Here is an 80,923-nt window from a genome sequence, read left to right on the forward strand (position 1 = left end):
ATCCTCAATGCGCAGATCGTGGGCGGCGTGAATGACAAGTGCGCGCATCACAGCACCGCCGTGGGCAGCGGTTGGCCCGCGAAATGCGCCGTCAGATTGTCGCGCAGCAGCTGGCCCATGGCCTGCCGTGTCTCATACGTGCCCGAGGCGTGGTGCGGCTGCAGCAGCACGTTCTTCAGCGCCAGAAAGCGGGGGTTCAGCGCCGGTTCGCCCTCGAACACATCCAGCGCAGCAGAGCCAAGGCGGCCCGCCTCCAGCGCATCCAGCAAGGCAGTTTCGTCAATGTTCGATGCGCGCGAGATGTTGACCAACATACCTTCGGGGCCAAGCGCCTCGATCACCTCGCGGCGCACGATATGGCGCGTAGCGGCGGATGCGGCCAGCGTTACGAAGAGCACGTCGGACTGCGCGGCCAAGGCCACCGGGTTGGCCACAAACTGCCAGTCGGGATGAGCGTGATCGCGGGGCGAGACCTCGCCATAGCTGATCTGCATGTCGAAGCCCTGCAAGCGCTTGGCGACCTCGAACCCGATCCGGCCGAGGCCTAGAATGCCCGCGCGCTTGCCCCAGATCCGGCGCTGTAGCGGGTACAGACCCTTTTCCGCCCAGGACCCGTCGCGGACCCACCGCTCGGCCCCGATCATGCCGCGTGATTGCACGAGCATCATCGCCACCCCCAGGTCGGCAACATCCGCGGTCAGCACGTCAGGCGTGTTCGTCACCCGGATGCCGCGCGCCCGACACGCCGACCATGCGGGCGTGCGCGCGGCCGTGGACGGCTTCGAGGCGGAGCACGGCGCCATCGACATCCTGGTGAACAACGCCGGCATGCAGTTCCGCGCGCCGCTGGAGGAGTTTCCGGCGGACGCCTTCCAGCAGCTGCTGCAGACCAACGTGGCCTCGGTCTTCAATGTCGGTCAGGCGGTGGCGCGGCACATGATCGGGCGCGGCGCGGGGCGGATCATCAACATCGCCAGCGTGCAGACGGCCCTCGCGCGGCCCTCGATCGCGCCCTACACGGCGACCAAGGGCGCGGTGGGCAACCTGACCAAGGGCATGGCCACCGATTGGGCGCGCCACGGATTGACCTGCAACGCCATCGCGCCGGGCTATTTCGACACGCCGCTGAACGCCGCGCTGGTGGCCGATCCCGAATTCACCACCTGGCTGGAAAGGCGCACCCCCGCCGGCCGGTGGGGCCGGGTCGAGGAGCTGGTCGGCGCCTGCGTGTTCCTGGCCTCGGACGCGTCCAGCTTCGTGAACGGGCACGTGCTGTATGTCGACGGCGGCATCACGGCGTCGCTGTGACCCTGCGCGTCGTGATCATGGGGGTCAGCGGGACCGGCAAGACCAGCGTCGGACAAGCGCTGTCCGCGCGGTTGGGCATCCCCTATCTGGACGGCGACGGCCTGCATCCGGCGGCGAACGTGGCCAGGATGGCGGCGGGCATTCCCCTGACCGACGAGGACCGCTGGCCCTGGCTGGACCGGGTGGCTGCTATGCTGCAAGACCGCGCGCCGGTCATCATCGGCTGTTCCGCCCTGCGCTGCGCCTATCGGGACCGCCTGCGCGCCGGGGCGGGGGGTCCTGTCCGCTTCCTGCATCTGACCGGCCTGCGTGACGTCATCGCCGCCCGCATGGCGGGCCGCGCGGGGCATTACATGCCGTCTGCCCTGCTGGACAGCCAGCTGGCCACGCTGGAGGTCCCTTCCGCGGACGAAGCCATACCCCTCGACATCACTCAACCGCTGGAGACGCTGGTCGAGGCCGCCGCCGCAGCCCTGCAAGGAAAATCCACATGACCCTAACCATCGCTCTAATCGGCGCTGGCGCCATGGGCGGCGCCATTGGCGCACGGCTCGCGTCAACCGGCACTACCGTGCGCGTCTTCGACATGAACCCTGCGGCAATGGAGCCTCTGATCGCACTTGGCGCCATCGCGACCCGCAGTGCCGCCGAGGCCGCGCAGGGGGCTCAGGCCGTCATCCTGTCGCTGAACGCGCCCGGCATCGTACGCGCGGCAGTCTTCGGCCCCGGCGGCGTGGCCGAGGGAGCGGAGCCGGGCACGCTGATCATTGACATGTCCTCAATCGACCCCACGGCGACGCAAGCGCTCGCCCATGACGCGGCGGAGTTGGGGTTGCGATGGGTGGACAGCCCCTTGTCGGGCGGGGCGCCCAAGGCCGCGACCGGCCATCTGACCCTTATGCAGGGCGGCGCCGAGGCGGATGTGGCCGAGGCGCAGCAGGTGCTGGCGCAAATTGCTTCGAACCAGACGCGGATGGGCGATGCCGGGGCGGGCCAGACGACCAAGCTGATCAATCAGGTCCTGTGCGGACTGAACTTCCTGGCTGTGGCCGAGGCGACCGCTTTGGCCGAAGCGGCCGGTGTCGATGCCGCCCGCATTCCCGGCGCGCTGGCGGGCGGTCGCGCTGACAGCGCGATCCTGCAGGAATACATGCCCCGCTTTGCCGCGCGCGATTACCGCCCCACGGGCCGGATCGACAACATGGTCAAGGATTTGAATGGCGCGCAGGATCTGGCACGCCTGTCCCACACTCCCATGCCCTTGACCGCGCTGTGCGCCGAGGTGCATCGCCTGCTGACCGCCCAAGGGTTGGGCGGTCAGGATCAGGCCGCGCTGATGGAGTTCTTTCCCAACCCGCTTGCCAAGGAGGCCAGCCGATGATCACCCGTTTCGCCCTGTTCGAGGGCCGTATCCATGATGGCCAGCAGGACGCCTTTCGTCAGGCGATCCTGTCTCACGTCCTGCCGGAATGGAACGCTTTCCCCGGCGCGCTGGCCGTGCGCGTCAACTTTGCTCAATCCCGCGACGAGGGCGCGCCAGAGATCCCGATGATCCTGGCGATCAGCTATCCCGATCTGGAGACGGTCGAGGCCGCCCTGGCCAGCCCCGTGCGCGCGCGTGCCAAAGCCGCTACCGAGGCGGTCCTGGCGCAGTATTTCGAGGGGCGCATACACCATCACGTCACGGCCGCGCATGATCACGATCTGACCGCTTGAATTGGCGGCTTGAATTGACCGTATCGATCCTGTCCTAGTGGACGGGATCGATACCATCCTCGGAAAGCCCCGCCCGTGTCCCGCCGCGCCCCCACCATGATCGACATCGCCCGGCTGGCCGGGGTGTCGCCGATGACCGTGAGCCGCGCCTTCAAGGCCGACGGCACGGTGAGCGAGGCAGCACAGGCGGCGGTGATGAAGGCGGCCGAGGATCTGGGTTATGTCTTCGACAGCACCGCATCCGCCCTGCGCTCGCAGCGGTCGGACTTCGTGGCGGTGACCATTCCCTCGATCAACAACGCCAACTTTGCCGATACGGTGCGCGGGCTGTCGGATGGTCTGCGCGCGCGAGGGCTGCAAATCCTGCTAGGCTATACCGATTACGACGTGCAGGCCGAGGAAACGCTGATCGCGCAACTGCTGCGGCGTCGCCCTGAGGCGATGGTCGTCACCGGCGGTACCCATACCGACCGCAGCCGCGCGCTGCTGGACAAGGCCGCCATTCCGGTGATCGAGATCTGGGACCTGCCCGACAGGCCCATCGGCCATGTGGTGGGTTTCTCCAATGCCGCCGCCATGGGAACGCTGGTCGACCATCTGGTCGCCCAGGGGCGCAGGCGGATCGCCTTCATCGGGGGCGATGCCGCCCGCGACACACGCGGCACGGACCGGCGGCGAGGCTTCGTGGCTGCGATGCAACGGCACGGGCTGGACACCACGCGCCTGATTGATGCAGGACCGCCGCCGATTTCCATGGCCGAGGGGGCGGCAGCGATGGCCGATCTGCTGGCCCGCCTGCCCGATACGGATGCGGTCGTCTGCGTGTCCGACCTGTCGGCGTTCGGCGCGTTGACGGAATGTCAGCGACAGGGGGTCGATGTGCCGGGCCGGGTGGCCATCGCAGGCTTTGGCGATTACGAGATCGCGGCCATCTGCGTGCCGCCGCTGACCACGATCAATCCGTTTCCCCGCCGCATCGGGTCCGATGCCGCATCCCTGATCCTGCAGGCGCTGGACGGCACACTGTCCCAGCCCGCCACAATACACATCGCCCCCGAATTGCTGACGCGGGCCAGCAGTTCGGGGGCGTAGGGCAACCGGTCCTCCGGCTTATTCGCCGGTGATCGCGTTGACGACCTCGTCACCGTTCTCGGCGATGAAGCTGTCCCAGACCGGGCGCACGGCCTCTTGGAACGCAGCGGAGTTCACGTCCCGGTTGATCTGCATGCCCTTGGATTCCAGATCAGCCAGCATCTCCTCCTCACGCTCCTCCGCCAGGCCGCGCTGCATCTGGACGGCCTCGGCGGCGACCTCGGTGATCATCGCCTGCTGATCCTCGGGCAGGCCATCGAATTTGTTCAGGTTGATGGCGAGAGCGAGGGGCGAATAGGCGTGCTGGGTGAGGGACAGGTAGTCTTGCACCTCCTCAAACTTGAAGGACTGCACGATGCCCACCGGGTGGTCCTGCGCGTCGACCACGCCGGTTTCCAGCGCGGTGTACAGCTCGGCCACCGGGATCTGCTGGGGCGTCGCGCCCAGCAGCTGGAACATGTCCGACAATGCCTTCGAGTTGTTGACCCGCATCTGCAGCCCGGCCACGTCGCCTGGCTCCACGATCGGTCCGTTGTTGTTGGTCATGTTGCGATAGCCGTTCTCGGGATAACCCAGCATCTTCAAGCCGTGCCCCTCGAACTGGGTGCTGATCTGCTGACCCACCTCGCCGTCCAGGATGGCATAGGCGTCCGCGCGGGTTAGGAAGATGAACGGCAGTTCGAACGCGCCTGCATCGGGGACAAGGCCGGTCAGGTTGTTCAGACCGGTCATCACCATGTCAATGATGCCCGAGCGCGTGCCGTCCACCATCGCGGTGTCGTTGCCCAGCTGGCCCTGCGGAAAGATCGTGACGGTGATCTCGCCACCGCTGCGTTCCTCCAGCTGTTCTTTCATGAACAGGGCCAGCGTCTGCTGCAGGTCGGTGTCGGGGGCGGCATGGGCCAAACGCAGGGTGGTCTGTGCCTGGGCGGCCATCGCGGCAATGGACAGGACGGCGGCCAGGCAGGTGGTGCGGAACAGTGTGGTCATAGAATCCTCCCTCAAGGATGTCAGGTCAGCCCGCCATGAAGGCTGCGGGCACGGTGATCAGTTGCGGAAACAGGATGAACAGCCCCAACAGCACGATATACCCCAGGATGAAGGGCCCGACCCCGCGCACGGCCTGGCTCATGGGGACACGCCCCACGCCGCAAACCACATTCAGGACGGTGCCCACCGGAGGCGTGATCAGTCCGATGGAGCAGTTCAGGATGAACATGAGGCCGAAATAGACCTCGTCGATGCCCGCCATGCGCACGACCGGCATCAGCAGCGGCACCAGGATCAGAACCGTCGGCGACAAATCCATCACCATGCCCACCGCCAGCACCAGAAGCATGATGACCAGCATCAGAAGGCGCGGGCTGTCGATCAGCGGCTGCAGGAGAGTGGCCAGCTGCTGGGGCAATTGCGCCACCGTGATCAGCCAGGCGGCGACCATCGCGGCACCAACAAGGAACATGACCATCGCGGTGGACCGGCCTGCCTGCATGAGCACCTCGACAAAGGTCTGGAACGTCAGCTCGCGATAGACAAGCGTCGAGATGACGATGGCATAGACGGCGGCGACCACCGCAGCCTCGGTGGGCGTGAACGCCCCGGACCGGATGCCGCCGATGATGATGACCGGCAGCAACAGGGCCCAGATGCCTTCGCGCAGCGCCGTCCACCGTTCGGCGCCACTGGCCTTGGGTAGGGTCTCGATTTCCTCGCCGCGCATGATGATGGTCCAGATGGTGACCAGCACGGCCGCCATCATGAGACCCGGCGCGATGCCCGCCAGAAACAGCTTGGCGATCGAGATGTTGCCGGCCACCCCTACCAGGATCAGCGGCAGCGACGGCGGAATGATCGGCGCGATGATCCCGCCCGAGGCGAGCAAGCCAAGGCTTCGCCCTTCGGGGTATCCAGCCTTGCGCATCATCGGGTACAGAATAGATACCAACGCTGCCGCATCGGCCACCGCTGATCCCGACAGCCCCGCCAGCACGATGGCGGTCAGGATCGCGACATAGCCCAGACCGCCCCGCCGGTGCCCGACCAGCGCCATGGCCAGCGCCACGATGCGGGTGGACAACCCGCCGCGCGACATCACCTCTCCGGCGACCAGGAAGAACGGTACCGCCAGCAGGGGAAAGCTGTCCACGCCGTTGATCAGCGATTGCGCCAGGATATCGGCGCTGAACAGGTTCATGTGCACCATCAGCGCCATCGACGACAGCAGCAGCGCGAAGGCCACAGGCAGGCCCGCCAGGATGCCGATGAACAGCACGCCCAGAAAGATGAAGAGCGTCATGTCAGTGCACCTCGGGGTTTGTGCCGGCGGGGCCGTGGTCGGGCCCGAAGATCCGCGCGAGAGCGATAGCCGCCATCAGCGCCGCCGAGACGACGCCCGACAGATACAGCAGGCCCGAGGGCAGTCCGGTCAACTGAGAGATGTTGTTCCAGTTGGCCAGCGTCTGCCGCCAGGCGCCCACGAACAGCATCATGACGGCAACGAGCACGATGGCCCAGCAGATCCGCCGCAGGATCGGCACGAAGCGCGGCATCAGCGCCTCTGAGAATTCGGATAGCTGCAGATGCTCGCCCCGTCGCAGCACAACGGCGGTGCCCAGCATGACGACCCATACGAACCACAGCCGCGACAGCTCGATCGTGACGCGCAGCCCGCTGGAAAAGCCATAGCGCATCACGACGTTCAGAAACACCAGCGCGATCATCCCCGCCAGCAGCACGGCCATGATGATGTCTATCGCGCGCCAAAGCGCCTCGATGGCAGCCCGCATCGAATCTCTCCCTCATCGAGCCCAACCAGGCTCTCTCCCAGCATTTATGATAACGTTACCATACAGCCTGTCAATAGTGCGGTTCCGTCAGGAGGGCATCGATGATGGGTCGGTTGAGTGTCACATCACTCCTGATTGTGAGCCCGCGTCCTGAACAGCTCCGGCCTTTGTTTCTGCCCACCCTTATGGGCGTCGATCGGCGTTCGGCTCATCAGCACTGTTCGCTGCAGCTGATCGTTGTAGAGGCGGACGTAGCGCAGGGTGGTCTGTTCAAGATTCTGCTGCTGCGGATGCGGTGACTTTGCAGGGCGTCCTCGATCCGGCCGTTGAAGCGTCCAACCATGCCGTTGGTTTGCACGCGCATGGGCGGGGCCAGGCGATGCTCGATGCCGAGATCGGCGCAGAGGCGGGCGAAATCGTGGTTGCCGGTGGGGCCCCGGCGGCGGAGGCCGAACAGAAGATCGGTGAATAATTTTCCGTAGCACCTTGTCTGTGAGCACCCTGTCCTCGCCGTAATGATGCAACTTGACGTGATGGGTCCGGCACAGCCAGCGGACATTGAGAGGCTGGTCGTAGCGATCGTGGTGGGCGTCGGCGACACTCGCCCCGCAGACCTCGCAAGGCTGCTTTTGTAGATGGCCGGACATGAGCGCACGTTGCACGGCAAGATGAGCACGGTACTTGGACAGATTGGCCCGGCGCCAGTTGGTCTGACGACTGTCGCTTCTCAGAACAGGTGGCTTCTGATCCGGGGGCGTCTTCGCGTCCGGCTTGCGTATTATCTTTCCCTCCGGTGTTTTGCCATCCCGTCGCGGGATCTGCACCCAGGCTGCAGTCGAGGTGCTGCAGCGCAAAGGCAAAATACGATCATATTTCGGTGGTCCACAGCCGGAACCTGCGACTTCCGGTCACTTCGCGGGTTAGGCCTAGGTCGTTCAGGCGCTTCTGCATGCGCTCGGCCGTGGGGCGGCTGATGCCGGCGCGGGTTTCCATCTCCATTGCCGAGACGAAGGGCGGGGCCGCCAGCACCGCGATGACCCGGGCGGCGTTTTCGCCCTTGATGCCGGCGGTGGCGGCTCGGGCCTTCTTGGACTAAGCACCGATGCGCAGGATCAGCGCCCGCGCCTCCTGCGCACCGGCGCGCAGCGCGGCAAGATGCGTGGCGAGCCGATCCGCGGGCGGACCATAGCTGCTTCAGACCCGCCGCCCATGCCGGCCGAAGGGGACGAAGCGCAGCCCTTCGGCCCCTGCCGCCATATGGCGCGCCGACCAGACGGCAGGCTCGGCCACCTGCCCCGGTGGAGACAGCTGGCCACGCGCCACAGGGCGAGAGCCGCAGGACCGCGTGCCAGCGGGTGCAGTCTTGTGAAAGCATCGACGGCCGCCAAGAACTCGGCGGCCGCGCCATCGAACTCCCTGCCCTGCAGGCGCAGGTCCATGCTGGTCGCCGATGGCTCGTCCAATGCGGCGCGGCGATGCAGTCCCAGAAATGACGGCAGGTCCGCCAGGGCCCCCTGCCCTTCCAGCCGGCGGACAGCCCACCGCGCCAGACGCAACGCCTCCGGGTCGGATGCTGCACGGGCCTCCATCGGCTCGCGGCCGATCTCGTCTCGACCCAGCATCAGCCCCTGCGCCCGCAGCATCGCCTCGACCTCGAGATGGACCAAGCGCTCGCGCGCCCCGGCAGCCTCCGCCGCGGGCAGCGCCAGCAGCGTGGCCTCCAGCCGCCCGAGATCGCGGGCAGCATCTGCCAGTGCAGAGGCTTGAGCCGCCTGTGCGGCAAGCCAGGGCTGGGGATCGGCCAAGGACAGCATCTGATCGATGAGCCAAAGCTTTTTGTTTGAATGCAGGGCGTAGATAATCTTAGGCATCATTTCAGCATCTTTATGAAAAGCACAGGTGTATTTTTTGAGGGTCGGTTGCAGGATCTTCTTGGATGGATACGTGCGCGGCGAATAACCCGCAGGCTGCCTTCATTCCATAGTGACGTGCGGCATAAATACGATGCCGGCTCACTTGCGCACATCTACAAACGGTCGTTTTTTAGTATATTTCAAAATTGAGCAGACATCTACTTTGAGAAACCCAAGGCGACCTGGATCTTAGATTTCCCGATCTCGGGCGGTGGTCTGCGCGGCGCAAGCTGGGATGACACCCCCCGCCGGCAACCCTTAGCACCATGCGGTCACCGATGCTGCGCCTGTCACGCGCGGCGTTTGCTAGCTGTTGAGCTGATTGCCGCCTCTCCGGGTCCGGCCGAACAAGGGTTCAGGCGGACCATTGACGGAAGCGACGCATGGTGCCAGCCAGGCTTCTGGTCCCGATTTTCAGCCTTTGCCCGCATTATGCCCACCTTCCGAACCAGCATTTTTCCAAAAGACGTTCTGCGTTTTACTTGAACTCCAGCCGCAAGAACCCGTGTTGCCTGAAGGCGGCGATGGCCGCCTCCCCTGCCTCGGTCAGAATCGCCGAGGAGTTTCATCGGCTCTATCTTGAGGTCCTCAACCGGGCGTCAGCACCACGTCACGCCTGTCTTAGGATCAATGTCCAGATCCCAGCTCAACGTCGCGAGCGAAGCATGCGATTGTCCGGGCGGCCTCTCGGACCGATGGAGGGCCAGTCCTCAACATTGCGGCTCTGACGGTGTGCGGGGGGCGTAGTGCTTCCATGGGGAACTTAGCCCATATTGCTTACTCTATTCCCGACAAGGAACCGCACGATCAAACCGGGGCGATCAAGAACCTAAGGGTCATGATTCATGCCTAATAGATGACAGTTGCTGCAAGGGCGATGAGCGGGAGGAAAATCTTTGAACACCTGTGGTATCGAGTTGCCACGCGCCTCTAATCCTTGACCTGCCGAACATGATCTTGATGCGACTTCGCCGCTTCAAACGACGCTTGTCAAACTCGACCGGCGTCTCGCGCTGCTTCCGACCGGGGATGCAAGGCAGACCTAACCGCTTCGCCATGCCGGCAGAACAGGTCAGCGATCATACCGGCTTGGCAGCACCTTTGGACAGCCTCCCGCAGGCCGGTTGGTTTCTGGCGGACCAGGCTATCGAGTCCGCGAAGCACCAACATTTCAAGCCCGCTCGCGAGGGATGACTGGCTGCAAGAAGCATCGCGAGACAGAGAGATAAAAGCGTGCTCCCCGCCGGACGTCGCGCAGGAGGACGGTAAATGACGACAAGCGACGCGATACACCGCGGAGCCGCATCAAGATTATGTTCGGTCGGCTGAAAGACTGGGGCCAGTGGCCACGCGTAGCGGCAGGTGTCCAGACACATACCTCTCCGCTATCGCTTTTGCCACGACTATCTCGTTCCATTTGTGTAACTTAATAAGCCCAGAGCCTGAGGTCCCGCGCCCATTCGAATGCCGCACCGCTTCAACGAACCCCCCCCCGCACCAGGATCCTTCCATCCTCTTCGATCCCGTAACCCGCGGGTTACCCCTCGCGCAAAACCCGTTGAAATGCCTCGATTGCCATTCGCAGCAGATCCTGGTCGACCGACGCAAAATCCGTCTTCGAAACGATCCGGCACTCTCCCTCCTGCGCGGTGACCTTTGCCGCCCCGACCTGCAGTTCGTACTTCACGGACGTCCTGCGCTTCGATCCCTGCCCCGACGCGCCCCGATCGCCGGGGGGCGCGAAGGCGCGCGACAGCACGTCCGTCTGCTGGTCCGGCGAGGTGACCGATGCCAGTGCCTTGCGCAGCGCGGTTGTCGCTTCGGGCGACGATTGGAGGCGCCGCGCAACCTCGACGCCCAGATTGCGCGAGATCGCCTTGGGATAGGGAAGAACATCGCCCAGTTCCTGCAACAGAAAGACGAAACTGCGGATATAAGAGCGCTTCATCTTGTGCAGCGACGCAAAGATCCGCCCGACCAGCACATCGGCGCCCTGCCCGTCCAGCCCGGCATCCCGTGCCGCGGTGATGGCGACCTGCGCCATCTCGGCAAAGCTCAGATCCTCGCGGATCACGTTCTCCTCGACCATGTCGATATAGAGGTCGATCCGGTCCGCGGGCCCCTCCGACACGCGCGCCGTGACCATGCCAAAGCCCGCATCGCCGGTCTCCTGCCACAGCTGCTTCAGCGCGGTCAGCCGGCGCCAGCCCTTCTTCAGCTGGAACCCGGTTGCCGTCCTGAAGACCTCGATCGGCTCTTTCTGGCCCCGTGCCCGGATGGAGGCCTTCAGTTCCTCCATCTCGTCAGAGCCCGCCGTAGCGGTCAGATCGATGCGGTCGCGCGGAAGATCGTCGGTCCTGATGTCGTCGACACGCAGCACCTCGAGAACCCTGCCCTCGCCCTGAGCCGCCCTGAAGGCCTTCGCATCCGAGGCATTCTGACGACGTTGCTCGACCAGGGTCTCGGTGCTTTCCGCCAGGCTGCCGGCGGCCTCGCGCACCGCAGCCCCCATGGGGCCGACCTCGCGCTTGCGCGGCTTGACGTTGGCGGGCTCCAGGGGCTCGAATCCGAACTTGCTTCGTCCCGTCATGCGTCAGTCCCTCCATTGGCGCTTCTGGCGTCCCATGCCCGCAGCACGGTATCACGGAATTCAAGATAGGCAGTGTCGAAGCTTTGCCGCGCGCGCTTCCAGGTCTCGCGCGTCATCTGGCGATAATCCTGTTCATAGACCGATTGCTGGAACCGCCCGGACTGCTCGACCGCCCGGGTCATCTCGATGGCATTGGTGCAGACATCCTCGCCGAAGACATTGCGGAACGCCTCCATCATGGCGATGTGCAGCGGGTTGGCGGCCTCGAAGCGCGTCATCAGCAGCCGCACATCGTCGAACCGCTTGGGCAGGGTGATCCCGGCATCCTGCGCCAGGGACGCGAACCCCGACGAGATGTCCTCCATTGCATCGCCCAACTGGCCCAAATAGCTGGTCGTGGAATCGTATTCCCAATATCCCGGCCCCGAGGGGACATAGAGAATGTCCGCCGCGAAGGCGGCATTCAACGACTGATAGCCGATGGCCGGAGGGCAGTCGAAGATGATGATGTCGTACTGGTCATCGGGCAGCTCATCCAGATAGCGCGAGATGCAGCCAAAAAAGCTCCAGGCCTTGTGCAGGGCCCGATACTGCGCGCTGGCGAACTCGACGAAGGCGGCATTGGCGCAGCTGGGAATGACATCGATCGTGGACCAGGCGGTCTTCTGGATGAAATCCTGGGCGCCCTGCGATCCGATGGACTGGACATCCTCGGGCAGCTCGTCCGAGGACGGGTAGGGGCAGTCGGCGGGATCGTCATAGGCGGCGACGATGCGATCCGCCTCGCGGCACAGATCCCGGCACATGATGCCCCAGACCGTGTTCCACTCTTTCACCTCGACTAGACCCATCGAATGGGTCAGCGTCGCCTGCGGGTCGAAATCGATGACCAGAACGCGATACCCGTCCAGCGCCGCGCCATTCGCCAGATGATGCGCGACGACGGTCTTGCCGACCCCGCCCTTGAAGTTGGAGACGGCGATCCGCATCGCGCGTCCCGGCGGCCGCTTGGGCGTCAGGGTCTTGCCACGAAAGCGCAGTCGGCGGCGCAGATCGTTGATCTCGTTCAGCGTGAACCAGCGCTGGCGGCCATCCTCCTCGACGAGGCCTTGCGGCAGCGAGGGGTCATCGGCAAGCTTCTTGCGCAGCGTGTCGGCGGGCACGTCGAACATGAACTGGCTGATCTCCCAGATCGAGAAGGGGCGCAGGGTTTTGGTCTCGGACGGCGAGAAGGTCGCCCGTCTGACCGCAGCCTGCTGAGCGAGGCTGCGCTCGTTCATTCCTTGAAGGTGGGTATGGTCCCGCATCTGTCCGCTCGCGTTTTATGGCTTCGGATCCTGAATAACGCGAAATGGCCCCAAAGCAAATCCGGTGATTTGCGGTCAGGCGATCTGGGACATCGGGTGGGAGAATAGGGAAATCAGATGGTTACGAGGAACCGTGCTCTAGGCTCATGGGATGGCGAACGCAGATGCTCGAACTCGGCATCCGTCAGGACGCGCAGGCAGGGTTCCAGCGCGTCGAGACGGCGGGTCTTCAGCGCCGGGCCACGTTCCAGTTCGGACAGGGCCAGGGTGCGGGGCAGGGGGGCAGGGCCGAAGGGCGCGCCCGTCTCGGGGTTGGTCTGTGTGGCTGCCCACCGGAGCCGGTCCAGCGATAGGGCAGGGGGCCCGGATCTTTCGCCAGACGGACTGCGCCGCCTGCAATCGCCCGGAATGGCCCATCGCCATGCCCTATGGAGCACGCCGGATCCGGCCCCACGGCGATTTCCTGCTGCACGACCTCGGCCCCAGTCGGGCCGATCCCGCGCCCGAGCCCGGGCCCGAGCTTGCTCCCGGAGAATGGCCCACCGCGCCGCTCTGGGGGCTGGGCCATGCCTACGCCGTGGGAGGCGAGCGCGGAAGCTGGCTGCATGACGGCCCCGCGCGCCGCCTGACCGAAGCGACTCTATGGCATGGCGGCACTGCTCAACCCGCCCGCGACGCCTTCGCCGCCCTCGGTCCGGCCGACCGCGCCGCTCTGATCTTTTATCTGGACGGCCTGTGATGCGCCTCATCCCGCTTGCTCTGCTGATACTTGCCGTCTTGCCCGCCCGGGCCGACACGCCGCCCGGGGATCGCCAAGCCGCGCTGGATCAGATGATCCTGCCGGGCCACGAGGCGCAGATGCTGGCAAAGGCCGCCGAGGCCGATTGCCCGCGCCTCTCGGTCCCGCCCGCCTATGATGCCGCCCGCAGGGCTTGGGCGCAAATCGGCGACCTGTCCCTCGGCCCGACCGAGCAGGCGGTCCTGACCATCGCCTTCTAGCCCGACGACAGCGCCAGCGGATTGCGGGCCCTGCGCCCGCAGCCGCCAATGCCCTGGCCACCGCGCTGGCCGGAGCGCCGACGCTGTAGATGGACCTTGCCCTGCAGGCGGTGGACGCCGCCGCCGATGCCATCGACGACCCGGGAGCTCAGGACATCGCCATCCTCAGGCGCGGCTGAAGCTGGAGATCCTGGGTCAGCATATCGCCACGCTGCGCGCGGCTAGGGAGACCGAGGTCGGCGTGGCGCTTGCCCTCAGCCCCGGCTTTAACGCCCTGGACGAAGACTGACCCATGCGCCTTCCCCTGCCCAAACGCCGCGCCCTTCTTGGGTGATTTGCCGGCACGCTTCTGGCCCGCCGAGAATGGGCAAAGCCCGGATCCCCTGCCTGGCTGGCCTGCGCGCGGGAAACAGAGGACCGCGTCGCGCTGTTGGGCCTTTGCCGCGACCGGCAGTATCGCCTTATGCTTGCCGTTGCCCGCCCGCAGTCCTGCCGGGGCGCGTCATTAAAGCCTACCGCTGGCGGTCATCATGGCCCGAAGGCCGGCCTCTATGCGCTGGTGCCCGATCTCGTAACGGGGGCATGCATGGCCCGACTGACCCGCCAAAGGGTCTGCAAGTCAATGGCCACGTCGGCTTCCTTCAGGACGGCGTAATGCTGGGCGCGACCGAACAGCACGCCTTGGACAGCGCGGGCCGGATCGAGCTGTGGGCAGCCCGGCGGAGCCTGACCATGCCCGCGGCGCCCGGGTCCGAAATGCTGTGATGCAGGGCTCTACCGGTTCGGACCCCTGGTCGGACGACGGAGCCCGCGTCGCCATCACCTCGCCGCGCGGCGGGCGCCTGCAGATCTTCGATGGGGCAGGCGGGTTTCTTTAAGCCTTTTCACGCGGCGATGTCTGCGGCCTCGCTCCTTAAGGTGCGGGCTCTCCGGCCACCGACGACAGCGGCTTGCTGATCGCGATCGGGACGGACGGCGCCCGTCCGCTGGCCCGCCATCCGGTCGCTTGGCACAATCATCAGGTCGCGATTTGAGATCTGCGTTCTGGCAAAGGCAGGGGTCACAGGCAAAACCTCGGCATGGGACCGAACGGGACGGAACTGCCGCACCCGTTTTCTGAGAAGCCTCTTTTGCAGGCAGTTCATTCACCCGGAAGATTTTAACTGATTTTTAACGCTTTTTCAGAATCCCCCCCGGAAGTATCCCCGGAAAATGTGGATAAGTCTGAGCGTGCCACGACCCGCCGCCCCAGGAAAGGGCGGCGGCGCGGCGAATGGGCTCGGATCAGTCAGAGCCTTCCTTCACCTCGACCTGCGGACGATTGTCGCCCGACACGTCTTCCTCATGCCACGCGCCGTCCTCGTCCTGATACTGGATCGTCTCGGATTCTCCGCTCAACTGCTGGCGGGCGGCAACGTCTTCGGCGGCGGCGGTCGCCAAGTCCTTGGTCGCATAGGTTTCGGAGAACACGTCATCCAGGCGATAGGCCCAGCCACCATCATGTTCGACGATTTCGTAAACGATCTTGGTCATCCTGCATGCATCCTTGTGTTCGACATGGACCGGGGTCCGATCGGTGCCTGCGGGTGGCGCCTTCGCGGGCACCGATCCCTCCGTCACCGGGTCCGGAATCAACGGCGCCCGCCTCCTCTGCGTTCCATCGATGGCCGGAGAGGGGCGGGGGGGCTCACCGACCGTGGCTGCGGTCATAGCTGTTGAGGGCAGGGGGGCGCCATCCCTCGGGCAGGCGGTCCGGCCGGTAGATCTCGACCAGCAGAGGATGGCACCGGGCGGCATCCGAGGAATGCTGCGCCGAGCAATCTCCTCCGGGGCAGGCCGAGAGGCAGCCCAGAAGATCGATCTCGGCGAAGAATTCCAGATAATCCCCCGGGCGCACCGGGCTGGCCTTCATGAAATACTGCCCCGTGTCGCGGGTGAAGCCGGTGCACATGAAGACGTTCACCACGTCATGGACATGGGCCTCAGCCTCAAGCAGCGGCAGACCCGAGGCCTCGGCCAAAGCGCGGGTCAGGTTCGAATGGCAGCAATGGTGATACTGTCCGCCCTCGCTGAGAAGGGCGTGGGTGTAGGGATCGCAGCGCGTGCCGATGACATCATGCACCGCCCCGCCAAAGGCGTCGAACCCGTACCAGTCCAGCGTGTCATCGGTGATCGTGGCCATGGGGCGCAGATAGGGAAAGCTGGAGAACAGCTGGTCGCCCGGCCCCAGATGCGTCCCGTTCAGCGCCCGCGTCTTGCCGGTATAGAGGCGCTCGTTCAGGTTGTCCGCATGAAACAGGTTCAGATCGCCCACCTGCGGCCCCTTGGTCGAGACGATGCGGAACGAATGCCCGGCCGGCACCGTCCAGCTGGCCGCCTCGCGGGGCGGGACGACGACCGTGTCGATGCGCGTCGCGCCCGCGCGTGCGGCCCGATAGGCGGCCAGATCGGGGCGGGGCAGGGTCTGGGTCGGATAGCAGATGACCGGCGCCACCGCCTTGCGCTCTGCCGCATCCGAGGGGCTTTCCGTGAAGGGGGTCGGTTTCATGCGTCTCTCCGAAGGGCGGGCGGGTCTTGCGCGTGCAGCTATTTTTAAGCGACGATGGCGGGGCCGTCGACTGGCCCCGCGCGGAAAAACGGCAGGACATCGCATGACCGCATCCGGGCGATGGCGGGCGGGGCAGGGGCTGCCGGGGCCCCGTGGCGCACTGAACAGCCCATCCCTCTTGATCCACATCAAGTCCCCGGGCCGGCGCGGTCCTTAAGGACAAGGGGACCGCCGCCCCTTCTGCGGCACAATCCCAGAAAGGCCGGGTGACGCCATGACATCCTTCGAGGAAATCGCGCTGCTCTTGGCACTGGCCACCGGGATCGGGCTGTTGGGCATGCTGCTGCGCCAGCCGCTGATCGTGGGGTTTCTCGCCGTCGGGCTGCTGGCCGGACCCTCGGCGCTGGATCTTGTCCACGCCGAGGCCCAGATCGAGCTGCTGGCGCAGCTGGGCATCGCGGTGCTGCTGTTCCTCGTGGGCATCAAGCTGGACGTCACGCTGGTCCGCTCGCTTGGCGCGGTGGCGGTCGTGACCGGGCTGGGGCAGGTCGCCTTCACGGCCTTCTTCGGCTATCTGATCGGGCGGGGGCTGGGGCTGGATCCCGTCACCAGCCTCTATGTCGCGGTGGCGCTGACCTTTTCCTCGACCATCATCATCGTCAAGCTGCTGTCGGACACGCGCGAGATCGACGCGCTGCACGGCCAGATCGCCCTGGGCTTCCTGATCGTGCAGGATCTGGTGGTCGTGCTGGCGATGATCGTGCTGTCGGCCATCGGGATCGGCACCACGACCGGCGGCGGCGCCAGCGGCGCGGCGCTGACGGTCCTGGGGGCAGGGGGCGGGCTGGTGCTGGTCGTCATCCTGTTCGTGCGCTATCTGGCCGATCCGCTGACGGAACGCCTGGCGCGCACGCCCGAGCTGCTGGTGATCTTCGCCATCGCGCTGGCGGCGATCTTCGCGGCGCTTGGCGATGCGGTGGGCCTGGGCAAGGAGGTGGGGGGCCTGCTGGCGGGCGTGGCGCTGGCCTCGACCCCGTTCCGCGAGACCATCTCGGCCCGGCTGGCGCCCCTGCGCGACTTCCTGCTGCTGTTCTTCTTCATCGCGCTTGGGGCGACGCTGGATCTGTCACTGCTGGGGGGGCATCTTGCCGCGGCAGCGGTGCTGTCGCTGTTCGTGCTGATCGGCAATCCGCTGATCGTCCTGATCATCATGGGTTCGCTCGGCTATCGCAAGCGCACCGGCTTTCTGGCCGGGCTGACGGTGGCGCAGATCAGCGAGTTCTCTCTGATCTTCGTGGCGATGGGGGTCAGCCTCGGCCATGTCGGCGAGGACGCCCTGGGGCTGGTCACGATGGTGGGCATCGTCACGATCGCCGCCTCGACCTACATGATCACCTTTTCGCACCGGCTCTACGCGCTCTGCGAGCCGCTTCTGGGGGTGTTCGAGCGGCGCGGCACCCCACGCGAGACCTCGGAGGCGCGCGCCCCGGGCCGCGCGCCTGTCGATGTGGTCATCTTCGGGCTGGGGCGGTTCGGGACCGCCGTGGGGATGCGGCTGCAGGGCCGCGGCCATGCGGTGCTGGGGGTCGACTTCAACCCGCAGGCGGTGCGGCGCTGGCAGGATCTGGGGCTGCAGGCCGAATTCGGGGATGCGACCGATCCCGAATACATCGCCGGGATGGACCTGGCCCGGACCCGCTGGCTGGTCTCGACCGTGCCGATCCATCCGACCGGCCTCAGCCACGAGGACATCCGCGCCACGATGATCCAGCTGGCCCGCTCGGCCCGGTTCACGGGGCGCATCGCGGTGACCTCGCACAGCGCGGGCGATTCCGCGCGCCTGTCCAGGGCGGGCGCGGATCTGGTGCTGGAGCCGTTCCAGGACGCCGCCGATCAGGCCGTCGACCTGCTCTGCGGAGGCCGCCCCCGGCAGCGCATGTCCGTGCCCCCCATTCCCGGCGAAGAGCCCGAGACGACCGCCGCCCGGCAGATGGCCCAGGACGGCTAGGTCAGCGCCGGTCCCCCAAGACAAGCTTTGGGCCGTCCAGAGAACGGAACTGGAACACCGGCTTTGCGTTTCGCCTCACATGCAACGAGAGGCGCTTCCAATGGATGACACGAACCCGAAATCCAACCCCGTGGACAATGCCGAGAAGGACCCCGGCACCTGGGTCAGCGGCGACGATCCGATGACCGGCGCGCAGGCGTCCTATCTGAAGACGCTGAGCGAGCAGGCCCATGACAGCGAGGCCTTCGACGAGTCGATCAGCAAGGCCGAGGCCTCCAAGCGGATCGATGCGCTGAAGGCCAAGCTGGAACTGGAATAAGATCGCGCAGCAGCCTGCAAATCGCAGGCTGCTGCGCGTCTGGTAAGACGGCGAGGCTGGCGCCAGACGCCCTCGCGGGTCAGGCCGTGCCTGCTTTTGTCACGCCGTCAGGCGTCGCTCATTTGCCCTTGCTGGCAACGGCTTTCGAGACGACATCCTTGGTGCTGGGCGCCGAGGCATTCGTCTTCGGCTTCTCCTTCTTGGGCTTCTTCTCGTCGCGTTTTCGCTTGTCCATGCCCTTGGCCATGAGGTGTTCCTTTTCTGATCGCCGGGGTGCGGCGGGCCTTGATCATAGGCCATCGCGCAGGGATAGATAGCGATATCGACGGCGCCGGAAGGCGCAATCGTCACTCCCCCGCAAGGCCCATGTCACGCCAGCAGCGTCAGCGCGATGCCCCCCACGGCCGCCAGCAGGACGACCCGCCAGGGCGCCGCCTTCCAGACCACCAGCGCGACGAAACAGGCCAGGGCCAGGGCAAAGTCGCGCATGTCGCCGATCGCACTGGTGAAGACCGGAGAGTAGAGCGCCGCGCCCAGGATCCCGACGACGGCGGCATTCGCACCCTGCATCGCGGATTGCGCCTGCGGCCGTGCGCGAAAGCCGCCCCAGAAGGGCAGCACGCCGATCAGCAGCAGGAAGCCCGGCAGGAACAGGGCCAGCAGCGCCAGCGTCGCGCCCAGAACGCCGTTCGGCTCCGGTCCCAGAACCGCGCCCAGATAGGCCGCGAAGGTGAACAGGGGGCCAGGCACCGCCTGCGCCGCGCCATAGCCCGCCAGGAACTGATCGGGCGACACCCATCCCGGCGCGACGACCTCGGCCTGCAGCAGCGGCAGGACGACATGACCGCCGCCGAAGACCAGCGCCCCGGCGCGATAGAAGCTGTCCAGCACCGCCCATCCCTGCGACAGGCCCGCCAGCAGCGGCAGGCCCAGCAAGAGGACCGCGAAGGCCGCCAGCGCCAGACCCGCCTGGCGCTTCGTGACCGGCATGGCGATGGGGCCGCCGACCGGGCCGGCCGATCCGCGCCCCAGCATCAGCCCGGCCCCCGCGCCCAGGACGATCGCGCCGATCATCCCGACCGCGCCGGGAAGAAAGGCCAGCAGGGCCACAGCGCCGACGGCGATGGTTGCGCGCGCGCGGTCGGGACAGAGGCTGCGCGCCATGCCCCAGACCGCCTGCGCCACGATGGCGACGGCCACGATCTTCAGCCCGTGCAGCGCGCCAAGTCCCACCGGCCCGGACACCGAGGCGGCGGTCAACGCGAAGATCAGCAGGATCAGCGCCGAGGGCAGGGTGAAGGCCACGAAGGCCGCCAATGCCCCCCCCCATCCCGCCCGCATCATCCCCAGGGCAAAGCCCACCTGCGACGAGGCGGGGCCAGGCATGAACTGACACAGCGCGACCAGATCCGCATAAGCGGGATCAGAGAGCCAGCGCCTTCGGGTCACCAGCTCGTCGCGAAAATAGCCCAGATGGGCGATCGGGCCGCCGAAAGAGGTCAGGCCCAGCTTGAGAAAGGCCCCGAAGACCTCGCCCGGGGTGCCTGCTGCGGGGGTGTCGTCAGGGGAAGCTGTCACGGATCGGGCTCGCCTTTGAGGTCGTTCAGACAGGCGCGCGCGACCTCAAGCCCCTCGCGCCCCTTTCGGGTGATCGTGTAGAATTTCCGGGATGTGCGCCCCTCGCGCGCGGTGGCGCTGGTCAGGTAGCCCTCGCGCTCCAGCTTCGCCAGCAAGGGATAGAGCGTGCCCGGGGAGAGCCGGTAGCCATGGCGCGCCAGCTTGTCGATCATCCACTGCCCATAGACCGGATGCTGCGCTGCGTGATGCAGGACATGCAGCCGCACCAGGCCGGACAGCAGGTCGTGATGCTCCATGCGTGCGATCATTGTGCCTTAACGATTTTCGTTGTCGTCAATCGTTAAACCATGCATCCTGACCAAGGTCAAACCTAGGGGCGACCCGTGACATGACCATGACAGCCGCCGGAGGCCTCTGCGCCCCGATCTGTCAGCCTTCCAGAAATCCCTCGATCGCTGCCATCGATGCCGCCAGATCGATCGTCCAGCGCTTCTGGACGGGGCGGGGATCGTCAAGGTCCTCCTCGCCCAGGATGATCGCGTAATCCAGCTTGCAGGACGAGAAGATATTGCAATGGGAATCGAGGAACTTCAGCCCACTCTCGATGTCGACGACCTTGGTCCCGTCGCGGCAGAACAGGGTGTTGAACATCCCAGCCCCGCCCAGACCGACCACGGCGCTGGCGTTTCTGAACAGATCCACCTGCGCGGGAAAGGCAAGCAGCTCCGGCTCGACGATGCGAAAGCCGAGCTTTTCCAACGCCCCCGCAAGCTCCCCCTCGTTGGCAAGCCCCCGGTAGGCCCCGTTCTTCGTCCGGGACAGGCGCGACACGAAGATCTTCTCGGGCGAAGAGTCCGGATGGCCGAACTTCTCCGCCACCCAGGTCAGCGCGGGACGATAGCTTTCCCTGACATACAGATCCCGGCGCGATGCCCGGTGAAGGGTCAGCGAGGCGCATCGATAGACGGCCTCCAGATCATGTTCGATCAGGTCATCGTCCCCGATGCCCAGCACGTGCAGGATCTTCCTCTGCCAGGGCCGGGGACAATGGCACATGAACCTGTCATATGACCCTCTGTTCGTCAGGAATTCATGCGCGGCCGGGATCACGATGAACAGCCACATCCCGTAATTGACCGGCTCGTCGGACGTACCCAGAAGAACCCGAACGTCCAGATCGACCGCCGACAGAAGATGCCGTCGCGCGACATGATAGGCTCCGCCTTCCTCGGCAGGACGGATCTTCAGCTTGGCCGACCGTCCCGCCAGGAAACTGTCGGCGGCTTGCCGTGTCCGGGCGGCCCCCGTCGCGACGTATCTGTTGAAGATCTCACCGTCCTTCAGGATGAAATCCTCGCCCATCAGATGGCATCCGGCAAACGTCTCCAAGCTGCGTCTGTGAACCTGCCGCTCGACCTTCATGATCTTCGAAAGACCCGCATCGGCAGGCCCGCCGGGCGAGGGCCGCGCGATGATCCTGGGAGAGGGTCGGTCGATCCTCAGATCCTCATCGAGGATCTGCAGGCGCATCTGCCGGCCCTGGCCGCTTGACGAGACAAGGCGCAAAACGTCGTCGCAGTCCACGTCGGGATCTCTTCCATGCCGTTTGTCCGGGGCGCGAACCTTATCCTCCACCCGGCGGAAAGGGTCAAAGTCTTTCGCCCCCGTCCGTGCAGACCTTCTTCGTCAATCGGACCGACTTGTCCAGCAAAGAGGGTCCGTGACAGTGGACGGGCGTGAACCGGGCGCCGGTGCTGGCCTTCGCCCCCGACCGCCCGTCCTCCAAGGCCTATGGGCAGATCTTCGACGAGATCCGCGACCGGCTGTGGAAGGACTGACGCGGGTGGGCACGTCCCCTGGACGTCGGGCGCAGGGCCCCGGACCGTAACCCGCCAGATCGAGACGACGCGCCCGACCGGGACAGGATCCCGGGCCGGATGTTCATCAGGACCTGTCGCCCAGAAGCCGGGCGGTGAAGCGCGCGATCTCGCCGGGTTGCGGGGACGTGCCGGTGTAGATCTCGACATAGGACGGGATGCGCGCCAGGCGGGTCTGCAGATCCTCGGACGACTGCATCGAGATATAGCCGATCTGGACCAGATAGACCGTGCGCGCCCGGACATCGGCGGCCATCGGGTCATGGCCCCAGCTGGTCAGCATCCGTGACAGGGCCGCCAGGCGACGCGTATCCGCGACCGTGACGCGGTCGGCGATGGCCGGGTCCTGCAAGGCCCAGCTCCGCACGGCGAATTCAAGCCGGGCCTCGAAGGCGTCGGACAGGAAGCAGCCGATGACGCCCAGCATCGCCTCGGCCGGCGTGGCGGCATCCTGGCGTGTCGCATCGATCAGGGGGCGGGTGGTGCGATCCTCCCACAGTTCCAGAAGGGCGGCCAGAAGCGCCTCGCGGTCCTGGAAGAACCAGTAGAAGCTGGTGCGCGACAGGCCCAGGGTCCTGGCCAGCGGCATGATCCTGACACCGTCCACGCCCTTCTCGATCAGCGCGCGATACCCGGCCTCCAACCACCCGTCGCGTGAGCCCCGCCAGCCGGAGGGGGATATCGGCTTTGCATCCATGCGCCGATCCTAGGGGGCGTCCCGCCCCCCAGCAAGCCACCCAAGACGAGGGCCCCGTCGGACCCGTCCGAAAGAAATTGACACAGGTGCACATTTTGGCGCTTCATCGGAAAACTCTCCCCGGACAAGGCGGCCCGACATGCCGAACGACCCTCTGCTGCAGCCCTACCAGCTCAACCACCTGACGCTGCGCAACCGGATCATGATCACCAGCCACGAGCCCGCCTATCCCGAGGATGGAATGCCCAAGGGGCGCTACCGGGCCTATCATGTCGAACGGGCGCGGGCGGGAGTGGCGCTGACCATGACGGCGGGGTCGGCCTCGGTCTCGCGCGACAGCCCGCCGGTCTTCAACAACATCCTGGCCTACAAGGACGAAGTCGTCGGCTGGATGCGCCAGCTGGTCGACGAATGCCACGATCACGGCGCGGCGGTGATGATCCAGCTGACCCATCTGGGCCGCCGCACCCGGTGGGACAAGGGGGACTGGCTGCCGGTGCTGGCCCCGGGCCACGAGCGCGAGGCTGCCCATCGCGCCTTCCCCAAGCGGATCGAGGACTGGGACATCGCCCGCGTCACCCGCGATTTCGCGGATGCGGCAGAACGCATGAAAGCCGCCGGCGTCGATGGGATCGAGTTGGAGGCCTATGGTCATCTTCTGGAACAGTTCTGGTCGCCCCTGACCAACGATCTGGACGCCCCCTGGGGCGGCAGTCTGGACAACCGTCTGCGCTTCACAATGCAGGTCCTGCAGGCGATCCGCGACCGCTGCGGGCCGGAATTCATCGTCGGGCTGCGCTATACCGGCGATCAGGTGCTGGCGGGGGGCATGGGCGCGGAGGAGGGGATGGCGGTCTCGCACCGGCTGAAGGACAGCGGGCTGGTCGATTTCCTCAACGTGGTGCGTGGGCATATCGACACCGATGCCGGGCTGACCGACCTGATCCCGGTGCAGGGCATGCCCTCGGCCCCGCATCTGGACTTTGCCGGCCAGATCCGCCGCGCGACCGGGTTTCCGACCTTCCACGCCGCGCGCATCCCCGATGTGGCGACCGCGCGCCACGCCATCGCCTCGGGGCTGCTGGACATGGTGGGGATGACGCGCGCGCATATGGCCGACCCGCATCTGGTGCGCAAGATCGTGGAGGGGCGCGAGGAGGACATCCGGCCCTGCGTGGGCGCGAACTACTGCCTCGACCGCATCTATCAGGGCGGGCTGGCCTTCTGCCTGCACAATGCGGCGACGGGGCGCGAGGAGACCATGCCCCATGACATCCCGCCCGCCCCTGCACGGCGCCGCGTCACCGTCGTCGGCGCCGGCCCGGCGGGGCTGGAGGCCGCGCGCGTCGCCGCCGCGCGCGGCCATGCGGTGACGGTCCTCGAGGCGGCGGATCGCCCCGGCGGGCAGATCCGCCTGACCGCCCTTCAGCCCCGGCGGCGCGAGATGATCGGCATCATCGACTGGCGGATGGCGCAATGCGCCAAGGCGGGCGTGCAGTTCCGCTTCAACAGCTATGCCGAGGCGTCGGATGTGCAGGAGACCGACCCCGACGAGGTGATCATCGCCACCGGCGGGCTGCCCCATACCGAGGTTCTCGACCGCGGCAACGATCTGGTCTGTTCGGCCTGGGACATCCTGTCGGGCGATGTGAAGCCGGGCCAGGAGGTTCTGGTCTTCGACGATGCGGGCGATCATGCCGGGCTCCAGGCCGCCGATCTGATCGCCGCGACCGGCGCCCGGGTCGAGATCGTCACCCCCGACCGCAGCTTCGCGCCCGAGGTCATGGCGATGAACCTGGTGCCCTACATGCGCAGCCTGCAGCGCCGGGACGTGACCTTCACGGTCACATGGCGCCTGCGTGCGGTCATCCCCGAAGGCAACCGGCTGCGTGCCACGCTTGGCAGCGATTATGGCGACATGACCCGCGACAGGCTGGTCGATCAGGTGGTGGTGAACCACGGCACCCGGCCCCTGGACGCGCTGTATTTCGACCTGAAGCCCATGTCACGCAATCTGGGCGAGGTCGATTACGACGCGCTGATCGCAGGCGGCCCGCAGGCCGTCGCGCCGAACCCCGAGGGTCGGTTCCGCCTGTTCCGCATCGGCGACGCGGTGGCGGCCCGCAACACCCATGCGGCCATCCATGACGCGCTGCGGCTGGCGAAGGACCTCTGACAGGCCGCGAGCCGCCCCCTATCTTGGGCCCCCTATCTCGCCTGAGAGACATGCCGGGCGGCCGCCAGATTGGCGCGGGCCACGGCATCGGTCAGGGGCGCGCCCCGGACCATCTGGGCCGCCATCGTGCCGATGAAGCAGTCGCCGGCCCCATGCGTGCTGACCAGCGTGACGGCGTGCCCTGGCTCGGCATGGGCCAGATCCGGCCCCGCCACCGCCACGCCGTCCCCGCCTGCGGTCACCACCACGACCCGGAAGCGCCGTGCCAAGGTCCGGGCGGCGGCCTTGGCCTCGTCCAGCGACGCGACCGGCTGGCCGCACAGTGCCTCGGCCTCTCCGGCATTGACGACGAGGATGTCGACCGCCTCGGCCAGCGCATCCGACAGATCGCGCGCCGGGGCGGCGTTCAGGACCACCGACACGCCCCGCGCCCGCGCGGCCTGCGCGGCGGCGAGGTTCAGGGCCTCGGGGATCTCGTTCTGCAGGATCAGGTGGGTGGCGTCCCGCCACAGCGCGTCGCGCCCCAGCATATCGGGATCGATGGCCAGATTGGCGCCCGACACGATCACGGCGCCGTAATCGCCGCCCGCGTCCATGATCGCCACGCTCATCCCCGAGCCCGTCCCGGGACACGTGGTGACATGAGCCTCGTCCACGCCGGCCTGCCGCAGCCCGTCGCGCAGAAAGACCCCGAACGCATCGTCGCCGATGGCCGACACCATCCGGCAGGGCACCCCCGCCGCGACCACGGCGGCGGCCTGATTGCCGCCCTTGCCGCCGAAGACCGGGCGCCAGCCATGGCCGGTGACCGTCTCGCCGGCGGCGGGGCGGTGAGGGGCGTCGACGACGATGTCGTAATGCAGGCTGCCGACGACGACGGCGCAGGGTTCTGAGGGCATGAGGGGGGTCCTGTTCAGCGGCGGCGCTTGGTCTCGACCGCGTTGCGGGTGCGGGCCAGCTGCGCCTCGGACCGGTCAAGGTCCCGCTGCGCGACGGCCACGAAGATGGCGTCCATGATGTTCAGCTGCGCGATCCGCGCGGCGGCGTTCTCGCCCAGCAGGGGCGATCCCTGCGCGGTCGAACACAGCGCGATGTCGGCCAGTTCGGACAGGGGAGAGGTGGAATAGTTCGTGATGGCGATCACCCGCGCGCCCTGTTGGCGGGCCAGTCGGGCGGCCTCGATCACGTTCGACGTGGTGCCCGAATGGCTGAAGGCCACGGCCACGTCCTCGGGGCCCAAGAGCGAGGCCGACATCAGCATCATGTGCGGATCGTCCTGCACGCCCGCCCGCAGCCCGATGCGCAGGAACTTGTGCGCCACGTCGCGGGCGATCTGGGCCGATCCGCCGACACCGTAGAAATCGCGCTGCTTCGCGCCATGCAGCAGATCGGCGGCCCGGTCGAAGGCTGCGACGTCCAGGATCGACATCGTCTCCTCCAGCGCCTGCATCGAGGTCTGGAACACCTTGCGGATGATGTCGGCAGAACTGTCGTCGGGCGAGATCTCGCTGTGCAGCGAGGCCACGTCGGTCTGGCGATAGACGACCAGCGCCTCGCGAAAGTCCCGAAAGCCGGCAAAGCCCAGCTTCTTGGCGATCTTGACGACCATCGCATCCGACACGCCCGCATCGTCCGAGACCTGCCGCAGGGGCGTGGTCGCACAGAGGTCGAGACGCCCGGTGATCGTGTCCACGACCCGCGCCTCCAGCGGCGTCAGAAACGGCATCTGCATCCGGATCTGCGCGCCGATGCGGCGTGGATCGTGACGTCCTATCATGAAGTGCCCCTTATGCCCTGCCGCGCGTGGCCCGGTCGATCAGCATCGCGACAAGGATGATGATACCCGTGGCCAGCAGCTGATAGAAGGCCTGCACGTTCATCAGCGTCAAACCGTTCCTCAGCCCGCCCAGGATCACCGCCCCCATCAGCGTGCCGATGACCGAGCCCTTGCCGCCCATCAGCGAGGCGCCCCCGATGGCGGCCGCCGCGATCGCGTCCAGCTCCCACAGGTTGCCCATGGTCGGATCGGCGGCGCCCAAGCGGCCGGTCAGGATCAGCGCCGCCACGGCGGCCAGACCGCCCGACAGCACATAAACGGTGATCTTGGTGCGCGCGACGGGAACGCCCGCGATCCGCGCGGCCTCGGGGTTTCCGCCGACGGCCAGGATGTATTCGCCAAGCGGGCTGCGGTTCAGCACCACCCACAGGATGCCGGCGATGATCGCCACGATGATGACCGGCACCGGCACGCCGAAGACCAGCCCGTTGATCGCGGCGCGGAACTCGGGCGGGATGCCGAAGATCGGGTTGCCGCCGGTGAAGATCAGTGCCAGCGCGCGATACAGCGACAGCCCGCCAAGCGTGACGATGAAGGGCTGCAGCCCGGCCAGCGCCACCAGCGAGCCGTTGAACAGCCCGCAGGCCATGCCGGTGGCGATCGCCCCCATGACGGCCAGCGGAATGGGCACGCCGGCGATCATCAGCGTGGCGCCCACGATGGCCGAGACGGCGGCGGTCGGACCCACCGACAGGTCGATCCCGCCCGAGATGATGACGAAGGTCATCCCCAGGGCGATGCAGGCGTTGATCGAGGATTGCTGCAGGATGTTGATCAGGTTCGGCGCGGTCAGGAACACCGGGTTCAGCACCGCGAAGACGGCAAAGATCAGCACGAGGCCGAAGAACGTGCCCGCATCGCGCAGATTGATGCGGGGGCCGCTGCGGGTGGGCAGGGAGGTATCGGTCATGAACGGGCCTCGACGGGCTGGGGCGCGGGAACCGGGCCCTTGGATTTGGGGATGGCATTGGCCACGATGGCATCTTCCGAAATCTGGTCGGCATCGAGGATGGCCGCGATGCGGCCCTCGCGCATGACCATGACCCGGTCGGACAGGCGGATGATCTCGGGCAGTTCCGAACTGACGACGATGATCGACTTGCCCGATTGCGCCAGCTGGGCGATCAGGTCGTAGATCTCGGACTTGGCGCCGACATCGATGCCGCGGGTGGGCTCGTCGAACAGCAGGATGTCCACATCCGCCGCCAGCCAGCGCCCGATGATGGCCTTCTGCTGGTTGCCGCCCGAAAACGTGCCGATGGCGCGGGACACGTCCGGCGGGCGCATCCCCATCTTCTTCATCAGCGCGGTCGATTCCGCATGCAGCGCGCGGCGCCGCACCAGTCCGAAGCGGGTGAACCGCCCCATGCAAGGTAGCGCGATGTTCGACGAGACGGGCCGCTCGCGCACGATGCCGTCCTTCTTGCGCTCCTCGGGGACCAGCCCGATTCCGGCACGGATGGCGCTGCGGGGGGTGCGCAGATCGACGGGCTTGCCGTTCAGTGTGACGCTGCCGGTCCTGGCGCGGTCGATGCCCGCGATCAGGCGCAGCAGTTCCGTGCGGCCCGATCCGACCAGACCGGCCAGCCCCAGCACCTCGCCCTTGTGCAGCGTGAACCCGGCCTCGCGGATCAGCGCGCCGTCCGACAGGTTCTCGACCTGCATCACGACCTCGGGCCGGGCATGGGTGACGTGGCGTTCATGAGTGATGTCGCGGCCGACCATCTTGGCGATGACCTGATCCTCGGTGATCTGCTCCAGATCCACCGTGTCGATGAAGCGCCCGTCGCGCAGGATCGTGGCACGGTCGCAGACGCGGAACACCTCGTCCATCTTGTGGCTGACATAGATGATCGACTTGCCCTGTGCGGCCAGCTTGGCGATCAGTGCCGCCAGGCTTTCGAATTCGGACGGTGTCAACGACGAGGTCGGCTCGTCCATCGCGATGATCTTCGCATCGTCCAGCAGGGCGCGGGCGATCTCGACGATCTGCTGCTGGGCGACCTTCAGCGTGTGAATCGGTGCGCGCGGATTGATGCGCGGGTCCAGATCGGCCAGGATCTGACGGGCGCGGCGTTCCTGCGCCCGGCGATCGACCAGAAGGCCCCCCGCGCGGGTCAGGGGCCGTCCCAGGAACAGGTTCTGCGCCACGCTCAGCTGCGGGATATGCTGCAATTCCTGGTGGATCATCGCGATCCCGGCGGCGCGGGCATCGGCGGGCCGGGTCAGCGTGACCGGCTGGCCGTCGATGATGATCTGGCCTTCGGTCGCCTGCAGCACAGCCGAGAGGATGTTCAGCATGGTCGATTTGCCGGCGCCGTTCTCGCCCAGCAGGCCGTGGACCTCGCCGGGGCGGACGTCGAAGCTGACATTGTCGAGGGCGCGGATGCCGGGAAAGGATTTGCTGACGCCGACCAGCGACAGCCGACTTGCGGAAGGGGTCATGTCACGACTTTCATGGGGCCCGCCATCGCGGGAGGGGGAGGGCGCCCCGGATCCGGGGCGCCTTCCGACCGGTCGGTCAGATCCGTGCGATCAGGAAAGCCCGGACCCGGGAACCGGATCACTCGGCCAGCAGCATCTCGCGCAGGGCATCGGTCTCCTCGACCGAATACTCCTCGACGTTGTCGGCGGTGATCAGCGCCTGCGGGGTGGCGACCACGCGGGGCAGCTCCTGCCCGCCGATCAGGCGCAGCACGACCTCCATCGCGACCTCGCCGGTCAGGACGGGGAAGCTGTCGACGGTACCGGTCAGGTCGCCCGCCCGGATCGACGCATAGGCGTCCGAGATGCCGTCCGTGCCGAAGACTGAGACCTGATCCTGCAGGTTCGCCGATTTCACCGCCTCGACCACGCCAAGCGCCATGCCGTCATTGTTGGCATAGAACCCGATCAGGTCGGGATGCTGCTGCAGGATCGTCGAGGCCGCGTCATAGGCGGTCTCGCGGCTCCAGTTGGCGGGCACGCTGGCCACGACCTCGAAACCCTCGGCCTCGGTGATGGTGGTGGTGAAGCCGTCCGTGCGCTGGCCTGCGGCGAAGACGCCGGGCTGGCCCTCGATCACCGCGACCTTGCCGCCCTCGGGGGCATTGTCGATGAACCATTGCGCCACGCGCACGCCGTTGTCACGCTGCACGTTGCCGACGTAATGCGTGGCCGAGGGGATCACCGCGTCATTGACGTTCACGACGACGATGCCCTGCGCCTGCGCGGTTTCCACGGCCGGCTGCAGGTTGTTGTCGGTCTGGGGCGAGACCAGCAGCCCCTTGTAGCCCTGCAGGATCATGTTCTCGGCAATCGACAGTTGGCCCAGCTGGTCGCCCTCGGACGGGGCCGCCTGATAGGCGAAGCCCACGCCATTTGCCTCGGCCAGGTTCTGATAGCCCTGGCCGAGCGAGCGCCAGTATTCGTTGGTCAGCGTCTTCGAGACGCCGCCGACCTGCGTGCCCTCGGCGGGGGCGGGCATCTCGCCGAACTGCTCGGTCAGCTGGGACCAGTCCATGCGGTCGGCCTCGGTGTCCGAGTTGAGCGGCGCCAGATCCTGCGCGAAGGCCGCACCGGCAAAGGCCGTCACGGCGCTAGCCATCAGAAACGACTTGATCGTGATCATCTTGGGTCTCCTCCCTTTACGATAATCTAAACTTTTGTGAAGTCAGGCCCCGGCCATGATCCGCGCCACGGCGCGCTGGCTGAGGGGCGAGTTCTGCGTGGCGATGGCCTCGTGCAGGGCATTGTCGCCCGCCACGCGCTCGGCCATCTTCATGAACCGTTCCACCGCCTCGATATTGGTGCGGCATTCCTCGACCGGGTCGATCCCCGAGGCGTCGGGGAAGGTGTCGAAATAGATCACCCCGTCATAGCCGTCGCGGGTGATCTGCCACAGCAGCTCCAGCGTCGCCTGCGGATGCACGCTGCCCACCATCAGACCGTCGTCGCGCTTGGCGTAACCGTCGTTCAGATGGACGCCCAGCAGCCGCGACTTGCGCGCGATCAGGGTCGCGGCAAAGGCCGGCATCTCGTCGGCATAAAGCACATGGGCGAAGTCCAGCGTGACCCCGGTATTGGCGCAGCCCGTCTCGGCGATCGCCAGGAGCGTGGTCGCCGCGTCGGGCAGCAGCGCATAGGAGCGCGGCTCGTTCGCCTTGTATTCGATCGAGATCATGCAACCCGGCGCATGTTCCGCCACCTCGCGGATGCCGCCGACCTCGTCGTCCCACATGCGGCCGTAATCGCCCTGGAAGCTGTAGTCGAAGCCGTCCTGGCCCAGCCACAGGGTCATCAGCGGCGCGTCCATCTCCAGCGCGGCATCGATGCCGCGCTTGGTCAGGTCGATCGCCTCCTGCCGCACGGCGCGGTCGGGATTGGTGAAGGCGCCCAGCTTGAAGGCCGGGTTGGTGTAATAGCGCATCGCCAGCCCGTTCACCTGCAGGCCCAGATCGTTGACCCGTGCCCGCACGGTGCGCGGCGCCTCGGCCACATGGTCGGGGAAGTTCAGATCGACATGGGTCAGCCCCGGCACACCGGCCGCACGGGCGACCATCATCTCCAGCGTCGGCTTGCCCTTGTGATCGGGCCAGGCGCGGTCGGCCTGGGCGGCGAATGAGTTGAGCCGTGTCGCGAATCTGGTCATCTGAAATCCTCCGTTACTTCACGGATAGTACAATAGTTGTGAAGCTGTCAAGTGACGGATGCATCCCGGCTGCGCGGCAGGATCGCTGGCGGGCGCTGCGGGGACGGATGCCGAACCGCGCCCGGCCTGCGCCCCCGCGGGCGCCAGACCCCGGCAGAAAGACAGGTGTCCCGGACCCAGGCCCGTCGCTATCTTGCGGCTTTTTGCAGCCAGGATCGCCGATGACACTTCTTCCGCTTGCCTATCGCGTCCGCAAACGCATGGGGCTGTCCCGCCGGCTTCAGGATGCCGCCTCGGAGATCCACGTCCTGGCCCCCGAAGAGCGGAACCGACGCCGTGCGGCGATCAGCCTGCCGGCGCAGCTGGACCGGATCCGGGCGGTCCAGTCCGACACCTCGCTGGCCTATGAACAGGCGCGCCTGTCCGCCGACGAGATCAGCCACACGCCGACCCGCGCCTTCCTGCTGAAGGATGCGTGGTACATCGACGGTGTCGTCTTCGCAGGCCACGCGCGCGAGCCGCAAGTGCCAGAGCGCGAATCCCTGATCTCGCTCGAACGGACGACCCATCTGGACAGGGCCGCGTTTTCGTCCTCGCTCGTCGGCTCGCAATATTTCGGCCATCATGTCGTCGATGACAGCGCCACGGCGCTTCTGGCCAGCCAGTTCGGTCCGGTCTTCCGGGCGCCGGCCCGGGCCGTCCGGTCCTGGCCCCATGCCGCCGGCTATCGGCACCGATTGGGCATCGATGCGCCGGAACTGGCCAAGGCCCGCATCGCCGAGGCCTGGGTCTTTGAGGACTGGGGCATGACCGGGCACCGCCGCGACCGTCTGGTCAAGCTGCGCAAGACGCTGCGGGACGCGCCGGGGCCGCGTCGGGGCCATGGCGTCTTCCTGCGCCGGCGCGGCAGCGGCGCCGCGCGCCTGCTGGCCAACGAACCGCAGATCGAGGAGAGGCTGGCGGGCCTCGGCTTCGACATCGTCGATCCGACCCATGATTCCCTCGACAGCATCCTGGCCAGATGCCGCGATGCCCGCGTCGTCGTCGGGGTCGAGGGCAGCGCTCTGGCGCATGGGTTCCTGGGCTGCGCGCCGGATGCCACCTTTCTGGTCCTCCAGCATCCCTACCGCTTCAACAATGTCTGGAAGGATTTCACCGACGCCCTGGGCATGCGCTATGCCTATCTGGTGGGCGAGGGGCAGCGGGACTCGTTCCGCATCCCTCCCGACGAGCTCTGTGCGACGCTCGACCTGCTGGCGGCGTGACGGAAGGGCGGCGTGAACGGCCAGGCGCCCGATTCCGCCGCCCGAAGCGCCGCGTTTCGTCATTGGTCCCCCGCAGGCCAGCGTGATAGCTTCTCGCAGATCTCGCGCGGCGATCCGCCGGCGACCCTCTGGAACGGGAGGATGCCTGAATGCCGCGTCCGGGCCGCCTTGCCGCCATCCTGATCGGCGCCCTGCTGCCCGCTGCGGCGCTGGCCCATCCGCATGTCTTCATCGATGTCTCGCTGACCCTGCGCTATGACGCGCAGGGCCGGCTGTCCGCCGTGGACGAGGCCTGGGCCTATGACGAGCTCTATTCGCTTCTGATGCTGTCCGAGACGGGGGCGGGGGACAGCCTCGGCCTTCCGCAGTTGCAGGCGTGGGACGCTCTGGACGCCAACTGGGACCCCCTGAACGGCGGCCGGCTGGAGCTGCAGACCGCCGGCGGGCGGATCGCCTCGGACCCGCCGCGCCCCCTCTCGACCCGGCTGGAGGGGAACCGGATGGTGTCCCGGCGCAGCCACACCCTGCCGGGGCCGATCGCCGGAGAAGTGCCGACCGCGATCCGGATCTATGATCCGACCTTCTACGTGGCCTTCAGCCTGCCCTCGCAGGTGGTCATCCAGGGCCGGGCCGATTGCCAGGTGACGCGGCAGTCGGGGAACGTGCAGGCGCAGACCGATGCCTATGCCAGCGCGCTGCGCGATGCGCTGGCACGCGAGCTGGGGCGGACCTCCTCGGACGATGTGCAGGTCCAGATCGGCGCGGTGGGCGCCGCGTCCCTGGAGGTTCGCTGCGGCGGGTGACCTGTCGCCAAGAAATTCTGCGCCCCACGCTGCAGGGGCTTGCCTCCATCATTCCATTGATCTATGGATTGATGCATGAATAACATTCACCTCGCCGACAGGAACGTGGACGCCGCGGCGGTGATGTTCGCCGCCCTGTCCGAACCCAACCGCCTGCGGCTTCTGCTGCGGCTGGCGGCGGGCGGGGCCTCGGTCACCGACCTGGCGGCGATGAGCAACGAGAAGCTGACCACCGTCTCGGCTCGGCTGGCGGTGCTGCACGCGGCCCGGCTGGTCGCCCGGCGGCGCGAGGGCAAGTCGATCCTCTACTCGCTGGCCGACCACCATGTGCTGACCATGGTGACGAACGCGATCGATCACGCCTGCGAAGACCACTGACAGACCCCAGAAGGACAAGACCCATGCATGATGGCTGCACCATCCACCCGAACCATCCCCACCAGCACGGCCCCGAGTGCGGCCATACCGCGATCCGCCATCGCGACCATGTGGATTACCTGCATGACGGCCACCTGCATCATCCCCATCAGGATCATGTGGACGAGCATGTGATCGAGGTCAGTGCGGCCAACCCCGCGACCTGCACCGACGGCGCGGGCTGCACCGGCCACGACGCGGATCACGTCCACGGCCCCGATTGCGGCCACGAGGCCGTCCCGCATGGCGATCATGTCGACTATCTGGTCGATGGCCGCCTGCACCACTTGCATGGCGACCATTGCGACGATCACGGCCCGGTCGAGGTCCTCTCTGCCGCCTGATCCGGGCGCCTTCCGGGCATCTGCCGGACCGCCCCCGGGGTGGTCCGGCATTTCGTCGGCTCGACCAATTGACCATTCCGATATGTTATCCTATCACTCACGCAACGAACCGCGTGGTGTTGTCTGGTGTCCTCCTCTGTTCCGATCCTCTCCGTCGACCGCCTGTGCATCACCATGGGCGGGCAGCGATTGCTGGACGCGATCACCTTCGACATCCGCCGGGGCGAACGCGTGGGGCTGCTGGGCCAGTCCGGCTCGGGCAAGTCGCTGACCGCCAGCGCGGCCCTGGGTCTGGCCCCGCGCGAGGCGCGGCTGACCGGCCGGATCCGCCTGAACGGCCTCGATGTCACCACCACCCATGTGCTGTCCCGGCCCCGTCAGGCACGGGCGGCAATGGTCACGCAGGACACGCAGGCGGCGCTGAACCCGCTGACCACCATCGGCTATCAGATGGAACAGCCCCTGCGCCGCCGGGGCCTGTCGCGCCGCGCCGCGCAGGACGAGGCGCGGGTGCTGCTCGACCGCGTCGGCCTGCCCGACCCCGACCAGATGCTGCGGCGCTGCTCGCCCGAGCTGTCGGGCGGCCAGCGCCAGCGGGTCTGCATCGCGATGGCGCTGGCCGCCGACGCGCCCCTGATCGTCGCGGACGAGCCGACCACGGCGCTGGACGTGATCACGCAGGCGCAGGTGCTGCGCGTGCTGGATCAGGTGACCCGCGCGCCCGGCGGGCCGGGGCTGCTGTTCATCACCCATGACCTGCATGCCGCCGCCCACTTGTGCGACCGCGCGCTGGTGATCGAGGGCGGGCGCATTATCGAGGACGGCCCCATGGCGCAGCTGCTGGCCGCGCCCGAAACCGATTACGCCCGCCTGCTGGTCGCGGCGGCAGAGCGCTGCGGCATCCACTGTCAGGCGGTGCACGGATGACGGCGGACCCCTATCTGTCGATGCGCCATGTCAGCCTGGGCTATGACCTGCCGCGCAGCCCCTGGCAGCGGCGGGTGCGCAAGCCGATCATCCGCGATGTCTCGGTCGATCTGGAACGCGGGCAACGGGTGGCGCTGGTGGGCATGTCGGGCTCGGGCAAGACCAGCCTGCTGCGCTGCCTGCTGGCGATCGAGACCCCGGATCAGGGCGACATCACCTGCGATTGCCGGGCGGTGCGCGCGGGCTCGGTCGCGGGGCTGCGCTGGTATCGCCGCGCGGTGCAATACGTCCCGCAGGACCCGGTGTCGTCCCTGGACCCGCGCATGACCGTGGCGCAGCTGGTGACCGAGCCGCTGCTGCGCCTGCATGTCGATTGCGACCACACCCGCCGTGCCGAGGAGGCGCTGGAGAAGGTGGGCCTCGACCACCGCTTTCTGACGCGGCGCCCCGGCCAGCTGTCGGGCGGGCAGGCGCAGCGCGTGGCCATCGCCCGCGCCGTCGCCACGCGCCCCGCCTATCTGCTGACGGACGAGCCGGTCAGCGGGCTGGACCTGCCGATTCGCGAACAGGTGGTGGGCGTGCTGCGCGCCCTGTCCGAGGCGCAGGGCACCGGCATCCTGATGGTCACGCATGACCTGACCGTGGTCGCCGATCTGTGCCAGCGCACGCTGGTCATGGACGAGGGTGCCATCGTCGAGGACCGCCCGACGCAGGACCTGCTGACCACCCCCCACCATGCCCGGACCCGCGCGCTGATCGCCGCCGTGCCGCCCCTTTCCGCACTTGCCTGACCTCACAAGGATGATGACATGACCCCGACCTTTCTCGGCGCGCTTGCGCTTGGCCTGACGCTGGCGGGCACGGCGATCGCGCAGGACGATCCGCGCCTCCATGTCGCGATGCTGCAGCCGCCACGCTCGGGGCTGAACCCGCTGACCGACGATGCCTTCAAGCTGTCGCGCTGGAGCACCGCCGAGACGCTGATCCGGCTGGATGCGGCGGGCGAGCCGCAGCCCTTCCTGGCCACCGCATGGGACCGTGTGGACGACCTGACCTGGCGCTTCACCATCCGCCCGGGCGTGATGTTCCATGACGGCACCCAACTGACGGCGGAGCGTGTCGCGGCCTCGCTGACGGCGGCGACGATGGCGGTGCCAAAGCCGCGCATTCTCGACGGGGTCGAGATGACGGTCGAGGTCGACGGCGACGCGGTCATCCTGCGGACCGCGACCGGCGATCCGCTGGTGCCCAATCGCCTGTCCAGCCCGCAGCTGGCGATCCTGGCCGAGGCCGCCTATGGCGCGGACGGGCGCGTCACCCCCACCCGTGCTGGCACCGGGCCCTTCGTGCTGACCCAGATCAACGGCGTGACCAGCGCCGCGCTGGACCGCTTCGACGATTACTGGGGCGAGCATGCCAAGCTGTCGGGCATCGATGCGGATTATGTGGGCGACGGCACCGCCCGCGCCGCCGCCCTGCGCACCGGCACCGCCCATGTGGTCGAGGCCGTGCCCGTCAGCCAAGCGGCGCTGGTCGATCCGGACCTGATCCACGAGGTGCCGATGCCGCGCACCAACACCCTCTATCTGAACACCGAAAAGGGCCCGCTGGCCGATCCGGCCCTGCGCGCCGCCGTGCGCGAGGCCATCGACCGGGACCGCATCGTGCGCACCGTCTATGAGGGCCGGGCCGATGTCGCGCGCGGCCTTCTGGGCCCGGCGCTGCCCTGGGCGGACGGGCTGCGCACCGAGGTCGCGCGCACTGCCGCCGCCGTTCCCGACGGCACCCCCATCACCTTGGCCACCTTCAGCGACCGCGCCGAGCTGCCCGAGGTCGCCGTGCTGGCCGCCCAGGCCCTGACCGCCGCCGGCTTCACCGTCGAGCAGGAGGTCCGCGAATACGCCCATATCGAGGCTGACGCCCTGTCGGGGGCCTTCGACATCTTCATCCTGTCCCGCGCCACCGTGCTGGATTCGGGCGATCCGGTCGCCTACATGTTCAGCGATTTCGCCTGCGAGGGCTCGTTCAACATCGCGCAGCTCTGCGATCCCGCGGTGGATGCGGCGCTGGCCGCTGCCGCCGCCGCGACCCCCGGCGAGGATCGCCGCCGCGCCATCATCGACGCCGAGGCCGCGATCCTGTCCACCGATGCCGCCGTGCCGATGCTGCACGAGCGGGTCATCCAGGGCGAGGCCGCCGGCGTCTCGGGCGTGGAACGCGACCCGCGCGAGCGCGTGCTGATCACCGAACACACGACGCTTTTGCCGTAATGCGCCGCCCCTCGCGCCTGGTCCCCGCGCTGTCGCGTGGGGTGACGCTGGCGGCGGTGATGCTGCTGGTCGGGCTGCTGCCCTGGATCTCGGGGCGCGATCCGGCGCTCAGCATCCTGCGCGCCCGGTCGGGCGAACAGGAGGCCACCCCCGAGGCGCTGGAGGTGATCCGCGCGCAGCTGGGGCTGGGGCTGGGTCCGGTCAGCCATCTGCAGACCTGGCTTTCGGGCGTGGTGCAGGGCGATTTCGGCACCTCGTGGATCTCGGGCGCGCCGGTCCTGCCCGGCATGCTGGGCGCGCTGCGCGTGTCGCTGACGCTGATGGCGGTGGCCTTCGCGGTCGCCGCCGTGCTGGCGGGCATCCTCTGCGTGATGACCATGCGCAAGGGGCTGCGCGGGGGCGACCCGCGCTCGGCCGGGGCGATCCCGGCGGCGCTGACGGCGATGCCCGAATTCATGCTGTCTTCGCTGTTTCTGGTGGTCTTCTCGGTCTGGCTGGGCTGGCTGCCGCCCTATGGCTGGACGACGCCCGCCCATGTGGTGCTGCCCGCCCTCGCGCTTGGCCTGCCCGCCGGCGGGCTTCTGGGCCGGCTGCTGGCGGACGGGCTGTCCGCCACCTTCACCGAGCGCTGGATCGCCACCTGGGCCGTGGCGGGCTTCACCCGCCGCCAGATCGGCCTGGCGGTCCTGCGCCGCACCCTGCCCAGCCTGATGCCGCAGATCGGCATGATCGTCGTCGGCATGACCGGCGGCGCCATCGCGGTCGAGCAGGTCTTTGCCATCCCGGGCCTTGGCCGCGCGACCCTGGGGGCGGCCTCGGCGCAGGACCTTCCGGCGCTGCAGGCGGGCATCCTGATCCTGCTGCTGAATGCCATCGTCATCGGCATGATCGCCAACCTGATCCGGGTGGCTTTGCTGGGCCGCGCGCTGCATCTGGGCGCGCTGCCCGTCCCGCAGATCGCCCAGCACAGGACCCGCCGCCGCGCCTGGATCCTGCCCTGCGCGGTGCTGGGGGTGCTGGTGCTGCTGGTTCTGGCGGGCCTGCCGCGCGATCCCTTCGCCTCGGACCATCTGCGGCTGCAGGGACCCGGCCTGGCGCTGCCCCTGGGGGCGGACGGGCTGGGGCGTGACGTGCTGGCCCGGGTGGCGCATGGCGCGGTCTCGACCGTGGGGATGGCGGTGATCGTCACGGCCATCGCGCTGGTCATTGGTCTGGGAATGGGGCTGATGCCGCGTCTGGCCGTGGGCCCGACCGAGATCACCAAGGCCACCCCGCCGGTCATCGCGGGCCTTGTCGTCGCCGCCGCCATGGGCCCCAGTGCCCAGGGCGCGCTGATCGCGGTGACGGCGGTGGCCTGGGCGCCGCTGGCCGCCCATACCGCCGCCCTCGTCAGCGAGGTCCGCGCCCAGCCCCATGTGCAGATCGCCCCGATCCTCGGGGTGGGGCCGGTCCGCCTGATCGTCCGCTCGATCCTGCCGGCGGTGGCGGGGCCGGTCCTGCGCCATGCGATGCTGCGCCTGCCGGGCGTGGCGCTGGCGCTGGCGGCCCTGGGGTTCCTGGGCCTCGGCCCCCGTCCCCCCGCCCCCGAATGGGGCCTGATCCTGGCCGAGGGCATGCCCTATGTCGAGCGCGCCCCCTGGGCCGTGCTGACCCCGGTCATGGCTTTGGCGCTGATGTCGGTGCTGGGCGTGGCGCTGGCCTCGATGGGGCCGGTCTGGCGGTCTCGCCGCTGACGCGGGGGAGGGGGCATTTCCCCCGCCTCTGGCCCTAGGCGCCCGCCTTCCGCTGCATCGCGAAATCCAGCGTGAATCGCGTGCCCGGGCGCAGGTCCTGCCAGTCGATCCGCCCGCGCAGCTGGTGGCTGAGGCCCAGGATCAGCGTCATCCCCAGACTGTCCGAGGCCTCGGCATCGAAACCGGGCGGCAGGCCCCGGCCCTGATCCGAGACCGTCAGCCGCAGCCGCCCCGGCGCGCCCGGCGCGATCGCGACCTGCACATCGCCCTCGCCCGACGGGTAGGCGTATTTGAGCGCGTTCGTCACCAGCTCGTTCACCAGAAGCGCCAGCGGCACCGCCTGATCGGTCGCGATCGACACCGGGGCGAAGTCGCAGCTGAGCGTCTGACCGGGATGCGCCGTCGCGCGGATCTGCTGGGCGATCTCGCCCATGAAATCGGCCAGCGTGACGCTGTCGACCTCGTCGGCACGCCACAGCCGGTCATGGACCTGCGCGATCGCCGTGACCCGGGCCACGGCATCGTCCAGCGCCTTTTCCAAGGCCGGGTCCGACGAGGTCCGCTTCTGCATGCTCAGCAGCCCGGCCACCATCGCCAGGCTGTTCTTGACCCGGTGGCTGATCTCGCGCCGCAGCACCTCCTGATGCGCCAGCGCCTCGCGCAACCGGGCTTCGCTGGTCCGCAGGGCATCCTCGCCCTGATGCCGCTCGATCGCCACGCCCAGAAGGTTGGCAAATCCCTGCAGGAAGGCCAGATCGGCCTGGGTGAACCGCCCCTCGGTCGGACTGTCCACCTCCAGCACGCCATAGCGACCGCCATCACCCTGGATCAGCACGTTGATCGCGCGCCGGATGCCATGTTCGGCCAGCAGGCGGGGGGTCCGGAACCGGGTTTCCTGGTCCAGATGATTCGAGATGACCGGCGTGCCCGTCTGAAAGGCATAGCCGGTCGGGCTTTCCAGGTCGGCGCCGATGCGGGCGTGGCCGACAAGGCCGGGTCTCCAGCCCACGCCCTCGCGCAGGATGAAGCTTCCTTCGTCGGGCAGATATTCCATCACCTTGCAGAAGCGGCTGTGCAGGCCCTCGGCACAGACCCGCGTGGCCTCCAGCAGCAGGGCGCCGAGGTCGTGGGTCCGCAGCGCATAGGCCCCGTATTCGGCCGCCAGCTGCTGCTGGCGAAGCCGGTAGGTCAGTTCCTCGGCTGCACTGTCCTCCGTCTCCGGAGGCACGGCCGCGGGGTCCACATGGTGCTTGCTCATGGTTTCGCTTCTCTTGGGTCGTGATGGCGTGCCGGGGGACCGGCGCCGCCATGTGTTTTATCCCGAACTGTATAGGCTAACAGCAGCCAGACCGCGAGAAAAGTCTGGCCACACCCGCGACCGTCCGTGCGGCGCCGATGCGATCCGGTGTTGAAATGCGGGGGTCGGACGTGGTGTGATGGACTGTGCAGGACCGCCCCTGCAACCTGAAGCTGAACAAAGGACCGCCGCATGACCCATGCCGATCCGGGCGCGACCCCTGCCGGTCCCGCCTTCCTGTCCGGAGGCGGCGAGATGGGCACGCTGGTGCGCGATTTCGACTGGTCCGGCACGGCCCTGGGACCGATCGAGCGCTGGCCCGCCATCCTCAAGATAACCGTCGGGATCGTGCTGCGCTCGCCGGTGGCGATGGCGCTGCTCTGGGGCGAAGACGGCATCCTGATCTACAACGATGCCTATGCCGGGTTCTCGCGCGATCGCCATCCCGGGCTTCTGGGCATGCAGGTCCGGCAGGCATGGCCGGAAGCGGCAAGCCTCAGCGACAAGGCCATGAGGGTCGGACTTGCCGGCGGCACCCTGTCCCTGAAGGATCAGCCTCTGACCCTGACCCTGAACGGACGACCGAGGGCGGTCTGGGTGGATCTGGATTACGCCCCGGTCCTGGACGAGCATGGGACATCGGTGGGCGTCCTCGCCGTGATGGTCGAGACCACCGACCGGGTCGAGGCCGAACAGCAGAGACGCGTCGAGACCGAGCGGCTGCAGCAGCTGTTCGCGCAGGCCCCGGGCTTCATGGCCATGCTCAGCGGGCCCGACCATGTCTTCGATCTGGTCAATCCTGCCTATGAACAGCTGATCGGGCATCGCAAGGCCGTGGGAAAACCGGTGCGCGAGGCGCTTCCCGAAGTGGTCGGCCAGGGGTTCATCGACACCCTGAGCCACGTGTTCGACAGCGGGCAGACCTATACCGGCCAAGCCATCCGGATCAACCTTCAACGCAGCCCCGATGGCCCCGTCGAAGAGCGCTTCGTCGACTTCGTCTACCAGCCTTTGCTGGGGGCCGACGGCACGGTGTCGGGCATCTTCGTCGAGGGCCATGACGTGACCGACCGCGTGCGGGGCGAGGCGCATCTGCGCCTGCTGATGAACGAGCTGAACCACCGGCTGAAGAACACCCTCGCCACGGTCCAGGCCATCATCCGGCAGACGCTGCAGGGCACGGACGAGATGCGCGACGCCCGCGAGGCCTTGGCCGCGCGCGTCGCGGCGCTGTCGCGGGCGCAGGATCTGCTGACGAAGCGCAACTGGCAGGGCTCGAACATCCGCGATGTCGCCACCGCCGCCATCGCCCCCGATCCTGATGGCGCGGACCGGCGCATCCGGCTTGTCGGCCCGCCTCTGGCCCTCAACCCGCGGGCCGCCGTCTCGCTGTCCCTTGCCCTGCACGAGCTGGCGACCAATGCCGCGCAGCACGGCGCCCTCTGTGCGGATGGGGGGCGGATCGACATCACATGGTCGCAGACCGGGAACCCCGAACCCCGCCTGAACCTTGAGTGGCGGGAATACGGGGGGCCGCCGGTAGTGGCGCCGTCGCACAAGGGATTTGGAACGAAATTGATCGAGCGCGGCCTGGCCATGGAATTCGACGCCAGGATCAGCCTGGACTATCCGCCCGAAGGCTTCGCGTTCCGATTCTCGGCCGCGATGGCCGCGCTAGCGGACCGCCCCGAAGTCGCCCCTGCATGACGGCCGTCCGGGTTCTGGTCGTCGAGGACGAGATGATGATCGCCATGGACATGGACGACATGCTGGTCGAAATGGGTTTCGAGGTCGTCGGCCCCGCAGCCTGGCTCGATCGGGGCATGGAGCTGGCCCGGCAGGAGAGCTTCGATCTGGCCGTGCTCGACGTGAACCTGGCGGGCGAGACCTCGTTTCCGATCGCCGAGATCCTGCGCGACCGGGGCATCCCCTTTCTCTTTGCGACCGGGTACGGGGCTGCCGGGCTAACCGAGACCTATGCCGGCACCACCACGCTGCAAAAGCCGGTGGAGTTTTCCCAGCTCAAGGCCGCGATCGCCAGCCTGCGATAGACTGCGGGCTTACCCCTCCGGGCAGATCGGACGTGCCCCCCGGGACTGCGCGGACGTGCGTCGCCGCGTCATTTTCTCCCCGCTGCAAAAAGATTTTAGCGCGGACTCAACCTATGGTTGTGCTTCTCTTTAACACATGCTTAACCCATCCAAGGGTAAGGTTCTCACCAGTCGCTTCGTGTCATTCGTTCTGCTTTCCCCTTGTGGACTGTCGATGGCGACAACGGCTTTGGACCCTTGCGATCGCATCGCGCGATGCAGGGAGCAGACGGAGAACAGCGTGACCCTTTCAGCCTCTTCCAACATCTTCACCATCGGCCACAGCCTTGTGGGCCTCGAACTTCCGCACATGATGAACAGCATGGGGCGCGGGGGTGTTACCGATTACCAGATCATCATCGGCGCCCCCCTGCGCGTGAACTGGCAAAGCTCGGGCGCCGATTTCGCCCAAGGCAAGGACGCCCGCAAGGCGCTTGCGACCGGGACCTATGATGCGGTCATCATGACCGAGGCGATCCCGCTGGAGACCAACCTGAAATGGTCAGGGACCGTCGAGCATGCGCTGCGGTTCGCCAATCTGGCCCTTTCCGCCAATCCCGATGTCCAGACCTATGTCTACGAGACCTGGCACGGCTTCGACTTTCACAAGGGCAACCTGAGGGACTGGCGTGCGGGGCTGGATAGCTTCCGGCCGAAATGGGAAAGCATCCTCGACGGCGTGAACGCGGGCCTGCCGGCGGATGCCAAGCCGATGTTGATGATCCCCGCCGGTCAGGCGATGGCGAATCTCTATGACGCGATCGCGGCGGGCCAGATCCCCGGCGTGACCTCGATCCGGCAGTTCTTCACCGATGACATCCACCTGAACCTCAACGGGAATTACTTCGTCACGATGGTCCATCAGGCGACACTCTATGGCGAGAACCCCGACGATCTGCCGGAACGCACCTCCAGCCCCTGGGGACCCTATCCGGCCGTGAACCCGAAGCTTGCGGACGCCTTGCAGAAGGTCGCATGGGAGACGGTGAACGAGTACGACCGCGACGGCGTCAACGACAATGGCGCGACCCCGGGCCCGGTGACCCCGCCGCCGGTGGACCCCACCCCTGTGGATCCGAAACCCGCCGAGCCCGCCCCGGTCGATCCGAAACCTGTGGATCCCAAGCCGGTCGATCCCAAGCCCGTTGATCCCAAGCCGGTGGACCCGAAACCCGTTGATCCCAAGCCGGTGGACCCGAAACCCGTCGATCCCAAGCCGGTCGATCCCAAGCCCGCCGATCCCAAGCCGGTCGATCCACCCCCGGCCGAGCCCGGTTCCGAGGTTGCAGGCTGGCAGGCCACCTATTGGGCGCTGCCCTCCGGGGCCACCAATATCCGGACGGTGGATTTCTCGGCCCGGCCGACGGCCTCCGCCGTTCTGGACAAGGTCCAGTTCTGGACCGAGGGCAGCCTGTGGAAGGGCGGTCCGGTCAATCATTTCGCCGCGAAGTTCGAGGGCGATCTGGAGATCAAGAAGGCCGGGGATTACCGCTTCACCATCGGCGTCGACGATGCCGCGCGGCTCTATGTGGACGGCAAGCTGGTCTGGGAGCGCAGCGACAACGGCGCCTACAGGTCCGGCGAGGTGACGGTCAAGCTGGGCGCGGGATCGCATGACATCGAATTCCGCTATCTCGAGGTGAACGGCACCTCTGCGGCCGACATCCAGTACAGCGGCCCGGACACCTCGGGCAAAAGAATGGTGCTGGGCAAGGATGTCATCTCGCATGGCACCGAGCCGGCGCAGCCGGTCCCCGTCGATCCCGCGCCCGTCACGCCTAAGCCCGTCGATCCGAAGCCGGTCGATCCGAAGCCCGTGGATCCGAAGCCTGTCGATCCCGCTCCTGTGGATCCCGACCCGGAAACGCCCGTCAGGCCCGCCCCGCCGGTCCCCTCCGACGGATCCAGCCTGACCAACCCGTCCATGGGGGTGGGCCTGGGCGGGGTCAGCGACTGGTCGACCCAGATGCCCTTCCTCGACGTCTTCAAAAGCGCGCGTCCCTGGACCGGCCATCTGGAGGGTCGGTGGGGCGGCGCCACCGCGCAGCAGATCGAGGCGGTGTCGGACGCGAACGGCTATCTGACCAAGCTGCCGCCCGGCGTCACGCATGTCAGCGCCCTGTTCCTGACCGAGATGCCGGCCGAGATGACCTCGGTCGCGGGAACCTACCGGATCACCTATGACGGGCAGGGCGAGATCCGCGTCTCGGGCGGCACCAACCTGCGCTATGGCGATGGCGAGATCTGGTTCGACTATGTGCCGCGCGGCAGCAATCTGGTCAGCATCGACATCCACCGGATCACCGGCAGCGACCACATCCGCAATATCTCGGTGGTCCACGAGAAGAACATCCCCGCCTTCGAATCGGGCAAGGTCTTCAACCCGGACTGGATCGAGATGATCGACGACATGCGCTCACTGCGCTTCATGGACTGGCAGAGCACGAACAACTCGGACGTCGCCTCCTGGGCCGACCGGGCGCAGATGACGGACGCCACCTGGAGCACCGATGCCGGTGTCCCGCTGGAGGTCATGGTCCAGCTTGCCAACGAGACCGGAACCGATCCCTGGTTCAACATCCCGCATCTGGCAAGCCAGGATTACATCCGGAAATTCGTCAGCTATGTGAAGGAGAACCTCGATCCCGACCTCAAGCCCTTCTTCGAATATTCGAACGAGGTCTGGAACTTCCAGTTCGATCAGGCGCAATGGGCCCATCAGCAGGGCCAGAAGCTGTGGCCGGGCCAGGGCGATGCCTGGGTGCAGTTCTACGGGATGAAAGCCGCCGAGATGGCCCGGATCGTCGATCAGGTCTATGGCCCGAACGTCAACGATCTGGTCAACAAGGTGATCGCGACCCATACCGGCTGGCAGGGGCTCGAGAAAAGCATCCTCGATGCCCCGAACGCGGTCGCGGACGGTGCGCCGAAACCGGCGCCGCTGTTCAACGACTATGCGATCACCGGCTATTTCGACGGCAGTCTGGGGCGCGAGAAGGGCGCGACCGTCCTGAACTGGATCGCCAGCTCCGAGGCGGGCGCGCTGACCGAGGGCCGCGCCCAGGGCCTGTCGGGCGGGCAGCTGACCGCCTATGTCCAGGACCACAAATACGACCGCGCCATCGATCTGGCCGTCAAGGAACTGCGCGACGGCTCGGTCACCGGCAACCCGGACGGATCGATCGCGGCCCTGATCAAGACCTTCGCCTATCACAAGAAGGTCGCGGATGCCCATGATCTGGATCTGGTGATGTACGAGGGCGGCACCCATGTCGTGGGCGTCGGCCAGTGGAGCAACAACAAGGTCCTTGCCAACTTCTTCAACGCCCTGAACCAGTCCGACCATATGGGCGGCCTCTATCAGGAGCTGATGGAGGGCTGGAAGGCCGCGGGGGGCACGCTCTTCAATGCCTTCGTGGATGTCGGCCGGCACGGATCCTACGGATCCTGGGGGGCCCTGCAGCATCTGGACGACGAGTCCGAGCGGTGGGATGCCATCCTGGACTTCAACCGGGCAAACCCGGGCTGGTGGGAAAGCCGGGACAGCGGCGATTTCATCGGCACCGGAGAGGCGGACCCGGTCGTGGTGCCCCCCGCCCACCCCGTGGTGGTCCCCCCCGTGGTGGCCCCGCCCGCAGGCGCGATTGTGGGCAACGCCTCGGACAACATCCTCTCGGGGACGGGCAGGGATGACAAGATGTACGGCTTTGCCGGCAACGACACCTTCTATGGCAGGGGGGGCGCCGACGAGATGCATGGCGGCCTCGGCAATGACGCCTATTTCGTGAACCAGGTCGGCGACCGGACCATCGAGAGGGCGGGCGAGGGCTATGACAGCGTCCATGCATCGCTCGACTGGACCCTGGCCCCGAACATCGAGGCGCTGGTCCTGCGGGGTGCCGCCGATATCGACGGGACCGGCAATGCCCTGAACAACCGCATCGGCGGGAGTGGCGGCGCCAACACGCTGTCGGGGCTGGCCGGGAATGACGATCTGCGCGGGCATGGGGGCAACGACCTGCTGCTGGGCGGAACCGGGAACGACACGCTGTCGGGCGGCTATGGCCAGGATACGCTGGACGGCGGCCCCGGAGATGACGTCTATCTGGGCGGCGGGGGGCGGGATCTCTTCATCTTCCGCTCGGGCAAGGATGTCGTGCAGGACTTTCAGATCGGCATCGACACGGCCGAGCTGGTCGGCGGCGGAAGGCTGGTCTGGCAGGACAGCAGCAAGGGCCTTGTCCTGAAGCACGATCAGGGAACGGTGACCTTCGCGGGTCTGGACATGGAGGATGTCAGCTTCATCTTCTGAGGCTCACGCCCGGGGGCGCCAGCACTGTCCGGCGCCCCGGGGCACCTGTCTGACACGGGTTCGGGGCCGCGTGCCCCGGACCCGTGCGCCGCCGCTCAGAAGAGCAGCGTGAAATCGGCCGTCAGGCTGTTGGCGGACATGTCGCCCGACACCTGCCCCTGATAGCCCATCCCAAGACGGCCGTTGCGACCCACGGCCATGTCGAGGCCCACAGACAGCGCGGCAGCATTGCGCCCGATCGGCGCGCCCGAGACCAGGAAGGCCCCGCCACCCGACAGGCTCATCTGGCGCTCTGCGGTCTGATCGCCGAAGGCGTGCTGCCAGCTGGCGGCCACGGTCCAGCCCAGATCCCGCGCTGCGTCCTCGCCCAGATCGCCCGATGCCCGCAGCCCGAGCGTGGCGAAGCTGGCCTTCTCCGTGCTGTCCTCCGAGGTCAGCGCCGCCGCGCCACCGCGCTCGGCGAACCCGTCCGTGGACAGGACCGCATGGGTCAGCCCGGCATAGGGCGCCAGCCGGATCCCGTCACGCGGGGTCAGCGCATAGCTGGCCTCCGCATAGACCTGGGTCAGATCGGCGTCATAGGCGGCGCGCAGCTGGTCGGTGAAGCTGTCCACCGCGACCTCGCGCCGGGAGTCCAGCTGGTTGCGGCTGTAGGCCAGCCCGGCCTTCAGCGACAGCGCGCCCATCTGCGACGCGCCATGCAGGCCCAGATGATAGCTGTCCGCCTCGATGCGTCCGGTGCCGCGACCGGTGTCGATCCGGCCCTGACCCACGCCCGCGACGAAGCCCACGCGCGCATCCTCGCCCACCGGTCCGTCCGCGCCGAACATCAGCCCCGTCGCCGAGGCCTCGACGCCCGCCGCATTGCCGTCCCCGTCAAGCTCGGCGCGCGATCCGGTGGCCTGAACCCAGGCCCCCGTCTGCTCCGCATGCAGCCGCGCGAACACGCCCGCGCCCAGGCTGCGCGACTGGCTCAGCAGCAGCGCCCCGGCGCTGGCATGATCCTCGCCCGAGATCCGGTCGAACGCCTGCCGGGCCCCGGCCTCGTCCGAGAAGAGGACCGCGTTGTACAGCGCCAGGCTGTCCGTGCCGGCGCCCTGGTCCAGCAGATCCAGCGCAGAGGCGGTGGCGCGCTGATTGTCGGTCTCCGCCGCCTCGGCAAAGGCGCGCGCGCCTCTGGTCGACAGGCGCAGCGTCACGTCGGAAGGCCCGTAGATCAGCCGCGAGGCGATGAAATCCGAGCCGATCGACAGGTCGGCGAACCGCCCCTCGACCGCCTCGGCCTCGATCAGGCGATAGCTCTGGCCCTGACGGTAGCTGGCGGTCCGGTCCAGCGTGGTGACCGCGACGCTGGCCCCTGCCACGCGGGCCGTGCCGGCGACTTCGACGCGGTCGGCACGCCCGTCGCCGTCGATCTCGGCCCGAAGGACCGCGCCGGGGGCCAGGGTCAGGTCCCCCGCGACCTTGAGCGTGCCGATCGACATGCCGGGCAACAGCTGCGCGCCCGAGGACAGCACGGTGCTGCCCACGGTCCCGTCGCCGCCCAGGGTGCCACCGGCGCCGACGTCCAGCCTGCCGCCAAGCGTGCCGGTCACCGACAGGCGCCCGCCCTCGACCGTGGTGCGGCCCGTGAAGCCTGCGCCGTCGCCCGCATAGGACAGCGTGCCGGTGCCGCGCTTGTCGAACCGGCCCGCGCCGGTCAGGTCGTTGGCCATCGTGCTGTCGACCAGCGTGTTGACCCCCAGATGACCCGAGGCCCCGACCGCGATGGCGCCGGTCCCGAAGGCCTGCCCGTTCGTGCCCACCAGCATCCCGTCCCGGACGCGGGTGCCGCCGGCATAGCTGTTCAGGCCGGTCAGCATCAGCGTGCCGGTGCCGGTCTTGGTCAGCCCGCCCGGACCGCCGATGTCGTTGTTCCAGGCATCGAAGGCATGAAACCCGTCCAGATCGCGGTCCATCGCCACCGTCACATCCTGCAGGAAGGCCCCATAGCCGTCGGCGGCGGCGAAGAGGTTCATCCGCCCATAGCCCTCCTCATCGTTCATGACCGGCAACCCGCCGGGCAGGGCGGTGGTGGCCAGCACGGCGCGGCGCTGGTCGGCGGTCAGGTAGGGCATCCGCGTGGCCAGCAGGATCTCGGCGCCCTGCGGCACATGCACCGGCCCGTCGGTGGCCGCGATCGGCGCGAAGCCATAGGTCATGCGCTCGGCCACATAGGCGGCATTCGCCGCACGGCTGGCAAAGCGGTCGGTCGTCAGATCGCCCGCATGGGCCGCGACATAGAGATCGGTGGCCGTGGTGCTGTCGGTCTCGTTGCGCAGCCAGGCTTGCGCCTGATCGAAGGCCGCGTCGCGCTGCGTCTGCCAGGCATAATCCGCGTCGCCGTCCTGCCGGTTCAGGTTGTAGACGGCCGAGGCGGTGCCCAGCATCCGCCCGCCGATCACGTCCAGCGGCGAATGCATGCCCGCCACGATGCGGCTGTCGCCCAGAGAGACGGCCCGGGTGATCATCTCCTGAAAGCGCTGCGGGACCAGATAGGCGAGGGCCAGCGAATCGCGCCAGGCCTCGGCGGTGTGGCCGCTCGGAAAGCCGCCATCGGTGCCGGGCGAGTCGCTTTTCGCGGGCTCCAGTTCCGGGACCACGGCCACGTCGCCCGACCAGCGCCAAGGGCGGGCATATTTGAAGTAGCGCTTGCCGGGCTCGGTCGAGGCGCTCCAGCCCATGCGGTTCACCAACTCGACCGCCAGCCCCAGATCGTCATTGCCGTCGGCAGCCGAGATCCCGTTGTTGTTGCCCTCGTCGTCGAACCGGATCTCGCGGGCCTCGGCGGGCATGTCCAGGATGGTCGTGACCTGTCCGCTGCCGCGCATCCAGGCCTCCTGCAGCGGGCCCAGCCCGGTCACCACGCTGTAGCCCTTGGCGCGGCGGTCATCCAGATAGGCATCGCGCGCCTCGGCGGCGGTACGGGTGCGGGTGATCCGTTCGACATGGCCGATATTGTGGTTATGGACCGCCTGGTCGAGAATGCGGCCATCGGTGGGGCTGCCCGCCAGGCCGTCCCAGTCACTGGGGGTGACGCCGGGAAAGCCGAAGCCGGGCGCGACGGTGTTGTCCGCATCGACGAAGGGCGTGCGCGGCTCCCAGATGTCCAGGAAACCGTCCAACAGCCGGACGCCGGCATTTGTCTCGCGGGTCAGATAGCGAGGGTCGCCCCGCTCGTTGGTAAAGCCCGTTTCCATGAACGAGGGAACGTCGCGGTTCAGATAGGCCTCTTGGGCGAGAAGGGTTGCCGGGCAGGCCGTCACCAGCGCAAGTGCTGTCGACAGGCGAAGGGTCGTTCTTGTATAGGACACGCGAAAGTCTTTCGTTCTGAAGTCTTTGTTGATCCGCCCTTGGGGAAAAAAGCCCCCCCGGGGCAGAGCGTTGCCGCTAACAGCAGGCGATGACGCTGCCGTGACAAAGACGTTCAGATCAGAAAATGTCGGAAAACCGTCACGCGGCCGGGCGCGTCAGGCGCGCCGGTCCTTCACGAGGGTTCAGTGCATCCGATAGCTGCCGGAGGCGCAGGGCAGGCCGATCCTCGGCATGTCCTGCGCCTGTTCGGCCATCCGGCGCGCGGTGTGATGCAGCCAGACGCCGTCCATCGCCATGATGATCGCCGCCTGATGCGTCGGGATAAGCCGACGATTGTCATCGGCCCAGGCCTCGATGGCCTCCCAGCTGATCGGGTTCGGGCCGTGATGATGCCAGGACCGCGACCGGGACAGCAGCATGAAGACGTCCAGGATCTCCTGCCCCGCGATCGGGATGCGGACCTGCTGTCCTGCCAGAAGGCTTTCCAGCGTCGTGCAGAGGGCTTTCTCGAGGGTCATCATTCGGTCTCCGTGAGAAAGAGAAAGGAGAGCCGCAGACGCCCCATATCTGCCGGGCCGCCCCGCGCGGGACTGCGACCGGCCGGGGCGACCCCTGAACCGCGCGTATCGGGAAAAGCGGCAGCCGCGCCCATCATCGACAACTCCCCTAAGTTGTAAGGGACCTTAGCTTTCAATTTTTCAGGATACCAGCGTTCGATTGAAAAACATGCGACCCCGCCCGATCTGCCCCCGCACCGGGCATCGACAGGCCGCCGGAGCACGGGCTTTGGTCAACCGTCGATCAGCTCCACGTCATAGGCCCGGAACTTGCTGTCGGCCGAGACGAGGACCATCCCCTCCTGTCGGGCCTGCGCGATCAGCAGCCGGTCGAAGGGGTCGGCGTGATGGGGGGGCAGGCGCTCGACGCCCTGCGCATGGGCCCAGCTGATGGGCAGGGGCCGCACGCCCACTGCGAGGGCCTGATCGAACAGATCGTCCGGTACGGCCAGCTTGCCAAGCGCCGACTTGATCGCGATCTCCCAGACCGAGACCGCGCTGACATGGATCGCCTCGGCCCCGGCCATCGCCGCCCGGGCGCCCCCACCAAGGCGGGGATCGTCCAGCATCGCCCACAGCAGGATATGCGTGTCCAGAAGCAGCCTCACGCAGGCGGGATCCGGCTGCCCGCGAAGAGGGCGGCGACCTCGTCATCGCCCTCGTCCACGGCCCCCGGCGGAACGAAGCGGCTCTTCATGCAGCCGATCAGGCCCTGTGCCGGCCTCTGGGCGGCAACGAGCCGCGCCACGGGGCGGCCATAGCGCGTCAGCTCGACATCCTCGCCCGCCTCGACGCGACGGATCAATTCGGCGAACTGGGCCTTCGCTTCGGCAATGGCGATCTGCATGGGACAGGCTCCTTGATGACCATAATGTAGGTCACCTTTTCCACCCGGGCAAGTGATTCCTCAGGTTTCGCAGCGAAACCGCTCACCGCTCCAGCAGGGCGCGGATCTCCAGCATCAGGCTGTCCATCAGCTCGCCGTTCAGCACATCGCCCTCCAGCCGGAGGACATGGCCCCGGCTGTCCTGCGCCCGCCGGATCGTGACGCCGCTGGAGGTCCGCAGCGTCCGGTCGTCCAGCCAGCCGGTGACCGGTTGCAGCTTTCTCGGGCGTCCGCCCCGGCCCGGATCGCGGACCCCGCGATCCTCGACGCGGATCACCGGCTCGATCGCCAGCCATTCCTCCTCGGCATCCGCCGGGCTACGTTCGGACAGCGCCTGCCGCAGCCGTCCCTCGGCGCCCTGCCGCAGGGCCGTGGCCAGCTGCAGCCCCCGCCGTTCGGTCAGCCCCTCGGGGAATTCCAGCATGTCGCCCAGTTCCTCGAAGATCAGCGCGAAGGACCGGATCTTGGACCGCTTGGCCTTCGAGCCGCTGGCGAACAGCTTGTCCACCGCGTCCTCGGTATTGGCGAAGGCCCCGTGATGGGCGGCGATGACCGCGATGCGGCCGCGCTCGAAATGGCTCAGCTCCTCGCGGACCTCGTTCTCCTCGATCATCGAGATGAAGGCGCTGCTGCTGTCCTCCCGGGGCCGGACGATGGCGCGGATCGTGCGGTACCTGTCGGCCTCGGTCAGCTCCAGCAGGCTGCGCGTGGCCAGAAGCCGGCGATAGCCCGACAGAAGCCCGTAGGATGGGGCGGCCGCGTCCGCGCCCGGCAGCTCGAAGACCTCGACGGGCAGCCGCAGCCCATGCGCGGCGATCGACTGGCGCAGCTCCAGCATCTCCTCCTCGCCCATGGTCAGCCGGTCGCGGATCATCGCGTCGGCATCGATCCGGTCCACCGGGATCTCGACCATCAGCAGGCCCTGCGCCTGCGCGGCATGCAGCCGGGCGGCATCGGCCTCGGTCCGGGCACGTGCGGCGCGGATGTCGGTGCCGTCGGCCTGCGCATGGGCGGCACTGTCGGCGGCCACCTGGGCGATGGGGGCCAAGCCCCGCGCGGTGGCGGGCCGGTCGAAGGTTTCGCTGCGAAACTCCTCCTCGATGCGGCTCAGATCGTCGGTGCTGGGGGTCTCCAGCCGGCGGCGCTTAACCATTCCGCTCCTCCTTTCCCTCGGCCTCGGCCATCTGCAGATCGCGCCACCATGCGCCCAGGATCAGTTCCTTGACCTCGGCCCAGGTGCGGTCGAAGGTCTCGCGGCCCCGCACATAGGTGTCGCGGTTGAACTCGCGGTAATCGGCCTCGTAGATGCCGTTCACCTGCTCTCCGGCCTGGCCGACCATGGCGGTCAGTTCCTGGCGATAGGTGGTCATAAAATCGCCGAAATAGGCCTGGATGACATTGGCCAGATCGGTCTGCTGCCCGGCCTCGAAACGGGTGATGATGGCGCGCACCGCATCCCATTCGAAGCGCATCTCGGGCAACCCGTCGCGGCGCCGGGCCTTGTTCTCGCCATCCTCGACGCTGGCGAAGGTCGAATAGAGCATGTCGAAGAACCGCCCCGTCGAGTCGAATTCCAGGAAGGTCGCGCCAAGCGGCACCAGCAGGATGTCGGCGGCGGCCAGCGCGTTGATCGTCAGATAGCCGAGCGCCGGGGGGGTATCCAGAAAGATCAGGTCGTAGGCATCGAAGATGCCGTCATGGCTGAGCCCATTGGCCAGCGCATCCCAGAGCGGCCAGCTGCGCAACCCCATCCGCCAGACCGGCACCTGGAACTCGGCCCAATAGAGGTTCAGCTGCGCGCCCAACAGGTCGATATTGGGCCAGTGGGTCGGCTGGATCAGATCGCGGGCGCTGATCTTCAGCGCCTCGGTCAGCGTCTCGTCGAAAGGCAGGGGCGCCTGGCCCGCCGCCTCGCGGACCCTGTTCTCGCCCTGCAGCGCCAGCGCGTAATCCTTGGCCAGAAGCGGGAAGGCCGTGGACCATTCGTCCGGCACCTGCCCCCCCATGATCGAGGTCATGCTGCCCTGACTGTCCAGGTCGATGACCAGCACCTTGTAGCCGTCAAGGGCCGCCGACATGGCCAGATGCGCGGCGGTCGAGGTCTTGCCGACCCCGCCCTTGAAATTGGCGACCGCGATGGTCTTGGCCGGCAGTCCTTCAGGACGCCAGGGGCGGTATTCGCGGTCGGCGGCCCCCTCGGTTGCGAAATGATCGCGCAGGCGCAGCACCTCGTCCAAGGTGAACCATTTCGAATTGCCCTCTCCGGTGCCTTGCGGCAGGTCGGGATGCTTGCGCAGCACGCGGCGGAAATGCGCGGCGGCGACCGGGATCAGATAGCGGCAGACCTCCCAGGTCGAGAAGCGGCGCAGGCGCTTGCGCCCGTCGGGGGCATAGCCCCGTTCGGCCAGATCCTGCCGCCCCCGTGCGGCGAAGGCCGCCGCCTTGGCGAATCGGGCGGTGCCGATCGGCTCGGACAGGCGCTTGGCGGCACGCGCCGGGTCGATGCTGAAATAGGGGGGAAGAGGCTCTTTGCCTGCCATCTCGATCCTGCTGCGATGTGACGTGTTTCGTCGGTCTCAAAGAAAACTCTCGCACATCGAAAGCCAAAAGTGAAACGCGATGGACAGGTTTCGCCGCGAAACCTGTCAAAACGAGGAAAAGGCGGCGACATAAAGCTTGTAGAGTCTTTAGGGACTTTAGAGTCTTTGGGTCAGCATTCCCCTTCAAGAACAAGGCCGTCGGGTATATCGGGCACCCGTTTGCGGGATGACAGGCGCCCATCTGCGGGATCAAGGGTGCCCGTTTGCAGGGAGGCAGGGACCGATTCGCGGGACAAGGGGCATCCGGACGCGGGAAAGGGTCGCCAGGGACGGGATCGGGCCCGGAACCGGCCATTCCCGCCACCTGCGATCCTGCAAACGGATACCTTTTAACAGTCCGCGCGCCCAGAGGTGCCCGGATGCGGGACGGCCGGGACCCGCGTTCAGGTGCCCGATTGACGATTGTCGCCGGGTGCCTTTTGCGCCAGAATGACGCAGCAACCGGTGAGCGAAGCCATGGATGACATTCCCCGCGACCAGCTGTCGGGCGCCCTCAGGCGGGGGGCGGTCAAGAAGCATGTGGCGGCGATCCATGTCTCGGGCAAGCTGACGCTGCTGCAGCGCAAGCTGTCCAACGTGCTGCTGCTGAATGCCTATGACACGCTGACCAGCCGCCCCAGCCACCAGATCGACGCGCGCACCCTGTCCCTGATGATCGGCTATAACAGCAACGACATGGACACGCTGAAGCAATCCCTGCGCGGGCTGGTCGAGACGGTGGCCGAATGGGACATGCTGGACGAGAAGGGCCAGCAGGAATGGGGCGTGTCCAGCCTGCTCAGCTATGCCAAGCTGAAGGGCGGGGTCTGCGAATATGCCTATTCCCCGGCGCTGGCGGAAAAGCTGCACGACCCCAAGATGTTCGCGCTGATCAACCTGAACATCCAGCGCCGCTTCACCTCGGGGCATGCGCTGGCGCTGTACGAGAACTGCTATCGCTTCGTGCGCACCGGCTCGACCGGCTGGTGGGATCTGGACCTGTTCCGCCGGCTGATGGGGGTCGAGGGATCGGCCTATTACGAGGTGTTCAAGCAGCTCAATGCCAAGATCATCAAGCCCGCCCTGGCCGAGGTGAACAAGACCAGCAACATCATGCTGACCGCCGAGACCCGCAAGCAGGGCAGGGCGGTGACGCAGATCCGCTTCCGCATCGCCGAGAACCCGCAGCTGGCGATCCTGGACATGGACGATGGCGAGGGGATGCGGCATGGCGCCGTCTATGCCCGGCTGCGCGTGCTTGGGGTCAGCGACCGGCTGGCGCGGCAATGGCTGTCGGCGCATGGCGAGGGGCAGGTGGCGGCCAAGCTGGATTATGTCGAGACGCGCCAGAACGTCAAAAGCAAGGTCGGCTATCTGAGCGCCGCGCTGGAGGGGAATTTCGGCACCGACGAGGCCGTGCCCGCGCTGCCCGCCCCCTCGGATGCCGCGCCCGATGCCGGGGTGGAGCGCCTGCGCCGCATCCTGGACATCATCAAGACCCGCACGCCGACACAGCGCGATGCCGACCGGCGCCTGTTTCTGAGCCACCTGACCGACGCCCGCGCCCGCGCCGATTTCGAGCGTCACGGCTGGATGTCACCCCTGAACGCCCGGCGTATCGCCGCGTTTTGGGATGAGATGTCCTTGTAGGACGGGTGCCTCTAGCCGTGATGGACGGTGACGGTCTTGATGCGGGTGAAGCCGTTCAGCGCCTCGAAGCCCTTCTCGCGCCCGTGGCCGGATCGCCCGACGCCGCCGAAGGGCAGCTCGACCCCGCCGCCCGCGCCGTAATTGTTGATGAAGACCTGCCCGCACTCCAGCTTGCGGGCGAGGCGCAGCTGGCGGGCGCCGTCGCGGGTCCAGATGCCCGCGACCAGCCCGAAATCGGTGCCGTTGGCGAGGGCCAGCGCATGGGCCTCGTCCTCGAAGGGAATCAGCACCTGCACCGGGCCGAAGATCTCCTGCTGCGCCAGCGAGTGGTCGGGGGGCACCTCGGCGAAGAGGGTCGGGCGGACGAAATGGCCGCCCGAGGCGACCTCCGGATGGATCCGGCCCTCGGCGGCCAGCGTCAGCTCGCGCTTGCCCAGGTCGATGAAGTCCTGCACCAGCTGGCGCTGCCGGGCCGAGACCACGGGCCCCAGATCATGGCTGGCGACCGCCGGGCCCGCGACCAGCCCCTGATAGATGCCCGCCATCCGGCGCCGCACCTCGTCATAGACGCCCCGCTGGACCAGCACGCGCGAGGCCGCCGAACAGGTCTGCCCGGCGTTCTGCAGGCAGGTGGCGACCAGGACCGGCAGCGCGGCCTCCAGATCCGCGTCGTCGAAGACCAGATGCGGGGACTTGCCGCCCAGCTCCAGCGTGACGGGGACGACGTTGCGGGCCGCCGCCTCCTGGATGCGGGTGCCGGTGGCGACCGAGCCGGTGAAGGACAGGTGATGAATGCCCGGATGCCCCGCCAGCGCCGCGCCTACATCGGCGCCGAGGCCCGTGACGACGTTCAGCACGCCCGCGGGCAGCCCCGCCTGCGCGGCCAGATCGGCAAAGACCAGCGCCGAGAGCGAGGCATCCTCGGCGGGCTTCAGCACCACCGTGTTGCCCGCCGCCAGCGCCGCGCCGACCGCGCGGCCCAGGATCTGCATCGGATAGTTCCAGGGGATGATGATGCCGCAGACGCCATGCGGTTCGCGCAGGGTATAGACGGTGAAGCCGTCCTGATAGGGGATGGTCGTGCCGTGCAGCTTGTCGGCGGCGCCGGCATAGAACTCCAGATAGCGCGCCAGAGCGGTGCTGTCGACGCGCGACTGGTTCAGGGGCTTGCCCACGTCGCGCGTCTCGATCATCGCCAGATCCTCGGCGCGGCTCAGCACCAGCGCTGACATCCGCATCAGGATCCGCCCCCGCGCGGTGGCGGTCATGCGGCCCCATTCGCCGTCCCGCGCATCCCGCGCCGCCGCGACGGCGGCATCGACATCGGCGGGGGTGCCGCGCCCGATCTGGCCGATGACCAGCCCGTCCGAGGGGTCGGTGACCGGGATGGTGCCGCCACCCGAGGGCCGCACCCATGCGCCGTTCACGAAAATCCGCGTGCTGTCGATCTGGGTCAGGTCGTCGAGGCTCATGGCGGTCCCTTGCAAAGATGTCCGGGATCGGCCCGGTGATCGCGAGGGTGGCAGAGGCGCGCCTTGGGTGCAACGCGCATCCCCAAAAAGCCCAACGCACCGGTTTGGAACGCCCGGGCGGGGTGACGGATCGGTTCGGGCGTCGTAGAAACAGGGGCCGCAGCAAGGGCGGGAAAGACGAGGGACGGATGGGTGACATGAGGGTGGGGCTGGTCGGTGTCGGCCTGATGGGGCACGGCATCGCCAGGAATCTTGCGGCGAAGAGCTGGTCGCTTGGCTTTCTGGATCATACGGGCAACCAGCCGGTGCAGGATCTGATGGATCTGGGCGCGCGCCGCGTTGCGGACCGGCAGCAGCTGGCTGCCGACAGCGACGTGGTCGTGCTGTGCGTGTCGGGCAGTCCGCAGGTGGAGGAGGTGCTGCTGGGCGAGGCGGGCATGCTGGCCGCGATCCGGCCCGGCACCGTGATCATCGACTGCTCGACCGCCATCCCCAGCTCGACCGCGCGGCTGGCGGCGCTGACGCAGGCGGCGGGCGGGCGCTTCATGGATGCCGCGATGACGCGGACACCGCGGGAGGCCGAGGAGGGGCGGCTGAACCTGCTGGTCGGGGCCGAGGACGACCTGCTGGAGCGGATGCGGCCCCTGCTGGGGGCCTTTGCCGAGAACATCTTCCACGCGGGCGGCCCCGGCGCGGGGCATACGCTGAAGCTGTTGCACAACTATGTCTCGATCGGGCAGGCCACGCTGCTGAGCGAGGCGGCGGCCTGCGCGCGCAAGGCCGGCATCCCGGCGCGGGTCTTCACCGAGGCGCTGGCGCAGGGCGGGGGCTATGGCGCGGCGCTGGACCGGATCGGCCCCTATTTGCTGGAGGGGGACACCTCGCGGATGCGGTTCTTCGTGTCGAACGCCGCCAAGGACTTGGCCTATTACCTGCGCATGACGCAGGATCTGGCGGTGCAGAACCACGCCGCCGGCGGCGTGGATCGGGCACTGCGCGCCCTGTCCGAGGGCGGTTTTTCCGAGGGCTATCTGGCCGAGGCCACGGCCTTTTTCGACAGGCTCGGCGGCGAGGACCCCGAGGGGTGAGGGCGCCTCAGGCCGCCCTGAACGGCCAGGGACGGGGGTCGGGGCCGATCCGCTCCCAGGCATGGGCGGCGCGCAGCACGCCCAGATCGTCGAAGCGGCGGCCCGCGATCTGCAGCCCGATGGGCACCCCCGCCGCATCCTGCCCGCAGGGGACCGAGATCGCGGGCTGTTCGCTGATGTTGAAGGGCGCGGTGAAGCCGATATGGGCCATCGCACGGTCCACGTCATTGTCGGCGGGATAGGCCCATTCGGCGGGAAAGCTGACATTGGGCGAGACGGGCGACAGGACCAGATCGAAGCGGGCGGTCGCGGCGACGGTCAGGCGGCGGATCTCGACCGTGGCGGCATAGGCGCGATAGACCTCCTCTCCGGTCTTCCCCAGCCCCGAAACGCCCCATTTGCGGATCACCGGCAGCACCTCGTCGCGCTGCGCGGGCGTCAGCGCCTGCAGGTCCAGCCCGCTGCGGGTGCGCCAGAAATCGTCCAGGGCCTGCAGCAGGTCGGGCGTCATCCACGGGTCCAGGGGGTCGACATGGGCGCCCGCCGTCTCGAAGCGGCGCGCGGCATCGGTGACGGCGGCGGTGACCTGCGCGTCGACCGGCAGGCCGCATCCGGCCTGCATCAGCAGCCCGATCCTGAGGCCGGTCAGATCCAGATCCAGATCCAGCCAGTCGATCGCGTTCGGCGGCAGGTCCATGTGGTCGCGGGAATCGGGCTGGGACAGCACCGCCATCGCCATGGCGGCGTCGCGCGCCGTCCGGGTCATCGGCCCCGCCGCGCGGCCCATGAAGGGCGGGTCGATCGGCACGCGGCCCAGGCTGGGCTTCAGCCCCACCAGCCCGCACCAGGCGGCGGGCAGGCGGATCGAGCCGCCGATATCGGTGCCCAGATGGATCGGCCCGTAGCCCGCCGCCCCCGCCACGCCTGCGCCTGCGCTGGAGCCGCCCGGGTTCATCGCCGTGTTCCACGGGTTGCGCGCCAGTTGGTGGAAGCTGGACAGACCCGAGGAGAGCATCCCGAAATCGGGCATGGTCGTGCGGCCCAGAAAGACCGCCCCCGCCGCGCGCATCCGGGCGGCGGGGGGCGCGTCGGCGCTGCGCGGGGTCATGTCGCTGACCCGCGTGCCCAGGGGCATCGGGACGCCCTCGGTCGCGATGTTCTCCTTGATGGTGATCGGCACCCCGTCCAGCGAGACGCCGTTGCAGAGGATCTGCGTGCCGTCCTTCCAGCGTGCCTCGGAGGCCTGGGCCGCCGCCATCGCCACCTCGGGATCCACCGTCCACAGGCCGTGCAGCTGCGGCTCGCAGCGCTCGATCTGAGCCAGCACGTCGCGCGTCACCTCGACGGGCGACAGGCTGCGGGCGGCGAAGCCCTCGGTCATCTGGGCGGCGGTCAGCTCGTTCAGTCCGGTCATGGGCGGTGGGGTCCTTCGGGGGTCGAGGCGTCAGTCAGGTGATCCGGGTCAGCAGGCCGGCGGCCAGGCGGGCACGCTCGGTCAGGCTGGAGGTCAGGATATGTTCGTCCAGCGTGTGCAGGCCGCGCCCGCGCACACCGATGGAATCCAGCGTGGGCACGCCCATCGCGCCGGTGAAGTTGCCATCCGATCCGCCGCCCGCGCTGCCTGCGGACAGATCGAAGCCGATCTCCGAGGAGACCTCCTGCGCCAAGTCATAAAGCGCCATCGTGCCGGGCTGCGGTTCCCAGACCGGGCGGGTCACGCCGCGCGTGACGGTGAACTCGACCCCGTCCTCGGGTCCCTGCAGGGCCAGCAGGGCGGCGACGCCCCGGTCCAGGTCGGCTTGCGTCTTGGCCATGGACAGGACCTCAGCCCGACAGGTCGAGGAGACGCAATTGACCCATTGCCCGGCATGGATGACCCCCACCGAGAAGGTGCAATCCTCGGTCGTCATCGCCTCGATCTGAAGGATGCGCCGTGCCATGGCGGCGATGGCCGACCGTCCGTCCTTGAGCGCCCAGCCCGCGTGGCTGGGCCGCCCCTCGGTCAAGAGGTCGAAGCGCGCGATGGCATAGCGCCCGATCACCGCGCCGCCATCGGGGGATGCGGGCTCGGGCAGCAGGACGGCGCGCTGGCCGCGCGCGGCCTCCTCGATCAGCCCGCGGGTGGCGGGGGTGCCGACCTCTTCATCCGGGGTGAAGAGGAAGGTGACGGGCAGGGGGGTGGTCAGGCCCGCCCGGCCGATCTGGCGCATCGCCTCCAGAAAGACGTAGTTGCCGCCCTTCATGTCCATGATGCCGGGGCCGTAGGCGCGCCCGTCCTCGACCCGGAAGGGCAGCTTGTCCAGCGTGCCGATGGGGTGGACGGTGTCCAGGTGCCCCGAGACGAGGATGCCGGGCGCACCCTGGTCGGCATGGGGAAAGATCGCGCGGATCGAGGTGCCGAAGCCCTGGGTGCCGGGGATCACCTCGACCGCCGCGCCGATGTCGGACAGGTCGCGCGCGGCCAGGTTCATCATGCGCGTGACGGCGGCCGCGTCCCAGGTCGGGCTTTCGCATTCGACCCAGGGGCGCAGGCCTGCCAGCATCTGGTCCGCGTCGAAGGGCAGGTCCAGCGCGCTCATGCCGCCACCGGCAGGCGGCGTTCGATCAGCCGGGCATAGATCGAGGCGCCGATGGGCAGGATTCCTTCGTCCAGCACGAAGCCCGGATTGTGCAGGGGCACGGTGCCCGCGTGGCCGACATTGCCATAGGCGCCGGGCACCAGTTGCAGCATGTCGGCGAAATCCTCGGACCCGGCGACGGGGGGCTGATCGGCGACATTGTCGGGGCCCACCACGTCGGCGGCGGCCTGGGTCCAGGCCTCGGACAGATCCGCATCGTTCACGAGCACGTCGAAGATCTCGCGGAATGTCACGTCGATGGTCATGTCATGGGCCAGCGCGGCGCCGTTGCAGAGCGCCCGCATCCGGGCCTGCATCAGGTCGCGGATCTCGGGCCGGAAGAAGCGCAGCGTGCCGGCCAGCGTCGCGGTCTCGGGCAGGACGTTATAGGCGGCGCCGGCGTGGATCTGGGTCACCGACAGCACTGCCTGATCCAGCGCCGCGACATTGCGCGACAGGATCGTCTGGAACTGGCCGACGAGGCTTGAGGCCACCACCAGCGCATCGCGCGACTGCTGGGGCATGGCGGCATGGCTGCCCTTGCCGGTCACGGTGATGTCGAAGAAGGACGCCCCCGCCATCGCCGCGCCCTTGCAGAGACTCGCCCGGCCCCGTTCCCCGGTGGGCTGGTTGTGCATCCCGTAGACCTCGTCCACCGGAAAGCGCTGGAACAGCCCGTCCGCGATCATCGCCCGGGCGCCGCCCAGACCCTCCTCGGCGGGCTGGAAGATGAAGACGGCGGTGCCGTCGAAGTTGCGGCTGGCGGCCAGGTATTGCGCGGCGCCCAGCAGCATCGTGGTGTGCCCGTCATGGCCGCAGGCATGCATCTTGCCTGCGTTTGTGGATGCATGGGGCAGGCCCGTCGCCTCGTGGATCGGCAGCGCGTCCATGTCGGCGCGCAGGCCGACGCGGCGGTTTCCCTGTCCGCGCCCGCGCAGGATGCCCACGACGCCGGTCTTTCCGACCCCTTCATGCACCTCGTCCACGCCCCATTCGCGCAAGCGTGCCGCGACGATGGCGCTGGTGCGGACCTCCTCCATGCCGATCTCGGGATGGGCGTGCAGGTCGCGGAAGATCGCGGTCAGCTCGGGGGTGGCGGCGTCGATCTCAGGCAGGTTCGGCATGGGAGGGGTCTCGCATCTCTTGGAAATTGTGGAAGTCCCAGGACCGGCCGGGGGCGGCGTCGATCAGGGCGCGGGTATAGGCATGGGCGGGGGCGGCCAGCACCTGGGCGGCGGGGCCGTGTTCGACCACGGCGCCGCGTTGCATCACCAGCACCTCGTCGCAGATCTGCGCGGCGACGCGCAGGTCATGGGTGATGAAGACGATGGCGATGCCCAGATCGCGCTGCAACTGGTCCAGCAGGTCCAGCACCTGCGCCTGCACGGACACGTCCAGCGCCGAGACGGCCTCGTCCGCCACCAGCACGTCGGGGCGCATCATCACGGCACGCGCGATGGCGATCCGCTGGCGCTGCCCGCCCGAGAACTGGTGCGGATAGCGGGCCAGCGCGTCGGTGGGCAGGCCCACCACCTGCATCAGCCGCGCGGCCTCGGCCAAAGCGTCCTTGCGCGAGGTGCCATAGTTCAGCGGCCCCTCGATCAGGCTGTCGGCGATGGTCCAGCGCGGGTTCAGCGACCGCATCGGGTCCTGGAAGACCACCTGCAGCTTCTGGCGGTGCGGGCGCAGGCCGCCGCGCGTGAGGGTCGCGATGTCGGTGTCGTCCAGCAGGATCCGCCCCGAGGTCGGGTCGATCAGCCGCATGATGCAGCGCGCCACGGTGGACTTGCCCGAGCCGGATTCGCCCACGATGCCAAGCGTCTGGCCGCGCGACAGGGTGAAGGTCACGTCCTTGGCGGCGTGCGCCGTGGGCAGCTTCTTCAGGATGCCGCCGCCGCCATAGACCTTGTTCAGCTTCTCGACCCGCAGGACGGCATCATCCGCGCCCGCCCGCGCCGCGCGGGGCGAGAGGCTGGGCACGGCGGCCAGCAGCGCGCGGGTGTAGTCGGCTTGGGGGTGGCGCAGCAGGGTTTCCACCGCGCCCGATTCCACGATCTCGCCCTGCTTCATCACATAGACGGTGTCGGCGATTTCCGCGACCACGCCCATGTCATGGGTGATGAACAGCACCGCCGTGCCGTGGTCCTGCTGCAATTCGTCGATCAGCGCCAGGATCTGCTTCTGCGTGGTCACGTCCAGCGCGGTGGTGGGCTCGTCCGCGATCAGCAGCACGGGCTCTAGCACCAGCGCCATGGCGATCATGATCCGCTGGCGCTGCCCGCCCGACAGCTGGTGGGGGTAGGAGGCGAAGATGCGCGGCACGTCGGGCAGATGCACCTGCTCCATGATCGCCAGCGCACGCTTGCGGCGCTCGGCGGCGGGCAGCGAGGTGTGCAGCTCCATCACCTCCATGATCTGGTCGCCCACGCGCAGGACCGGGTTCAGGGCGGTCATCGGTTCCTGGAAGATCATCGCCACGCGGGCGGCGCGCAGTTCCCGCATCTGGGCCTGGGTCAGCGGCAGCAGGTCGCTGCCCTGCAGGTGGATGGTGCCGGACGACACCTTCAGCGCCTCGGGCAGAAGCCCCATGATCGCCAGCGAGGTGACCGACTTGCCCGAGCCGGATTCACCCACCAGGCAGACGGTTTCCGACGCGCGGATCGTCACGTTGATGGATTTCAGCACCTTCGGGTCGCCCTTGGTGTCGGGCAGGCTGACGGTCAGGCCCTTGGCCTCGAGCACCACGGGCGCATCGTCGAAATTGCGTGTCTTGAACAGCATGGCCTTACCCCGCCCGTTTCTTCAGGCGCGGATCCAGCATGTCGCGCGCCGCATCGCCCAGAAGGTTGATCGACAGGATACACAGCGACAGCGCGATCCCGGGATAGAGGATCAGTTCCGGCTTGATGCGGAAGAACAGCCGCCCCTCGGCCATGATGTTGCCCCAGGTGGGGGTCTCGGTGCTGACGCCGGCGCCCAGGAAGGACAGGATCGCCTCGGTCAGGATGGCCGAGGCAAGGATATAGGTGCCCTGCACGATCAGCGGCGCGGTGGTGTTGGGGACCAGATGCCGGATCAGGATCTTGTGCATGGGGGTGCCGAGCGCGATGGCAGCCTCGACATAGGGTTCCTCGCGCGCGGACAGGATGACCGCGCGGACCAGGCGCACGACGCGGGGGATCTCGGGGATGGTGATCGCGGCGATCACCGATCCGACCGAGGGGCCGTTCAGCGCCACCAGCGCGATGGCCAGCAGGATCGACGGGATCGCCATCAGCGCATCCATCATCCGCATGATGATCGCATCCGCCGTGCGGAAGAACCCCGCGATCATGCCGATGACCAGCCCGAGGGCGACCGAGACGGCGGCGGTGGCGATGCCGATGATCAGCGACAGCTGGCCGCCGATCAGCACCCGGCTGAAGATGTCGCGGCCATAGTTGTCGGTGCCGAGCGGATAGCCCTCGATCGGGCCCTGCAGGCGCACCATCGGGTTCATGGTCAGCGGATCATGCGGCGCGATCCAGCCCGCCAGCAGGGTCAGCGCGACGATGATCGCCAGCACGACGGCGGCGATCTTGCTGCCCATGCCGAACTGCGGCAGGCGCAGCGCGCGCAGGATCGGCTGCATGGCCGAGGTGGGTTGGGGGACGGGGGCCATCAGTACCGGATCCTTGGGTCGAAGAAGCTGTAGCTGAGGTCGATCAGCAGGTTCACCAGCACGTAGAGGAAGCTGGTCAGCAGGATCATCGCCTGGATGACCGGATAGTCGCGTGCCAGGATCGCATCGACGGTCAGCCGCCCGATGCCGGGGATGTTGAAGACGGTCTCGGTCACCACCACGCCGCCGATCAGCAGCGCAAAGCCCGATCCGATCACCGTCAGGATCGGCACGGCGGCGTTCTTGAGCGCATGGCGGAACAGCACCGTGCGTTCGGGGGCGCCCTTGGCGCGGGCGGTGCGGATGTAATCCTCGCCCAGCACCTCCAGCATGTTGGCCCGCGTCATCCGGGCGATCAGCGCGATGTAGATCGTGGACAGGGTCAGCGCGGGCAGGAAGGCGTTCGACAGGAAGGCCCCGAAGCCCGACCCGATGGGGGTATAGCCCTGCACCGGGAACCAGCCCAGCTGCAGCGAGAAGATCAGGATGAAGATGTATCCGATCACGAAGACCGGCACCGAGAAGCCCAGCACCGAAAACGTCATCACCGCGTAATCGGCGGCGCTGCGATGCTTCCAGGCGGCCAGCACGCCCATCGGCACGGCCATGGCGACCGACATGATAATCGTCAGGATCGCGATGGAGAAGGTCGGCCCGATCCGGTCCGCGACCATCGTGGCCACCGGCGTGTTCGAGATCAGCGAGACGCCCAGATCGCCGCGCAGCAATTGCCCGACCCAGGTCACGAACTGGATGTGCAGCGGCTGGTTCAGGCCCATCGCCTCGCGGATGCGGTCCAGCTGCGCGGGCGTGGCCATGTCGCCGGCGATGATCGCCGCCGGATCGCCCGGCGTCAGGCGCAGCAGCAGGAAGACGAAGACGGCGACCAGCAGCATCACCGGGATGACCGCCAGAATGCGTCGCAGGATATAGCCCAGCATCACGACCCTCCGGATCGAAGAACGGCGGGGGCGGCACGGTCGCCGCCCCCGGCTTGGATCATTCCGCCTTCTGCATGCCCCAGAAGACCGGCACCGGCGACTGGATCATGGCGGTGATCGTGGCGCGGCGGGCCTGGGGCAGGGTGTACTGGCCAAGCGGGATCAGCAGCCCGTTGTCCAGCGCGTGGGTCTGGATCTGCTGGGCGACCTCGACCTGCGCCTCGGGCGTCTCGGCGTCGATGAAGTCCTCCTTGAGGGCCTCGATCGTCTCGTCCTCGGGCCAGCCGAACCAGGCGTCGCTGCCGCGCCCGTTCAGCATCGGGTTCGAGATCGGGTTCGAGATCTCGGGGACCATCCAGTTGGTGATGAAGATGTTCCAGCCGCCCTCGGCGGGCGCGGCCTGGCTGGCGCGGCGGGTGACCAGCGTCTGCCAGTCCATCGGCTGCAACTCGACCTCGAAGCCCGCCTCGCGCAGCATCTGCGACACGACCACCGGCTGCGTGGCCAAGGCCACCATGTCCGTGGGGGCCATCAGGACGACGGGGGTGCCGTCATAGCCCGCCTCTTCCAGCAGCGCGCGGGCCTCGTCGGCACCGCCCCCCTGCGTCAGCGTCTCGGCTTGGGCGTCGCTGGCCAAGGGCGTGCCGCAGCCCAGGATCGCGCCGCAGACCGAGTAGTATTCGGGGTTGCCGACCATCGCCGCCAGCACCGGTTCCTGCTGGATCGCCTTCAGCGCCGCCTGGCGGACCTGCTGGTTGTCGAAGGGCGGGTGCAGGAAGTTCATGCGGGTCATGGTCTGCATGCCGGTGGGCTCGCGGGTCTCGACCACCACGTTCGGATCGCCCTCCAGCAGCGGGATCAGGTCGACCTGCATCGCCTCGACATAATCGACCTCGCCGCCCGAGAGGGCGTTCACGGCGGTCTGGATGTCGGGCATGTTGACCCATTCGACGCGGTCCACATTGACGACCTTGCCCCCGGCCATCCAGTCGGCTGGCTCGTCGCGCGGGACATAGTCGTCGAACTTCTCGTAGACGACCATCAGGCCCGGCTGGAACTCGGCCTCGACGAAGCGGAAGGGGCCCGAGCCCACATATTCCGTGATCGCCTCGTCGGCCGAGGTCTCGGCGATGCGGGCGGGCATGATGAAGGGCGGCAGGGCGGATTGCTTGGACAGCACGTCCAGCATCGGCACGAAGGGCTCGGTCAGGGTCCAGGTGACCGTCGTGTCGTCGGTCGCCTCCAGGCTGGCGGTGCGGTCCATGATGACCTGCCCGCCCGCGTCCTTCTGGCCCCACCGGTTCAGCGAGGCGACCACATCGGCGGCGGTCACCGGGGCGCCGTCATGGAAGGTCAGCCCGTTGCGCAGGGTGAAGGTATAGGTCAGCATGTCGTCCGAGACGGTCCAGTCGGCCATCTGCGGCTGCGGCTGGAACTCCGAATCCTGCGCGATCAGCACGTCATAGATCATGTAGGCATGGTTGCGGGTGATGTGCGCGGTGGTGATGACCGGGTCCAGCACGCGCAGGCCGGAATGCATCACCGCCTTCACGGTGCTTTGCGCGAAGGCCGCGCCGGACAGCATCGTGGTCCCCAGAAGGGCCGCGGTGACGAGGGTTGCCGTCTTGGAGGCAAGGCTGAGTCGGTTGAACATGATGTCCTCTCTGTTGAACGGGTCCGCGGGGCGATCTTGGCGTCAGCCTTGCGCGGGGGGGATGAAGGCGGCGCCGCCCGGTTCCAGCCGCAAGCCGGAAGCGAGGTGGCGAAAGGGCAGGCTGGCCGGGCTGAGCGGCATGGGGCCGGGCGCGGTGCAGGTCAGGATGGCTTGGGCGATGGGCGCGAAATCGGCGCGGAAATGGTTCGAGCTTTTCACGACCAGGATCGCCTGATCCTCGGGGGCGATGCCCAGGAAACGGAACATCTGCCGGTCGGCCATCTGCGCCTTTTCCGAGGCGACGGCGACCCGCACGCCCCCGATCCGCAGGCAGGCCGAGGGCCCAAGCCGCAGATGCGCGCCGCCGTAATAGGGGCCGGTGGCGTGGCAATGGCCGTCCGACAGCGCCTCGACCGTGAAACTCGCGGTCAGGGGCGCGTCGCCGGGGATGTTGGACCTGCCGCCCAGGGGCAGGGTGATCGTCGCGCCGATGCCCGCCGTATGGGCGGCCGCGGCGGCCTCGGGGTCGCAGATCAGGCCGATGGCGGCGCCTTGGGCATCCGCCTCGATCAGCGCGCGCAGCATGCCGGTGGTGTCGGAATTGCCGCCCGCGCCGGGATTGTCCTGCGTGTCGACCAGGACCACGGGCCGGCGGGCGCTGGCCGCGAGGCGCTGTGCCTCGGCCACGCCCGCCTCCGGGTTATAGGAGCGGCCGTTGAAGGCGGGCTCGGCGGCGCGCAAGGCCTCCGCAATCTTGTCGGCCCAGGCCTCGGCGCGATCCTGGCTGTCGGCATAAGCGATGACCGAGGGGCGGCAATCGGTGAAATCCGCCGCCGGAAAGCCCATGAAGACCGAGGCGCAGATCCCTGCGGCATCGGCCTGATCCAGCAGGGCATAGATCCCGGCGGCGGGCTGCGCATCCGTCGCCTGCCAGGCGATGGGGATCAGGAAATCCAGCTGCCGGAATGCCGTGAAGCTGGGCGCGCCGGTCAGCAGCCGGTCCAGCTCGACCGCCGCGCGGCGGCCCGTCTCGGCCATGTCCACATGCGGGTAGGTCCGAAAGCCCACCATCCGGTCGGCGGCCCCGACCATCTGCGCGCTGAGATTGCCGTGCAGGTCCAGCGCCGCGACGACGGGCACGTCCGGCCCGACCTCGGCCCGGACCCGGGCCAGCAGCGCGCCCTCGCCATCGGGCGTGCCCTCGGCCATCATCGCGCCGTGCAGGTCCAGAAACACCCCGTCCAGCGGTCCGGCCTGCCGCAGCCCCGCGATGATCTCGTCGGTGATGGCCTGATAACAGGTCGCCGTGACCGGGGCCGAGGGCACGGCCCCCGCCCAGACCAGCGGCACCAGATCCCAGCCCTGCGCCTCGGCATGGGCGATGGCACCCGCGACTGGCAGGTTCACGTCGCGCGCCCCCGCCAGGATCTGCGCGCCCCGGCACAGCGGCAGATAGCCGCCGCCCTGCTGGAACGCCACCATGTCCGCCGCACTGGGGGCAAAGGAATTGCTCTCATGCACGAAGCCCGCCAGAGCGACGCGCCGGGGCCGGTCGGAAGTCGGGGAAGCCACCATAAAGTATTGCCATCCGATACGGTTGCATTGCATGGTGAGTGTATTGGTGCAGATTTTACGATGTCAACGCCGGAGATGCCCGTGGCGGACGATCAGCCGGTTTCAGCGAGGCCAGAGGCGCAGGATGCCCTGTTCATCCAGTCGCTTGCCCGGGGAATGAGCGTGCTGGAATCCTTTCAGGGCGCCGAGCGGGCCCTGACGCTGACCCAGATCGCCGCCCGCACCGGCCTGACCCGCAGCGCGGCGCAGCGCCTTGTGCACACCTTTCGCAAGCTGGGCTACCTGACCCTGGCCGAGGACGGGCGCGGCTTTCGGCTGGACCTGCCGGTGCTGGATCTGACTCATGACTACCTGCGGATGAACCCGCTGGTGCGCCGCGCCAGCCCGATCCTGCTGGAGCTGCGCCGCAATGCCCGCGAGCGGATCGACCTGTCGCTGTTCGACGGTCCGCGCATGGTCTATGCCGCCCGCATGCAGAGCAAGCGCGAGACCTTCTTCGCCACGCTGGTCGGCAACAGCGTGCCCACCGCCTGCACCTCGGGGGGTTGGGCGGTGATGGCGATGCTGCCCGCGCCCGAGGCCGAGGCTCTGCTGGCGAAGGCCCGCCACCCGCAGATGACGCCCCGCACCCTGACCGATCCTGACGCGATCCGCACCCAGATCGCGCAGGCCCGGCGGGACGGCCATGCCCTGGCGCTGGAGCAGATCCTGATGGGCGAGGTCGCGCTTGGGGTGGCCATTCCCGATGCCACGGGCCGCCCCGTCGCCGCGATCCACATCGCCGCCTCGCTGGCCGAATGGGACCCCGAGGAGTTTCGCCGCCGCATGGCGCCTCTGGCCGCCGAGGCGGTCCGCAGCATCGTCGCGGGCTGACAGGCCCGGCGCCGTCCTGCGCATGGCGTGGGCGCGCAGCAGTTTCCCGGGAACATCCCGGAGTGCGAAAGGTTGGGCGTTCGGTTTTACCCGGAGGACCTTGATGCACGGCGCACCCTTGATTGCATCCCGCCCGCGCCTGCCCGATCCCTTGACGCATGTCTCTGTCGCCATCCCGGTGCGCGACGAGGCCGACCGGATCCCCGCGCTGCTGGCCGCGCTGGCCGAGGCGGCGCACCACAGCGCGCTGCCGGTCGAGGCGGTGATCCTGGCCAACAACTGCACCGATGCCAGCGCCGAGGTGGCGGGGTCCTTCGCCCATCCCGCCCTGGCGGTCAGGGTGCACGCGGTCACCTTCCCCACGCCCGAGGCCAGCGCGGGCCGCGCGCGGCGCGTGGCAATGGACATGGCGGCGCGTCCGGGGGCGCTGCTGATGACGACCGATGCCGACGCCCTGCCGCAGCCGCGCTGGATCGCCGTCGCGGTCGAGACGGTGCAGCGCGGCGCCGATCTGGTCTGCGGGGCGATCACCTGCGAGGTGCCGCATGTGCTGGCCACGCTGTCGGGCGCCCGGATCACGCGGGCCGAACAGGCCTATGCAGCCCTTCAACACCAGATCCGCCATTGCATCGACCAGATGGCCGGGCGCCAGCCTCTGGGGGCGCCGCGTCCGCATTACATGGAATCGGGTGCTTCGATGGCGATCCGGGCGGACCGCTATCTGGCGGTCGGCGGCCTGCCGCGCATGGATCACAGCGAGGATCGCGCCATGGTCCACCGCGCCGAGAATGACGGCCTGTCGGTCCGCTATATGGCCGAGATGCAGGCCCGCGTCTCGGCCCGCCTGCAGGGACGGGCCGAGGGTGGGATGGCCGCCTGCCTGCGCCACCGCATGCAGGATCACGACCCGCTGGCCGATCAGGCGATGCTGCGCCCCGAGGTGCTGCGCGGGCTGTGGACGGTTGCGCTGTCGGGCGATCTGCCGGTCTATCCCGACCGCAGCCTGACCCCTGACACGCCCCTGCGCGCCTCGGATCTGGAAGCGCACCTGGATGCGCTGTCCCGGCTTCTGGAGGGCACGGTCCGCCCGGATTTCGCGGCATGGCGGGCGCAGCATGCGCCGATGGCGGCCGAATGACCTGCACCATCGCACAGGCGGAACAGCTGCTGGACCGGGCGCCCCGGGACGGCGCGGACGGCCCCTCGGGGCCGGCGCTGGCGGCGGCGCTGCGGCAAAGCGGGCTGCTGGCCGAGTGTCTGGACCTTGCCCATCAGCCGTCCGATCCGCTGCGGCTGCTGGATGCGCTGGCGCGGGTGGGCCGGGTCAACCTGTCGGCGGGCCGCATCTTCGAGGGCCATGTGAACGCGGTCAAGCTGCTGCACCTGCATGGCGGCCCGCTGGAGGCCGTGCGCCAAGGCCTGCTGCACGGAATCTGGGGCGCCGACGGTCCCGACCCCGCCCGGCTGGAGGGCGGCACCCTGCGCGGCCAGAAGCTGTTCGCCAGCGGCGCCGATGTGCTGGACCGGATGATCGTCACCGCCCGGTCCGACCGGGGGCTGCATCTGCTGATGTTCACCCGCGACCAGCTGGCGGGGCGGCTGTTCCCGGGCGAATGGCAGGTCTCGGGGATGAAGGCCACCGCCTCGGGGCGCTGCGATCTGGAGGGGCTGGCGCTGGCCGATGCCGTCCAGCTGGGCGCGCCCGACGCCTACATGACCGAGCCGCATTTCCACGGGGGCGTCTGGCGCTATGCCGCCGTGCAGCTGGGCGCCATGCGCGCGCTGACCGCCATGACCGCCGACCAGCTGACCGCACGGAGCCAGCAGGACGCGCCGTTGCAGGCCATGCGCCTGCACCGCATGATCACCGCCTGTGAGACGGCGCGGCTGTGGCTGGCGCAGGCGGCCTGCCGGGTCGAGCGCGACGGCGCCATGCCTGCCGATGCCGAGGCATCGATCCTGGCCCGGCTGGTCACCGCTGAAGAGGCGGTGGCGCTGCTGGCGGTCATGGATCAGGCGCTCGGCGCGGCCTCCTTCGCGACTGCGCATCCCGCCGACCGGGTGCGCCGCGACCTTGGCCTCTATCTGCGGCAGGCAGGGCCGGATGCGCTGGCCTTGGCCTCGGTGACGCGCATCCTGGCTGATCCGGCGTTGCGCGCGCGGTGGATCGGATGAGCGGCTTTCTGGATCATGTCGCGGACGCCCCTGAGATCGCCGTTGCGGCCTTGCTGGGCGACCGTCCGCTGGTGGTGCTGGCGCCGCATCCCGATGACGAGACCCTGGGCTGCGGCGCGCTGCTCTTCGATGCCGCCGGGGCAGGGACGCCTTGCCATGTCATCTGTGTGACGGATGGCGCGCGCTCGCATCCCGGGTCGCGCGCCTGGCCCGCCGCGCGTCTGGCGCAGGCGCGGCAGGACGAATTGCGCGCCGCCGTCCGCATCCTGGCCCCTGCCGCCAGCGTGACTTGGCTCGGCCATCCCGATTGCGGCGCGCCGGATGATGCGGGGGCGGCGGAGGCCATCGCGCGGCTGGTCCCGCAGGGCGCGCTGCTGCTGGCCAGCTGGGGCGACGATCCGCATATCGATCACCAGCAGGTCGCGCGGCTGGCCTATCGGATCGCCGCCGCCCGCCCAGATCTGGCGCTGGCCTTCTATCCGATCTGGGGCCGCTTCACCGACCTGCAGGCCCCGGCGCTGCGGATCGAGGCCACGGACGCCGCCTGCGATGCAAAGGCTCGCGCGCTGGCCTGCCATCGCACGCAGATGACCGCGCTGATCGACGACGACCCCGAGGGTTTCGTCATGACGAAAGCGCATCAATCCCATTTCCTGACCCATCCGGAGATCGTCATTGCCCCGTAAGGACACGCTGGACCATCTGACACGGCTCTATTCGGCCAGCGACGACCCGTGGGACCACCGCACCAGCGCCTATGAGGCGGGGAAATACGCGGCCACTCTGGCGGCCATCGGCCCCGGCCCCTTCCGCGAGGCGCTGGAGATCGGCTGCGGGAACGGCACCCTCGCGCGGCAACTGGCCCTGCGCTGCACCCGGCTGACGGTGATGGACTGCATTCCCGCCGCCCTGCAGGCGGCCCGGCAGGTGTTGGCGCCGCTGGCTCAGGTCACCGTGATCGAGGGCGCCGCGCCGCAGGATCTGCCCCGGCTGGACCCCGATCTGGTAGTGCTGTCCGAGGTGCTGTATTTCCTGACCCCCGACGAGATCGCGGACCTTGGCCGCTGGCTGCGCGACCATGCCACCGGCCCGGTCATCGCCGTGAACTGGACCGGCCCGACCGACGAGGCCCTGGACGGCGCCTCGGCCGTGGCGCTTCTGGCAGAAGCCCTGGGGCCGGGCACGACGGATCACCACGAGGGCTTTCGCGTCGACCGCTTCGATCTGCCCGGGTGAGGCGGGGATGCGGTCGGGAGGCCGTGACGATGACGTTGGGGGCGGGGACATTGGGGGCGGGGGCGGTTCGGTTGCGACCATCGGTCCCGAACGGAATCGTTGGATTTGTGGCGCCGCTTGGGCGATGAAAGACCAGTTGGTTCAGGAAGGATTGCGTCCGTCATGACCGGTCATCCCGATTTCGCGGACAGCGTCATCACCGGTGCCCTGGACCGGCGCCCGTCGCGCAAGCCCGATTACAAGGCCGAGACCGAGGCCCTGGCGGCCCTGTCCGATGCGCTGAGCGACGGCCCCGCGGGCGTGTTCCAGCATCTGGCGCGGACCGTCCTGCGCCTGACCGGGGCCGGGTCCGCCGGGATCGCGTTTCAGGACGCCGGCGGGACCGGCCTGCGCTGGATCGCCGCTGCCGGGTTGTGGGCACCGCATCTGGACGGGGTCCTGCCGCAGCCGGAGCCGGCCTGCATCGACCTTCTGAAAGAGGCGCCGGTCCTGCTGCTCAGCCTGCCACAGCGCGCGCTTCCGGCCTTGCCCCCCGACCCGGCCGAGGCCCTGCTGGCGCCGGTCCTGGTCGCGGGCACGGCGGTCGGCACGCTCTGGGCCTTGCGGCATGGCGAGAGCGCCGGGTTCCAGGCCGAGGATGCGCGGCTGTTGAAAAGCCTCGCGCGCTTTGCCTCGCTGGCCCGGACCATGGCGCTGGCCCTGACCTCGGCGGAAGAGCGGCGGGCGGTCAGCGACGCGCGCCTGTCGGTGCTGGCCCGCGCCAGTTCGGACGTCTTCTACACCATGAACGCCGACATGAGCGAATTGCGCGCGCTGCAGGGCGGAGATTTCGTACCCGACACGGTCATCCCAAGCGCCGACTGGATGCGGGACTATCTGCCGCCCGAAGAGCATCCCCGGACGCTGGCCGCCATCCGCGACGCGATAGACCGCAAGGGCATCTTCCAGCTGGAACATCGGGTGCGCCGGATCGACGGCCGCATCGGATGGGCGCAGTCGCGCGCCGTGCCGATCCTGGATGCGCGGGGCGAGATCGTGGAATGGTTCGGCGCGGCCAGCGACGTGACCGCCCGCAAGCAGGCCGAGGACGGCCTGCGCGACAGCGAGGCGCGGTTCCGGGCCTTCGCGCTGGCCAGTTCGGACGTGATCTACCGCATGAGCGCGGACTGGACGCAGATGGACCAGCTGGAGGGCCAGGCCTTCCTGCCCGACGCGCCCGAGACGGGCGCGGGCTGGCTGGACCGCTATCTTCCTCCCGACGACCGGGCCTATGTCGATGCGGCCATCGCGAGGGCGATCGAGACGCGGTCGGTCTTCGATCTGGAGCATCGCGTCATCCGCCGCGACGGCAGCCCGGGCTGGGCCCGCTCGCGCGTGGTGCCGGTCCTGTCCGGGGATGGCCGGATCCTGGAATGGCTGGGCGCCGCCAGCGACATCACCGCCACGCGGCAGGCGGCGCAGGCGCAGGCCGAGGCCGAGGCCGCGCTGCGTGCCTCGGAGGAGCGGCAGGCCTTCCTGTTCCGGCTCAGCGATGCGCTGCGCACGGTGGTCGATCCGGCCGGCATCATCAGGGCCACCAGTGCGCTGCTGGGCCGGCATCTAGGCGTCGGGCGCTGCGGCTTCGGCCAGCTGGACGAGGCGGGGCAGATGTTCACCGTGCAGGAGGAATGGACCAACGGCACGATGGCCGGACATGTCGCCACCTGCCGCGTCGACGATTTCGGCCCTGCCGCGCGGGCGCTGTACATCCGGGGCGAGCCGCTGATCGTCGTGGACACGCGCGACGACCCGCGCCTGGACGAGGTGCGGCAGGCCTTCGACGATCTGGGGGGGATGCGGTCCGGGATCGCGGTGCCGCTGATCCGCGACGGGCGCTGGATCGCCTGTTTCTATGTCCAGCAGACGGCCCCGCGCCACTGGACGGACGAGGACCGGGCGCTGGTCCTCGAGGTGGCCGAGCGGACCTGGACGGCGGTCGAACATGCCCGCGCCCAGCAGGCCGTGCGCGACAGCGAGGCGCGGTTCCGGCAACTGGCCGAGGTCTCGCCCGATGTCATCTGGGTCCGCAACATCCGCACCGGGAGGATCGAATATGTCAGCCCCGCCTTTGTCCAGGTCTATGGCATCAGCCCGGACGGCGTCCCCGACGAGATCACCCTGGGCGCCTGGACCGCGCTGGTCCATCCCGAGGATCTGGACCGGACGATCGCCAATCTTGACCGGGTCAAGGCGGGCGAGCAGGTCACCCACGAGTTCCGCATCCGCCACGGGCGCGACGGCGATCTGCGCTGGATCCGCGACACCGACTTTCCGCTGACCGATCCGCAGGGCGTGGTCCAGCGCATCGCCGGGATCGGACAGGACATCACCGTGCAGAAGAGGTCCTTGGCCGCCCTGCGCGAACGCGAGGAACGGCTGGCCCTGATTGTCGAGAATGCCCGCGATTATGCGATCTTCACCACCGATCTGGAGGGCGGGATCACCGACTGGTGGCAGGGCGCCGAGGCCGTCTTCGGCTGGACCCGCGCCGAGGTTCTGGGCATGGACATCCGCGTGCTGTTCGCCGACGAGGACCGCGACGCGGGCGCTCCGGCGGCCGAGATGCGGCGGGCCCTGGACGAGGGTCGCGCCTCGGACAGCCGCTGGCATCCGCGCAGGGATGGCAGCCGGGTGTTCATCGAGGGGGCGCTGACGCGGCTCGGGCCCCGCGAGGCCGCCACGGGATTTCTGAAGATCGGGCAGGATGTCACCGACCGCCACCGCGCCGCCGATGCGCTGCAGGCCAGCGAGGCGCGGCTGAAGACCTTGGTCGAAGGCATCCCGCAGCTGGTCTGGCGGGCCTGCGACAAGGGCAACTGGACCTGGGTCAGCCCGCAATGGCTGGACTTCACCGGCCAGAGCCCCGAGGACAGCCTGGGCGGCGGCTGGTACGATGCGGTCCATCCCGATGACCGCGACATGGCGCGGCTGGCCTGGGACGCGGCGCCGGCCCGGGGTTGGCTGGATGTCGAATACCGCATCCGGCGGGTGTCGGACGGGGCCTGGATCTGGCATCACAGTCGGTCGGTTCCGGTGCGCAGCGATACCGGGCGCATCGGCGAATGGCTGGGCACCTCGACCGATGTGCAGGCGCTGAAGGAATTGCAGGAACGCCAGGACGTGCTGGTCGCCGAGTTGCAGCACCGCACGCGCAACCTGATCGCGGTCATCCGCTCGATCTCGGACAAGACCGCGCGGGGCAGCGACAGCGTGGCCGAGTTCCGCAGCCGCTTCCACGACCGGCTGTCGGCGCTGGCCCGGGTGCAGGGGCTGCTGTCGCGCCTGTCCGATCCCGACCGGGTGACCTTCGACGAACTGATCGGCGCCGAACTGGCCGCGATGTGCGGCGAGTGCGACCGGCTGACCCTGCGCGGGCCGCCCGGCATCCGGCTGCGGTCCTCGACCGTGCAGACGCTGGCGATGGCGCTGCACGAACTGGCCACCAACGCGGTCAAGTACGGCGCGCTCCGGCAGCCCGAGGGACGGCTGGAGGTCCTGTGGTTGCTGGAGCCCTCGGGCGAGGGCGGGCAACCCTGGCTGCATATCGACTGGCGCGAGACCGGTGTCGCGATGCCCGCCTTCGGCACGCCGCTCCCGGATCACGGTCAGGGGCGCGAGCTGATCGAGCGGGCGCTGCCCTATCAGCTGAACGCCCGCACATCCTATGATCTGGGCCGCGAGGGGGTGCATTGCACGATCTCGCTGCCCGTCTCGGCCAGTGCCGGTCCGGGGGACGCGCATGCCTAGACTGCATCATCGCACCATCCTGATCGTCGAGGACGAATATCTGCTGGCCTGCGAACTGGAGACCCAGCTGCGCGAGGCAGGGGCCTGCGTGCTGGGTCCGGTCGGATCGCTGCAGGATGCGCTGGATCTGCTGGCCTCGGGGCAGCATGTCGACGGCGCCATCCTGGACGTGAACCTTCAGGGCGCGGCGGTCTTTCCGGTGGCCGACATGCTGCTGGACCGAGACGTGCCCTTCGTCTTCACCACCGGCTATGACGATCTGGTCCTGCCCGCGCGGCTGAGGCAGGCCCTGCGCTATGAGAAGCCGCTGGATATCGCCGTGGTCCTGCGCCGGATCCGGCAGCTGATCGAGGGCTGAGGGTTGCGGGCCCGAGTTGTCGGCCTGTAGCCCCGAGCGGAACTGGCATTGAAAAACCCCCGCCGGGCAAAGGCCCGGCGGGGGTCTGTCGGATCGACGGGCCCGGTTTCCCGGGCCGGTCTGCCGCTTACTTGCGGGTCGGGTTCAGGCCGGTGCGATCCGCGGCGCTGCGGTCATCCTCTACCTCGACCTCGGTGTGGCGCACGGTGTCCGAGACGGTTTCCTGATGGCTGTCGCTGACCTTGCGCAGACCGATCTCCTCGACGACGCGGGCCTCCTTCGAGACGACGGCCTCCTCGGCATATTCCTCGGCCTCGATGGTGCGGTCCTGGAAGGCGGCCTCGGTGCCGGTGACGGCGCGGTCAACGGGGCGACGCTCCAGTTCCACGCGCTCTTCGCGCAGGTTCACGGTCTCATTGACCGGCTCCTCGACGGTATAGGCACGGACGCGGACACGGCCGTGGCTGGTGTCGCGCTTGCCGATGGCCAGACGCTCCTCGACGACCGGGATGCTGTCCTGATCGGTCGCGGCGGGGGTGCGCGCGGTGTCGGCGGAGGTTGCACCGCCTGCCATGCCGCCGGCAGCATAGGGGCTGGATTCGTAGCCGCCCCAGCCTTCCGAGCGCCAGTCGGCCTCGCGGGCGTCCAGATCGATGGTGCCCTCGTCATCGAGGATATCCAGCACCTGATCGTACTCCGCCGAGGTCAGGTTGGTCACTGTCACCAGGCAGCCGCCGCGCGACAGGCCCTCGGCATAGGTGTAGCGGTCCTCGTCGGGGAAGAAGAAGTCGCTGAGGCTGTCCCAGAAACCCTTGTCCTGCTCGGGCGCGCGGTTCGCGGCGGTCAGGTCGCTTGCGCCTTCGGTCATGCGGATCTGGCTGTCCGAGACGCCGGTGCCCTTCAGGCGGTCGACGGCGGATTGCGCGTCGGCACGGCTGTCGAACATGGCCGAGACCGAACGGTTCGCGGCGCCGGTCATTGCGGTTTCGTTGTCATAGGTCATTGCGGTCATCCTTTGAAGGGGAGGGCAGGGGGGCGGTCCCGGGTTCGTCGGGATCCAGATGTTCGACATGGGCAGTCTGCCGCCTGACCGACACCGGCACCTCCTGGGTGTCCTGGAAGTCGATCCGCCGGATGTGGATCTCTTCGCGCAGATACAGTTCGCGCGTCATCACCATGCGTTCCTCGACCACCGGAATGATGGTCAACTCGCCCGAGGTGGTGATCTCGGGCACCTCGTCGATCCTGCGATCGATCGGCACGCGAACGACATGCACCTCGGTGCCCGACAGTTCGACGGGCAGGGTGCTGTCGATGGTCTCGGTCGAGGTGCTGACGCGCACCCGACCGGTCATCCGGCGGTCCTTGGTGATGGTCAGCCGCTCCTCCATCACGGGAAGAACGGCGTCGTCGCGGTCGTCTGCCATGTCGGCCTCCTGTGGTGCGACTAAACAGATTGGTCTGCCGATTGTTCCGGCACCGCGCGCACGGTTTTGTGGGGGTCGCCGGTCCTTCGCCCCGCCGGCGAGGGGCCTGCAATCAGCACGGGAACAAGGGGTCCGACCCACCCGCAGGGGGCCGCTGGCGCGGGTCCGCCAGAGCTGCCAGCCTGCCCGCAGGCGGGGCCCATGATCCGCGCAGCCGAGGGTGCCGCCCTCGATCCCACAGCGCGGCGACAAGGAACAATGCGGCCGTTCACGACTTCGTTGACCAGCACTCAACGTCCCGGACCGGGGCGCCCTGCAGGAGAACGACACGTGACGACCCGGACATCCCCCACCGACAGCGGCCAGACCGACAGCGGCCAGGCCGCCTCGGCCCCCACGCATATCCCCGCCCCGGGCTGGAAGGACATCCTGATGCGGGTCAAGGCCGAGATCGCCCGCGATCACATCTCGGTCGTGTCGGCAGGAATCGCCTTCTACACGCTGCTGTCGATCTTCCCGGCCATCGTCGCGATGATCTCGATCGCCGGTCTGGTCTTCGATCCCGCCGAGATCGCCAGCCAGGCGGCGGCAGTGGCCGACATGCTTCCCGAGGAGGCTGCGGCCATCCTGCAGGACCAGATCGCCAAGGTCTCGGGCGGCGACCAGACGGGCACCGGGCTGGTCGCTTTGTTCGGCATCGTCATCGCGCTCTACGGCGCCATGAAGGGCGTGATGACGCTGATGGAAGGGCTGAACATCGCCTATGACGAGGACGAGACGCGCGGCACCGTCCGGCTGTACCTGACCGCCATCGCCCTGACCCTGGGCCTGATCCTGGGGCTGATCGCGGGCATGGCGCTGGTCATCCTGCTGCCGTCGCTGGCGGCCTTCGGCTGGCTGCCTCCGGCGGCCGGAACGGCCATCGAATGGCTGAAATGGCCGGTGCTGGCGGTGCTGACCATGCTGGGTCTGGGCGCCGTCTACCGCTTCGGCCCGTCGCGCGCCAATCCCCGGTGGGCCTGGGTCAGCGTGGGCGCGGTCTCGGCGACCGTGCTGTGGATCCTGGGGACGATGGCCTTCTCGGTCTATGCGCAGAATTTCGGCAGCTATACCGAGACCTATGGCACGCTTGGCGGCGTGATCATCCTGCTGACCTGGATGTGGCTCTCGGCCTTCGTGGTGCTGGCGGGCGCCGAGTTGAACGCCGAGACCGAACAGCAGACCGCCCGTGACACGACCACCGGCACGCCCGAGCCGATGGGCCGGCGCGATGCGGTCAAGGCCGACACGCCGCCCTCGGGCAAGAGTCCCGAAAGGACGGACCGGCGGGACGATCAGTCGGACCCCGATCCAGACCGCGCGGGCGGCAGGCCGCTATCCGCAGGGGCCGAGGTCTCGCTGGCGCTCGTGCTGCTGGGCAGCGCCGCGATGAAGGCGGTCCGCAAGCCCGGGGCCTAGGTGTTTGATCCCACGGTTTGATGGTGCGATCCTTTCTCAGGAATGGAAGGATGCCCTATGGGACAAGCTCGCCATGGAAGCGCCACGACCACGCACGCCGTCAGAGCTGCAATGATGAGGGCTGGCCCGCCATCGGTCCGAGGGTCGGCCCGAATGATCGCAAGCTTCGTTCGCGACGTTGAGCCGGGATCTGGGGAGTGAGGAGGATCAGAAAACGATCCAGTGAATCGTTTTCCCGACGAACCCGAAGACGGTTGCGAAGTGGCGCAAGCGCCAGACAGATCGAGGACCTCAGGACCGGGCCGAGAGAGCCCCGCTCGACGATCCTGACCGAGGCGGAGGAGGCGACCGTCGTGGCTTTTCGGCGGCACACGCTGCTGCCGCTGGAGTTCAAGCGTCAAGCAAACGATCCGGGGAATCGTTTGTCGCGCCGAACGCCTCTCTGCCCTGCAGCCATCCATCCCGCACACGCTCGGCACTGCATCGGTGCCCGGCACGCGCCACGGCATTTCTCGGCTGCCTGACATGGGAGGCGACAAGCCGAAGAGGCAGAAGTTCAAGCGCTATCCGATCGGCTTCTTTCACATCGACATCGCCGAGGTGCAGACCGCTGAGGGAAAGCTGTTTCTGTTCGTCGGCATCGACCGCACGAGCAAATTTGCCGTGACCCAGTTGGTCGACAAGGCGGACAGGAAGACGGCCTGGGAGTTCCTGCAGCACCTGCTCGAGGCATTCG

General features: G+C 68.1%; 71 protein-coding genes and 3 pseudogenes (1 of these 74 running past the window's edge). 34 read left to right on the forward strand and 40 right to left on the reverse strand.

The genetic code is table 11. The features are described from left to right. Both FA743_RS11390 and FA743_RS11395 read right to left on the reverse strand, forming a co-directional pair. Positions 1–48 carry the start of an L-idonate 5-dehydrogenase gene (locus FA743_RS11390; RefSeq protein WP_136886231.1) on the reverse strand. It extends 981 nt beyond the left edge of the window, so 48 of the gene's 1,029 nt are visible here — the first part of the coding sequence; the start codon lies at positions 46–48; the stop codon falls past the left edge of the window. Further along, positions 48–722, reverse strand: coding sequence for an NAD(P)-dependent oxidoreductase (locus tag FA743_RS11395; protein ID WP_246054935.1), 675 nt, complete (start codon positions 720–722; stop codon positions 48–50). The genes FA743_RS11390 and FA743_RS11395 overlap by 1 nt, the downstream gene beginning before the upstream one ends. A 4-nt stretch (positions 723–726) precedes the next feature. Between FA743_RS11395 and FA743_RS11400 the strand changes: the two genes are divergently transcribed. From FA743_RS11400 to FA743_RS11420, 5 genes are all read left to right on the forward strand, one after another. Next, on the forward strand, positions 727–1,308 hold the full coding sequence (locus FA743_RS11400; protein ID WP_246054942.1) for an SDR family oxidoreductase: 582 nt from the start codon (positions 727–729) through the stop codon (positions 1,306–1,308). After that, positions 1,305–1,802, forward strand: coding sequence for a gluconokinase (locus FA743_RS11405; protein WP_246054936.1), 498 nt, complete (start codon positions 1,305–1,307; stop codon positions 1,800–1,802). Before FA743_RS11400 ends, FA743_RS11405 begins: the two co-directional genes overlap by 4 nt. Beyond that, complete coding sequence (locus tag FA743_RS11410; protein WP_136886232.1) at positions 1,799–2,689, forward strand: NAD(P)-dependent oxidoreductase; 891 nt, start codon at positions 1,799–1,801, stop codon at positions 2,687–2,689. Before FA743_RS11405 ends, FA743_RS11410 begins: the two co-directional genes overlap by 4 nt. Beyond that, complete coding sequence (locus FA743_RS11415) at positions 2,686–3,024, forward strand: hypothetical protein (protein ID WP_136886233.1); 339 nt, start codon at positions 2,686–2,688, stop codon at positions 3,022–3,024. The genes FA743_RS11410 and FA743_RS11415 overlap by 4 nt, the downstream gene beginning before the upstream one ends. A 75-nt stretch (positions 3,025–3,099) precedes the next feature. Then, on the forward strand, positions 3,100–4,116 hold the full coding sequence (locus FA743_RS11420) for a LacI family DNA-binding transcriptional regulator (protein WP_246054937.1): 1,017 nt from the start codon (positions 3,100–3,102) through the stop codon (positions 4,114–4,116). An 18-nt stretch (positions 4,117–4,134) separates the two neighbouring features. Here the strand turns inward: FA743_RS11420 and FA743_RS11425 are convergent, their stop codons facing one another. Genes FA743_RS11425 through FA743_RS11435 form a run of 3 tightly spaced genes read right to left on the reverse strand, consistent with a single transcriptional unit; the run spans position 4,135 to position 6,902 of the window. Then, positions 4,135–5,106 (reverse strand): DctP family TRAP transporter solute-binding subunit, encoded by a 972-nt coding sequence (locus FA743_RS11425; protein ID WP_136886235.1) that lies wholly within the window; start codon positions 5,104–5,106, stop codon positions 4,135–4,137. Positions 5,107–5,131: 25 nt separating this feature from the next. Continuing rightward, on the reverse strand, positions 5,132–6,412 hold the full coding sequence (locus FA743_RS11430) for a TRAP transporter large permease subunit (RefSeq protein WP_136886236.1): 1,281 nt from the start codon (positions 6,410–6,412) through the stop codon (positions 5,132–5,134). A 1-nt stretch (position 6,413) separates the two neighbouring features. After that, positions 6,414–6,902, reverse strand: coding sequence for a TRAP transporter small permease (locus FA743_RS11435; protein ID WP_136886237.1), 489 nt, complete (start codon positions 6,900–6,902; stop codon positions 6,414–6,416). A gap of 295 nt (positions 6,903–7,197) precedes the next feature. Between FA743_RS11435 and FA743_RS20320 the strand changes: the two genes are divergently transcribed. Then, positions 7,198–7,374, forward strand: a complete 177-nt coding sequence (locus FA743_RS20320; protein ID WP_169308856.1) for a hypothetical protein — start codon at positions 7,198–7,200, stop codon at positions 7,372–7,374. 640 nt (positions 7,375–8,014) lie between these two features. Here FA743_RS20320 and FA743_RS11450 read toward each other — a convergent pair. From FA743_RS11450 to FA743_RS11465, 4 genes and pseudogenes are all read right to left on the reverse strand, one after another. Further along, the gene (locus tag FA743_RS11450; RefSeq protein ID WP_169308859.1) at positions 8,015–8,776 is read right to left on the reverse strand and encodes a hypothetical protein; all 762 of its coding nucleotides are present in this window, start codon (positions 8,774–8,776) and stop codon (positions 8,015–8,017) included. 888 nt (positions 8,777–9,664) lie between these two features. Further along, positions 9,665–9,852: pseudogene (locus FA743_RS11455) on the reverse strand (IS5/IS1182 family transposase); the annotation flags it as partial. Between the two features lie 500 nt (positions 9,853–10,352). Further along, positions 10,353–11,405: a ParB/RepB/Spo0J family partition protein gene (locus FA743_RS11460; protein WP_136886239.1), complete on the reverse strand. Its 1,053-nt coding sequence runs from the start codon at positions 11,403–11,405 to the stop codon at positions 10,353–10,355. Then, entirely contained in the window at positions 11,402–12,712 is a 1,311-nt protein-coding gene (locus FA743_RS11465) for an AAA family ATPase (RefSeq protein ID WP_136886240.1), read from the reverse strand. The genes FA743_RS11460 and FA743_RS11465 overlap by 4 nt, the downstream gene beginning before the upstream one ends. A 151-nt stretch (positions 12,713–12,863) precedes the next feature. On the opposite strand from FA743_RS11465, the gene FA743_RS11470 reads away from it, so the two are divergent. Together FA743_RS11470 and FA743_RS11475 are read left to right on the forward strand one after the other, a co-directional pair. Then, positions 12,864–13,451: a di-heme oxidoredictase family protein gene (locus tag FA743_RS11470; RefSeq protein ID WP_136886241.1), complete on the forward strand. Its 588-nt coding sequence runs from the start codon at positions 12,864–12,866 to the stop codon at positions 13,449–13,451. Next, positions 13,451–13,711 (forward strand): hypothetical protein, encoded by a 261-nt coding sequence (locus FA743_RS11475; RefSeq protein ID WP_136886242.1) that lies wholly within the window; start codon positions 13,451–13,453, stop codon positions 13,709–13,711. The genes FA743_RS11470 and FA743_RS11475 overlap by 1 nt, the downstream gene beginning before the upstream one ends. Before the next feature lie 1,284 nt (positions 13,712–14,995). On the opposite strand, the gene FA743_RS11480 is transcribed toward FA743_RS11475, so the two are convergent. Both FA743_RS11480 and FA743_RS11485 read right to left on the reverse strand, forming a co-directional pair. Continuing rightward, positions 14,996–15,244 (reverse strand): DUF2188 domain-containing protein, encoded by a 249-nt coding sequence (locus tag FA743_RS11480; protein WP_136886243.1) that lies wholly within the window; start codon positions 15,242–15,244, stop codon positions 14,996–14,998. Positions 15,245–15,398: 154 nt separating this feature from the next. Further along, entirely contained in the window at positions 15,399–16,259 is an 861-nt protein-coding gene (locus tag FA743_RS11485) for an urea carboxylase-associated family protein (protein WP_136886244.1), read from the reverse strand. A 274-nt stretch (positions 16,260–16,533) separates the two neighbouring features. On the opposite strand from FA743_RS11485, the gene FA743_RS11490 reads away from it, so the two are divergent. Then, positions 16,534–18,267 carry a cation:proton antiporter gene (locus FA743_RS11490; protein ID WP_136886245.1) on the forward strand — a complete coding sequence of 578 codons (1,734 nt, stop codon included), beginning with the start codon at positions 16,534–16,536 and terminating at the stop codon, positions 18,265–18,267. A gap of 100 nt (positions 18,268–18,367) precedes the next feature. Continuing rightward, positions 18,368–18,586 carry a DUF3072 domain-containing protein gene (locus FA743_RS11495; RefSeq protein ID WP_136886246.1) on the forward strand — a complete coding sequence of 73 codons (219 nt, stop codon included), beginning with the start codon at positions 18,368–18,370 and terminating at the stop codon, positions 18,584–18,586. A gap of 118 nt (positions 18,587–18,704) precedes the next feature. On the opposite strand, the gene FA743_RS20790 is transcribed toward FA743_RS11495, so the two are convergent. The 5 genes from FA743_RS20790 to FA743_RS11515 form a co-directional block, all read right to left on the reverse strand. Then, complete coding sequence (locus tag FA743_RS20790; protein ID WP_281281781.1) at positions 18,705–18,833, reverse strand: hypothetical protein; 129 nt, start codon at positions 18,831–18,833, stop codon at positions 18,705–18,707. A gap of 122 nt (positions 18,834–18,955) precedes the next feature. Further along, entirely contained in the window at positions 18,956–20,164 is a 1,209-nt protein-coding gene (chrA, locus tag FA743_RS11500) for a chromate efflux transporter (protein ID WP_136886247.1), read from the reverse strand. Next, on the reverse strand, positions 20,161–20,460 hold the full coding sequence (locus FA743_RS11505; RefSeq protein WP_136886300.1) for a PadR family transcriptional regulator: 300 nt from the start codon (positions 20,458–20,460) through the stop codon (positions 20,161–20,163). The genes chrA and FA743_RS11505 overlap by 4 nt, the downstream gene beginning before the upstream one ends. 133 nt (positions 20,461–20,593) lie before the next feature. Next, on the reverse strand, positions 20,594–21,694 hold the full coding sequence (locus FA743_RS11510; protein WP_136886248.1) for a glycosyltransferase family 61 protein: 1,101 nt from the start codon (positions 21,692–21,694) through the stop codon (positions 20,594–20,596). A gap of 414 nt (positions 21,695–22,108) precedes the next feature. Then, positions 22,109–22,738, reverse strand: a complete 630-nt coding sequence (locus tag FA743_RS11515) for a TetR/AcrR family transcriptional regulator (RefSeq protein ID WP_136886249.1) — start codon at positions 22,736–22,738, stop codon at positions 22,109–22,111. A 139-nt stretch (positions 22,739–22,877) separates the two neighbouring features. Between FA743_RS11515 and hpbA the strand changes: the two genes are divergently transcribed. After that, positions 22,878–24,914 (forward strand): N-methyl-L-proline N-demethylase HpbA, encoded by a 2,037-nt coding sequence (gene hpbA / locus FA743_RS11520; RefSeq protein ID WP_136886250.1) that lies wholly within the window; start codon positions 22,878–22,880, stop codon positions 24,912–24,914. Between the two features lie 32 nt (positions 24,915–24,946). On the opposite strand, the gene FA743_RS11525 is transcribed toward hpbA, so the two are convergent. The 6 genes from FA743_RS11525 to FA743_RS11550 form a co-directional block, all read right to left on the reverse strand. Continuing rightward, the gene (locus FA743_RS11525) at positions 24,947–25,813 is read right to left on the reverse strand and encodes a ribokinase (protein WP_136886251.1); all 867 of its coding nucleotides are present in this window, start codon (positions 25,811–25,813) and stop codon (positions 24,947–24,949) included. Between the two features lie 14 nt (positions 25,814–25,827). Continuing rightward, a complete protein-coding gene (locus FA743_RS11530) occupies positions 25,828–26,691 on the reverse strand; it encodes a MurR/RpiR family transcriptional regulator (RefSeq protein WP_136886252.1) in 864 nt (287 codons plus the stop codon). Between the two features lie 10 nt (positions 26,692–26,701). Next, positions 26,702–27,661 carry an ABC transporter permease gene (locus FA743_RS11535; RefSeq protein WP_136886253.1) on the reverse strand — a complete coding sequence of 320 codons (960 nt, stop codon included), beginning with the start codon at positions 27,659–27,661 and terminating at the stop codon, positions 26,702–26,704. Next, positions 27,658–29,196 carry a sugar ABC transporter ATP-binding protein gene (locus FA743_RS11540; RefSeq protein ID WP_136886254.1) on the reverse strand — a complete coding sequence of 513 codons (1,539 nt, stop codon included), beginning with the start codon at positions 29,194–29,196 and terminating at the stop codon, positions 27,658–27,660. Before FA743_RS11540 ends, FA743_RS11535 begins: the two co-directional genes overlap by 4 nt. Positions 29,197–29,314: 118 nt before the next feature. After that, a complete protein-coding gene (locus FA743_RS11545) occupies positions 29,315–30,361 on the reverse strand; it encodes a sugar ABC transporter substrate-binding protein (protein ID WP_136886255.1) in 1,047 nt (348 codons plus the stop codon). Positions 30,362–30,403: 42 nt separating this feature from the next. Continuing rightward, complete coding sequence (locus tag FA743_RS11550; RefSeq protein WP_136886256.1) at positions 30,404–31,381, reverse strand: sugar phosphate isomerase/epimerase family protein; 978 nt, start codon at positions 31,379–31,381, stop codon at positions 30,404–30,406. A gap of 221 nt (positions 31,382–31,602) precedes the next feature. On the opposite strand from FA743_RS11550, the gene FA743_RS11555 reads away from it, so the two are divergent. The 8 genes from FA743_RS11555 to FA743_RS11585 all read left to right on the forward strand — a co-directional run bounded on the left by FA743_RS11555 (position 31,603) and on the right by FA743_RS11585 (position 39,140). Next, positions 31,603–32,646, forward strand: coding sequence for a glycosyltransferase 61 family protein (locus tag FA743_RS11555; protein WP_169308862.1), 1,044 nt, complete (start codon positions 31,603–31,605; stop codon positions 32,644–32,646). 149 nt (positions 32,647–32,795) lie between these two features. Further along, positions 32,796–33,449: a DUF1007 family protein gene (locus tag FA743_RS11560; protein WP_136886258.1), complete on the forward strand. Its 654-nt coding sequence runs from the start codon at positions 32,796–32,798 to the stop codon at positions 33,447–33,449. A gap of 75 nt (positions 33,450–33,524) precedes the next feature. Further along, a complete protein-coding gene (locus tag FA743_RS20460; protein ID WP_211242249.1) occupies positions 33,525–33,827 on the forward strand; it encodes a metalloregulator ArsR/SmtB family transcription factor in 303 nt (100 codons plus the stop codon). Positions 33,828–33,850: 23 nt separating this feature from the next. Beyond that, on the forward strand, positions 33,851–34,210 hold the full coding sequence (locus tag FA743_RS20465; protein WP_211242250.1) for a hypothetical protein: 360 nt from the start codon (positions 33,851–33,853) through the stop codon (positions 34,208–34,210). 126 nt (positions 34,211–34,336) lie between these two features. After that, on the forward strand, positions 34,337–35,137 hold the full coding sequence (locus tag FA743_RS11570; RefSeq protein WP_211242251.1) for an ATP-binding cassette domain-containing protein: 801 nt from the start codon (positions 34,337–34,339) through the stop codon (positions 35,135–35,137). Beyond that, complete coding sequence (locus FA743_RS11575) at positions 35,134–35,928, forward strand: ABC transporter ATP-binding protein (RefSeq protein WP_136886259.1); 795 nt, start codon at positions 35,134–35,136, stop codon at positions 35,926–35,928. The genes FA743_RS11570 and FA743_RS11575 overlap by 4 nt, the downstream gene beginning before the upstream one ends. 18 nt (positions 35,929–35,946) lie before the next feature. Beyond that, positions 35,947–37,407, forward strand: a complete 1,461-nt coding sequence (locus tag FA743_RS11580; protein ID WP_136886260.1) for an ABC transporter substrate-binding protein — start codon at positions 35,947–35,949, stop codon at positions 37,405–37,407. After that, positions 37,407–39,140 carry an ABC transporter permease subunit gene (locus FA743_RS11585; protein ID WP_136886261.1) on the forward strand — a complete coding sequence of 578 codons (1,734 nt, stop codon included), beginning with the start codon at positions 37,407–37,409 and terminating at the stop codon, positions 39,138–39,140. Before FA743_RS11580 ends, FA743_RS11585 begins: the two co-directional genes overlap by 1 nt. Before the next feature lie 34 nt (positions 39,141–39,174). Here the strand turns inward: FA743_RS11585 and FA743_RS11590 are convergent, their stop codons facing one another. After that, positions 39,175–40,398, reverse strand: a complete 1,224-nt coding sequence (locus tag FA743_RS11590; protein ID WP_136886262.1) for a sensor histidine kinase — start codon at positions 40,396–40,398, stop codon at positions 39,175–39,177. Positions 40,399–40,629: 231 nt separating this feature from the next. Here FA743_RS11590 and FA743_RS11595 point away from each other — a divergent pair, with 231 nt between their 5' ends. The 3 genes from FA743_RS11595 (at position 40,630) to FA743_RS11605 (ending at position 46,839) form a co-directional block, all read left to right on the forward strand. Next, complete coding sequence (locus tag FA743_RS11595) at positions 40,630–42,144, forward strand: sensor histidine kinase (protein WP_136886263.1); 1,515 nt, start codon at positions 40,630–40,632, stop codon at positions 42,142–42,144. Next, entirely contained in the window at positions 42,141–42,488 is a 348-nt protein-coding gene (locus FA743_RS11600; RefSeq protein ID WP_136886264.1) for a response regulator, read from the forward strand. Before FA743_RS11595 ends, FA743_RS11600 begins: the two co-directional genes overlap by 4 nt. A gap of 280 nt (positions 42,489–42,768) precedes the next feature. Beyond that, a complete protein-coding gene (locus FA743_RS11605; protein WP_136886265.1) occupies positions 42,769–46,839 on the forward strand; it encodes a PA14 domain-containing protein in 4,071 nt (1,356 codons plus the stop codon). Positions 46,840–46,934: 95 nt separating this feature from the next. Here FA743_RS11605 and FA743_RS11610 read toward each other — a convergent pair whose 3' ends face one another. The 6 genes from FA743_RS11610 to FA743_RS11635 all read right to left on the reverse strand — a co-directional run bounded on the left by FA743_RS11610 (position 46,935) and on the right by FA743_RS11635 (position 54,176). Then, positions 46,935–50,192 (reverse strand): autotransporter domain-containing protein, encoded by a 3,258-nt coding sequence (locus FA743_RS11610; protein WP_136886266.1) that lies wholly within the window; start codon positions 50,190–50,192, stop codon positions 46,935–46,937. 183 nt (positions 50,193–50,375) lie between these two features. Then, entirely contained in the window at positions 50,376–50,711 is a 336-nt protein-coding gene (locus FA743_RS11615) for a phage tail assembly chaperone (RefSeq protein ID WP_136886267.1), read from the reverse strand. A gap of 272 nt (positions 50,712–50,983) precedes the next feature. Beyond that, the gene (locus FA743_RS11620) at positions 50,984–51,358 is read right to left on the reverse strand and encodes a type II toxin-antitoxin system VapC family toxin (protein ID WP_136886268.1); all 375 of its coding nucleotides are present in this window, start codon (positions 51,356–51,358) and stop codon (positions 50,984–50,986) included. Beyond that, positions 51,355–51,597: a type II toxin-antitoxin system Phd/YefM family antitoxin gene (locus tag FA743_RS11625; RefSeq protein ID WP_136886269.1), complete on the reverse strand. Its 243-nt coding sequence runs from the start codon at positions 51,595–51,597 to the stop codon at positions 51,355–51,357. Before FA743_RS11625 ends, FA743_RS11620 begins: the two co-directional genes overlap by 4 nt. Before the next feature lie 82 nt (positions 51,598–51,679). Further along, positions 51,680–52,789: a ParB/RepB/Spo0J family partition protein gene (locus FA743_RS11630; protein ID WP_136886270.1), complete on the reverse strand. Its 1,110-nt coding sequence runs from the start codon at positions 52,787–52,789 to the stop codon at positions 51,680–51,682. Next, on the reverse strand, positions 52,782–54,176 hold the full coding sequence (locus FA743_RS11635) for an AAA family ATPase (protein ID WP_136886271.1): 1,395 nt from the start codon (positions 54,174–54,176) through the stop codon (positions 52,782–52,784). Before FA743_RS11635 ends, FA743_RS11630 begins: the two co-directional genes overlap by 8 nt. 516 nt (positions 54,177–54,692) lie before the next feature. Here FA743_RS11635 and FA743_RS11640 point away from each other — a divergent pair. After that, positions 54,693–55,865, forward strand: coding sequence for a replication initiation protein (locus FA743_RS11640; RefSeq protein ID WP_136886272.1), 1,173 nt, complete (start codon positions 54,693–54,695; stop codon positions 55,863–55,865). A gap of 11 nt (positions 55,866–55,876) precedes the next feature. On the opposite strand, the gene FA743_RS11645 is transcribed toward FA743_RS11640, so the two are convergent. Further along, the gene (locus FA743_RS11645; RefSeq protein WP_136886273.1) at positions 55,877–57,337 is read right to left on the reverse strand and encodes an aldehyde dehydrogenase family protein; all 1,461 of its coding nucleotides are present in this window, start codon (positions 57,335–57,337) and stop codon (positions 55,877–55,879) included. Positions 57,338–57,525: 188 nt separating this feature from the next. Here FA743_RS11645 and FA743_RS11650 point away from each other — a divergent pair, with 188 nt between their 5' ends. Further along, positions 57,526–58,425 carry an NAD(P)-dependent oxidoreductase gene (locus FA743_RS11650; protein WP_211242252.1) on the forward strand — a complete coding sequence of 300 codons (900 nt, stop codon included), beginning with the start codon at positions 57,526–57,528 and terminating at the stop codon, positions 58,423–58,425. 7 nt (positions 58,426–58,432) lie between these two features. Here the strand turns inward: FA743_RS11650 and FA743_RS11655 are convergent, their stop codons facing one another. From FA743_RS11655 to FA743_RS11690, 8 genes are read right to left on the reverse strand one after another with little or no spacing between them, the layout of a single operon-like run. Beyond that, complete coding sequence (locus FA743_RS11655) at positions 58,433–59,839, reverse strand: amidase (RefSeq protein ID WP_136886275.1); 1,407 nt, start codon at positions 59,837–59,839, stop codon at positions 58,433–58,435. A 34-nt stretch (positions 59,840–59,873) separates the two neighbouring features. Next, complete coding sequence (locus FA743_RS11660; protein ID WP_136886276.1) at positions 59,874–61,004, reverse strand: M20/M25/M40 family metallo-hydrolase; 1,131 nt, start codon at positions 61,002–61,004, stop codon at positions 59,874–59,876. Further along, positions 61,001–62,167 (reverse strand): M20 aminoacylase family protein, encoded by a 1,167-nt coding sequence (locus tag FA743_RS11665; protein ID WP_136886277.1) that lies wholly within the window; start codon positions 62,165–62,167, stop codon positions 61,001–61,003. Before FA743_RS11665 ends, FA743_RS11660 begins: the two co-directional genes overlap by 4 nt. Next, entirely contained in the window at positions 62,151–63,824 is a 1,674-nt protein-coding gene (locus tag FA743_RS11670) for an ABC transporter ATP-binding protein (RefSeq protein ID WP_136886278.1), read from the reverse strand. Before FA743_RS11670 ends, FA743_RS11665 begins: the two co-directional genes overlap by 17 nt. 4 nt (positions 63,825–63,828) lie before the next feature. Then, complete coding sequence (locus FA743_RS11675) at positions 63,829–64,704, reverse strand: ABC transporter permease (protein WP_136886279.1); 876 nt, start codon at positions 64,702–64,704, stop codon at positions 63,829–63,831. After that, positions 64,704–65,645: an ABC transporter permease gene (locus FA743_RS11680; protein ID WP_136886280.1), complete on the reverse strand. Its 942-nt coding sequence runs from the start codon at positions 65,643–65,645 to the stop codon at positions 64,704–64,706. The genes FA743_RS11675 and FA743_RS11680 overlap by 1 nt, the downstream gene beginning before the upstream one ends. A 58-nt stretch (positions 65,646–65,703) precedes the next feature. Further along, positions 65,704–67,299 (reverse strand): ABC transporter substrate-binding protein, encoded by a 1,596-nt coding sequence (locus FA743_RS11685; protein WP_136886281.1) that lies wholly within the window; start codon positions 67,297–67,299, stop codon positions 65,704–65,706. Positions 67,300–67,341: 42 nt separating this feature from the next. Next, complete coding sequence (locus tag FA743_RS11690; RefSeq protein ID WP_136886282.1) at positions 67,342–68,874, reverse strand: M81 family metallopeptidase; 1,533 nt, start codon at positions 68,872–68,874, stop codon at positions 67,342–67,344. Between the two features lie 81 nt (positions 68,875–68,955). On the opposite strand from FA743_RS11690, the gene FA743_RS11695 reads away from it, so the two are divergent. The 7 genes from FA743_RS11695 (at position 68,956) to FA743_RS11725 (ending at position 77,302) form a co-directional block, all read left to right on the forward strand. Next, positions 68,956–69,747, forward strand: a complete 792-nt coding sequence (locus FA743_RS11695; RefSeq protein WP_246054939.1) for an IclR family transcriptional regulator — start codon at positions 68,956–68,958, stop codon at positions 69,745–69,747. Between the two features lie 103 nt (positions 69,748–69,850). Then, positions 69,851–70,885: a glycosyltransferase gene (locus tag FA743_RS11700; RefSeq protein WP_169308863.1), complete on the forward strand. Its 1,035-nt coding sequence runs from the start codon at positions 69,851–69,853 to the stop codon at positions 70,883–70,885. After that, positions 70,882–71,922: an acyl-CoA dehydrogenase family protein gene (locus FA743_RS11705; protein WP_169308864.1), complete on the forward strand. Its 1,041-nt coding sequence runs from the start codon at positions 70,882–70,884 to the stop codon at positions 71,920–71,922. Before FA743_RS11700 ends, FA743_RS11705 begins: the two co-directional genes overlap by 4 nt. Beyond that, on the forward strand, positions 71,919–72,608 hold the full coding sequence (locus tag FA743_RS11710; RefSeq protein ID WP_136886285.1) for a PIG-L deacetylase family protein: 690 nt from the start codon (positions 71,919–71,921) through the stop codon (positions 72,606–72,608). Before FA743_RS11705 ends, FA743_RS11710 begins: the two co-directional genes overlap by 4 nt. After that, entirely contained in the window at positions 72,598–73,158 is a 561-nt protein-coding gene (locus FA743_RS11715) for an SAM-dependent methyltransferase (RefSeq protein ID WP_169308865.1), read from the forward strand. The genes FA743_RS11710 and FA743_RS11715 overlap by 11 nt, the downstream gene beginning before the upstream one ends. Before the next feature lie 162 nt (positions 73,159–73,320). Further along, positions 73,321–76,944, forward strand: coding sequence for a PAS domain S-box protein (locus tag FA743_RS11720; RefSeq protein ID WP_136886287.1), 3,624 nt, complete (start codon positions 73,321–73,323; stop codon positions 76,942–76,944). Beyond that, positions 76,937–77,302, forward strand: a complete 366-nt coding sequence (locus FA743_RS11725) for a response regulator (RefSeq protein ID WP_136886288.1) — start codon at positions 76,937–76,939, stop codon at positions 77,300–77,302. Before FA743_RS11720 ends, FA743_RS11725 begins: the two co-directional genes overlap by 8 nt. Before the next feature lie 127 nt (positions 77,303–77,429). On the opposite strand, the gene FA743_RS20615 is transcribed toward FA743_RS11725, so the two are convergent. Together FA743_RS20615 and FA743_RS20325 are read right to left on the reverse strand one after the other, a co-directional pair. After that, the gene (locus tag FA743_RS20615; RefSeq protein ID WP_246054940.1) at positions 77,430–78,305 is read right to left on the reverse strand and encodes a YsnF/AvaK domain-containing protein; all 876 of its coding nucleotides are present in this window, start codon (positions 78,303–78,305) and stop codon (positions 77,430–77,432) included. Continuing rightward, positions 78,295–78,729, reverse strand: a complete 435-nt coding sequence (locus FA743_RS20325; RefSeq protein ID WP_169308866.1) for a YsnF/AvaK domain-containing protein — start codon at positions 78,727–78,729, stop codon at positions 78,295–78,297. The genes FA743_RS20615 and FA743_RS20325 overlap by 11 nt, the downstream gene beginning before the upstream one ends. Positions 78,730–79,059: 330 nt before the next feature. Between FA743_RS20325 and FA743_RS11740 the strand changes: the two genes are divergently transcribed. The 3 genes and pseudogenes from FA743_RS11740 to FA743_RS20910 form a co-directional block, all read left to right on the forward strand. Then, the gene (locus tag FA743_RS11740) at positions 79,060–80,187 is read left to right on the forward strand and encodes a YihY/virulence factor BrkB family protein (protein ID WP_246054941.1); all 1,128 of its coding nucleotides are present in this window, start codon (positions 79,060–79,062) and stop codon (positions 80,185–80,187) included. 57 nt (positions 80,188–80,244) lie between these two features. Continuing rightward, positions 80,245–80,576: pseudogene (locus FA743_RS20905) on the forward strand (hypothetical protein); the annotation flags it as partial. A 68-nt stretch (positions 80,577–80,644) separates the two neighbouring features. Continuing rightward, a pseudogene (locus FA743_RS20910) lies at positions 80,645–80,923 on the forward strand (IS481 family transposase); the annotation flags it as partial.

This window comes from Paracoccus gahaiensis (assembly GCF_005048225.1).
Taxonomy (GTDB): domain Bacteria; phylum Pseudomonadota; class Alphaproteobacteria; order Rhodobacterales; family Rhodobacteraceae; genus Paracoccus; species Paracoccus gahaiensis.

Excerpts from the sequence above, each read along its gene's own strand:
- FA743_RS11400 (WP_246054942.1), top strand. The coding sequence starts at position 727 with ATGCCGCGCGCCCGACACGCCGACCATGCGGGCGTGCGCGCGGCCGTG.
- FA743_RS11410 (WP_136886232.1), top strand. The coding sequence starts at position 1,799 with ATGACCCTAACCATCGCTCTAATCGGCGCTGGCGCCATGGGCGGCGCC.
- FA743_RS11415 (WP_136886233.1), top strand. The coding sequence starts at position 2,686 with ATGATCACCCGTTTCGCCCTGTTCGAGGGCCGTATCCATGATGGCCAG.
- FA743_RS11425 (WP_136886235.1), bottom strand. The coding sequence starts at position 5,106 with ATGACCACACTGTTCCGCACCACCTGCCTGGCCGCCGTCCTGTCCATT.
- FA743_RS11430 (WP_136886236.1), bottom strand. The coding sequence starts at position 6,412 with ATGACGCTCTTCATCTTTCTGGGCGTGCTGTTCATCGGCATCCTGGCG.
- FA743_RS11435 (WP_136886237.1), bottom strand. The coding sequence starts at position 6,902 with ATGCGGGCTGCCATCGAGGCGCTTTGGCGCGCGATAGACATCATCATG.
- FA743_RS11450 (WP_169308859.1), bottom strand. The coding sequence starts at position 8,776 with ATGATGCCTAAGATTATCTACGCCCTGCATTCAAACAAAAAGCTTTGG.
- FA743_RS11460 (WP_136886239.1), bottom strand. The coding sequence starts at position 11,405 with ATGACGGGACGAAGCAAGTTCGGATTCGAGCCCCTGGAGCCCGCCAAC.
- FA743_RS11465 (WP_136886240.1), bottom strand. The coding sequence starts at position 12,712 with ATGCGGGACCATACCCACCTTCAAGGAATGAACGAGCGCAGCCTCGCT.
- FA743_RS11470 (WP_136886241.1), top strand. The coding sequence starts at position 12,864 with ATGGCGAACGCAGATGCTCGAACTCGGCATCCGTCAGGACGCGCAGGC.
- FA743_RS11475 (WP_136886242.1), top strand. The coding sequence starts at position 13,451 with ATGCGCCTCATCCCGCTTGCTCTGCTGATACTTGCCGTCTTGCCCGCC.
- FA743_RS11480 (WP_136886243.1), bottom strand. The coding sequence starts at position 15,244 with ATGACCAAGATCGTTTACGAAATCGTCGAACATGATGGTGGCTGGGCC.
- FA743_RS11485 (WP_136886244.1), bottom strand. The coding sequence starts at position 16,259 with ATGAAACCGACCCCCTTCACGGAAAGCCCCTCGGATGCGGCAGAGCGC.
- FA743_RS11490 (WP_136886245.1), top strand. The coding sequence starts at position 16,534 with ATGACATCCTTCGAGGAAATCGCGCTGCTCTTGGCACTGGCCACCGGG.
- FA743_RS11495 (WP_136886246.1), top strand. The coding sequence starts at position 18,368 with ATGGATGACACGAACCCGAAATCCAACCCCGTGGACAATGCCGAGAAG.
- FA743_RS20790 (WP_281281781.1), bottom strand. The coding sequence starts at position 18,833 with ATGGCCAAGGGCATGGACAAGCGAAAACGCGACGAGAAGAAGCCCAAG.
- FA743_RS11505 (WP_136886300.1), bottom strand. The coding sequence starts at position 20,460 with ATGGAGCATCACGACCTGCTGTCCGGCCTGGTGCGGCTGCATGTCCTG.
- FA743_RS11510 (WP_136886248.1), bottom strand. The coding sequence starts at position 21,694 with ATGCGCCTGCAGATCCTCGATGAGGATCTGAGGATCGACCGACCCTCT.
- FA743_RS11515 (WP_136886249.1), bottom strand. The coding sequence starts at position 22,738 with ATGGATGCAAAGCCGATATCCCCCTCCGGCTGGCGGGGCTCACGCGAC.
- hpbA (WP_136886250.1), top strand. The coding sequence starts at position 22,878 with ATGCCGAACGACCCTCTGCTGCAGCCCTACCAGCTCAACCACCTGACG.
- FA743_RS11525 (WP_136886251.1), bottom strand. The coding sequence starts at position 25,813 with ATGCCCTCAGAACCCTGCGCCGTCGTCGTCGGCAGCCTGCATTACGAC.
- FA743_RS11530 (WP_136886252.1), bottom strand. The coding sequence starts at position 26,691 with ATGATAGGACGTCACGATCCACGCCGCATCGGCGCGCAGATCCGGATG.
- FA743_RS11535 (WP_136886253.1), bottom strand. The coding sequence starts at position 27,661 with ATGACCGATACCTCCCTGCCCACCCGCAGCGGCCCCCGCATCAATCTG.
- FA743_RS11540 (WP_136886254.1), bottom strand. The coding sequence starts at position 29,196 with ATGACCCCTTCCGCAAGTCGGCTGTCGCTGGTCGGCGTCAGCAAATCC.
- FA743_RS11545 (WP_136886255.1), bottom strand. The coding sequence starts at position 30,361 with ATGATCACGATCAAGTCGTTTCTGATGGCTAGCGCCGTGACGGCCTTT.
- FA743_RS11550 (WP_136886256.1), bottom strand. The coding sequence starts at position 31,381 with ATGACCAGATTCGCGACACGGCTCAACTCATTCGCCGCCCAGGCCGAC.
- FA743_RS11555 (WP_169308862.1), top strand. The coding sequence starts at position 31,603 with ATGACACTTCTTCCGCTTGCCTATCGCGTCCGCAAACGCATGGGGCTG.
- FA743_RS11560 (WP_136886258.1), top strand. The coding sequence starts at position 32,796 with ATGCCGCGTCCGGGCCGCCTTGCCGCCATCCTGATCGGCGCCCTGCTG.
- FA743_RS20460 (WP_211242249.1), top strand. The coding sequence starts at position 33,525 with ATGAATAACATTCACCTCGCCGACAGGAACGTGGACGCCGCGGCGGTG.
- FA743_RS20465 (WP_211242250.1), top strand. The coding sequence starts at position 33,851 with ATGCATGATGGCTGCACCATCCACCCGAACCATCCCCACCAGCACGGC.
- FA743_RS11575 (WP_136886259.1), top strand. The coding sequence starts at position 35,134 with ATGACGGCGGACCCCTATCTGTCGATGCGCCATGTCAGCCTGGGCTAT.
- FA743_RS11580 (WP_136886260.1), top strand. The coding sequence starts at position 35,947 with ATGACCCCGACCTTTCTCGGCGCGCTTGCGCTTGGCCTGACGCTGGCG.
- FA743_RS11585 (WP_136886261.1), top strand. The coding sequence starts at position 37,407 with ATGCGCCGCCCCTCGCGCCTGGTCCCCGCGCTGTCGCGTGGGGTGACG.
- FA743_RS11590 (WP_136886262.1), bottom strand. The coding sequence starts at position 40,398 with ATGAGCAAGCACCATGTGGACCCCGCGGCCGTGCCTCCGGAGACGGAG.
- FA743_RS11595 (WP_136886263.1), top strand. The coding sequence starts at position 40,630 with ATGACCCATGCCGATCCGGGCGCGACCCCTGCCGGTCCCGCCTTCCTG.
- FA743_RS11600 (WP_136886264.1), top strand. The coding sequence starts at position 42,141 with ATGACGGCCGTCCGGGTTCTGGTCGTCGAGGACGAGATGATGATCGCC.
- FA743_RS11615 (WP_136886267.1), bottom strand. The coding sequence starts at position 50,711 with ATGACCCTCGAGAAAGCCCTCTGCACGACGCTGGAAAGCCTTCTGGCA.
- FA743_RS11625 (WP_136886269.1), bottom strand. The coding sequence starts at position 51,597 with ATGCAGATCGCCATTGCCGAAGCGAAGGCCCAGTTCGCCGAATTGATC.
- FA743_RS11630 (WP_136886270.1), bottom strand. The coding sequence starts at position 52,789 with ATGGTTAAGCGCCGCCGGCTGGAGACCCCCAGCACCGACGATCTGAGC.
- FA743_RS11635 (WP_136886271.1), bottom strand. The coding sequence starts at position 54,176 with ATGGCAGGCAAAGAGCCTCTTCCCCCCTATTTCAGCATCGACCCGGCG.
- FA743_RS11640 (WP_136886272.1), top strand. The coding sequence starts at position 54,693 with ATGGATGACATTCCCCGCGACCAGCTGTCGGGCGCCCTCAGGCGGGGG.
- FA743_RS11645 (WP_136886273.1), bottom strand. The coding sequence starts at position 57,337 with ATGAGCCTCGACGACCTGACCCAGATCGACAGCACGCGGATTTTCGTG.
- FA743_RS11650 (WP_211242252.1), top strand. The coding sequence starts at position 57,526 with ATGGGTGACATGAGGGTGGGGCTGGTCGGTGTCGGCCTGATGGGGCAC.
- FA743_RS11655 (WP_136886275.1), bottom strand. The coding sequence starts at position 59,839 with ATGACCGGACTGAACGAGCTGACCGCCGCCCAGATGACCGAGGGCTTC.
- FA743_RS11660 (WP_136886276.1), bottom strand. The coding sequence starts at position 61,004 with ATGAGCGCGCTGGACCTGCCCTTCGACGCGGACCAGATGCTGGCAGGC.
- FA743_RS11665 (WP_136886277.1), bottom strand. The coding sequence starts at position 62,167 with ATGCCGAACCTGCCTGAGATCGACGCCGCCACCCCCGAGCTGACCGCG.
- FA743_RS11670 (WP_136886278.1), bottom strand. The coding sequence starts at position 63,824 with ATGCTGTTCAAGACACGCAATTTCGACGATGCGCCCGTGGTGCTCGAG.
- FA743_RS11675 (WP_136886279.1), bottom strand. The coding sequence starts at position 64,704 with ATGGCCCCCGTCCCCCAACCCACCTCGGCCATGCAGCCGATCCTGCGC.
- FA743_RS11680 (WP_136886280.1), bottom strand. The coding sequence starts at position 65,645 with ATGCTGGGCTATATCCTGCGACGCATTCTGGCGGTCATCCCGGTGATG.
- FA743_RS11685 (WP_136886281.1), bottom strand. The coding sequence starts at position 67,299 with ATGTTCAACCGACTCAGCCTTGCCTCCAAGACGGCAACCCTCGTCACC.
- FA743_RS11690 (WP_136886282.1), bottom strand. The coding sequence starts at position 68,874 with ATGGTGGCTTCCCCGACTTCCGACCGGCCCCGGCGCGTCGCTCTGGCG.
- FA743_RS11700 (WP_169308863.1), top strand. The coding sequence starts at position 69,851 with ATGCACGGCGCACCCTTGATTGCATCCCGCCCGCGCCTGCCCGATCCC.
- FA743_RS11705 (WP_169308864.1), top strand. The coding sequence starts at position 70,882 with ATGACCTGCACCATCGCACAGGCGGAACAGCTGCTGGACCGGGCGCCC.
- FA743_RS11710 (WP_136886285.1), top strand. The coding sequence starts at position 71,919 with ATGAGCGGCTTTCTGGATCATGTCGCGGACGCCCCTGAGATCGCCGTT.
- FA743_RS11720 (WP_136886287.1), top strand. The coding sequence starts at position 73,321 with ATGACCGGTCATCCCGATTTCGCGGACAGCGTCATCACCGGTGCCCTG.
- FA743_RS11725 (WP_136886288.1), top strand. The coding sequence starts at position 76,937 with ATGCCTAGACTGCATCATCGCACCATCCTGATCGTCGAGGACGAATAT.
- FA743_RS20615 (WP_246054940.1), bottom strand. The coding sequence starts at position 78,305 with ATGACCTATGACAACGAAACCGCAATGACCGGCGCCGCGAACCGTTCG.
- FA743_RS20325 (WP_169308866.1), bottom strand. The coding sequence starts at position 78,729 with ATGGCAGACGACCGCGACGACGCCGTTCTTCCCGTGATGGAGGAGCGG.